Source organism: Nocardia sp. NPDC051787 (assembly GCF_040681325.1).
In the GTDB taxonomy this organism is placed as follows: Bacteria; Actinomycetota; Actinomycetes; order Mycobacteriales; family Mycobacteriaceae; genus Nocardia.
Window position 1 is genome coordinate 115,809 of sequence record NZ_JBFAYO010000005.1, and the last position, 115,343, is coordinate 231,151.

The window sequence follows — 115,343 nt, forward strand, 5'->3', positions numbered from 1 at the left end:
TCCGCGTCGGGTGGTTTGCCGCAGCGTGAGTCCGCGTCGGGTGGTTTGCCGCAGCGTGAGTCCGCGTCGGGTGGTTTGCCGCAGCGTGAGTCCGCGTCGGGTGGTTTGCCGCAGCGTGAGTCCGCTTCCGGTGGTTTGCCGCAGCGTGAATCGGCGCTGGGTGGTTTTCCCCAGCGTGAGCCGGGCGCCACGAGCCTGCCGCCGCGTGAGCCGGGCGCCACTGGCTTGCCGCAGCGTCAGCCGGGGTCGAACGGTGCGCCGCAGCGTGAGTCGGCGCTGGGTGGTTTGCCGCAGCGTGAGCCGGGCACCACCGGCCTACCGCCCCGGCAGCCCGCGCCGAACCTACCTCAGCGCGACGCGACGCCCGGCGGCTTGCCGCAGCGCGATTCCGGCGCCCACAGTCTCCCGCAGCGCGATTCCGGCGCCCACAGTCTCCCGCAGCGCGATTCCGGCAACGGTTTGCCGCAGCGCGAACCGAGCTCCGGTGCGCTGTCCTCGGTCAACGGTCTGCCGCAACGGGATTCGGCTGCCAGCGGCCTGTCGGCTTCCGGTGGCTTGCCGCAGCGTGAGTCGGCGCTGGGTGGTTTGCCGCAGCGTCCGCCGGCGCCGGCAAGCCCGGCACAGCGGGAGAGCGGGCTCACCGGCCTGCCGCAGCGGCAGCCGGGCGCCCAAGCGCCGCAGCGTCAGCCCGTGCCGCCAGGAGTCGGTCTGCCGCAACGTGATCGCGGTGGCCAGCACGCCGCGAGCAGTGAGCAGCCGGCCACCACGACCGGGCGTGATCCCGGCAAGCACAGCTACCGGTCCAACCCGGCGAAGACAGCCTCGTTCTTCCAGACCAGGCTGCAACCCGCGGCCGAGCCGGAGCCGTCGATGGGATCGACGCCGATCTTCGCCGAAATGATGTCGGCGTGGCTATCGGATCCCAATGCGGATCGGTCGCAGGCGGCCGCCGCCTTCGAGTCGCCGGGCGACGAAGGATGGCAGGCGGCTCGCCGCGCGAGCGAGACGCAACCCGAAACGAGGACGGCAGCGGGGTTGCCGCAACGCAATCCGGGCGTAAGGCTTGTCCCGGGTGGTGTCAGCGGTGCGGCCGATCGGGCGCCGCGTCGCGATCCAGAAACGATCAGGTCCAGCTTGAGTCGTCACCAGCAGGGCGTCCGGGATGGCCGCGCAATGAGAGCAATGAACCTAACCGGAGATAAAGGAGACCGATGAACCCCGATCTAGGTGGTACGAACCGTCAGCTGGATTGGCTGGTTTCGAACTTTGCCAACGAGGTTCCTGGCGTAGCCCATGCCGTCCTGGTCTCGGCTGACGGCCTACTCATGGCCGCGAGTGCCCAGCTGCCCGTCGATCGCGCCGAACAGCTCTCGGCCGTGACGGCCGGTCTGGCCAGCCTGTCAGTCGGCGTCTCGAATCTATTCGAGGGCGGCACCGTGCTGCAGTCCGTCGTCGAGATGGAGCACGGCTACCTGCTACTCATGGCTGTCGGCGACGGTTCCTATCTCGCGGTGCTGACCAACACTTCGTGTGACATCGGTCAGGTCGGCTACGAGATGGCTCTGTTGGTCGAGCGGGTTGGCCAGACTGTTCAGGCCACGCCACGCGTCACGATGGGTTCCTGATGGTGGGATGGACATAGAAGATCACCGCGTGGGAAGCGCCGAGCCGAGCCTCGTACGCCCGTACTCGCTGACCGCGGGCCGGACCAGGCCTGCGGTCGAGTTGGCGTTGGAAGCCCTCGTCGCATCGCATCCGGTCGCCCTCGAGCGGCAGTTCGAACTGACCAACATCGAGACGTCAATCGTGGAGTTGTGCAGAGAATCGCCGTCCGTTGCCGAGGTAGCAGCCAGACTGGGTATCCCCATTGGGGTGGCCCGCGTGCTCGTAGCCGACCTGATCGAGGCCGGACACGTGCGCGTTTCGGCGACATTGAAAGACGATTCCAGCGACGATGAACGTCGCGAGCTGATCGAAAGGGTTCTCAGTGGACTCCGGCGTATTTGATTCGACGGCACAGGTCGACACCCGCACCAGCAAGCCGACATCGGCGAAGATCGTGGTCGCGGGTGGCTTCGGCGTCGGGAAGACCACGTTGGTCGGTGCCGTCTCGGAGATCGTTCCGCTGCGCACCGAGGCATTGGTGACCAATGCCAGTGCCGGGATCGACAGCCTGACCGGCATTCCGATGAAGTCCACCACCACCGTGGCGATGGACTTCGGCCGCATCAGCCTCGCCGACGATCTGGTGCTGTATCTGTTCGGCACGCCCGGCCAGTATCGATTCTGGTTCATGTGGGACGACCTGATCCGCGGCGCCATCGGCGCCGTGGTGCTGGTCGACACCCGCAGGTTGGAGGACAGCTTCGCGGCCGTCGACTACTTCGAAGCGCGCAACCTACCCTTCCTGGTGGCGCTCAACGAGTTCGACGACGCACCGCGGTACCCGATCGAGGACATTCGGCAGGCGCTCGCCGTGCCCGCGGATGTGCCGATCCTGTCCATTGACGCCCGGCGCCGGGAGCCCGCCAAACAGGCGCTGGTCGCGCTCACCGAGTACGCCCTGCGCAAGGTGATGCAGGGCTACTGAGTGCTCGCGCGGCACGCCGACGCGCCGGGTAGGGCCGGATAGGCTCGCCCGGTGCGTACGTCGGCGCGGGAGTTTCTGGGGCAACTGCTCGATACGGACTCGTTCGTCAGCTGGGACCGGCCGCCGGTGAGGGTGGCCGCGACCCCGCGGTACCGCGAAGCCTTGCGGACGGCGGCGATGGCGGCGGGTACCGATGAATCCGTGCTCACCGGGGAGGGGCTGCTGCGCGGTCGTCGCGTGGCCGTGATCGCCTGCGAGTTCGGATTTCTGGCCGGTTCGATCGGCGTCGCCGCGGCGGAGCGGATCGTCGCGGCGGTCGAGCGCGCCACCGAGTTCGAGCTGCCGCTGGTCGCTTCACCGACTTCCGGCGGCACCCGGATGCAAGAGGGCACCGTCGCGTTCGTGCAGATGGTGAAGATCGCCGGTGCGGTCGCGGCGCACAAATCGGCTGGTCACCCCTACTTGGTCTACCTGCGCAACCCCACGATGGGCGGCGTGTTCGCCTCGTGGGGGTCGCTCGGGCACATCACGTTCGCCGAGCCCGGTGCGCTGATCGGGTTTCTCGGCCCGCGGGTCTACCAGGCCCTGTACGGCAAACCGTTTCCGGAAGGCGTGCAGATCGCGGAGAACCTATACCATCGCGGCGTCATCGACGGCGTGCTGCCGATACCCGTTTTTCGTCGCATCGCCCACCGGGCGCTGAGCGTGTTCAGTGGCGTCCAGCAGCCCGATTCCACTGCACTGGGGGATACTGCCGTGCAGGTCACTGCTGCGGCCCCTCCAACGTTGCCGCCAGTGGCAGCGCCTACGGAGGCTGCGGATCGTGATTCCTTTGGGACACAACAGATCCGGCATGATGACTCGACGAACCGTGCCGGGGACAATCCGGTGTGGCAGTCGGTCTTGATCTCGCGGCGTCCGCAGCGGCCGGGCATTCGCGATCTCTTACGTCATGTGACGCAACGTGTTCCGCTCAGCGGCACCGGCCAGGGTGAATCGGATCGAACCGCGGTACTCGCGCTGGGCCGGTTCCGTGGGCAACCGTGCGTGGTATTCGGGCACGACCGGCGCGGCCAACAAGGCGAGAACACCATGGGTCCGGCCGCCCTGCGTGAGGCGCGGCGCAGCATGGCGCTTGCTCAGGAGTTGCGGCTGCCGCTGGTGCTGGTCATCGACACCGTGGGCGCGGCACTCTCGAAGGAAGCCGAGGAACGTGGTCTGGCACCCGAAATCGCCCGATGCATAGCGGATCTGGTGACCTTGGATACCCCGACGGTCTCGGTGCTGCTCGGTCAGGGCACCGGCGGTGGCGCGCTGGCGCTGCTGCCCGCCGACCGGGTACTCGCCGCGACGCACGCCTGGCTGGCTCCGCTGCCACCGGAAGGGGCGAGCGCCATCGTGTTCCGCGACACCGATCATGCTCCGGAAATAGCTGCGGCCCAACGCATCAGCGCCGCCGATCTGCTCGCCGACGGTGTGGTCGACCGCATCGTGCCGGAGCTTCCCGATGCCGCGGACGAGCCGGTGGACTTCGCCCGCCGAATGATCGCCGCGATCGCGAACGAACTCGCCGATCTGCGTGCCCGGCCGGAATCGGAGGTGCTCGCGGCGCGACAGGCGCGCTACCGGAGATTGGGATTGCCCGGCGACGCGAGCTGATCATCGCGAAGCGCCCGAACATCCGGGTTTTCCAGCAAATTGCAGGCCAACACACCCGAGCGCGTGATTGACGGTTCGCCGCCGCACTTCTACCGTCGGAATGTGACCTTCAGAAGCGAGACCAGCACCGTTCCCCCGATCGTGCTGAACGACGGGAACGTGATCCCGCAGCTCGGCTTCGGCGTGTTCCAAGTGCCCGCCGACGATGCTTTCCCGGCGGTCACCACCGCGCTCAAGGTGGGCTATCGCAGCATCGACACCGCCGCGATCTACGGGAACGAAGAGGGCACCGGTCGTGCGATCCGGGAATACGGACTGCCCCGGGACGAGATCTACCTGACGACCAAGTTGTGGAACTCCGATCAGGGTTACGACTCCACGCTGCGCGCCTTCGACGCCAGCATGGCCCGGCTCGGCTTGGACTACCTCGATCTCTACCTCATCCACTGGCCGGTCGCCGCCGCGGACCGGTTCGCCGATACTTTCCGGGCCTTCCAGGCGCTTAAGTCGCAGGGGCGGGTCAAGTCGATCGGTGTCTCGAACTTCACGGTCGCGAACCTGCAACGGCTCATCGCCGAAACCGGCGAGATCCCGGTGGTGAACCAGATCGAGCTGCACCCCAGATTGGCGCAGCGGGAACTGCGTGGGTTCCACGCCGCGAACGCGATCGCCACCGAGGCGTGGAGCCCGCTCGGTCAGGGCACCGTGCTCGACGACAGCACCATCACCGCGGTGGCCGCCGAAGTCGGTCGCACGCCGGCGCAGGTGGTCATCCGCTGGCACCTGCAGCTGGGCAATATCGTCATCCCGAAGTCGGTCACGCCGTCGCGGATCGCGGAGAACTTCGACGTGTTCGGCTTTGAGCTCACCCCGGAGCAGATGAACGCGATCACCGCGCTGGACAGCGGTTCGCGCACCGGTGCGGACCCGGATACGTTCACCGTGGACTCCCCCGCCTCACCCACCGCCTGGCCCCCCGCCTCTCCGAGTATCTAGGCCGTACTAGTTAGGTGGCGCGGGATTTGCGTACAGGTCCTGCGTGGGGTGCCCGCTCGGTTTTGGGCGTACCCGGCGAGTTACCCATGTTCTCACGAAAACAGTTGCTCGGTTGACGGCTGTGGTCGTTGACGGGTACCGCCGACGCCAATCGCGCGGCCCGCGCGGTGGAGGTTGGATTCACCGAGCACCTTGGACTGCGTCGACGGGCCCAACGCAAGACCTCCGTCATCCGACTGTACGGCCTCAGGCCCGGAGAGGTGGGACAGAACCAGCTGATCTTTCCTATGGCAGAGTGAAGGAACCAGACGGACGTTCAGCTGGGGAGGTCGCATGCTCGAGGTCAGCCGCGATGGTGACGTGGTCACCATCGAATTTCAGCGGGAGGAGCGCCGCAACGCGCTCAATTACGAACTCGTGACACTGCTGCGCGAAGCAGTCCTCGCCGCCGTCGCCGACCAGGCGCGGGTCATCGTGCTGACCGGGCGCGGTTCGGTCTTCTGTGCCGGCGCCGATCTGTCCGGGGTGTACTCAGGTGATTTCCTGTCCGGGCTACTGGAGATGTTGCACGCTGTCGAATCGGCGCCGATTCCGGTGATTTCCGCGCTCAACGGCGCTGCGATCGGTGCGGGCGTGCAGCTGGCGCTCGCCTCGGATCTGCGGGTGATGGCGCCGGAGGCGTATCTCGCGATCCCGGCCGCGAAGTTGGGCATCACGGTGGATCGGTGGACCGTGCGCAGGCTGGCCGCGCTGATCGGCGGCGGTCCGGCCAGGACCGTGCTGCTCGGGGCGGAGTCGATCTCGGTCGAGGACGCCTACACCTTCGGGTTCGCCAACCGGATCGGCGGTCTCGCCGACGCGCAGGACTGGGCGAAGCAGATCGCGGCGTTGGCGCCGCTGTCGCTGCGCCACATGAAGCTGGTGCTCAACGACGACGGGACGCGTGATCCGGACACCGCTCAGCAGCGCGCGGCGCTGGAGGCGGCATGGACGAGTGAGGACGCCAAGGAGGGACGTTTGGCCAGGCAGGAAAAGCGCGCCGCGAGGTTCGTAGGGCGATGATGGGCATTCGACGTATCGCGGGCGCCGCAGCGGGTGCGCTCGGCATCACGTGGGTGGCCCGGGCGGTGTGGGGCATCCCATCGGCGATGGGCGCTTCGATCTCGGCGATCCAGCCCTACGCGGCGGGCGCGACGAGCTACCGAAATCGCCAGTTCCACAACACCGAACCCAGTAGCCAGGTGGTCGCGGGTTCGGCTCCCTCGCTGTTGATCTCGGCACTGACCCAGCGCAACGCGGGCAGGCCGCGCGCAGCCATTCCGCTGCACACTCCACGGCCGCCGAGTGAGGCGGCCGCTCTCGCCGTCACCTGGTACGGCCACGCCACGACGCTCATCGAGATCGACGGGTACCGGATTCTCACCGATCCGGTCTGGAGCGAACGGGTTTCGCCCTCCGCGCTGGTCGGGCCCGCACGCATGCACCCGGTGCCGCAGCCGCTGTCCGAGCTGCCCCCGGTCGACGCGGTGATCATCTCGCACGACCACTACGACCACCTGGACAAGGAGACCGTCCGGGAACTGGTGGTAGGTCAGAGCGCGCCCTTTCTCGTGCCGATCGGCATCGGCGCGCACCTGCGGCACTGGGGTGTCCCGGAGCACCGGATCGTCGAATTGGATTGGGGTGCTTCCGTCTCGCTCGCCGAACTGGGCCGGGATCGGGTCGGCACGGATCTGGCCCTCACCTGCACCGAGGCGCGGCATTTCTCCGGACGCGGCCTGCTCCGCAACACCACGCTCTGGGCTTCGTGGTCGATCATCGGTCCGACGCGGCGGGTCTACTTCGGCGGCGACACCGGATACACGAAGGCGTTCGCCGCGGCAGGCGCGGCGCTGGGTCCGTTCGACCTGACGCTGCTGCCCATCGGCGCCTACGACGCGCGCTGGCCGGACGTGCACATGAACCCTGAAGAGGCGGTCCGGGCGCACGCCGATCTGTGCGCCGGCGATCCCGGCCACGGACTGCTCGTGCCCATCCACTGGGCGACGTTCAACCTCGCCTTCCACGGCTGGTCGGAGCCCGTCCGGCGGATGGTGGCGGCGGCCGGGTCGGCGGGTACCTCCGTCGCGGTACCGATGCCGGGTCAGCGTGTGGACCCGATGAGCGAGCCACCCGGGGATTCCTGGTGGGAGAATGTTGGTTGAACGACTCCGGCTAGTTGGCTACAGGAAGGATGGACGGCGATGAGTTTCGCGGACACGCTCAAAGGCCTGGTCGACAAGGGGAAGGACGCGGCGGCCAAGAACGCCGACAAGATCAACCACGGGATCGACAAAGCCGGTGACTTCATCGACCAGAAGACGCACGGCAAGTACACGGACAAGATCGCCAAAGGCAAGGAGGCCGCCAAGAAGGTGGTCCCGCCGGATCAGTCCGGGCCGCACGCCTGAGCCTGCGGCGGAGACCGTCGCGGGGTCTCCGCCGCTAAACTGCCAGTATGGTGGCCCGCCGAGAGTTCGGTGGTATCGAGGTTGAGCTGAGCAACCTCGACAAGGTGCTGTACCCGGCCACCGGCACCACCAAAGGCGAAGTCATCGCCTACTATTCGGCGATCTCACCCGCCATGCTGCCGCACATCGCGGGAAGAGCGGTCACCCGTAAGCGCTGGCCCAACGGGGTGGAGGAGCCGTCTTTCTTCGAGAAGAATCTCGCGTCGCACGCGCCGTCCTGGATCGAGCGTCGTACGATGCGCCATTCCGACCGCAAGGTCGTCTACCCGCTGATCGATTCCGAGGCCGGTCTGGCCTGGGTCGGTCAGCAGGCGGCACTGGAAGTCCATGTGCCGCAATGGCGTTTCGACGACGATCGGATGGGGCCGGCGACCAGGTTGGTCTTCGACCTGGACCCGGGCGAAGGAGCAGGGCTCGCCGAATGCGCCGAGGTGGCGCTCATGCTGCGCGACGTGGTCGAGGGTATCGGGTTGCATGCGTTCCCGGTCACCAGCGGCAGCAAGGGCATTCACCTCTACGTGCCCTTGGATCGGGAACTCAGCCCGGATGGCGCGTCCACCGTGGCCAAGCAGGTGGCCACGAATCTGCAACGGCTGCATCCGGATCTGGTCACCGCGACGATGGCGAAATCGGCTCGGGGCGGGAAGGTCTTCCTGGACTGGAGCCAGAACAACCCGGCCAAGACCACCATCGCGCCTTACTCGATGCGCGGGCGGCAGCAGCCGAACGCCGCCGCGCCACGGAGCTGGAAGGAGATCGAGAACCGGAAGAAGCTGCGGCACTTGCGGTTCGACGAGGTGCTGGCCAGGTACCGGGCAGATGGCGATCTGCTCGCTGAGCTGGACCCACCGCTCGCGCAGGGCGACTCGGAGCGGATGGGTTCGGACGCGCTGACGAAGTACCGGTCGATGCGGGACCCGTCCCGTACGCCCGAGCCGGTACCGGCCGAGTCCCCCGAGCCGGGCACGAACAACCGTTATGTAGTGCAGGAGCACCATGCGCGTCGGCTGCACTGGGACGTGCGGCTGGAGCGCGACGGGGTGCTGGTGTCCTGGGCGGTGCCGAAGGGGCCGCCCACCTCGCCGGATCAGAACCGGCTCGCGGTGCACACCGAGGACCATCCGCTGGAGTATCTCGATTTCCACGGCGCCATCCCGAAGGGCGAGTACGGCGCCGGCGAAATGACGATCTGGGATTCCGGCACCTACGACACGGAGAAATGGCGTGACGACGAGGTCATCGTCCAGTTCCACGGCAAGCGGTTGACTGGGCGCTACGCGCTGATCCAGACCAACGGCAACCAGTGGCTGATGCACCTGATGCGTGCGCACAACGGCGCCGAGGATCGGGATGAGCCCGGTACCGGGCAGATCATCCGGTCGTCGAGCGCGCCTGCGCCGCTTCCACGCGGGCTGGCGCCGATGCTGGCGACGCTGGGAGACGTCGCCGAGCTCGACGCCGACGAGTGGTGCTTCGAGACGAAGTGGGACGGGTTCCGGCTGATCGCCGAGATCGATTCCGGTGCGATCACCTTGCGCAGCCGGGCGGGGAACGTGGTGACCGATCGCTATCCCGGGATCACGGTGTTGGCGCGGGAACTCGCCGGGCACAGCGTGGTGCTGGACGGTGAGGCGGTGGTCTTCGACGATCACGGCACCGCCAATCTCGGTCTGCTGCAAGCCGGTGCGGCGCGGGCGGTGTTCGTCGCCTTCGACGTGCTGTATCTGGACGGCACCTCCCTGGTACGCAAACGATATGCCGATCGCCGCCGGGTGCTGGAGGCGCTGGCCGCGAACGCCCCCTCGATGGTGGTGCCGCCGCGACTGGACGGGCCGGGCGCGGAGGCGCTGCGCTACAGCCGGCAGCACGGCTTGGAGGGCGTGGTCGCCAAACGCAAGGATTCGGTGTACCTGCCGGGCAAGCGCGGGCATTCCTGGGTGAAGCAGCGCAATTGGCGTACCCAGCAGGTGTTGATCGGCGGCTGGCGGCGCAGTGGGGCACGGAATTTCAAATCTCTGCTGGTCGGCATTCCGCACGACGGGCGGTTGTACTACGTGGGGCGGGTCGGTACCGGTTTCAGCGAGCCGGACATGCGGGATCTGGCCGCCCGGCTGCGCAAGCTGGAACGAAAGACATCGCCGTTCGACAACGACCTCACCGCCGAGGAGCGCAAGGAGGCGGTGTGGGTGACGCCGAAACTCGGCGGCAGCGTGCGGTTCATGAATTGGACCGAGGCCGGACGGTTGTGGCACCCGGCGTGGGTCGGCGAGGCACCGGGCGCGTATGACGCTGGGTAGCGTTGGTCCGGTTGTACCCAGCGCGAAGTTCGCGGGCCCGGTCGACGTGGCTCAGGAGGCGGCGAAGAAGGCGTTGCGTCAGCAGTGCTGCCGAACGGGACATGGCCGAGCGGCCGGGCCATGTCCCGGTTCTCGGTCAGTCGGTGCCCGCGAGCAGCGGGGTGATGGTCGCGATATCGGTTACCAACGCGTGGCCCTGGAATTCGAATTCATCGTAGGCGCGCGCCATTGCCGCTTTGTCCCGGCCGCCACAGGCATCGCTGATCACCACGGGGATGAAACCGAGATCGGTGGAGTGCGTCACTGTGGGGGCGATGCCGATCTCCAGTGCGACACCCGCGATCGCGTAGGCGCCGATGCGCAGGTCACGCAGCATCGAGGCGAGTGGGGTGCCCTCGAATGCCGACATCGACGTCTTGTCGAACACCACCTCGTCCTTGCGCGGCCGCAGTTCGGGGACCAGCTCGAAGGCCGGGGTGTCGCGCTGCAGGATGAACCGCACCTTGTCCACCGAGTCCACCTGCTGCCAGTTCATCGCCATGCGCAGCGCGAAGGCGCCGCTGAGGCGCTCGGGCAGGAAGAAATGGCGCAGGAAGACCACCGGGTAGCCACCGGAGCGCGCCGCGTCGACCACCCGCACCACGCGTTCGATGATCTCCGGGCCGTCCGGCAGCTGGCCGAGCACGCCGACCTGCATGTCGTAGACGAGTACCGCCATCCGGTCCGGGGCGCACACGTCGGCGAGTCCTTCGGGGATGTCCAGTCCGTTGCCATGCCGCATGCTCGGCTACTCCTGTTCGTCACGCCCGCGCTGCGGGCTGGTGGTAACTGACGGCTATTCGGTTGCGCTAGGGGCTTTTTCGGATCACTGTAGCCAGTCGCGGCGGACATCCTCGGCGATGGGGATGACCTCCGATGGACCGTTGCCGGGCGGGTGATACGGCAGTAGCGTTGATGACCAGAGGCGGGAGTGAGTCGGCGCCGACGGCACCCGCGCACTTTGGCCTCGCTGGAGTGGGGAGGCCCTGATGAAGGATATTCACGCGGCGCCTGTCACCGAGCAGACGCGTAATCGTGCTGCGCGCGCGCCCGTTCTGCGCGCCATGCTATCCGCCCTGGTCGTTCTGATCCTCGGTTGGGGCGGCCTTCCCGCGGCGTCCGCCCAGCTGCCGCCCCCGGACCACGACCCGTTCTATGCGGCCCCCGCCGACCTCGGCTCGTTCTGGAACGGCGCTGTTCTCGATGCGCGTCCGATCGCGTTGTTCGGCCTGCCTCTGCCGATTTCGGCATGGCAGGTGAAGTATCGGACCACCGACTCCAGCGACCGTCCCGCGGCCTATGTGGCGACCGTGCTGGTGCCGATGCTGCCGTGGCTCGGCCCTGGAGCGCGGCCGTTGCTGTCGTATCAAGTCCCCGAGGACAGCCTCGGCACCCGGTGCGCGCCGTCCTACGCGCTGGGCGGAGGCTGGGATACCGGCGCGGTCAACACGCTGATCGATACGCCGTTCATGGCGGAGGCGCTCCGGCGCGGGTGGGCCCTCGTGGTCAGCGATTACGAGGGACCGCAGTCCCGGTTCCTGGACGGGGTCAACTCCGGGCGCGGTGTGCTGGATGGCATCCGGGCCGCCCGCGACTTCCCTGCGGCCGGACTCGGACCCGACACTCCTATTGGCGCCTGGGGCTATTCGGGCGGGGCTTTCGCCACGCTGTGGGCCGCGCAGTTACAGCCGGAGTACGCGCCGGACGTTCGGTTCGCCGGGATCACCTCGGGTGGCGTTCCGGCGGATTGGCCGGCCATCGCCCGCCGTGCGGACGGCACCGTGCAGGCCGGACTGGCATTGCTCATCCTGTTCGCCATCGCCCGCAACGATCCCGGCGCGGGCGTGCTGGAGTTGCTCAACGATCGCGGGCAGGCGGCGCTGATCGAAAACAGCGCTGCCTGTGGGTCCGATCTCGTGCCCAAGTACCTCGGGGCGCGCGTGGCCGACTTCACCACGGTTCCGGACCTCCTGTCGCATCCGGCCTTCCTGGCCGCCACCGACGCACAGGAACTAGGCGGCAGCGCGCCGACCATGCCGACCTACCTCTACCACAGCATCACCGACGACGTGATTCCCGTGGCGGGGTTCACCGACCTGGTCGGTCGTTACTGCGCCCGGGGAGCGAACCTCACTTCGGTGCACTCGATGCTGCCCACCCACAATCCGGCGGCGATCGGCGAGGCGCCGGAGGCGATGAACTTTCTCGCCGACCGGTTCGCGGGGATACCGGTCGATCCCGGGTGTCATTCGCGATAGGTGGGATCGGTGTGGTGCCCGGCATAGACGAAAGCGCACCGAATCGCTGGTGATTCGGTGCGCGTCGTCCGCTGGGGTGCGGGTCACTGTCTCCGCTGAGCGAGCCGGTTCCGCGTGGCCGCGAGTCAGTTCTGTGGACGACCGGTGGTGTCCATCCATTTGGTGGTCCCCGGTGCGGCGTTGAGCGTGCTGAGCAGGTCGATTCCGGCGACGATCAGGGTCGGCCCACCGGCGACGATGGTGCCGATGATGGCGCCGATGCCGGCACCCGCGACGACACTCGCGATCACGGTGGGGCCGCCGATGATTCCGGTGAGCCCGACCAGCGCGCCGATCACCGTGCCGATGAAACCGCCGACAGCGGTGGCGATGCCGAACTGCGAAAGGAACGCGTTCATCGCCTGCTGGTTCTCATACGGCGACGCGACCGCCGTGGCGGCCGGGCGCGCCTGCGCCGCGTCCTTGACGACGGCCAACTCGAGTACTCGGCCCGCGTCACGCACGGCGTGCGGCATGGGGTACTCGAGCCCGTCCTGGCGGAAGGCCAGTGGCAGTGTGAGCGCGACGTTTCCGGATTCGTCCTTGATGTCGACGGCGTCGCCGCGCACGTCGAACGTGCCCGCGGTGAGCGTCGTGACGATCCGGTTCCCGATCAGTCGCGTCTCGTACCCGATATTCAGCACCGGCGCCGTGGCCGGTTCCGCATGCGCGGCGCCCGCGCCGACCGTTAGCGCCGCGACGAGCGGCACAACCGCGGCGGTGACTTTCCGGAGAATCATTTCCCTGGTTTCCAATCTTCATCAGGTTTGCAGCAAAGAGAACGCGGAACGCGCTGAAATTCCTTCCCCCACTGGCGCGTACATCCGTGATGTGATTCAGAAGACAGTTACTTCCGAGTGATAACTGTACTGCGAGCGAAAGGGTTTAGATCACGAATTGGGAGGGTAATCTTCCATCTTTTCCGTGCTCGATTCAGTTATAGCTCATGGCTATTCAGCGGTTGAGGTGCTCCGCAGAACCGGTCAGAACCATCCTGGTATCGCGGCGTTGTGTCGCGTACCGCGTGCCATCGACCTGCCCGCCTCGGTTCGGCGCTTACCGGCGCCACGCATTTCGCCAGAAACCGAGATGGGCAGCAATCATCCAGCATCTGATGTGGACCCCGCTCGCCATACGTGCGGCTGAAAACCCACTCGGGGGCATCGTGAAACCGAACGCTTTCCCTGTCAGCGGCCCGGGGAGCCTGCCTTTCAGTCGGCCCGAGGTGACGGCATGCCCGGCATTTCCTGCGCTCAGACCAGCAGGTGCAGGGCGATGGCGCCGAGGCAGGCCGCGACGACCACGGCTAGAGCGAAGGCGTCGCGGCGGCCGGGAGAGCCCGGATGGGCGGTGAGTTCGCCGGTTCCGCCGCGCGCGGTGATCGCCTCGCCGAGTTCACCCGCGCGGCGGGTGGAGACCGCCATCGCCGCGGTGAGGATATCGATGAGGGGGTTGTCGGCGGCGCGATACAGCAGGCTGTCCTTGGGACGGAGACGGCGGGCCGCGCGCAGGACCCGGATTTCCTCGATGAGCAGTGGAAGACCGCGGAGGGTCAGTGCGACGACGACGGCCCATTCGTCCACCGGGACCCGGAGTTTGCGCAACGGCGCGCCCAATTTGGCCAATGCGGGTGCGATCTCGCCCATCGGGGTGGTCCACGCGATGAGGAACGAGGCGGAGACCACGATCAAACCGAACGTGACAACCTGCGCGTAACGCAGCACCGCCGTGCCGCCGACCGGCACGTTGATCAGGGCTCCGACCGCGAGCAGCGCCCAGAACCACCACGACAGACGCGGCAGCGTGCCGAGCGGCAACCGGGCGGCCACGCCGACGAGGACGAGGAAGACGATCATCACGCCGAGCACCGGCCAGGACGGCAGGAACATCAGCAACAGACTGATCAGGAAAACCCCGATCATCTTGGTACCCGCCCACAGCCGGTGCACCGGACTGTCGACGGGAACTCGGCGCAACAGCACAGCGCTCATCGGGAACCTCCGTGCTCCAGTCGCCACGCCGCGTCGCCGGGCGGACGCAGCCCGGCGGGCCGGGAGCCGGCGGCCGCGGCGGCGTTGCTCGGGACGGCTTCCCACGCGGACTCTGCCGCCAGAATGCGTCCTGACCGCAGTTGCACCGTGCGGTCGCACACCGCTGCCATGTCGGCCACGTCGTGCGAGATGACGATCAGCGTCAGCCCGGAATCCCGCAGCCGCGCAAGTAGTTCCACGATATCCGCCCGGCCCTCCGGATCGAGCCCGGCGAGTGGCTCGTCGAGCACGACCACCTGCGGATGACTGGCCACGATCGCCGCGAGCACCACCCGTTTGGCCTGGCCGCCGCTGAGTTCCTCGATGGAGCGGGCGGCCAGCGACCGATCCAGCCCCACGGCGTCGAGCGCCCGTCCGACCGCACCCGAGCCGGTCGCCCGCCCTCCCCAGTCCGCGATCTCCGCGCCGACGGTCTGTTTCTGCAACTGCAGGCGGGAGTATTGGAATGCCAGCTCCACCCGCCCGATCTGCTTGGTGATCGGCTTGCCGTGCAGTTCACAACGACCGGAACTCGGCTCGATCAGCCCGGCCATGATCCAGGCGAGAGTGGATTTGCCCGATCCGTTGCCGCCGACCACCAGTAGCGCTTCGCCGCGCCGGATCGACAGATCGACACCGTGCAGGGCAGCCGCTTCCCAGGGGGTCGCGCGGTTGTAGGTGTGCCCGACGTCGCGCAGCTCGAGGATCGGCTCGCCGATCGGCCTGCGCCGCGCGTCGCGCACCGGGCGCGGCCACGCGGGCAGCTGCGCCACGGAGCGGCCTGCGGCCAAGTGGACGACGCGGTCGGCCGCTGCGGCGTCGGCTTCGTGATGGGTGACCAGCACCACGGCCATCGGGTGTCGCTGCGGCAGCGCAGCGAGCAGTTCCACGAGTCCGCGGCGCCCGTCCGGATCGATCATCGAGGTCGCCTCGTCGGCGATCAGCAGTGCGGGGCGGCGGGCAAGCGCCGCGGCGACGGCCAAGCGCTGCTGCTGCCCGCCGGACAGCGTGGCGGTCTCCTTGCCGCCCATCCCGGCGAGCCCGACTTCGCCGAGCAATCCATCCACATCCACGTCGGCGGCGAGTTCCGGCGGCAAACCCCACACCACGTCATCGGCGACGAGCACGCCCAAGGTCTGGCTCTCCGGCCGCTGCATCACCAGCGCCGTTCCACCCAGGCGCCCGAGCCCGGCCGACCCGGGACGCCGCACCGATCCCGAGGTGGGTGGCAGGCCGGCGAGCAACCGCGTCAACGTCGACTTGCCCGATCCGTTGTGCCCCACCACCGCGACGAATTCGCCGACACCGACGGTCAGGTCGATGTCGCGCAGTGCGTCGTGCGCCGCGCCGGGATAGCGGAATCCGGCGCCGCGCAGCGTGACCGGCAGCGGTGCGATGGGCCGGTCGTCGTGCGGCGCGTCGAGCCGGTCCTGTCCTGGCAGCCAGGCGAGCCGGTCCAGCACCGAGCCGAGCACGTACCAGGAGAACAGTCCGGTGGCGACCATGCCCAGTGCGACGCTGCCACCGACCCACGCCCACCACCAGCGCAGTACGGAGTCGGCCAGGTCGGCCGCGGCCTGTCCGAGTGGTTCCAGCTGCGTCTGGCGCGCCGCGAGTTCCTGGATACCGCGTGCGGTGTTGCGGATGTTGTCGAACAGCAGGTTGCGCGCCGCCGCGAGCAGCAGCAGTGATCCGACGGCGAAGGCCGCCCAGACCAGGCCGGTCAGCAGTGCGAGGCCGGACACCGCCAGCACACCGCCGCCGCGCCGCTTGACGATGCCGATGATGCCGCCCATCGTCGCCGAGGCGACCAACCCGGTCGCGGGCACCATGCCGGCCGTGACGAAGGTGACCAGCGTGGCGGCGATGGTCGCGGTAACCAACGTGCGCAGCCGGTAGCGGTGTGCGATCAGCCCCATGGGGACGGCGGCGACCAGCTGCAGAGCGGCCGCGAACGGAATCACCGATCCGATGGTGACCAACCCGACGGTGGCTCCGCCGAGCACGGCGCCGGTGGCCAACTCGATCGGGCGCAGCGGTCCCCGCTCAGCAGGTTCGCCCACATGGGCCAGTCCACTCACAGCACAAGTCTGCCAGCCCGGCGAGCAACGTCGGGTTGCAGCGAATTCGCGCAGTTCAGCGGTGCTCGGTCGATCAGCCGACCGGTGTGAGGGTGTAGTGCGCGGGGTCGAGGTGACGGGTGCGGCGGCGGTAGCTGGTCTGCGAGCCGGGCCAGTTGTTGGTGATGCGGCCCGCGGCGTTGCGGTACCAGCTGGAGCAGAAGTTCCATGGCGTGCGGGCCAGCCGTTGCTGGAGGGCGGTGTTGTAGTGCTGCTCCACAACCGCGCGAACGTCCAGGCAATGGCCGGGGTGGTCGGCCAGCAACTGGACGGCCTGACGGATGTAGCGGGTCTGCGACTCGATCATGTAGATGATCGAGCCGACGCCGAGATTGGTGTTCGGCCCGTAGACCAGGAAAAAGTTCGGGAAATCCGGCACGGCGATGCCGTAGTAAGCGTGCGCGCCGTCGGCCCATGCTTCCGACAGCTTGCGGCCCGCGCGACCGTGGATATTCATCGGCCAGAGGAATTCGGTGCCCTTGAAGCCGGTGCCGTAGATGATCACGTCCACCTTGTGCACCGCCCCGTCCGCGGTGCGCAGGCCCCCGGGGACGATCTCGGTGATCGGGGTGGTCTCCACCCGCACGTTCGGCTGGGTCAGGGCTGGGTAGTAGTCGTTGGAGAACAGGACGCGCTTGCAACCGATCGGGTAGTCGGGGGTGAGCTTGTCCCGCAGATGCGGGTCCTCGACCTGTGTGGCCAGGTGCCAGGCGGCGATGCGGGCCACGAGCCGCGTGATCGCGGGTAGCTCGACCAGCCCCAGCGAGAAGAATTCGGCGATCGACCACCAGCCGAACCGTTCGACCAGCAGCGCCCCCGGGACCCGGGCGAACAGGCGGTGCTGGATCGGCGAGTAGTCGGTGTCGAATTTCGGGATCACCCAGGCGGGGGTGCGCTGGAACAGCGTCAGGTGCGCGACCTCGGGCTGAATTTCCGGGATGAACTGAATGGCGCTGGCCCCGGTGCCGACGCAGGCGACGCGTTTGCCGGTGAGATCGACGTCGTGGTCCCATTCGGCCGAATGGAACGACGGGCCCGCGAAGCTGTCCAGGCCCGGGATGGCTGGCATGGCGGGGCGGGACAGCTGGCCGACCGCCGAGATCAGCACGTCCACGATCCGGGTGTCTCCGTCGGCGGTGCGGACCGTCCAGTGGCCGGTTGCGTCGTCGAATTCCGCGTCGGTCACGGTGGTATCGAACCGGATCGCGTCGAACACGCCGTGCCGCTCGGCGACACCGCGCAGGTAATCGTGGATGGTGGCGCGCCCCGAGTACCGCTGCGGCCAGTCCGGCTTCGGTTCGAACGAATACGAGTACAGCGGCGACGGCACGTCGCAGGCGGCGCCGGGGTAGGTGTTCTCCCACCACACGCCGCCGAGGCCGCTCGCGCGCTCGACGATGGTGATGTCGTCGAAACGATTGCGGCGCAACTCGATCGCCATCCCGATGCCGCCGAAGCCCGCGCCGATGATGAGGATCGATGGCCGATTGCGCGCTGTCACGTGCCACCACACTCCTCACTCCGACCGTAGATGACTCCACTGTAGGAGCCCTCGGTCCGCCGTATCGAGAAATTCGGCCATACTGTCCGCGTGGAACGGGTGCAGGATCCGGAAATCCGCGATTGGAACTTTCCGCGCGGCGTGGCCAGCGTGGCGCTGATGGTCGGCTACGCGGCCGAGCACGGCGTGGCCGCCGCGCGCATGCTGCACGGCACGGGCCTGACCGAGTACCAGCTCCGGGATCCGGACGCGCAGATCGACGCGCATACCGAATTGGCGGTGATCCGCAATCTGGTCCGCGCGCTCGCCGACCGGCCGGCCCTCGGCGTCGAGGTGGGCCGCCGCTATCGGATCACGACGTTCGGCATTTTCGGCTTCGCCTGCGTCAGCAGCCCGACGCTCGGGGAGGCGATCGACTTCGCGCTGCGCTATCTGGATCTCAGCTTCACCTTCTGCCTACCGGTGGCACAGTTTAGCGAGGACGAGTTCGTCGCCGTGGTACACGACGAGTCGGTGCCCGCGGACGTGCGTCAGTTCCTCGTCGAACGCGACGTCACCGCGATGCATCAGGTGATGAGCGACCTGCTGGGCACGCGGCTGCCCCTGACCAGGGCCGAATTCCGTTTTCCCGCGCCGGATCACGCGAACCGGATCGCGGAGGTGACGGTGGTGCCGCCGCGATTCGGCAGGCCGGACAACCTGTTCGCCATCGAACCGGTACTGCTGGAACAGCCGCTGCCCCAAGCCAACGAGCACACCTGGGCGATGTGCCTGGCGCAGTGCCGTGAGCTGGTGCACCGGCGCAGGGCTCGCACCGGGATCGCCGCCGAGGTGCGGGAGCGCTTGGTGCCGCGCGGCGGCGTGGACGGATTCGCCGCGCCGCCCGGCATCGATGCGGTGGCAAGCGACCTGAACATGAGCACGCGCACGCTGCGCCGCCACCTCGACGCCGCAGGCACCAGCTATCGCGCCCTGCTGGACGAAGTCCGCCGTGCCTTGGCCGAGGAGATGCTCACGGCCACACCGTTATCGGTGAGCGACGTCGCGATCCGACTCGGCTACGCCGAAGCCTCGACATTCATCTTCGCGTTCAAGCGGTGGACCGGTAACACCCCCGCGGCCTATCGCCGCGAACGCGCCGCGCGACGTTAGCTCGCTTCGCCGCGGCCGCTACGGCTGCCGGTGTAGGCCAGCTCGCGGATCTTGCCGACCGCTTTGGGGAACAGTTCCACCTCGGACGGGTGATTGAGCATCGGATCGAAATAGTCTGTCCGGTGTTCGGCCGATTCGGCATGCCGCAGCGTAATTTCGGCCAGTCGCAATTGTGGCCCGCCGAGACGACTCGCGGTGAGGGTGAAGCTCACCAGGTCCTCGTCCAGATGGGCGTCCATCGCCTCGAGCGACGCCGACGCGGGCTGAGCGCTGTCCGGCTCGGCGAAGAACCAGGTCGGTGCGGAATTACTGATCCGGTAGGGCATCAGGCAGCCGTAACGGGCGCTGGCCCAGCCGCGGGCGGGGGTGAACACCAGTCGGCCGAGCAGTCCGCGGCCAGTGGTGGCCAACGCGAAATCCCACGGCTCGTCATCGCGGTCGAGCACCCGGAACGCGAATCCGAGCACATCGGGGAGGCCGCCTGGCATTCCCGCACCCTTGGACAACCGCGCGATCACCGCGCGCTCGCCGGCCCCGAAGAGCGGCTCGAACTCGGCCTCCGCGTGCAATCGGCCGGACAGGTGCAGGCCGTTGGGATGGAACACCCGAGCATGCCGGATACGCGCTCCGGTCGCGAACGCGCCTTTCACCATTGCGGCTGGTAGGTCGACCATGGCGATGCCTCCGGGTAGACGTCCGTTGTGTCTCCCGATTGCCCCGGCACAAGCCGGGTAAACCGCGCTCAGCCCGGTTGCACGCCGATCCGGCCGCCCATCGGGACTGTCCGGAAATGCGTGGTCAGACGGTAATCCGCATCGATGACGTGCAGCCCGACCGCCGGGTCCGGCGCGTAGTCCATGACGTGGTCGGGCAGGTCGAGTTCCCATTCGCCGGCCAGCACCGACGCGGTGCTCGGCGCCACCAGCAGCGGGCGCCCGGCGAACGTGGTTGTCGCGCAGGTGTGCGCGTGCCCGGTGAGCACGGCGACGATCCGCTCGTCGGCGGCGACCAGGTCGGCGAGCCGCTGCGGATCGGCGAGCGCGATCTCGTCGACGATCGGGCTGTGCAGACGCGCGGGCGGGTGGTGCAGCGCGAGCAGGATCGGCTTGCCCGCGGGCGCTGCCGCGAGTACGTCGCGCAACCAGCCGTAGGTCTCCTCGGAGAGTCGTCCGCTCGCCTCGCCGGGGATGCTCGAATCGAGCAGGGCGATGGTGAGGTCACCGATCCGGTGGACGCGGTTGATCGGGGCGCCGGAGGTCGGCTCGCCGAGCAGCGCGGTGCGGAAGCCCGCGCGGTCGTCGTGGTTGCCCGGGATGGCGTACAGCGGGATCTCGGTCTCGAACGCCAGCTTGGCCTCGGCGTATTGCTCGGGCTTTCCGGAATCGGTGATGTCGCCGGTCACCAGGATGGCATCGGGCCTGCGGCGCAGGCCGGCGAGGAAAGCCAGCACCCGCTGCACACGTTCGGCGTTCCGGGTGCCGAGATCGAAATGTGTGTCGCTGACCTGAGCCACCAGGATCATCGGCATTCGCTTTCGCTAGGGGTTCGCTGCGTTGCGTCAGAGTGTGCCCTGGTCGTGGCCTCGGCACTTCATCAGGCTAGTTGACCTGCGTATTACCCGTCGTCATGACGCTCGCCACCCGCTGTTACGTGCTCCTCGATTTGTGTCGTCGGTCACAATGCTGGGTTCGTTTCGGCTTTGTCTCGGGACTGCTCGGCTACCGCGTCGGACAAAGTGCGCAGGGCGCGCAGGAAGACGCGCCGGTCCGCGGCGGGCAGTCGCTCGAGCAATCGGTCTTCTCGGGCCTGGATATCGCGCTGGGCGCGATCGCGGAGTGCCCGGCCCGCGTCGGTGAGCGATACCAGGTTCACTCGCCGGTCCGCCGGGTCCGGTGCGCGGGTGATGAGATCGCGCCGCTGCAACTCGTCGAGCACGCCGATGATGCGGGTCTTGTCCGCGCCGATCGCTTTGGCCAGTGCGGCCTGGGTGTAGACGGGCTCGGCGCCGAGACCGAGCAGGACGGCATAGCCCCACATCGACAGCTCGTGCCGGTCCAGGACGGGCAACTCCGCGGCCATGAGCGCCCGCCCGAGCGGCACGATCATCGCGGCGAGATCGGGACGGGCGTTCGGCATGGGACGACGATACTGCTTGGCAGATCGTATGCAGGAGCTTACGATCTGTGCATGCATACAGTTGATTCAGAGGAAATCCGCGGTCGGCACGCCTGTGCCGTCGGCGTGAGCGTGGCTGCCGTCGCCCGTGTGCGCCCCGAGCAGCTCGGCAACGAAACACCCTGTGCGGGATGGCATCTCCAGGACCTGCTGGAGCACATGATCGCGCAGAACCACGGATTCGCCGCCGCCGCTCGGGGCGGCGACGATCCCGCGATCTGGACCGTCCGCCCTTCCGCCGATCCGGTCGCGGACTTTCGCGCCTCGGCCGACGACGTGCTCGCCGCGTTCGCGGCCGAGGACGTCTTCCAGCGCACGCTTCAGCTCCCGGAAATCCTGCCCGGCTACGGTTTTCCCACGGCACGCGCGATCGGCTTCCACCTGGTGGACAGCGTCGTCCACGCCTGGGACGTCGCACGATCGATCGGCGACAGCATCACTCTCGATGCCGACTTGGCCGAGGAGGCGCTGCGAGTCGCCCTCGCGGTGCCCGACGGCCCGGAACGGTCGGCGTCCGGCGCTGCCTTCGCGCCGGGATTGGTTGTTCCGGAAGGAACTTCGGTATTGGATCGAACGCTGCTCGTCCTCGGCCGGTCACCGAACTGGCCCGACGGCGCAGGCCTGAACCGGCCCAAAGCAGGGCAGGTCGGGGCTCGCGCAGTTCGACCACAGCGTCCAGGCCTGCGATCTGCTGGATGACCCGAGGACAGCTAGTGGATTGTGTGCAGCAGCTCGGCTGCTCGGTCGAGGATCGCCGCGTCGGCGGGTCCCTCCATCGGTCGCCAGAAGTCTGCGTCGGGGTCGGCGGCGAGCGTCAGTTCCGGTGGCGTCCGCCAGGAGGCCGTTAGGCCGAGGCGCCAGGAGTGCAGATAGGTTCGCTCGTGCGTGCCGGAACGATCGAACAAGGGGTCGCCGACGATCGGATGTCCGGTCCAGGCCAGGTGGACCCGGATCTGATGGCGTCGGCCGGTGATCGGGCGCAGGGCGAGCACGGTGTGCGCTGGGCCGCGCAGCACCGTCGCGAAGTGGGTGAGCGACGGGTAGTGCTTCGCGGGAAGTAGATCGGCGTCGTCGACGAACCACCGGCCCGCAGTGTGCTGGATGCGTTCCCGAGGCGCGGCGATCCGCACCCGGTTCTTGCGTCCCACGCTGAGCGGAAGGTCGATCACGCCGGTGTCGGGCAGTCCGGTCGCCGCGACCACCGCGAGGTACGCCTTGTCGGCGGTCTGCTTGTTGAACTGCCTGGTCAGCTCGCCGTGGGCGCCGAGCTCCTTCGCGAAAAGGATCAGGCCGGAGGTCACCTTGTCGATCCGGTGCACCGGATACAGCGTCTCGCCCGCGGCGGCGGCGAGTTCGACGATGTCGGTATCGTGCCGTTCACCGGTCACCGAGATCCCGGCCGGTTTGTGCAACGCCAGAATCGCGTCGTCCTCCTCGACCAGGGAACGCGTGCGCAGCTGTGACCAGTCCGTTTCCACCGGACGAGCATAGGGGCGCGGTCGGGCGGACTCGGTCATCAGCCCTGCGCCGAGCCGAGCGAAGGCAGCCGCTATCTGTCGTTCCTTCCATTGCGGCGCAGCAAGTGCGGACGAAGTCGGTTGAAGCCGCGCACGCGCACGCTGCGCAGGTGCTTGATGCTGAATTCCGGGTCGCCGTCCAGCGCGGTGGCGGCCCGGTCGTCGATCAGAATGGTGCCGGGACGCGCGACACCGGTCAGCCGGGACGCGATATTCACCACCGAGCCGTACAGGTCGCCGAAGCGTTGCAGCACCGGACCGTACGCGACGGCTACGCGCAGTTCCGGGGTGCCGCCGACCATCATGGTCGACTCCTGGATGGCCAAGGCGATGCTGGCGGCGTCGGCCGCGTTCTCGGTGGCGAACATGACTTCGTCGCCGACGTTCTTGATCACCCAGCCGCCGTTCTCGGTGATGGCGGCCGTGGTGGTGGACTCGAATGCCTCCAGGAGCATGGACAGCTCGTCGGGGTGCAGGTGCCTGGTCAGCCGGGTGTAGCCGACCATGTCGGCGAAACCGACGGCCAGTTCGCGGACCGATTCACCCGCGGTCGTCTCCGGGTCCAGCGAGCGTGACAGCGCCGCGGCCAGATGCCGCCGCCACGCGTACGTGTTCAACCGCTCCAGCGTGGCGATCGCGCCCTCGGTGGCGGTGCGCACCGTCTCGGCGGGGTCGGCGCCGGGGTCCGCCCCGGCGATGCGCTCTTCGATCTCCGCGAGCACCAGGTCGATCTGCCATTCCGCCAGGCGCGCCATGCCCTGACCGAGGGTGCGCGCGGTCGCGGCCTGCTGCCGTTTGTCCGCGGACGACAAGACGTTCAGCTGCTGGAAGTCGCGCACCGCCGTGATGTCGGCGTCGGCGTAGTCGACCTCTTCGTCGCCCATGCTCGACGGGAAGCCGAGCGCCATCCACAACCGCCTGGTGAGCGCCGTCGTCGTCCCGGATTGCTCGGCGACTTCGGTGCGGTTGTACCGGCGCGCTCCGTCGAGCAGATAGGACTCGACGACCGATTGCACCAAGTCGGACATCTCGGTGGGCACCATGATCCGTACCTTACGGGCAGCGCGGCTCCGGACAATCGACCTTGGGGGAGTTCACATATTCAGCTGCCCGACCTTTGCGTCCTCGCCATGCCACATCTGCCACGGCTCGGTCTCGCCGGTTGTCAGCGGGTGGGTGTGCGGCCGCGGAAGGTCCGGCGGAGGTCATCGATCCACAGGTCGGGGATTTCCCAGGGGATGAAGTGGCCGCCGCGATCGTGCGCAGGGAGGTTGACATGGTTGTACCCACCGGCGCGGTCGCCGGCGACACTCTCGATCTGGACGAAGTAGTGCTCGTAGGCCGAACTTCACGCGAGGGTACGGTCTCATGGCTCATCGGGCCGGTATGCTCCGTGCACTCGCCGGGTCGAGTCGGTACACCGGCCGGTTGACTTCCAGCGAAGGCGGTTGCCCACGCTCAGCGGCAAACTGAGTCACGGCTTCGGGGTTGGGGTCCAATAGCCGGATCGGTGGCCTCGAGCCGCTGCTCGCGCGGCGGTGCGGAGGCGGTGCAGCAGATCCGGCAGGTCGGCCAGATCGTCCCAGGTCCAGCGGACCACCATCCAGCCAAGAGCGCGGAGTTGGTCATCGCGCGTCTTCTTCGCGTCGACCATCTGTCCGGGGGAGCGAGGACCGCGTAAGGCGTGGGAATACTCGGCTTTTCCGTCGAACTCGCCGATCAGGCCGAGGTCGGGGAACAGGAAGCCGACGCGGCCGACGCAGACTCCGCTATCGGAGAAGACGCGTGCTTGTACCTCGGGCTCAGGGAAGCCGCAGTGGTGCAGCAGGATTCTGCTGCGGGATTCCCCGGTGCTTTCGCTGCGGCCATCCAGGAAATCGAGTACTCGGGCAGCTCGGCGGCGGCCCGGCCGGTGCCGGGCCCGGCGCAGGTGTTCCCGCAGTTCGGCGGTGGTCGTCACACCGCGGCGCAGCGCGGAATCGCCGAGGGCGACCGATTGCTCGAAGCCTTCCGATCGGGCGATATCGATGACGGTACGCGCCGGAGTGGTCACGCGGATGTCCTCGACGAAGGTGATCTCGTCCGGTTCTACCTGCGCGGAATGGACGACGACCCGTCTGCTCAGGCGGCCGCCGTTGATCCGGTTCCTGGTCAGGTGCACGCGGTCGAGTGAGATATCCCAGGTCGACATCCCGTGCAGCACCGCTGCGGAGCAGTGGCTGGTGATCGCGGAATCGGACGTGGTCTCCGCGGTGGCGAAAATGAGCAGCAGATGGCGATCGGTCGCGCCGAGACCGGAGTCCGGCGAATTCAGATAGCGCCCGGCCCGCAGGCGATGCCACTGTCCGGTGTGGCACAGCCGCCGCAGTTGTTTGTCGGACAGTCCGGACGCCAGCGCTTGCCGACGCGAGATCAGTTGCGGTGCTTCCATACCGACGATCGTGGCGGACCGGGGAGCGTGGAACAGCCGGCCGACTACCGAATGTGGATAACACGCCCGCTGTGGATAACGCCGCGCCGCCTCTGCGGACTTCAGCCCATCTGGGTCATGCCTGCCGCGACCACTTGGGCGATGTTGAGTGCTTCGTCGGCGGTGGGTAGCGGCACGCCGTCGAGCGCGTGCAGCCGGTCGGTGCTGGCGAGGGCGAACATCGCCGAGACCCACGCCGCGGCGCATGCGCGCAGGGTGCCGGGACGGACCGGGACCGGCGCACTCGCTTGGAGCACTTTGGCGGTGACGTCCAGCATTTGGTCGCGCAGGCGGCGCAGCTGGCGTCGCACGTCGGGATGGGTGTCGGCCTCTCGCCACATGATCACCCGCAGCACCGACGAGTGATGGTCGCGCAGATTGAGGGCGGTATCGAGGTTGACCAGGCTCGTCGCCGGATCACCCGGCGCGACCACGGTGCCGATGTCGTCGATCGGGTGCGCGGGCACTCGCTCGGACATCAGCGCGGAGAGAATCGAATCCTTGGTCGGGAAGTAGTAGAAGACGAGCCCTTTGGGAACGCCGGCCGCGGCGGCGATGGACGCCGTCGCGGTCGCGTCGAATCCCTGTGCCGCGAAGAGCTTTTCCGCGGCATCGAGGATGAGCTGCCGGGCGTCGCCATCGACTTTCGCGCTACGGCGACGTCCGGCGCGCCGGGATTTCGGCATCTGCATCAGTGATGCGGAGCCACGCCGTGCAGGCGATCCGACACCGTCGGCAGTGCCGCCACCGCGACCACCGCCGTCACTACTCCGACTACCCATGCGGTCCAGGATGCGGCCCGGTACTCGGTGAAGTCCATGACCCAGGGGGAAATGAACAGCAGTACGGCGCACAGGCCCATCACATAGTCCGCCGCCGCCATCTCGGGACGGGCCATTTGGGCGAGGCCGGTGAGGGCGATGAGCGCGCCGAGCACGATCAGTGACCACATGGCGTTGTTGTTCGTGTCCACCCAGATGGGTGACAGGGCGGTGAAGACCCCGAGCACGACAGCCAGGAAATCTTGCGCGCGGCTCTCGGTGAACATTGTGTGCCTCCTCGGGCTGTGGATTGTGTCCCAGTTCTCGGTATAGTCCTGATTGACCGGCCGATCAATATCTGGATGACTACGATTTCGCGGGTGTGCGTGGCATAGGTGGGACGTGACAGTCCTCACAGAATGGAAGACCAAGCAAAGGTTAGGGTTGGCTGCGTGTCACCGCCAGCCCACCGAATCGGCGGTCCGGGTTCCAATGAAGGGATGGCCGCATGACCGCGCCGATCGTGATCGTCGGAGCCGGCCTCGCCGGCCTGCGCACCGCGGAGGAACTGCGCCGCGCGGGCTACGACGGTGAGCTGGTACTCGTCGGGGACGAGGCGCGACTGCCGTACGATCGCCCGCCGCTGTCCAAACAGTTCGTGCGCGGCGAAACCGACGACACCACGTTGCGGCCGAGCGAGTTCTACGCCGAGAATCGCATCGATGTGCGACTGAGCACCGAAGCGGTCAGCGTCGATACCGATGCCCGGCGCGTTCGCCTGGCCGACGGCAGCACGCTGGACTACGACCAGCTGATCATCGCCACCGGCCTGCGCCCGCGCCGCCTGCCCGGCTTGCCGGATCTACGGGGCGTGCATGTGCTGCGCGCTCACACCGACGCGGTCGCCCTCCGCACCGACTTGGCTGACGCCGCGACGGCGCTGGTGATCGGCGCGGGGTTCATCGGCTGCGAACTGGCGGCGAGCTTCCGTGCGAACGGCGTCGGGGTCGTCTTGGTCGAACCGCAGGCGGCGCCGCTGGCCTCGGTGCTCGGCACACAGGTGGGCGAACTGATCGCGCGGATGCACCGCGCGGAAGGGGTCGACCTGCGCTGCGGCACCGGCCTGGACACCCTCCACGGCGATGACGCGGGCCGGATCCGTGGTGCGCGGCTGTCCGATGGCTCGGAGATCGCCGTCGACCTCGTCGCGATCGGGGTCGGCTCGCGGCCGGTGACCGAATGGCTGAGCGATTCCCGGATCGCCCTCGGCGAGCCGGCGGCCGGTGGCGGGGTGTTCGCCGACGAGGTCGGACGCACCTCCGTGGCGGGCGTCTGGGCGGTCGGCGACGTCGCGGCCTGGCTGCACGAGACCGGATCGCGCAAACGGGTCGAGCATTGGACCAACGCGGGCGAACAGGCCAAACTGCTCGCCTGCGCGTTGCTCGGGGCCGCGGCGCCCACCGCGGCCCGCGTGCCGTACTTCTGGAGCGACCAGTACGACGTCAAGATCCAGGCCCTCGGCACCCCGAACGCCACCGACGACGTGCACATCGTCTCCGACGACGGCCGGAAATTCCTCGCCTACTACTCCCAGGCGGGCACTCTCACCGGCGTGGTCGGCGCGGGCATGACCGCCCAGGTGATGAAGGCCCGCGCCAAGATCGCCACTGGAGCCCCCATGACGGAACTGCTCACCCCGAGCTGATCTTCTCGCTCGACGCCGCGATCGTCGCGCGACGGTACGCAGAACCATGGGCTCGCAATCCCTGACTTCGCGAGTACATGGGCAACTCACCGGGAACGCCCAGAACCCGAGCGGCACCCAACGCAGGATCCGAACGCAAATCACGCGCCACCCAACTAGTACGGCCTGAATACCCGGAGAGGCGGCACAGTAATACGGTGGTCCGGTGATCGTCGCGCTCATCGACTCAGGTCTGGGGTTACTGCCCACCTCCGCTTGGTTGCGTAAGTTGCGTCCGGATGTGGATCTGCTCCTGCAATTGGACCCGGACGGCGCGCCGTGGGGGCCGAAGCCGGAGGAGTGGATGGTCGAGCGCGTGGTGGACGCCGCGCGGACTTCCCTTCGAGCGGGCGCCGAGGTGATCGTTTTGCCGTGCAACACCGCCAGCGTCACGGCGCTGGAGCATGTCCGCGCGGAAGTCGGGCCCGGCGTTCCGGTGATCGGCACCGTGCCCGCGATCAAGCCCGCGGCCGCCGTGTGCCGCTCGGTAGCGGTCTGGGCCACCGCCGCCACCACCGCGAGCCGGTATCAGGCGGATCTGATCGCGAAGTTCGGCGGTGCTGCCGAGGTGGTCGGCGTCGCATGCCATGGGCTGGCGGACGCGATCGATCGCGGCGACTTGGCGGCGGCCGGCGACGCGATCGCCAGCGCCGCCGCGCAGACTCCCGCGGGCGTGGAGGGCGTGGTGCTCGGCTGTACACACTATCCGCTGGTGACCGATGCGATCATGGCCGCGCTCCCGGACGGTGTGCGCCTCTTCGACAGCGCCCAAGCCGTTGCCGCGCAGACCGTTCGGCGCATCGAGGCTCTTGGTCGCCCGAGCACCGGGAACGGCGAGGTCCGGGTATTGAACAGCGGCAGGCCGGGTGCGCTGCCCGCCAGCGCGGCGGCTTTCGAGTCGGGCCGCATTCTGGGCGCGCAGGGGTGAACGCGCAGCCGCTCACCCAGCGCGGGCAAAGGCGAAAGGCGGTTCAATAGTTCCGCGGTCGCGCCGGGAGTTGATGCAGGCCGGAACGGAGGGTTGTTCGATGACCGAGGTGGCGGTGAGCGCGGCGGATGTGCAGGCGGCTCTGCGGGCAGTCGCGAACCCGGCCGACGCGGTGCACTTGCAGCGGTTCTTCAAGACCGGGCCGGGGGAGTACGGCGAGGGTGACGTGTTCATCGGCGTCCGCGTGCCGACGAGCCGAGGTGTCGCGAAACGCTTCGCGGCGCTTCCGCTCGTCGAGATCGACCGGTTGCTCGACAGCGCGGTGCACGAGGATCGCTTCGCCGGACTGGTCATCCTGAACGCGCGATTCGCCGCCGCGTCCAAGCCGCGCACCTTCGACGACGCCGCTCGCGCCGCCATGGTGGAGCTGTACCTGGCGGCGGTACGCCGGGGGCGGGTGAACAACTGGGATCTCGTCGACGTGTCGGCCGAGAACATCGTCGGCCCGTGGTTGCTGGACAAACCCCGCGATCTGCTCTTCCAACTGGCACAGGCTGATTCGCTGTGGGAGCGGCGGGTCGCCGTGCTGTCCACGTTCGCGTTCATCAAGGCGGGCGACGCGTCGACCACGTTCGCGTTGAGTGAACTATTGCTCGATGACCGGCGCGACCTGATCCAGAAGGCACTGGGCTGGATGCTGCGCGAAATCGGCAAGCGCATCGACCGAGCGCTGCTGACCGGCTTCCTCGACCAGCACGCCACGGCCATGGGGCGTACCGCGTTGGGCTACGCGACCGAGCATTTGCCGCCCGCACTCCGCGCCGACTACCGTACTAGATGATTCAGCCGCGCAAGCGGTGAACGCCGATCGGTTCCGGAGCCGGACTCAGAACTGGATCTTCAGGTGATCGGTCACGGGATGCGCCTGGCAGCCGAGAATGTAGCCGTTGTCGATGTCTTCGGGATCGAGGATTTCGGCATTGTCCATTTCGACCTTGCCCTCCAGCACCGTGCACGCGCACGATCCGCATTCGCCTTCCTGGCAGGAATACGGCACGTCCAAGCCCTTGGCCAGCATGATGTCCACCAGCGTCTGCTTGCGCGGCCACTTCAGCTCGTGCACTTCACCGTCGAGTTCCACCTCGACGGTCGCCGCGTCGGCGGCCTCCGCGTCGGATACCTCGACCGGCGCCTGGTCGGCGAACGGGTCTCCGGCGAGGGAGTTGAACACCTCGGCGTGCGTGCGCGAGCGCGGCACGCCCAGTTGTGCGAGCGCGTCGTGCACCCGGTCCATGAACGGCTTCGGCCCGCACATGAACGCGTCGTAGCCCCGATACGGCGCGACGAGGGTGGCCAGCGCGTCGGCCGTCGGCAACCCCTGCAGGTACTCCAGCCAGTGGATCACGGTGAGCCGCTGCGGGTGCTTGTCGGCCAGCTCGCGCAGCTCACCGGCGAAGATCACCGATTCGTGGTCGCGGTTGGCGTAGACCAGCACGATCCGGCCGGTGCCGCGTGCCAGCGCCGACTTCAGGATGGACATCACCGGTGTGATGCCGCTGCCCGCGCCGAACAGCAGCAGATCATCGTCCAGATCCTTGGGTGTGAAAACGCCCGAAGGTGGCAGTACTTCGATCGGGTCGCCCGCTTTCACGTTGTCGCACACCCAGTTCGACCCGTAGCCGCCCTCGGTCCGCTTGACGGTGACCTTCGGGCGGTCGTCGGTGTAAGGGGAGCTGGCCAGCGAATAGCACCGGGCCACCGAGCCGGTGCGGTCGCTGGGGATACGCAGCGTGAGGAACTGCCCCGGTTGGTAGCGGAACTTCTCGGCCAGTTCGTCGGGGACGTCGAAGACCAGCGAGCAGGTGTCGGCCGTCTCGGCGATCACCGCGGACACCCGCAGCACGACCGAGCGCGAGCCGTGCGGAATCTCGACAGTGGTCATGTCGTCCTCTCGAAGCCTAAAACTAGAACGTGTTCCAATTTTATCGTACGTCGGTCGCCGCCTGCCGGACAAGCTGGGCTTCCAGACCGGCGATCAGCACGTCCATGCCGAAGTCGTACGAGTACCGCCCGCGCAGGTCGCCGATGTACCGGGTGGCCCGCTCGACGACGGGGGGCAGGGTCACGTCGGCCGGTGCGGAGCGGTCCCGCGGGTTCACCCGGCTGCGGCCGAAGAGGTAGGTGTGGATGGTCGCGTAGGCGGCGAGCACGTTGCGATCGTCGAAGCCCGCTTCGTCCAGGATGTCCATGATCGCGGCGATCAGGTCCAACTGTTTGCCGAGCATCTGCTCGATCAGGATGTCGCCGAGACCGGGATGCTTGCGCAGCTTCTCGTCGATCTGGTCGACGAGGTCGCGCAGCCGGTGCTGCCACGGACCGGCTTCGGCTGGTGGCGTGCGGACTCCGGTGAGTGCCGCGCTGGCGACGAGGTCGAGCAGCTCGCGTTTGTCGGCCACGTAGTAGTAGGGCGCCATGGGCGAGACGCCGAGTTCGCGCGACAGTCGCCGCATCGACAGTTTTTCCACGCCGTCCTGGCGGACCACCCGCAGTGCGGCCTCGACGATCTCGGACTCCGACAGTGTGCTGCCGCCCCCGTTCGCCTGCATTCGTCCGACTCCCATGCCACCTCTACCACCGCGGGGCGTATGTCGCCCGTCACATTCTGTTCAGCTGCTTGCCACCCGAAGTCTAAAGCGCCGCGTTCCGGCCCCGGTCGCCGCGCGTTCGACTCGGCGCGGATCCGGAAGGGCTGGTCGTCCGGACCGGCGACGGGTGGAATTCATCCTGTCGCCCTCCAGGGCGGTGAAACATGTTCCATTTTGTTCGTTGTGGCCGGGCGCAGGGCTGGGTCCCGAGCGCGACGCGCCCGGCCGGTTTCACGCCGGAACGCCGACCTGGGCGGGCGTGCGGCAAGAGTCCGCTGGCGTGCTGCCATGCAATTTGCTGGAAGGGTGCTAATAGCCCAGGCTCGGCGGCGGCGTGGTCCACGACCGGGCAATAGCCACTCTGTTGCCGGATGCTGAGGAAGCTGCGTAGGCGAATTGTCGGCATCGACTCCGGCGCGCCAGGTGTCCGACACCGGGCCGGTACCGCCCGGAATTCCGCCGATTTTTCCGCACTGTTGATGTCCGCGCGCGAATCTCCGCCTAGCATGCCAGGAATGCGCCATGATCGCCTGCCCGATGGATTCGGGGTGCGGATCGATCCTCGGGTACGCGCATACTCCGGAGGGCGGGTCCTGATCGGCGGTTCGCCGGCCCGGTTGCTGCGGCTTGCCCCGGAGGCTGCCGAGATGATCGGCGACGGGTACCTCGAGGTGAACGGCCCGAAGTCCGCCGTCGTTGCCAGACGGCTGCTCGACTCCGGAGTGGCCAATCCGCGTCCCCGCCTGCTGCCGTCGCCGGAGGACGTCACCATCATCGTGCCGCTGCACAACAACGCCGAGGGGCTGGCGCGGCTGCTCGCCGCATTGCGCGGGCACAACGTCATCGTGGTGGACGATGGTTCGGACCAGCCGGTCCGCATTCCGCGCAATCGCGGAACCCGTTGCCGGGTCACGGTGCTACGGCACGACCGCAAGCAGGGCCCGGCCGCCGCGCGTAACGCCGGTTTGCGGGCGGCGACCACCGACTTCGTCGCGTTTCTCGACTCCGACGTGGTGCCGCGCAGCGGCTGGCTGGAGGTGATGCTCGGCCACTTCAGCGACCCCGGGGTGGCACTGGTCGCGCCGCGGATCGTCGCGCTCGACCCGGAGTCCAACGCGCTGGCGCGTTACGAGCACACCCGCTCCTCGCTCGATCTCGGCAGGCGCGAGGCGGCCGTGCACTCGCGCGGGCTGGTGTCCTACGTACCGAGCGCGGCGCTGCTGGTGCGCCGCAGGGCGTTGCTGGCCGAGGGCGGCTTCGACGAGTCGATGCACGTCGCCGAGGATGTCGACCTGTGCTGGCGGCTGGAACGGGTGGGCTGGCGGCTGCGCTACGAACCCGCGGCGCACGTGGCGCACGACCATCGGGTCTGCTTCCGCGCCTGGTTCGGCCGGAAGCTGTTCTACGGCACCGGCGCCGCGCCGCTGGGCGAGCGACACGCCGGGATGGTCGCACCGCTCTCGGTGCCGTCCTGGACGGTGCTGGCCGCGTTCCTGTTCGCCACGCTGACCAAGTGGGGACTGCTCGGCGGGATCGTCACCCTGATCACCGCGCTGGCCCGCCTGCGCCGGGTTTTCGCCGAGCTGGACAACCCCACCCGGGTCGCCGCGATCTATCTGGCGCGCGGCTTCTTCGCCGGACTCTGGCGGCTCGCCTCGGCCATGTGCAGGCACTACTGGCCGATCACGCTGCTGGCGATGCTCGTCTCGCGGCGGATCCGGCGTATCGCCGTCACGATGGCCGTCGCGGACGGCCTGGCCGACTGGTTCACCCATCGCGACGCTGGCGGACTCGATCCGATGCGATACGTGGCCTACAAGCGGCTCGACGACATCGCCTACGGCACCGGCCTGTGGCTCGGCGCTTTCCACGCACGCAGCCTGGAATCGCTGAAACCCACGACCCCCCGCTGATCCAACCCCGATCGTGCCCTCTGTCGCCCGCGCCGCCGCACCACGTGAGCTGAGCCCTCTCGGGCCGCGATCGTCACGCCGTCGTTCGCAATTATTGATTTCGTGAGTACATGGGTAACTCACCGGGAACGCCCAGAACCCGAGCGGCACCAACGCAGGACCTGAACGCGAATCTCGCGTCGCCCGACTGGTACGGCCCAAAGACGCGGAGAGGCGGAACAGCATGGTCGACACACTCATCGTCGGGGGCGGTACGGCCGGGAGTGTCCTGGCGGAGCGGCTGAGCGCGGACCCGGCGCACACGGTGCGGGTGCTGGAGGCGGGGCAATTGTGGGACGACCCCGCCGCGGTCCCGGTCGAATTGCTCGACGCGACCGCGATGCCACTGCGTCCAGGGGCGGAGTGGTTGTGGCACTACGAAGTGGTCCTCGCCGACGATCCGCCGGTGCCGGCGACCATCGTGCGCGGCAAGGTGATCGGCGGCTCGGGGGCGATCAACGGCGGGTATTTCGTCCGGGCCACGACGGCGGACTTCGACGCCTGGAGCCGGGCGCTCGGCGGCTCGCCCACCTGGTCGTTCGACGCCGTGCTGCCGGTGTTCCGCCGCACCGAGCGTGACCTGGATTTCGGCGATCGCCCGTGGCACGGCGACCGCGGTCCGGTTCCGCTGCACCGCACCAAGCATCCGGCCCCCGTCAGCGCAGCGTTCACCGCGGCGTGCCTGGACGTCGGTATCGCCGAGGTCCCCGATCTCAACGCGCCGGACTGCGGTGACGGCGTCGGCGTGGTGCCGTGCAACTGTGACCGGGGCAGGCGGACCGGCACGGCGCTCGGCTACCTGTTGCCCGCGCTGTCGCGCCCGAACCTGAGCGTCGCGCCACGGACGTATGCCACCCGCATTCGCTTCGACGGGTCGAGGGCGATCGGAGTGGACTGCGTACGCGAGGGCAAGGCTCATACCGAGTGGGCCGACCGCGTCGTACTCAGCGCCGGTGCGATCGAGTCGGCCGTCCTGCTGTTGCGTTCCGGTATCGGCAATCCGGAAGAGCTGTGCGCACTGGGCATTCCGGTGGTGCACGCCGCCGCCGTCGGCGCTGGGTTCACCGACCATCCCGAGATCGGCATCTCCTATCAACTCGACCTGGCCGGGCGGCAGACCGTGCCGCTGGAAACCGTGCTGGATGTCGGCGATATCGAGATCCGGCCGTACGCGGTGTCTTTCACACCCGGCGTGCGCAGGCTCGGCGTCGCGCTGATGCGTCCGCGATCCCGCGGTGTGCTGCGGCTGCGCTCGGCCTATCCCGCCGACGCGCCGCTGATCGACTACCGTTACCTCGCCGAGGAAGCCGATCGCGCCCGCCTGCGCGACGCGGTGTCGACCGCCGCCGGCTTGCTGCGCCGAATGAACGCGCGTCCGGTCGATCCCATTCCGGCGCGCGGGAATCTCGACCCCTGGCTCCGCGCGAATCTGGCCACTTCGCAACACCTATCCGGGACCTGTCCGATGGGGCGCGAGGACGACGCGGCGGCCGTCGTGGACGAGATGTGCCGAGTGCGCGGCGTGGCGGGATTGTCGATTGTCGACCTCTCCGTCGTCCCCGTGCCGCTGGGGCGTGGCCCACAGGCCACAGTGGTGATGCTCGCGGAAAAGGCGGCCGCGCACCTCGCCTCGTAGTGCGGATCATTGCGTCACAGTCGGCATGGCCCGCGCTGGCTGTGACCTGACGGACAAAGCCCACCATTTGCCCGCTACCCGCCGGTACAGTTTGAGGCGGAAAGAAAAGGCAAATGGTCAGCAACATGGCGGGTGGGCAGCCACCATGGCACGGCACCGAGCCGGACGCCCCACTCGGTGCGCTCGAGGTCTATGCCGAGCAGGCGCACGGATACCTCGGCGCGAGTGGCGATCAGCTCGGGAAGCTCGCCGGTTTGCTGCGCCCTCCCGTGCTGGAATCGTGGCTGCGCAGCCTGCGCGGCAGGGTCGATCCGATGGACGCGCTCGACGACCGCGGTCTGCGCGGCGCCGATCTGCGGCGCTACCTCCAGGCCCATCCGATCGCCGCGCTGATGCCGCTGATCGACAAGTTGCTCGTCGAGGACACGGCCGCAACGGGTTTGATGGTCGTCGTCGCCGACCAGTTCGGCCGCGTGCTCTCGGTGCAGGGCAACGACGAGCGGGTGGCGGCCGCGGCGGAGGTCGGCCTGCGTGCGGGCGACGACCTGAGCGAGCGCCGCATCGGAACGAACGCGATCGGCCTGGTGGTGCGCACCGGGCGCGCCGCGTGGATCCACGGACCCGAGCATTTCCTGTACCGGATGCGTCAGATCACCGGTGCCGCGGCGCCGGTGCACGATCCGGACGGCAGGCTGGTCGGCGTGCTGATGATCGCCGGTGGTGTCCGTGTGGCCAGGCCGGAAATCCTCGCGCTGGTCAAAGCCACCGCCACCGCCGCGGAGATGGACCTGCTGCTCACCGCGATGCGGCCCGGGCAGCGCGACGCGGCCCGGCGCGACGCGGGGCGGCCGCAACCCGCCGCTCGGCTCGGCCTCGACGTGCTCGGCCTCGGGCAGCCGCAGCTGAGCATCGCCGACCGGCGAATTCCGTTGTCGCAGCGGCAGGCCGAGATCCTGCTGCTGCTCGCCGAACATCCGGAGGGGCTCGGCGCCGACCATCTCGCCCTGCTGCTCGATGACTCCGATCTGGACAACGGCACTATCCGCGCGGCCATGTCGCGGTTGCGGGCGGTGGTGGGTCCGGCCGTCTTCGGGTCGCGGCCCTACCGCTTGCATGTTCCGGTCGCCACCGATGTGGAAGCGCTCCGCGCCGCGCTCGACTCCGGTGATGTCGATTCGGCTTTGCGACTTCATGCCGGGCCCGTGCTGCCGCGCTCGACCGCGCCGGGCATCATCGACATTCGCGACGAGCTCCGGGTGCGATTGCGCATCGCGGTGTTGAAGTCCGGCGATCCGGGGGTGCTGCGACGCTGGACGTCCGGCGCGGAAGGCCGGGACGACGCCGCGGCCTGGACGGCCTACCGTGCGACAGCCGATCCAGAGACAGCGCTCTATGCGCAGATCGAGGCCAAGATCCGAGTCCTGGATCGACGGATGGGCGCCGATGCAACGCGGATGCAACGTTTCGGCGCTTAATCTGCTCAGCCAGGGCTGCGGCAGGACGCCGGTGGGGCGAGAATGTGACCGCACACAGGCTTCGGACCTCGGCTTCTGGCCGCCGGGAGCCGTACCTGCACGTCCGTCCAGAAATTTTTAGAGGAAGTAGTTCCCTTTTATTGACGGACCGCCTAAGGTTCGCACTGCACGGATCACGTCCGTGTGGTGTAGCTGACATAGCCGTGGGTCCACGGCCGTGACGTTGGAGGAATCTGTCGCAAATCCGTGCGCGTGCGGTGTGACCGCTCGCGCTTTTTCGTCGACTCGTACGTGGTGAAACGCCGCGCACCCGAGGTGGGCAGCCGGGCGCAGCGGCTTGTTCGGACTGCCCGAAAGCATTCGGACGGCTGACGTTTCGCCACAAGTAGGAGGCTCTGGTGCAGGGTGCGGAGCTAACCGGCCAGCAGGTCGCGCGCCGGACCTCGCTGGTGCTCGCCTCCGGCGCGGCACCGGGCGTCGCGTTCGCGCAAGGGCTGCGAGGGTCGGTGGGCACCGATGCTCTCTTGGTGCCGATCGGCGCGCCGGTGTTCGGCATCAGGCACTACCTGCTCGGTGCACGGCTGCGGCCGGTACCGGCCGCAACGCCGGGTGAGCTGTATCTGTCGGGGGTACAGCTCACCCGGGGCGGCATGGCGGCATCCGGACTGACTGCGGCGCGCCGCATGGCCGACTCCCGCGGTCGTCCGGACGGCCGGTCGGAGGATCCGGTGCCGCGGGCCACGCACCACGAGCCGGATCACACCAGGTCCGTGACCGCCGTGGGACAGGCGGTCGCTCAGGTGCCCGGTAACGAGCGACTCGGCCGCGACGACGACTTCTGCACACCCGGCGGCAACAGCTCCGTGGCGACCCCGGTCGCCCGGCCGGCCGCCGAACCGAACTGCCCGCTCGGGGTTCGCGATGGGACCACCGCGCCTACGGTGGCCGAACAGGGCGAACTCGTCGAGCGGGCCGGTGGATCCGGCGGCGCGTCCTTGGTCGCGCAGCTGCGGGCATGGCCACGGCCGCCGCTGGTTCCGCTGTCTCCCGCACGGCGGCGCGTCTGGTCGCGCGATCCGATCCGGCGCTCGAGCGCGAGCCACGCCGTTTCGTTCGTGCTGGGATCGCATGGCCCGGCAGACGCCTTCGAACTGCCGCTCGTCGTCGACAACCCCGAGGCAATCGCGTTCGAACTGCCCGAACTGTCGGTGTCCAGCAGTACCCTGGACACCGGAGCGACCACGCTGGATCTCCAGCTCACGGTCACCGAGAACCCCGCCGGTGCCGGACTCGGGGAAGGTTCGGCATCGGCGGGAACTCGAGCAGGGTCCTCTTCCGCCACGTCTCTCGTCTGTGCGGCCGTCGTCGCGCGCTGCGCGCGCCCGTTGGCGGGTTTCTTGCGCGTCACCTCGAACGCCGACATCGCTGCCGACTCGGCGCTGGTTGCCGACTCGGAAGGAAACCGCTGATGACGCATGCAGATTCGGTGGAGTCCAGCCTGATCGGTACCCGGTCGGCGCCCGGCGATCGCGCGAACCCGCGCCGTCCCTACGGCATCGACGATCTGCCCGCCCTGATCGCCACCGTCGCCGAGCTGCAGCCGTGGCGAGTGGCGTTGCACCATGACGAAGTCGTCGTCACCTATGCGGCGCTTGCGGCCGAACTCGCGGCGCCGTCCGAAGCGATGGGTCCCGAACTCGGGCCGGACGACCTGGTCTCGGCTGTCGTCTCCAGTCGGCTTGCCGCGCTGCTGGAATCCGGCGAGGCCGCGCTCGGCTCGGTGCTGGAGGCGCTACTCGACGACGCGCGCACGGCGGCGCGCGAGGTCCTGTCCGCGCCCGCGCCGGTCGAGACGCTGGTGAGCCGGTTCCAGGAACAGGTGCGCCGGACACCGGACGCGGTCGCGCTCGAATACGTGGGAGCGGCCCTCGCCCACCCATCGCCCGACCACCACCCTTCATCGAGTCGCTCCGCGACGCTCACGTATGCCGAATTCGGCGACCGGGTCACCGCGCTGGCCCGGCATCTGACCGCGCTGGGCATCGGGCCGGAGACCCTGGTGGCCTTGGCCATTCGGCACTCGTTCGACCTCCTGGTCGGCATGTACGCGATCATCGAGGCCGGTGGCGCGTATCTGCCGATCGACCCCGACGAACCGGCCGACCGCATCGCCGCCGTGCTCACGGTCGCCGAACCGGCGGTCGTGCTCACCACCACGTGGGACGAGCCGGAGTTCGGCGCGGACGTCCCGACGCTGCGGATCGATCAGCTCGCGGGTCTACCTGCGCTGCCCGCACCCGCGGTCGCCCGGTCGGCCGACGACATCGCCTACGTGATGGTCACCTCCGACTCGACCGGACGTCCGGAGGGCGTGGCCGTGTCGCACCGGTCGATCGTGGCGAATCTGCGCTGGCGGCAGCGCATTTTCCGGCTACGGGCCGACGACGTGGTACTGCAGCGGACGCCGTGCACCCTCGACGTGTCGGTGTGGGAGTTCTTCTGGCCGTTGTCGATCGGCGCGAGGCTGGTCATCGCCGCGCCGGACGGGCACCGGGACCCGGCGTACCTGGCCCGGGTGATCCGTGCGAGCGGTGTCACCGTCACGCATTTCGCGCCGTCCGTGCTCGCGAGGTTCGTCGCTGATCGGCACGCGGCGGCGCTGGACTCGTTGCGAATGGTCTTTGCCTCCGGTGAGGAGCTACCGGCCGCGACGGCGGCGGCCTTCCGCGACCTCAGCGGCGCGACCCTGTACCACCTGTACGGACCCACCGAAGCCGCGATCGACGTGACCGCCCACGAGGTGACCGCCGAGGACGTCACCCAGGTGCCCATCGGTGCCGCCGCCGACGACACCGACCTGATGGTGCTGGACGACCACCTGCGGCCGGTGGCACGAGGTGCGGTGGGCGAGCTGTACCTGTCCGGTGTGCAACTGGCGCGCGGCTACGTCACCAGCCCGGGGCTGACCGCCGAGCGATTCGTGGCCAACCCGGAAGGACCGGCAGGGGAGCGGATGTACCGCACCGGCGAAATGGTCCGGTGGAGCGACGACGGCGAGCTGATCTATCTGGGCCGCGGGGCCGTTGCCCTAAGGTCGCCGGACAACACTCAGATCACCGAACACACGGACGAGACTGCCGCCGGGCGGATTCCGGCGCACGCGTTGTTCGACACGACCACGGTGGAGGGCTTCGCCGTCGAGCAATTGGGTGCCCTCGCGCCCCCGCTGGTCCGCCGCGAGCGGCCGGTTCCGCTCTCGCCGGCGCAGTGGCGGATGTGGTTCCTCAATCGGATCGAGAGCCAGGACGGCGCCGACAGCGTCCACAATCTTCCGATCGTGCTCCGGCTGACCGGACGGCTGGATGTCAAAGCGCTGGAGCGCGCCGTGCTCGACGTGCTGGCCAGGCACGAGACGTTGCGCACCCGCTACCCCGAGACCGGAAGCGGCCCTTACCCATCCGTCCTGGACGCCGCCGACATCGGCCTGGGCCTGCACGCGGTGCCGATCAGCCGCTCCGCGGTGGACGACGCCGTGGCGGGAATCGTCCGCACCGGATTCGATCTGACCACCGAGCTGCCGTCGCGGGTCGCGCTGCTGGCGGTCGACCGGGGGGACGGGGCACGGGGTGTCATCGGCGACGAATACGTGCTGGTGTTCGTCGTGCACCGCATCGCGGCCGACGCCGAGTCGGTGGCGCCACTGGTCACCGATCTGATCAAGGCCTATCTGGCCCGGCTGACCAGCAGACGACCGCAATGGGACGCGCTGCCGACGCGGTACGCGGACTACGTCCTGTGGCACGCGGAAGTGCTCGGGGCCGCGAACGTCCCGGGTGATCTGTCCTATCAGCAGTTGTGTTTCTGGCGTGACGTGCTCGACGGCGCGCCCGCGCAGCTGCCGCTGCCGACCGATCGGCCACGTCCCGCCGTGGCATCGCAACGCGGCGCGGCCGTGGATTTCGTGATTCCGCCCGAAGTGACCGCCGGTCTGCGCGCGCTGGCCCGGCGTAGCGGAGCGACGCTGTTCACGACGCTGCACGCCGCGTTCGCCGCCACGCTGGCGCGGCTGAGCGGCAGCGCCGATATCGTCATCGGCTCGCCGGTCGCGCGGCGCGGGGACCGTGCGCTCGACGCGCTCGTCGGCTTGTTCGACAACACCCTGGCATTGCGCACGCGGGTCGCCCTGGACGCTTCGTTCGCCACGCTGCTCGCGGATGTGCGGGACGGCGATTCGGCCGCGTTCGCCAACGCCGACCTGCCGTTCGAGCTTCTGGTGGACGCCTTGCGGGTGGATCGCACCTCCGGCGCGCACCCGCTGTTCCAGGTGATGTTCAGCTTCGAGAGCGCGACGCCCGTGGTCGGCGGCAGAGAACTGGAGGTGCCGTGGCTATCGGTGCGGCCGGTCGAGATCGCTGCCACGGGAGCTGAATTCGACCTGCACTTGGTCGTCGGCGAGAAGGCCGGGTCGGCGGGACTATCCGGAAGCCTCCGCTACGCGACCGATCTGTTCGATGCGGCGACGGCCGAGTCCTACGTGGCCCGATTCCGGAGGTTGCTCGTCGCCGTCGCGGTCGACCCGAACGTACGCATCGGAGACATCGAGCTGCTATCGGACGCGGAGCGCGCGCGGATCCTGCGCGAGTGGAATGCCACCGCGCACCCGGTCGGCGAATCTGCCACGCTGGCTTCACTTTTCGCCGCGCAAGCTGCCCTGACGCCGGATGCGCCCGCGATCACCTTCGACCGGACGACGTTGTCGTACGCCCAGTTCGCCGGGCTGGTCAACCGCCTGGCACGGTATCTCGTCGCTCAGGGTGTCGGGCCGGAATCGCTGGTGGCGCTGTGTATTCGGCATCCGTTCGACCTGGTCGTCGGCATATACGCGGTCATCGAAGCGGGTGGGGGCTACCTTCCGCTGGAGGTCGGCCGATCCGCCGAGCAAATCCTCGCCATGGCGCAGCCCGTGTGCGTGCTCACCGACGGGTCCGACCTGAACTGTGGTGCTGCCGCCGAGATACGGATCGATCGGCTCGACCTGTCCCGCTATCCGGGCAGCCCGCTCACCGATGCCGATCGGCGCGCGCCGTTGCGCCCGGCGAACACCGCGTACGTGGTGTTCACCTCGGGTTCCACGGGCGTGGTGATGAGTCACGGCGCCATCGTGAACCGGCTGCGCTGGATGCAGTCGGCGTATGCCGCGCTGGGTCCGGGGGATGTGCTGCTACAGAAGGCGCCCGGCACCGACAACGCATCGGTGCCGGAGTTCTTCTGGCCCTTGCAGGCCGGCGCCCGGATGGTGCTGGCGCGACCGGGCGGTCATCGGGACCCGGCCTATCTGGCCGGGCTCATCCGCAGCGAGGGCGTGACGGTGGCGCATTTCGTGCCGTCCATGCTCGCTGCCTTCGTTGGCCAGGGTATCGAGGTGCCGTCGCTGCGGGAGGTGTTCTGCTCCGGCGAGACGTTGCCCGGCGCTGTCGCCCAGCGGATGCGTGGGCTGACCGGCGCGGCCGTGCACAACGGCTACGGACCTGCCGGGGCGGCGGTGGAGGTGACCTTCCACGAGGTTTCCGACGCCGACTTCGAGACCGTGCCGATCGGCAGGCCGATCTGGAACACCAGGGCCTACCTGCTGGACGCGCGGCTGCAGCCGGTGCCGGTGGGAGTGCCCGGCGAGCTGTACCTGGCAGGCGCCCAGCTGGCGCGCGGCTATCTGGGCCGCGCCGGGCGCACCGGTGGCCGGTTCGTCGCCGATCCTTTCGGTCCGGCGGGCGAGCGAATGTACCGCACCGGCGACCTGGCGGTGTGGACCGCCGCGGGCGAGCTGGAGTTCCTGGGCCGCGCCGACCTCCGGGTCCAGATCCGTGGCCTGCGGGTCGACCGCGGTGAGATCGAGTCGGCCCTGCTCGCGGTACCCGGCATCGGGCAGGCCGCCGTCCTGGTGCGTGACGATCGCGGCACGGAGGAGCAACTGGTCGCCTACTTGGTGGCCACCGGGCCGGTAGAGATCGCCACGGTGCGGGAGGCCGTGGCCGAGCGGCTGCCCGGCTACCTGGTGCCGGAGGCTTTCGTCGTGCTGGATCGTTTCCCGGTGGACGCCTCCGGGAAGCTGGACCGCATGGCCCTGCCCGCGCCCGCGTTCGAACCAATAGTGTTCCAAGTACCGAGCGGAGTGGCGGAAACCCTTGTCGCCCAGGCATTCATGGCTTTGCTCCGAGTGACCGAGGTCGGCGTCGACGACGATTTCTTCGCCCTGGGCGGCGACTCGTTCAGCGCGACCCAGCTCGCCGCGCGGCTGAGCAAGGCCACTGGCGCCGAGGTGGCGGTGCGCACGATCTTCGACGCGCCAACGGTGCGTGGGCTGGCGCGGCGGATCGCCGTCAACCGTCCGATCGAGGTCGCACCTGTCACGCCGCCGCCGAGCGAAGGCAGGCCGGTCGCGTTGTCGCCGGTGGAAACCGAACCCGTGGCGTCCGCGAGCAAGGGTGAGGCGGCGGCGTTGTCGCCGGTTGAGAGGGCGCCCGCCGTATCGCTGCCGATGGGGACCAGACGCGTGGCGCTGCCGAGCGAGGCTGAGCCGGTGGCGTCAGCGCCGGTTGAGGCTGGATCCGTCGTGTCACCGCCGGTTGGCAGCGGGCCTGTGGCGTCGCCGAGCGAGGTTGAGCCGGCGGGGTTGTCATCGGCTGCGAGCGCGCCTGTCGAGTCGGTGCCGGCTGTGGGTGAGGAGTCGGCGTCGAGCCGGGCCGAGCCGGTCGCGCTATCGCCCGCTGGGACTGGATCCGTGGTGTCGCCGCTGCTGAGGACCGCACGTGTGGCGCTGCCGAGCGAGGTTGAGCCAGTGGCGTCAGCGCCGGTTGATACTCGATCCGTCCCCGTGTCACCACCGGATGGGAGCGGGCGTGTGGCGTCGGCGTCGAGGGAGGTTGAGCCGGTCGCGTTGTCCCCAGCTGGGACTGAACCCGTCGTGTCGCCGCCGGTCGGACCTGTGGCGTCATCGTCGGTTGGGAGCGCGCCAGTCGTGTCGCTGCCGCCTGGGAGTGGGCGTGTGGCGTCGTCGTCGCGCCGGGCCGAGCCGGTCGCGTTGTCCCCGGTTGGGCCCGGACGGGTCGTGCTGACACCGGCCGAGACCGGACCCGTCGTTTCGCCGCCGAGTGACACCAACACTGTCGCGCTGCCGCCGTTCACGCCGCAGGAGCGCAGCGGGCCGACGCCGTTATCGATCGCGCAGCAGCGCATGTGGTTTCTGAATCGGTTCGATACCGCGAGCGGTGGATACAACATCCCGTTCGCGCTGCGTCTGAAAGGGGCGCTCAATGTGCCTGCCCTGGAGGCGGCCATCGCCGATGTGATCGCACGGCATGAGACGCTCCGCACGCTCTATCCCGAACACGACGGCGTGGCAACACAAGTGCTGCTTCCCGCCGGGACGAAGCTGGTCGAGCTGGTCGCGCGGCCGGTGCCAGCGGCGCAGGTGTCCGAACTCGTCGGCGCGGCAACCCGGGGCGGTTTCGATGTGACCGCCGAGGTGCCGCTGCGCGTACGACTGTGGCGTGTCGAGGACGAGGCGCCCACTGGTGCGCGGGTCCACGTCTTGCTGTTCGTCGTGCACCACATCGTGGCCGACAGCTGGTCTTTCGCCCCGCTGACCCGGGACTTGACCAATGCCTATGTCGCGCGCTGCGCGAGCATCGCCCCTGCGTGGGGACCGCTGCCCGTGCAGTACGCCGATTTCGCGATCTGGCAGCGCGCCGCGCTCGGTTCGGCCGATGACCCGGCCTCCGTGCTGTCCGGACAGCTGGCCTACTGGACCGATCACCTGGCCGGGCTGCCCGACGTGCTGACCCTCCCGTCGGATCGGCCCCGCCCCGCCGTCGCCACGAACCGGGGTGGTGTGCTCACCGGTCGGCTGGACGCCGCTCTGCACCAGCAGATCCGAGACGTCGCCGCCGCGCATCGCGCAACGCCGTTCATGGTCCTGCACACCGCGCTGGCCGTGTTGTTGAGCCGCTATGGCGCGAACGCCGACGTGGTGATCGGCGCGCCGGTCGACGGACGCGGCGCGGCGGCGCTGGACGACGTGGTCGGTACGTTCGTCAACACCCTGGTGCTGCGCACCGAGGTCCGCCAGGACGCGAGCCTGGCCGAGTTGCTCGCGTCCGTGCGCGCGACGGGTCTGGCCGCGTTCGCCCATGCCGCGGTGCCGTTCGCGCAGGTGGTCGAGGCGGTGAACCCGGTCCGCTCGCAGGCGCACGCGCCGCTGTACCAGGTCGCGCTGACGTTGCGCAACCAGCTCACGCCGGAGTTCCGGCTGCACCGCCTTGCCATCGCCGCGTTCCAGGTCGGACCGGCGCCGGTCCACCTGGACCTGGACTGGACGCTGACCGACCGCTACACCGCCGAGGGCGCGCCGGACGGCATCGACGTGCACCTGCGCTACGCGCTCGACCTGTTCGACGCGCCGACCGTCGCCGGATTCCTCGCCGCGTTCGAACGCGTGCTGCGCGCCATGGTCCGCGACGCCCGGGTCCTTGTCGGCAACGTCGAGCTGATGTCGCTGGCCGAACGCGGAATGCTGCTGTCGAACCGCAACGCCACCACGCATGCCCTGCCCGGCGAGACGCTGGACGCTCTGCTCACCTCCCGCGTGGCGGCCACACCCGACGAGATCGGCGTGCGTTACGAGGACGCCGCGATTACCTACGCGGAGTTCGCCTCCCGAGTCAACCGGCTGGCCCGGGCACTCATCGGTTTGGGTGTGGGCCCGGAGGTCATCGTGGGGCTGGCCGCCTTGCGCTCGATCGACATGCTCGTGGCGATGTACGCGATCGTGCGTGCTGGCGGGGCGTACCTGCCGATCGACCCGGCGCATCCCGCCGACCACCTGACGCGGGTCGTCGCGAGCGCCGCGCCGCGGCTGGTGCTGACGGCGGGCGGCGCTGCGTTGCCCGGCCTGGACGGCGTGCCCGTGCTCGACCTCGCCGATCTCGACCTGAACGGCATCGCCGAGGGGCCGGTGTCCGACGCGGAGCGGATCGCCGTTCCGCGCCGGGACAACACGGCCTACGTGTTGTTCTCCTCCGATTCCACCGGGCTTCCGAAGGGCGTCACGGTAAGCCACCGGGCGATCCTGAACCAACTGCGCTGGCTCGAATTCCGCTACCGAGTCACCGCGTCCGACCGCATCTTGCAGCACGCTCCGCTGACCTCGGACGTGTCGGTGTGGGAATGCTTCCTACCCATCGCGGTCGGAGCCCAGCTGGTGGTCGCGCGGCCGAGCGGGCACCTGGACCTCTGGTACGTCGCGAGAATGCTGCGCGAACACGGAATCACCATCGCCGAGTACGCGCCGTCGATGCTGGCCGCGCTGATCGGTCAGGGGATGGGCGACGCGTTGGCTTCGCTCCGGCATTTGCGCTGCGGCGGTGCGGCGCTCACCCCGGCTCTGCTCTCCGCGCTGCGCGGCAGTGTGGGCGGCGTGCTGCACAACGCCTATGGCACGCCCGAGACGGCGATTTCCGCGATCGGTCACGAGTTCACCGACGCGGACATCGAATCGGGCCGGAAACCGGCGATCGGCCGCCCGTGTTGGAACACCAGGGTCTACGTGCTGGACGCCCGGTTGCGTCCGGTGCCGATCGGTGTCACCGGCGAGCTGTATCTCGCGGGCGACCAGCTGGCGCGCGGCTATCACGCCCGCCCGGCACTCACCGCGGCACGATTCGTCGCTGACCCGTTCGGCGTGCCCGGCCGGTTGATGTACCGGACCGGAGATCTGGTGCGCTGGACCCGCGATGGCACATTGGAATCCCTGGGCCGCGGCGACTTTCAGGTGATTCGTGGATGTGTGGCGACCGGGTCGGGGTTCCGGCCGCCGCGGGAAGGGGCCGAGGCGGTGCTCGCCACGCTGGTCGCCGACCTGGTGGGTGTGGCGCGGATCGGCGCGGACGACGACTTCTTCGCCCGCGGTGGCGACTCGCTGCTGGCCGTGCGGTTGGTCGCCCGGGTCAACGCGACCTTGGGCTGCGCGCTGACCGTCCGGGAGGTGTTCCAGGCGCCGACCGTCGCCCAGCTGGCGCGCCGAGTCACGCCGTTGGCGGAGCCGGCTGCGCCGTTGCCGCGCCGCGAGCGTCCTACGCGAATTCCCCTGTCGCCGGGACAATCCCGGATGTGGTCGGCACACCGGCTGGATCCGGGCTCGGGTGTCTACAACATTCCGTTCGCGATCGGCCTCACCGGCGCGCTCGACTACCAGGCGCTGCGCGCCGCCCTGCGCGACGTGATCAACCGGCACGAAGCACTGCGCACCGTTTTCCCCACCGACTCGGAGGGCCCCACCCAGGTGGTGCTGCAAGGCCCGGACATGTCCGCGCCGAGTCTGCATCCGATCGCGGTGACCGAACCGCAGGTGCGCGACGCGGTGCTGGCCGCAACGGCCGACGGCTTCGACTTGTGCACCCGGATCCCGTTGCGGGCGAGCCTGTTGCGCATCGACCGGGGCGATCACGTGCTCGTCGTCGTGGTTCACCGGATCGCCGCGGACGGCGCCTCCGCCGGGCCGCTGGTCCGCGACCTGATGACGGCCTACACCGCGCGCATCGCCGGGGAAACTCCACGGTGGCGTCCGCTGCCGGTGCAGTACCCGGACTTCACGCTCTGGCAGCACGACGCGCTCGGCGTCGCGGACGACCCGTCATCGATGCTGTCGAACGAGATCGCTTATTGGCGAGCCGAACTCGCCGGTCTGCCACCGGTGCTGGAGTTGCCCGCCGATCGTCCGCGACCGCCGGTCGCTTCCGGACGCGGCGCCACTACCGAGTTCGAGGTCCCAGCCGAACTGACCGATTCGATTTCCGAACTCGCACGCAGGCACAGTGTTTCGACGTTCATGGTGCTACACGCCGCCTTCGCGACGCTGCTCGCGCGGCTGGCCGGGGCGGACGACGTCGCCATCGGCAGCACCGTCACCGGTCGCGGCGACAAAGTACTGGACGACCTGGTCGGCAGATTCGCCAACACCATTGTGCTGCGCACTCCGGTCGCCACCGACGAGTCCTTCGCCCAGCTGCTCGGCCGGGTGCGCGACATCGACGTGCGCGCATTCGCACATGCCGATCTGCCCTTCGACCAGCTCGTCGAGGAGCTGAATGCCGTTCGTTCGCAGTCGCGTTCGCCGATCGTGCAGGCCATGCTGACTTTCGCGCACCACGATGACACAGTCATACGGCTGCCCGGTCTCACGGTCTCGGCCTACCCGTTCGACAACCCTGTCCCGCAGTTCGACCTGGCCATGGAACTTGCCGAACACCAAGAGAACGCGGGCACCACGTTGCGCGGCATGCTGCGGTACGCCACGGATCTGTTCGACCGCGCCACTATCGAGACGTTCGCGGCCCGCTTCACGCGGGTGCTGCGGACCGTGGTGTCCGACGCGTCGGTGCGCGTCGGCGACCTGGACCTGCTGGACGCCGCGGAACGCGCGCTGGTGCTGGACCGGTGGAACGACACCGCCGCGCCGGTCGATCCCGCAGCCACCCTGATCTCGCTGTTCGAGGCGCAGGTGGCCAAGACGCCGGACGCGCCCGCGGTCACGGTCGAGGAGCGGACGCCGGCTCATCCGTCGCCCGACCACCACCCCTCACCGAGTCGCTACGCGACGCTGGCCCACCCGTCGCCCGACCCACCGAGTCGCTACGCGACGCTGACGTATTCGGAGTTCGCGGGCCGGGCGCGGCGCCTGGCGCGCTGGCTGGTCGGAGCGGGCGTCGGCCCGGACGCGCCGGTCGCGCTCGGCATGCGATCCTCGCTGGACTTGGTGGTCGGCGTCTATGCGGTCACCCTCGCCGGCGGTGCGTGCGTCCTTCTCGATCCCGCCCACCCGACCGATCGACTGGAACACGTGCTGCGGACGGTGCGGCCGGTGTGCGTGCTCACCTCGGGTCTCGACCTGGACGCGGGCGAGGCGCGGCAGGTCCGGATCGATCGGCTCGAGCTGCGCGGATACTCCGCCGAGCCGTTGACCGCCCTGGACCGGCTCGGCGAGCCCCAACCGGCCCACACCGCGTATGTGATCTTCACCTCGGGCTCGACCGGACGCCCCGAGGGCATGGCGGTCTCGCACGCGGCGATCGTGAACCGTCTCATAGGTATGCAGTCGGTGTATCCGCTCTCGGCGGACGACGTGATGTTGCACAAGCCCCCGGCCACGTCCGCCAGCGCTGTCTGGGAATTGTTCTTGCCCTTGGTATTTGGTGCGAAGCTGGCGGTGGCGCGGCCGGACGGGCACCGCGATCCCGCCTATCTGGCCCGCGTGATCATCGAGCAGCGCGCCACCACGGTGCATTTCGTGCCATCGATGCTGGGGGTATTTCTGGCCGACCCGCGCGCCGCGGACTGCATTACGCTCCGCAACGTCTTCACGTCAGGGGAGGCGCTGCCCGCGGTTGCCGCGCGGCGCGCGCGAGAGGTGATCGGAGCGCGGGTGCGCCATCTATACGGTTCGACCGAGGCCGCAGTGGATGTCACCCATCATGAGGTGACCGAGGATGACGTGGTGTCGGTGCCGATCGGCGTTCCGGTGTTCAACACACGGGTGTATGTGCTGGATTCGCGTCTGCATCCGGTGCCGGTGGGGGTCGCGGGTGAGTTGTATCTCGCGGGTGTGCAGTTGGCTCGTGGTTATGTGGCGCGTCCGGATCTGACCGCGGATCGTTTCGTGGCCAACCCGTTCGGCGCGCCGGGCGAGCGGATGTACCGCACCGGCGACCTGGTGTCCTGGACGGCCAAGGGTGAACTGAAACAACTGGACCGCACCGCGCTGGCGGCGCGGACCCAACAGCTCATCGGCACCGGCGGCAAGCCGGCGCTGGTACGGCGGCCGCGCCCCCCGCGCGTTCCCCTCTCGCCCGCGCAGCAAGGTACGTGGCTCTCCAACCGGTCCGACCCGTCTGGTGCCGAGCACAACCTCGCGGTGGTGGTGCGTCTCACCGGCTACCTCGACTCGAACACGCTCGCCGCCGCCGTCGGTGATGTGGTCGGCAGGCACGAGACGCTGCGCACTGTGTATCCCGAACTCGACGGCACCGGCTACCAGCACATTCTGGATCCCGCTCCGATACCGGAGGTCCACTCGCTGAACCCGGCGGACGCACTGCGCGAGTTCGTCGCCGGCCCGTTCGACCTCACCGGCGAGGTACCGCTGCGCGTCGGCCTGGTCACCCATTCCGACCGCGACCATGTGCTCGCGCTGGTGTCCCACCGCATCGCGGCCGACAGCTTCTCGATGGGCTTGCTCGTCCGCGACCTCGCTACCGCTTACGCGGCCCGCGCCACCCGCACCGCGCCGGACTGGGACGAACTCGATATGCAGTACGCCGACTATGCGCTGTGGCGGCACCAACTGCTCGGCGCCGAGGACGACCCGGACTCGATGGCCGCGCGCCAGTTGCGGTATTGGCGAGAAACACTGCGCGGATTGCCGGTACAACTCGGCCTCTCCACCGACCGCCCGCGTTCCGCCGACGCTTTCCACACCGCGGCGAGCGCGACGCTCGCACTCCCGGACGACGTTCGCGACGCTATCGCGGTGGTGGCCGCGCACTACGAGGCAACCCCGTTCATGGTGGTGCACGCCGCGCTGGCGACTTTGCTCGCGTGGTTGTCCGGCACGGCCGACATCGCCATCGGCGCGTCCATCCCGGGCCGGGACGACGCGGCGCTGGACGATGTGGTCGGCCCGTTCGGCAACACCCTGGTGCTGCGCGCCGAGGTAACCGCCTCCGACACTTTCGCCGCGATACTGCGCCGGGTGCGGGACAACGATCTGGATGCCTTCGCCCACGCCGACGTGCCTTTCGAGCGCGTGGCCGAGGTGCTCGAACCGCCGCGCTCGCGGCATCCGCTGTTCCAGGTCGCGCTGCTGTTCCAAGACATTGCGCCGGTCGCCGCCGACATGGCGGGCGTCACTTTGTCCGAGTACGAATCCGGCGACGAGACAACGTCTTTCGATCTGCGACTAGCCGTCACCGGCGGTGTGTTGTGCTGCACCTACGCCACCGACCTGTTCGACGCCGGCACCGTCGAGACCTTCGGCACCCGGTTCGTCCGCCTGCTGGCCGCGGTGACCGCCGACCCGGACCAGGTGGTCGGCGACATCGATCTGTCCGGCGCGGTCGAGCAGCGCCGCAGCGAGCGAAAGGGCTCCGCGTACACCGCTTCTTGACGAGGCATACGCCGAGCACGCCTGGATTCCCCCCGAACCCTGACCCGACCAGGAAGAAGGAAAACCGAATGAACAACCCGTTCGACGACGATGACGCCAAGTTCTATGTCCTGATCAACGCGGAGGGTGAACACTCCCTATGGCCGGTCTTCGCCGCCGTCCCCGGCGGTTGGACCATCGCCTATGGCGCCGCCAACCGCAAGTCCTGTCTGCAGTACGTGGAGAACCACTGGGTGGACATGCGTCCCAAATCGCTCATCGACGCGGTCTCCAACGAGGCGAACTGACCACCTGAATACGCGGGGCGCGCTGGTGTCAATCCCTCTGGCGACCGGCGGGCCCCGCCTGGTCTCACGCCTTGGCGCGGGCGTCGATCACCGCGTGGGCCTGTTGCCGCCACTCCGTGACGGCCCTCGTGCGCAGGCCGCCCAGCGCCGCGTCGAACTGCTTGGCGCGCTTGGTGACGGTGAGCCCGACGTAGGTGCGTGCGTTGGTAATTGCGCCGGTCGCCACCGCGCAGGCTTCGTCGACCTCTCCCGAGGCCAGCAGCGCCGTGGCGTGCTCGAAGCGGACCAGGGCGGGTTCCATGGTCTCCGACGGGTCGTACAGCGCCATCGCGCGGGCCGCGGCGTCGGCGGTCTCGTCGGCCCGGCCGAGGCGGGAATATCCGATCGCCTGATAAAAGGCGAGTTTCTCGGGGCGGAAAGAGAAAATACCGACCGAAAGGTCTTCGGGACCGACGTCGTCCAATGCCGCCGCCGATCGGGTAATACAGCGCGCGAATTCATCGGCGTGGCCGAGGCTGGCATGGGCGCGCGCAGCCATTCCCCACAACCATGCGGCAGCGGGGCCATATGACGGATTTTCTTGCAAACGACCGTCGAGTAACTGCAAAACTTCCTTCGGTTTATCGCTATAGGTCGGCAAATACGCGAGCCCGGCCAGGGCGATGTCTTCCGAATAGCGGTCGCCGATGTCCTGCGCGGCGTGGATCGCGGTGGCATACCACATGCCTGCCTGGCCGAAATGCCCTTCGTTGAACAGGATCTCGCCGACCACGTTCGCCAGTCTGCCCGCGGTGCGCACCAGCCGGACCTGTTGATGGGTGGGTTGCCGTTCGCCGAGACAGCCGCGGACCATGCGGAATTGCTCCAGGCTGGTATGCAGCAGCTCGTGCGGCGGCACCTGCACCACCCGCGTGCCGAGTACCTCGGCGGACTGCTCCAGGAACACCAGTCGCCGCTCGCTGATCGACCCGGCGTCGAGGGTCGCGAGCATCCGCTCCGGTTCGCTTGCCACCAGGTCCGCCGCCTGGCCTGCCATGCCTGCGCCGATGCAGGCCAGCAGTTCTCGCCTTCTCACGTCGTCTTCCTCGACTTCCTTGTCGAGCCCGATTTCCCTACCGAGCTTGCTCTGCCTTTCGGACGCCGGATCGGCGCTTTCGCGGTCGGTGGCCGACTCCCGCAGCGCTGTGATCGCCCGCTCGAATCGCGCGACGACGAGTGCATCGGCTTCTGACACAACCCTGTCGAGAAGACGCTGGCTAGCAGCGTGCATCCGGGTTGTCCGGCCGTTCTCCCACAGGACTACGGTGCGCGGGGTGACGCCCACCAGACGCGCGAATTCGTAACGGCTTCGCTTCATCGCCGTGCGAAGCGCATGTACTGCTTCGCCCGTCCAGTCGACCTCCACCATAGGTCTCGCTTCCTTGCTCCAGGACGATACAAACGGAAAGTACTCGCAATTACCGCATTAGGGACTGTTATCTACCGAATCGCAACGCGCACTGTTGAAATGCACCCGGCATCGGGGGTCACGCCCAAACCCTGTCGAGGGCGCCCGTTGCCCGGAGTCCGGCGCACGGTCCCGACACGGCCCGATCCATCCGTGTCGGGCGCGATTCCGGCGGCGCCTTCTCGGTGCCGGGTGCACGCACTTGTGGAGGTGAAAGATGGACGTGTTGCACTCGGATGTCCGGGAACTGTGGCTGGTGCAAAGCCGCGACTGCGCGCAGGAACCACTCGGCCTGAGCTACGACCGCGCGCGATTCATCCGCGCCGTCCACGGTGGGCACGGCGCGAGCTGCCGCCAGTATCTAGCCGCCTCCGCATTCTGTGTCCGGCAGGCCGCTGACCAGTGATCGGCCGTGGAATCGCTGCTGGCCATGCTCAGCGCATGCGTGCTGCTGGTGGCCGTGATCACCGCCGTCGGCTCCTGCTTACCCCGCAGCGGCGCCTCGGACGCCCACCGGCCACCCGACAAGCCGTTCACGATCGAACAAGCGCACCGAGTGATGCAGTGCCACCTTCCCTGCCGCGCCGACGCCTGCCCACGTAAACAAGCGGCGTTCCGCACCCTGGTCGCCTCCGGGCGCGTGGTACCCGACAACCGGGCCGACGGGTACTCCCGCTGACCTCGGACGTGTAGACGGTGGAAGGTACTCCGGCCCAACTCGTTTCGTGCGAGTGCGTCCGTGCTCTGCTCGGGATTTATGTGAGGGAATCCCGAGCACGCCGAAGTCCTCGTATCTCCACGCGGGGTGGAGATACGAGGACTGCCGCGGTCGCGCGTCGAGCCGATAGTCGGTAGCGAGCCGCCCGAACGCTGTCATCGCCGCGCCCCTGCGCCGCCACTGCGAACTCGTTTCCAGCACTGCCGTCGTCACGACAATCATCATGACCCGCAGCGGATTCCGAACCCTCCGAGGCGGCAAACGATGACCAGTCCTCGCCCCACCGAACCAGACGTCCACCTGAGCGTCTTCCTCCATGGCCTACGGTTCGACTACATCGCCTGCGCCAGTGCTGCCGCCACCTTCGTCAAGGAATGGTGCGAAAAATACTTCGACGGCGCCGTCACAGTCGTTCCCGGCAAGCCCACCGGCCTGCGCCGCTTGCCGAACGAAAGGCTGTACCTGGAACGCTGATTCAGCCCTGTGGCGCTCGGCCGAAGAGGATGACCTGCATGAGGAGGATCACCCGCAGCTGGGAGCATGTCGGGGCGTGCGAGCCGAAGCGCTCGCCCAGGTCGACTACCAGCGCCAGTGCGGCGTGCACCAGCAGGCGCGATTCGGCAGCGGACAGCTCGGGACGTGCGGCGCCGAGCAGTTTGGCCCACTCTTCGACATTGAGCCGCTGGATATTGCGCAGCACGGTGCGCTCCTCCGGTGGCACATTGCTGATCTCGGCGTAGTAGACGAAGGTCAGCTCACGCTCGGCGAACGAACCGGCCACGTACAGTTCGACCAGCGTGCTCAGCGCTTGCCCGGGGGTTTCGGCGGCCGCGACGGCGGGCCCGATGGCGGCCGACACCCGATCGGCCGCTCGGCGAAACGCGGCGGCGAGGATATCGCCCTTGCCGCGGTAGAAGCGGTACACCGCGGAGGAGGTGGGCAGACCCGCGGCGGTCGCGATGTCCTCGACGCTGACATTCGGGTAGCCGCGCTGATGGAACAGTTCCACCGCGCGTACGAGCAGCAGCTCGTGTGCGAATGTCAGCGGAATCTCCGTCGCGGTAAGGGTTTCGGCTTCGGCGCCGCCGGGCGGCAGCGTGCAACCGGCGATCGTGTGGCAGGCCTCGGTCAGCCGCGCGGTCAAGGCGCGGACCGGAATCGCGACGTGGTGATCACCGATGCTGCTCAGCACACTCAGCAAGGCCGCCGCGAGGACGGCGCGGTCGGCCTTGCTCAGCGCGGGCCTGGTTTCGGCCAGCAGCGACATGAGCGCCGCGTTCACGCTCGCGAGCTGTCCGGACAGGGTGGCCGCGTCGGCCTCCGCCAGATAGCGGCGCTGCCAGCGCAGTAGCGCCGCACTGCGTCGATTGGCGATGGCGGCCGCGATCAGGGCGTCGAGTACCCGCTCGAGCCTGCGCTCGGCGGGTAGCTCGTTCGCGTTGTCCGGCAGCCGGGCCGCCTCCTGGCTGACCGCGCCCAGCCGCAGCACTTCCTCGCGGAACAGTGCGTACTTGCTCGGGTAGTGGCGATAGAGGGCGGCGGAGCTGATATCGAGCCGGGAGGCGATGTCCTCCATGCTGACGCCGTGGTAGCCCAGCGCGCCGAACGCCTCTGCCGACGCCGCCGCGATCTGTGCGCGGCGATCGCGCGGTCGCCGCCGGATCTCCCGTGCCGGTTTCTCGCCCACCGCTTTGTCCGCAGCGCGGCGTTCCTCGGCACCCATGCCGCGATGGTAGCCCAACCGGTCACGTGGTTCTGCGATGTTTCCCTACCTCGGGAATGGCTGAAAGTCAGATCACAACCAGCGGCGAAAGCGTTGAGCACCAAGAGTTATACATCAATTCAAAGGCGAACTGTTGGTAACATAAACTTCCAATTGGGCGCGTGAACCGGGTGTTGTTCCGAAACCGGGCCTCGCCGCACGGTTGACTCGAGCGCTGACCGACTCCACGGCGGCTACCGCGAACGCGTCTCGTCGCGCGGGCAGCCGGTTGCCGCCGCAGATTCGCAGCATCCGGGCGTGAGCGCGCGATGCTTCCTGGTCGGGTGGCGAGTACGGGGCGTTTCCGATGCGGGGGCGGTGCCGACGGCACTCCCTACCGCGCGGTGCGGCCGAAGAGCACCAGCTGCATCAGCAGACGCACTCGGTCCTGCGCTGCCAGTGGCTCATTGCCGAAGGCGCGACCGAGATCGACGACCAGCGCGAAGGCCGCGTGGACCAGAATGCGCGCCTCGGCGGGGGTGAGCTCGGTGCGCACCTCGCGCAGCAGCCGGGCCCACTCCTCGACGCTGAGCCGCTGAATGTTGCGCAGCACAGTGCGCTCCTCGGCTGGAACATGCTGGAATTCGGTGTAATACACGAATGTAAGGGCGCGTTCGGCGAACGAACCCGCGACGTACTGCGTGATCAACGCGGTGAGCGCGTCCTCGGAATCGCCGGCCGCCGCAACGGTGGGGCCGACGGCGCCGGAAACCCGTTCGGCGGCGCGGCGGAACGCGGCAGCCAGGATGTCGCTCTTGCCGCGATAGAACCGGTACACCGCCGAGGCGGCCGAAAGCCCTGCGGCGGTGGCGATGTCCTCCACGCTGACGTTCGGGTACCCGCGCTCATGGAACAGCTCGACCGCTTTGCGCAGCAGCAGTTCGTGTTTGAACGAGTCCGGGATCTCCACCACCGCCACCGGTTCGACCGGGTGCTCCGCGGGCAGATCCGCGTTCGCGATCGACAGGCACGTCGAATTGAGCAGGCGGGCAAGGGATTTCGCGGGAAGAGCGGCGTGATGATCGGCGATGCTGGTGATCGTGCTGAGCAATGCGGTACGCAGCACGCGCAGATCGTCGTCGGTCGTCTTCGGGCGCAGCGCGGCCACCTGGCTGCCCAGGGCGCCGAGGACCGTGGCCTGCTGATCGTCGAGCGTGATCTGGTCTTCGGGTTCGAGGTATCTGCCCTCCCAGCGCACCAGCGTGATGGTGGGGCGGTTCTCGATCGTGACGGCGATCAGCGCGTCGAGAACATGCCGCAGCCGCTGCTCGGCCGGCCAGTCCACCGCTTCCTCGGGCAGCTGGACCGATTCGGTCATCGCCCGGCCCACCCGCAGCAGTTCCTCCCGGAACAGCGCGTATTTGCTCGGATAGTGCCGATACAGGGCCGCGGAGCTGATGCCGAGCCCCGAGGCGATGTCGTCCATGCTCACACCGTGGTAGCCGAGCGCGCCGAACGCGGCCGCGGACGCCGCCGCGATCTGGGCCCGCCGGTTCTTCGGCCTGCGCCGGATCTCCCGAGGTGCCGAGTTGCCGCTGCTCGCCTTCCGCGCCGTACGGCGATTGTCGACACTCATGACGAACATCGTAACGACCTGCTGCAATGGGCAAGGTCGCCATGTCATGGGATGCGGCTCTTGCTGTGATATTGCTCCAGTGATGTCATCAGACATATTATTGGATATATGAAGACGATGATCGATGTCAACGACGAAGCCCTAGCCCTGGCCGCCAAGGAGTTGGGGACGACCACGAAGAAGGACACGGTGAACGCCGCCCTGGAGTTCGTCGCCGAGCGTAGGCGCCGGATCGAACAGGTCTTGACCGATCCGTACGGGTTCGGGGTCGGACCCGATATCGGTGACGCGGAAATCATGGGCGAGGCTCGCCGGTGAGTGAAACCACACCGCTGCGACTGCATCTCGTGGACACCTCTGCCAACGCCAGGCTTGCGCACCAGCCGGTGCGCACGGTAATCGCCGGACTGATCGCCGATCGTGCGGCCGCGACATGCGTCACCGTAGACCTGGAAGCCGGTTACTCCGGACGAAACCTCGCCGATGTGCAGAACATCGCACAGCGGCGTCGTGCTCTCTATGTCAACCTTCCGCTCAACGAGACGATCGCGGATCGCGCACGGGAAGTCCAGCAACTGATGGCGCGCAGGGGCCATCACCGAGCAGCGGGGATCGTGGATCTGGTTACCGCTGCCGTCGCCGAATTCCATGGGGCGGTACTGGTGCACTACGACGCCGATTTCGAACATATTGCGGCCGTGACAAGGCAACCCCATGTCTGGGTCGTTCCACAGGGCAGCGTCAACTAGTCGGCGCCCGAGATACGCCCACATTGTCGAGGAGCCTATCGAGATACCCGGTCACCGGCGCTGTGCATCGATGAACTCACCGACGATGCCGTTCCCGTGAATCGGTTCGGGGGCCGACTGCTTCCCAGTGCGAGCGGGTTGAATGCGTACCTTCCTACGGAGACGTTCCAGCCGTATCAGGCGATCGACCGGAACCATGCGGGCGATCGCCTGCCCATGATCGGTAACCGTCAACATGCGTCCCGAGCGGACCTCGGCGAGATATCGATCAAGGTTGTCTCGCAGCTCCCGAATTCCGACTTCCATGGCAACAGCCTCCTCTTGGGCCCATATCCGCGTGTAATAGCGGTAATCCTCATCCCATAGGGCTTCGCTGGGTTGCATACCAGTCCAGCAGGTCCGGGTTGTCCACCGCGCTGCGTTCCACGACGCGGGCCGGGTCGGCGCCTTGGAACAACTTCTTGATCGGCACCTCCAGCTTCTTGCCGGTGCGGGTGTGCGGGATGCCGGGGGCGAGGATGATCTCGTCGGGGACGTGGCGCGGGGAGACCTCGGTGCGGATGGTGTTGTTGACGCGGGCTTTCAGCTCGTCGGTGAGTTCCGCGCCGGGGGCCAGCACCACGAACAGCGGCATCCAGTAGCCGCCGTCCGGCTGTTCGGCGCCGATCACCAGGGCCTCGGCGATCTCCGGCAGCCGCTCGACGGACTGGTAGATGTCCGCGCTGCCCATCCGGATGCCGTGCCGGTTGAGCGTGGAGTCGGAGCGTCCGTGCACGATCACGCTGTGGTGGTCGGTGATGGTGATCCAGTCGCCGTGGCGCCAGACTCCGGGGAACATGTCGAAATACGCGTCGTGATAACGCTTTCCGTCTTCGTCATGCCAGAACTGCACCGGCATCGACGGCATCGGCCCGGTGATGACGAGCTCGCCGACCTCGCCGCGCACCGGCTGCCCCGCCGGGTCGTAGGCGTCCAGCGCGACACCGAGGTAGGGCGCGGACAGCTCGCCCGGCCACACCGGTACGGTGCGCACGCCGCCGATGAACGCGGACACCACGTCCGTGCCGCCGCTGATCGAGGAGACCTGCACGTGGTCGCCGACGTTCTCGCCCAGCCACAGCGCCGAGGAGGTGGGCAGCGCGGAGCCGGTGATGCCGACCGTGCGCAGCGCCGAGAGGTCGTGGTCGGTGCGCGGCACGGAGCCCGCTTTGATGCAGGCCAGCACATAGCCGGGGCTGGTGCCGAGCACGGTGGCGCCGACCTCGGCGGCGATGTGCCACAGCGCGTCGGGTGTGGGATGGGTGGGGCTGCCGTCGTAGCACACGATCGTCGCCCCGGCCAGCAGGCCCGCGATCTGGAAGTTCCACATCATCCAGCTGGGGCTGGTGTACCAGAAGAACGTGTCCTCTGGCCCGATATCCGACTGGAGGCCAACGGTTTTGAGGTGTTCCAGCAGCACTCCGCCGTGGTCGTGCACGATGCCCTTGGGCAATCCAGTGGTGCCGGAGGAGAACACGATCCACAGCGGATGGTCGAAATCCACCGCTTCGGTGGTGATCACCGGAGGCGCCGCCGCCGTAGTGGTGATCGCTTCCCTCCACGGCATCGCGTCCGGCACACGGAGTCCGAGCCGGGGGATCGCGATCGTGCCCTTCAGCGAATCCAGCCCCGCACGCAGCTCGGCGATGTCGGCGCGCTTGTCGTGCGTCTTGCCGCCGAAACGGTAGCCGTCGGCGGTGACCAGCACTGTGGGTTCCAACTGGCCGAGCCGGTCCAGCGCAGCCTTCGGCGAGTAGTCCTGACCGCAGGCGCTCCAGACCGCGCCGATGCTCGCGGTGGCCAGGAACGCGACCACCGCCTCCGGGATGTTCGGCAGATACCCCACCACCCGGTCGCCGGGCCGCACGCCGAGCGAGCGCAGCGTACGGGCGAAAGTGGCGGTGTGGTCGATCAATTCGACCCAGGACACCTCGCGAATCGAGCCGTCCTCGCTGACCGCTTTGATCGCGGGCCGGTCGGTGTGCAGCTGGCGGATCACTTGGTCCACGTAGTTGAGCCGGGTGCCGGGGAACCACCGCGCGCCCGGCATCTCGGCGTTCGCCAGCACGTCACCGGCGACGTCGCCGAGCTCGAAATAGTCCCACAGCGCGTGCCAGAAACCGGCGAGGTCCGTGATCGACCACTGCCATAGTTCGTGGTAATCCGCCGCGCGCACCCCGGTGCGCTCGGCGACGAATCGCGTGAAGTCGGTGATCCTGGCAGCAGCGATGTCTTGTTCGGTCGGCACCCATTGTGGCTGCATGGCGGTTCTCCTCGCTGTGGAAACTCGGTGATCAGACGCGGTCGGCGCGTCGCACGATCTGCTCGGCATGCCGGAGTACGGGGGCATCGACCATCCTGCCCTCGAAGGCGAACACACCGCGGTGCTTCGGCGCCACCGCGAGCAGCCGCCGGGCCCAGGCGGTGTCGTCCTCCGACGGCGCGTATGCCGCCCGCAGCACCGGCACCTGGCTCGGGTGGATCGCGACCTTGGCGTCGAAGCCGACCGCGACCGCGTCCTCGGCTTCCGCGCGCAGACCGTCCAGATCGCGAATATCCAGATAGACCGAGTCCACAGCGAACCTTCCGTGTGCCTTGGCTGCCAACAGCGCGGTGGACCGGACGTGCCGGGCCACGTCGCGGTAGCCGCCGTCGGCGTGCCTGCTCGCGTTCCCGCCCAGCGCCGCCACCAGATCCTCGGCTCCCCACATGACACCGATCGCGTTGTGCGCCGTCACAGCCATACCGACCGTGAGAGCCCCCAATGGCGACTCGATCAGCGCGATCACCTCGTAGTCCGCCAGCGCCGTGATCTGTTCGGCCGATTCGCATTTCGGCAGCATGATCCGGCGATAGGCGGTGGCGGCCAGCGCCGCGAGATCGAGCACGTGCTCAGCGGTGCCCGCCGCGTTGATGCGCACCACCGTGGTCTCGGGGTCCAGCGGGGTGTCGACCAGCGCGGTGCGCGCCGCGGCTTTGTCGTGCGCGGCGACGCCGTCCTCCAAGTCGAGGATCACCACATCCGCCGCCGCCGCGGCCTTCGCGTAGCGCTCCGGGCGATCGGCCGGGCAGAACAACCAGGCCGGGCCTGCCATCTGCCAGCTCATGCCTGCGCCTCGCTGACGCTCGGCTCCGGCACGAGCGAGTGCTCGACTGTGCCCATCGTTCGCTCGCTGCGCTCCCTCATGCCGACTCCGGGGCCTTGCGGACCAGCGTTTTACGGACCGCGGTGGCGACGATGTCGCCGTGCTGATTGCGTGCCGTGTGCGCGAAGGTGACGATGCCCTCGCCGGGGCGGCTCTTCGACTCGCGCTTGTCGGTGACCACGGTTTCGGCGTACATGGTGTCGCCGTGGAACAGCGGCTTCGGGAAAGCGATCTCCGAGAAGCCGAGGTTGGCCACGATGGTGCCCTGGGTCAGCTGCGCCACCGACAATCCGACCAGGGTGGACAGCGTGAACATCGAGTTCACCAGCCGCTGGTTGAACGGGGGCAGCTGCTCGCTGAACGCCGCGTCCAGGTGCAACGCCTGGGTATTCATGGTCAGCGTGGTGAACAGCACGTTGTCCGCCTCGGTGATGGTGCGGCCGGGCCGGTGCTCGTAGACCACCTCGGTGTCGAACTCCTCGAACCAGAGTCCGCGCTGCACCACCGCCCGCCGCGTCACAGCCCCAGCTCCCGTCCGATCAGCATCAGCTGCACCTCCGTCGTGCCTTCGCCGATTTCCAGGATCTTGCTGTCCCGATAGTGCCGGGCGACCGGGTACTCGTTCATGAAGCCGTAGCCGCCGAAGATCTGTGTCGCGTCGCGGGCGTTGTCCATGGCGGCCTCGCTGGCCACCAGTTTCGCGATGGACGCCTGCTTCTTGAACGGCTTGCCCGCCAGCATCAGCGCCGCCGCGTCGTAGTAGGCGGTGCGGGCGGCGTGCGCCCGCGCTTCCATTCTGGCGATCTTGAAGGCGATGGCCTGGTTGCGTCCGATCGCCTGGCCGAAGGCCTCGCGCTCCCTGGCGTAGCGCACGCTTTCGTCCACGCAGCCCTGCGCGGCTCCGACGGACAGCGCGGCGATGGCGATCCGGCCCTCGTCGAGGATGCGCAGGAAGTTCGCGTAGCCGCGACCGCGCTCGCCGAGCAGGTTCTCCTCGGGCACCCGCACGTCGGTGAAGCTGAGCGGATGAGTGTCGGAGGCGTTCCAGCCGACCTTGTTGTACGCGGGCTCGGCGACGAAACCGGGAGTGTCGGTCGGGACCAGGATGGTCGAGATCTCCTTCTTGCCGCCGGTCTGCCCGGTCACGGCGGTCACCGTGACGAGCACGGTGATGTCGGTGCCGGAATTGGTGATGAATTGCTTGCTGCCGTTGATGATCCACTCGCCGCCGTCGGCGACCGCGGTGGTCCTGGTGCCGCCCGCGTCGCTGCCCGCGCCCGGTTCGGTGAGCCCGAACGCGGCGAGATGGCGGCCGCTGGTCAGCTGGGGCAGCCATTCCTGCTTCTGCTTGTCGTTGCCGAACCGGTAGATCGGCATCGCGCCGAGCGAGACGCCCGCCTCCAGCGTGATCGCCACGCTCTGGTCGACCTTGCCCAGTTCCTCGAGCGCGAGGCACAGCGCGAAGTAGTCGCCACCCATACCGCCGTACTCCTCGGGGAACGGCAGGCCGAACAGACCCATCTCGGCCATCCCCGCGACCACCTCGTACGGGAAGGTGTGGTTCGCGTCGTGCTCGGCCGCCACCGGCGCGACCACCGACCGCGCGAAGTCACGCACGGTCAGCGCGAGATCGCGGTACTCCTCCGGCAGCGTGCCGGTGGACAGGAAGTCGGTCATGTCGGGATTCCTTCTCGTTCAGCGTGTTCCGTATCGGCTCGTGCGCCGGCGGCGACGCGCGCGAGAACCTGATCGAGGCGCACTTGGGCGCCGGGCTCGACCAGCAGTTCGACGGTCCCGGCGACCGGCGCGGTGAGGGAGTGCTCCATCTTCATCGCCTCCACGATCACCACCGGGTCGCCCGCGGCGACGGTGGCGCCGGGAGCGACCGCCACCGCGATCACCGAACCCGGCATGGGACTGTGGATCTCGGCGTCGCCGACGTGCTCGTCGTCGCCGCGCACGTTGACCTCGGCGACCTCGCGCAGCGCCGCGATGCCGGACGGCCCGGCCACCCACAGCAGGCCGTCCTGCTCGGCGACCCGGTAGGTGCGCCGCAGGCCGTCCCTGGTCAGGGTGAGCACACCGGCGTAGGCGTCGCCGCCGCGGCCAGCGAATGTCGCGGTAAGCGACGAGGTTTCGCCGTCGCCGACGCGGACCACGCCGTCGGCGGGCGCGCCGGAGAGGTAGACGTGCTCGATCCGATCGCCGCCCGCGAGCCGGATCGGCGTCGGCGCGTCGGCCCCGATCCGCCACCCGGACGGGATCGCCCACGGATCGCCCGGCGTCGTCGGCCATCGGCGCAGCCAATGACAGACTGCGGCGGCGACGAACTCGTCATCGCCCGCCGGAGCGGGATGGAAGTCGGCCACTCGCCGGTCCAGCAGATCGGTGTCGAGCCGTCCTTCGGCGACATCCGGGTCGGCCAGCAGGAAGCGCAGGAACTCGATATTGCTGGTCACACCGAGCAGCACGGTCTCGGCCAGAGCCCGGTCGAGTTTCGCGAGCGCGGCGGTGCGATCACCGGCGTGCGCGATGACCTTCGACAGCATCGGGTCGTAGTCGCTACCGACGCGCGTGCCGATTCGCAGTCCCGAATCGACCCGCACTCCGGGACCTTCCGGCTCGTCGAGATCGAGCACCGTTCCTCCGGTGGGCAGGAATCCGCGCCCCGGGTCCTCGGCGTACACCCTGGCCTCGATGGCGTGCCCGACCATGCGGATGTCGTCCTGCGCCACCGCGAGCTTCTGCCCGGCCGCGACCCGGATCTGGCATTCAACCAGGTCGACGCCGGTGACCAGCTCGGTCACCGGATGCTCCACCTGCAGGCGGGTGTTCATCTCCATGAAGAAGAACTCGTCGGGCCGGTCGGCGGAGACGATGAACTCCACGGTGCCCGCGCCCACGTAGTCCACACTGCGGGCGGTGTTGCAGGCGGCGGCGCCGATCCTGGCCCTGGTCGCCGCGTCGAGCAGCGGCGAGGGCGCCTCCTCGATCACCTTCTGGTGGCGGCGCTGCAGGCTGCATTCGCGCTCACCCAAGTGCAGCACGCTGCCGAACTGGTCGGCGAGGATCTGCACCTCGATGTGCCGGGGCCGGGTGACGAATCGCTCCAGGAACAGGGTGTCGTTCCCGAACGCGGCGGCGGCCTCGCGGCGCGCGCTGCGCAGCGCCTCCGGGAGGCGTTCCGGATCGTCCACCCGGCGCATGCCTTTGCCTCCGCCGCCCGCGGACGGCTTGACCAGCACCGGATACCCGACCTCGGCGGCCGCGGCGATCAGCTCGTCGTCGGTGAGGCCGGGCGAAGCGATGCCGGGCACCACCGGGACGCCGAACGCGGCCACGGTGTTCTTCGCGGCGATCTTGTCGCCCATCACCTCGATCGCACGCGCGGGCGGGCCGAGGAAGACGATGCCCGCTTCGGCCAGCGCGGCGGCGAAAGCGGCGTTCTCCGAAAGGAATCCGTAGCCAGGGTGAACGGCCTGCGCGCCGGCGCGCACGGCGGCGGCCACCACGGCGTCGATGGACAGGTAGCTCTCACGCGCCGGAGCCGGGCCGAGTCGTACCGCCGTGTCGGCCTCGTGAACGTGCCGGGCGTCCGCGTCGGCGTCGCTGTAGACGGCGACCGAGCGAATTCCCATGGCGCGCAAGGTGCGGATCACCCGCACGGCGATCTCGCCGCGGTTGGCGACGAGCACGGTGTCGAATTCGACGGGAACGGATTTGTTCAGCATCGCCATCACATCCGGAAGACGCCGTAGGAAACGGGTTCGAGCGGGGCCTGCGCGCACACCGACAGGGCGAGGCCGAGCACGGTTCTGGTGTCGGCCGGGTCGATGACGCCATCGTCCCACAGGCGCGCGGTCGAGTAGTAGGGATTGCCCTGGCTCTCGTATTGGTCCCGGATCGGGGCCTTGAAGGCCTCTTCGTCCTCGGCCGACCACGGCTGCCCGCTGCTGTCGAGCTGGTCGCCGCGCACGGTCGCCAGCACGGACGCGGCCTGCTCGCCGCCCATCACCGAGATCCGCGCGTTCGGCCACATCCACAGGAACCGGGGCGAATACGCGCGTCCGCACATCGAATAGTTGCCCGCGCCGTAGGAGCCGCCGATCACGACGGTGAGCTTCGGCACCCGCGCGCAGGCCACCGCGGTGACCATCTTCGCGCCGTGCTTGGCGATGCCGCCCGCCTCGTAGTCGCGGCCGACCATGAAGCCGGTGATGTTCTGCAGGAACAGCAGCGGGATGCTGCGCTTGTCGCACAACTCGATGAAATGCGCGCCCTTCATGGCGGATTCGCTGAACAGCACGCCGTTGTTGGCGACGATGCCCACCGGATGGCCGTGGATGCGTGCGAATCCGGTGACCAGGGTCTTGCCGTATTCGGCCTTGAACTCGTGGAAGCCGCTCTCGCTGTCGCCTGCCTCGTCGACCAAGCGGTGGATGACTTCGCGTACGTCATAGGGCGTGCGCGGATCGACCGGTACCACGTCGTAGAGTTCCGCTTCCGGCGCGGCGGGCGCGATGGTCGGCCGCACTTCCCATGGGCCGGCCGCGCGCGGTCCGAGTGTGCCCACGATGCGGCGCACGATGCGCAGCGCGTCCTGGTCGTCCTCGGCCAGGTGGTCGGTGACGCCCGACGTGCGCGAGTGCAGTTCGCCGCCGCCGAGTTCCTCGGCCGTCACCACCTCGCCGGTCGCGGCCTTCACCAGCGGCGGCCCGCCGAGGAAAATGGTGCCCTGGTTGCGCACGATCACGGCCTCGTCGCTCATCGCGGGTACGTAGGCGCCACCGGCCGTGCAGGAGCCGAGCACCGCGGCGATCTGTGGGATTCCCTTGGCGCTCATGGTCGCCTGGTTGTAGAAGATGCGCCCGAAATGCTCCCGGTCAGGGAACACCTCGTCTTGCCGCGGCAGGTACGCGCCGCCGGAGTCGACCAGGTACAGGCACGGCAACTGGTTCTGCAACGCGATCTCCTGCGCGCGCAGATGCTTCTTCACCGTCATGGGGTAGTAAGTGCCGCCCTTGACTGTGGCGTCATTGGCGACGATCACGCACTCGCGCCCGGACACCCGGCCGATCCCGGTGATGATCCCGGCGCCGGGGGACTCGTCGCCGTACATCCCGGTCGCGGCCAGCGGGGACAGCTCGAGAAACGGACTGCCGGGGTCGAGCAGTTGGTCCACCCGCTGCCGCGGCAGCAGCTTGCCCCGCGCCACATGGCGTTCGCGCGCCTTCGCGGGCCCGCCGAGCGCCGCGGCGGCCAGCCGGGCGCGCAGGTCGTCGACCAGCGCCGCGTGCGCGGCGCGGTTGCCGACCTCTTCGGTAACGGTCATCACGCCATCCTGTCGCCTGAGTTAGTCGCCGATAACTGGAATTCAGGTTAGTCTTGGTTAACCGAGATGTCCAGATCGGCGGGAAAGGACCGCGTGTGACCAGTGCCGAATCCGTCGTGCCCACTCGTCGCGAGCAGCTGAAGGCGCAGCGCAGGGCACACCTGCTGGAGGCCGGCGCCCGGCTCATCGCCGACCGCGGCTTCCTCGGCATGCGCCTGGACGACCTGGGCGCCGCCGTCGGCATCAGCGGTCCCGCGGTCTACCGGCACTTCCCGAACAAGGAAGCGCTGCTGATCGAGCTGCTGGTCGGGGTGAGTCAGCGGCTGCTGGACGGCGGCAAGGCGGTGGTGGCGGCGGCGAATTCGGCCGATCACGCGCTCGCCGGGCTGGTCGAACATCACCTGGACTTCGCGCTCGGCGAGCCGGAGCTGATCCGCATCCAAGACCGGGATCTGGACAACGTGCCCGCCCCGGCCCGCCGGGAGATCCGCCGCACGCAGCGCGAGTACGTGGAGATCTGGGTAGCGGTGCTGCGCGAGCTGCATCCGGAGCTGCCCGAGGAGACGGCGCGGGTGCAGGCCCACGCCGTCTTCGGCCTGATCAACTCGACCCCGCACAGCGCGAGCACGGCGACCGCGGTCCGGGCCCGGCCCGTGCTGCGCCGCATGGCGCTGGCCGCCTTGGGTTGAGCGCCCCCTCATCGAGCGCTCCACCCGCCGTCCATCGTGTACGACGCGCCGGTGACCATGCCCGCGTTCGGTGACGCGAGCCAGCCCACCAGCGCCCCCACTTCCTCCGGCTCGACGAGCCGTTTGATCGCGCTCTCGGTGAGCAGGATCTTCTCCACCACCTCCTGCTCCGGCACGCCGTGTGCCTTGGCCTGGTCGGCGATCTGCTTGTCCACCAAGGGTGTTCGCACATAGCCTGGGTTGACGCAGTTACTCGTCACGCCGTGCGGGCCGCCCTCGAGCGCGGTGACCTTGGACAGGCCCTCGAGCCCGTGCTTGGCCGTCACATAGGCGACCTTGTACGCGGAGGCGCGCACGCCGTGCACCGAGGAGATGTTGACGATCCGTCCCCAGCCGCGCCGGTACATGTGCGGTAAAGCCGCGCGCACCAAGAGAAACGGCGCCTCCACCATCAGCGTGAGCAGATCGCGGAACCGCTGCGGGGCGAAGTCCTCGATCGGGCTGATGTGTTGGACTCCGGCGTTGTTCACCAGGATGTCGGCATCGAGTTCGAGCGTTTCCAGCGACGCGACGTCGAGCAGGTCCACCGCCCACGACTTTCCGCCGAGCTCACGGGCCACGGCCTTCGCGCCGACGTCATCGATATCGGCGACGGTGACCACCGCGCCGCGCGCCGCGAGCGCACGGGCGCAGGCCGCGCCGATGCCGCTCGCGCCGCCGGTGACCAGGGCGGTGCGCCCCGCGAGATCGTTCATCGCACAGTCACTTCGGCGGTCCGCGCGCCGAGCCTTTCGGCGTCGGCGAGGTCGACGCTCTCCAAGCTCAGTCCTTTCGTTTCCCGGGCCACGAGCACGGCGATCGCGCTGATCGCCGCAGCGCCGGCCAGATACCAGGCGATCGGCACGGCGGAGTCATAGGTGTTGAGCAGCCGGACGGCGATGATCGGCGCCAGCGACCCGGCCGCGATCGAGGTCACCTGATAGCCGAGGGACACACCGGAATAGCGCATCCGGGTGGGGAACATCTCGGCCATGATCGCGGGCTGTCCGGCGTACATGAAGGCGTGGAAGACCAAGCCGATGATGATGGCGGACATGATGATCACGTTGTGGCCGCTGTCCATCATCGGGAAGGCGAAGAAACCCCAGGTGCCCGCGGTGAGCGCGCCGACCAGGTAGACCGGCCGCCTGCCGAAGCGGTCGGACAGGCTGCCCACCAGCGGAATCGTCACGAAGTGCACCGCGTGGGCGGCGAGCAGCCACCACAGGATGACCGAGGTGTCGGCGTGCACCTGCACCTTGAGATAGGTGATGGTGAAGGTGACTACCAGGTAGTACATGACGTTCTCACCGAAACGCAGACCCATCGCGGTGAACACTCCGCGCGGATAGCGGCGCAGCACCTCGACGACGCTGAGCGAGGTCGCTTTGATCTGCTCGGCCTCCTGTTGCGCCGCGACGAAGATGGGCGCATCGGTGATCTTCGTGCGGATGTAGTAGCCCACCAGCACCACCACGGCAGACAACCAGAACGCCACCCGCCAGCCCCAGCTGAGGAACGCCGCGTCCGACAGGGTGGAAGTGAGCACCAGCAGCGCCACCGTCGCCAGCAGGTTGCCCGCGGGCACCCCCGCCTGCGGCCAGCTGGCCCAGAAACCGCGGCTGCGGCTCGGACTGTGCTCGGCGACCAACAGCACCGCGCCGCCCCATTCCCCGCCGACCGCGAAACCCTGGATGAAGCGCAGGATCACCAGGAGTGCGGGCGCCCAGTAGCCGATCTGCGCGAAGGTCGGCAGGCAGCCCATCAGGAACGTCGCCGCGCCCACCAGCACCAGGCTGAACTGGAGCAGCTTCTTGCGGCCGTATTTGTCGCCGAAATGCCCGAACACCACGCCGCCGAGCGGGCGGGCGGCGAAACCGACGGCGTAGGTCACGAAGGCGGCCAGGATGGCATCCAGGTCGCTGGTGCCCTTGGCGAAGAACACCTTGCTGAACACGAGCGTGGCGGCGGTGCCGTAGAGGAAGAACTCGTACCACTCGACTACCGTGCCCGCCATCGACGCGGCCACCACGCGCCGCAGGCCGCTCGTCCCGCCGGGATCCTTGCCGGTCGGCTGGGCCGGGTTCGCCCCGGCGCTGTGCACCCTCATCGCACATCTCCTTCGTGCCCCGGGCCACACTTCGGGTCTCGATGTGACGGCCCCCACAATGTCTTGGCTGAATCGAGTATTCGTGCAGACGAATTGCGCCGCAATGACCATTAATGCAGCACCCATCTGCAACGATGCAGATATGAGCCCGGCTTTCGCGGGGTCACCCCGGCGCCCCAGTGCCGATGACCTGCTCGTTCTGCTCGCGGTCGGACGATCCGGCCGCTTCGTCACCGCGGCCGAAGAGCTCGGCATCAACCACACCACGATCTCGCGCCGCATAGCGGCGCTGGAACAGACCCTCGGTGGCCGGGTGCTCACCCGGGTGACCGGCGGCTGGGAGCTGACCGACCTCGGCAAAGAGGCGCTCGCCGCGGCCGAGGCCGTGGAGTCGGCGGTGAAATCGCTCGCCGCCGACGCGGGCGGCAACCGGGTGCTGGAGGGCGTCGTCCGGATTTCCGCGACCGACGGTTTCAGCGCCTACATCGCCGCGCCCGCCGCCGCGGAAGTCCGGCGGCGCCACCCGAAAATCACCGTCGAGATCGTGGCGACCACCCGGCGGGCATCCCAACAGCGATCAGGGCTGGACCTCGAGGTGGTGGTCGGTGAGCCGCAAGTGCATCGTGCTACCGCGATTCGCCTGGCCGACTACTGCCTGGGCCTCTACGGCTCGCGCGAATACCTGCGCGAGCACGGCATCCCCGCGACGATCGACGACCTGTCCCGGCACCCGCTGGTGTACTTCATCGATTCCATGCTCCAGGTCGATGATCTGGACCTCGCCTCCAGCTTCGCACCCGCCATGCGCGAATCGGTCACCTCCACCAACGTTTTCGTGCACGTCGAGGCCACCCGCGCGGCCGCAGGCCTCGGCCTGCTGCCCTGCTTCATGGCCGACCGCCACGCCGACCTGATCCGCGTCCTCGCCGATTCGGTGACGGTCACCCTCGGATACTGGCTGGTCGCCCGCGCCGAAACGCTCCGCCGCCCCGAAGTCGCCGCCGTCGTCGCCGCGATCCGAGCGGTGATCGACGACCAGCGGGATACTCTTCTCGGCCGACCTCGGTGACTTTGCCGCAGGTCGCAACCACCGTTCTTGCCGCGCATCACAGCGTCCCGAACTGTCTCAGCGGATGTTTCGAGTCCCCGGGTTCACGGTTGGACGGGAACCCGTTGTGCGGGTCGCATTCCGTGGCACTCGCGGTGGGCTATCGCGCGAGCCATCAACCGTCGAAAATTCGCCTGGGGGTGGGGTTTGCCGCGGTGCCTTCTCGCTGCGCACGTGGTAGTGTTCCGTTCGTTGAATGATCGTTTAATCAATGAGGTTGTGGTGGGAAGCCGACGAGAACAGGCTGAGTGGCGGCGCGAGCGCTTGCTCGACGCGGCGTTGGATGTGTTCGCCGTGAAGGGGATCGACGGCGCTTCGGTCAAGGACATCGCGGCTGCCGCCGAGGTGACGCCCGGGCTGCTGTATCACTACTTCGCCGGCAAAGAAGCGCTGGTCACCGCGTTGCTGCGGGAGCGAGGATTCGCCGGGCAATTGCGCGAATTGCTGGAGCAAGCGCGTGGACGGCCGGCGAGCGAGGTCCTTCCCAGGGTGATGCGGGAGTTCGACGGCCTTCTGGCCGACAATGCCAAGCTGCTCAGGCTCTTCTTCGCCGCGGGCCATTCGCACGAGAACGTCCGGGCCGTGTTGGCGGAGTTCGTGGCGGAAGGGCGGGCCGTGCTGGCCGACTATCTGCGCTCACGCGTCGCGGCGGGGGAATTGCGCGACCACGATGCGCACACCACCGCGACCGCTCTGTTCGCGACTCTCGCCGTCGGCCGCAGCGCCGGAAACCCGGTCGATGTCGACGAGCTGGCCGGTCTCGTACTCCACGGCCTCATTCGAACCGATGGCGGCACGCCACCCGAAGGAGAAATCGATGGTGCATGACATGAAGGTGCAATGCTGCGTGGTAGGCGGCGGCCCCGCCGGGCTGATGCTGGGGACCCTACTGGCCCGGCAGGGCGTCCAGGTGGCCGTTCTGGAGAAACATGCCGACTTCCTGCGCGATTTCCGCGGCGACACCATCCATCCGTCCACTCAGGAACTCATCCATGAACTCGGCTGGCTGGACGAATTCCACCGTCTCCCACACAGCACCATGGATCGGGTCACCGTTGCCGTAGGTGGCACGCCAGTGACATTCGCCGATTTTCGGAAGCTGCCGGTCCGCAGCCCCTACATAGCGTTCATGCCGCAATGGGAGTTCCTGAATTTTCTCGCGACGAAGGCCGCGGGGTTTACCGGGTTTCGGCTTTTGCAGCGCACCGAAGCAACCGATCTGCTCATCGAGAACGATCGCGTCGTCGGTGTACGGGCGACCACCGACACCGGAAGCGTCGAGATCCGTGCCGACCTCGTCGTAGGGGCGGATGGTCGACACTCGCGCATGCGAGACCAGGCTGGATTGCGTGCCGAGGCGAGCTCGCCGCCTATGGATGTACTGTGGTTCCGGCTGTCGCGGCGGGAGACGGACCGAGTGGAGTTCTTCCAGGGTGGCAAAGGGGCAATGGTCGCCATCGACCGCGGTGACTACTGGCAGGTCGCGTACACCATCCCGACGAACTCCTATCAGGAGCTGCGGGCGCTCGGTATCGGCGAATTGCACAGCAGGATAGGCGAACTCGCACCTGCGTTGCGTGACCGCGTTCACGAACCAGCCAGCTGGGACGACGTCCATCAGCTCACGGTCCGTGTCGATCGGCTCGACAACTGGTATCGACCGGGACTGCTCTGCATCGGCGATGCCGCGCACGCTATGTCACCGGCGGGCGGTGTCGGAATAAACCTGGCCATCCAGGACGCCGTCGCGACCGCGAACATTCTCGGCCCGAAACTGCTCACACACAGCCTGACCGATGCCGATCCGCCGCGCGTGCAAGCGCGCCGCCAACTGCCGGTCAAACTGACCCAGCTATTTCAGCTGGCCATCCTGCGCGACCTCTACCCCAAGAACCTCGACGACAACACGGCCACCCACCTGCCACCGATCTTCCGGGTTTTCCGGCGGTTACCCGCGCTACGTCACGTGGCGGGCCGGTTCATCGGACTCGGCGTCCGGCCGGAACACATCCGGAGCTGAACCCGGTCGACGACGGCCTCATACGTAGGTCATGCATGGCTTTGTTCGGGCACTGATCAACTGAGGTTCCTGGGGTTCGTTCGGCCCGGCAGGGGATGGGCCAGGAAACCATCGGCGAAGAACATCATGGAGCCGCACCGATCGCATCGATAGGCGTGTTGCTGCACGACCTGCTGGCCCCACTCGCTCGGATGGTCGGTCATGAAACCGGCATGTCCGGTGATGAAACCGAGCACGCCGATGTAGGTCCGTTGCCGTGCACACCAGGGATACATTGCCGGAGGTACGGCGACGCCTCCGAAGCTCGAAAGCTCCACGCCGACAGGGCATAGACTCCAGGGAACTGCGCCGATAGTCGAGTCGCAGGGCATCGAGGTCCGGATCGCCCGGCGTGCGAACCAACTGCGACAGCCACGGCAGACGGTTGATTCCAACGAACAGGAACGAAGGGAAGCCGAGCCAATGAAACTCCGTAAGGTCGCGGCCGGCATCGCGCTCGCTGCCGCCGCCATCTCCATGACCCCCGCTGTTGCTTCCGCCGAGGACCCGGAGTTCCCGCGCAACGGCATCGTCCCGGCTGGGACATACCAAATCAGTCGCAACCCAGCCAACGTCATCGGCACGCCGCTGGAGAACTGTGTCCTGCAAGTCTTCGTGGACGGCAAAACAGTTGTACTGGTCTGCGGAACCTCCAGCCGGACAGGGCATCAGACCCCCGTAGGCCCCGACGAGACCTACGTAACCTTCGATTTCCTGCCTTTCGGGCTGGACCTCCGCGACATCGATCCGCGCCAAGGGCAATGGGTCGGCACGGTCAACATCGCGGGCACTCCGATCATTGCTCCGTACCCGTTGGCGGGAGTCTGGCTGATCCGCCGGTGAGCAGTTCCAATATCTTCGGCTCGCGCCATATCGGCTCACCTCGATGGTGTGGTCCGGAGTGCGCTGATCGGTAAACAGGACAGGTCTTCCCCGAAGGGGAGTTGTTGGTCGCCGCAGTAAAGGACGAATCCAGCATGGAACCGGTCGCCGAGACGGTTCTGCAGGCCGCGTAGAGCTCGAAAGTCGTCGGTGCGAACGGTTTCGGCCGCTTTGACTTCGATCGCGACGACGCGGCCTGCGTTGTCTTCGAGGATGGCGTCGACTTCATGGCCGTCGCGGTCGCGGTAGTGGTGCAGCTGGGCCATGGTCTGGCTCCAGGTGAGCTGGCGAGTCAATTCGCCGAGGACGAACGTTTCGACGAGGCCGCCGATGGTGGCGTGGTTGGTGACGCCGGTAAGCAGATGGGCGGCAATTCCTGAATCGTTGAAGACGAGCTTGGGTGTGGCGATTGCCCGGGCTGTTGCGTTCGACGACCACGCGGGAAAACGGTGAACGGACTGCCCTCGGCACTGTGTCGTGGTGTGCCCGCCTCATCGTCGATCGAGTGGTACATGACTGAGGCAAAGTGCGAGAACGGCCCTCGATGGTGTGCCACTCGCGGGATATTCCCGGCCCTGACGCTGCGGCCGATCGGGCAGTCGGCCTATTAGGGTGAGCTGATGGCTTCGCTTTCCGATCCCGACGTTCGCGAGTTCCTCTCTCATGGCACCCGAACGGGCAAGGTGGCGTTCGTAGCGGCCGACGGCCGACCAATGGTGACGCCGGTCTGGTTCATTCTCGAGGGGGACGAACTGGTCTTCAATACCGGCAAGTCGAGCGTCAAGGGCAAGGCGTTGGCGCGGGACGGGCGGGTCGCGGTGTGCGTCGATCTGGAGGGGCGGCCGTACGCTTCGGTCCAGGTGCAGGGCATCGTGACGCTGTCGGAGGATCCGGACGAACTGCTGCGCACCGCCACCGAGATCGGTGGACGCTATATGGGTGCAGAGCGGGCCGAGGAGTTCGGCATGCGCAACGGCGTACCCGGCGAGCTGGTGGTCCGGGTGCGGCCCACCAAGGTCATCGCCCACTTCGACGCGACCGCCTGACCCTCGGCCCACCGGGTCGGTGCAGCGGCCACATCGCGACACCAGTCCGCCGGATAGAAGACGAACAGCGTGCAGCCGGCGGTCAACCTGCGCCGCGGCTTCCGCACCCAGGTGCGGATAACCCCGGGCGCCTACCGGCGGGACTTCCGAGTCTGTTGACGCACTGTTATCCCCGGCGCGACGGGCTCCCCCCGCGAGATCCCTATCGCCCTCTACATCTGCTGAGGCACCTGGCATGCCGGTCCGCAGGGGCCCTTCACGGCCAAACCCCGAGATCCGCAGACCTGATTACCTACCCGACATTGCTCGCAGCAAAGTTGCGGCATCGGCGTCGGTTCGCCGAGCCGATCGATGCTCAGCTCGGGGTTCGGTCGCCGGTGTCGCCTGTGCGGCGGTCAATACACTCGGCGCATGACCGTGCATTTCATCGGGGCCGGGCCGGGTGCGGCAGATCTGTTGACGGTGCGCGCGGTCGAACTCTTGCGGGCGTCGCCGGTGTGCCTGTACGCGGGGACCTATCTGGATCCGCAGGTGCTGGCGTATTGCGCGCCGGACGCCGCGTTGATCGACACCCAGCAGCTGGATCTCGACCAGATCACCGATCATTTGGTGCGGGCCGATCGCGCGGGTAAGGACGTTGCTCGGCTGTGTTCGGGGGATCCGTCGCTGTACTCGGCACTCACCGAGCAGACCCGCAGACTGGACGCGCACGGGGTTGCGTGGGATGTCACGCCAGGCGTGCCCGCTTACGCCGCGGCGGCTGCGTTGCTCGGCGCCGAGTTGACGGTGCCGGAGCTGGTGCAGTCGGTCGTGCTGACCCGTACCCACGCCCGCTCGACCGCGATGCCCGAGCCGGAGGCGCTGGCGAACTTCGCGGCCACCGGCGCGACGCTCGTGCTGCACTTGGCCATCACCCGCGTCCGCACGCTGGCGGCCGAACTGGCCGCCGACTACGGCCCGGATTGTCCGGTCGCCGTCGTCCACCGCGCCAGCCAACCCGAGCAGCTCGTCCTGCGCGGGACTCTGACCGACATCGCCGACCAGGTCGAGGCGACCGGGTTGCGACAGGCCGCGGTGATCTTGGTAGGGCGTGCGCTCACGCCCGCCATCTCCTGCGCGGAATCCCACCTCTACGACCCGGCGCGAGTGCGCGGCTCTACCGGTCCAGATCGCCGATAACTCCGACGGATCGCGGCGAACCGCAGCGACTCCGGAAGCAGAACTGCTGGGATTCGCCGCCAGCACGCGGAACGCTGTTTGCGTGGCCCGATGTGCGCGTGTGCATGCGGCGCGCGTGCGCGGCGCGGCTACTCGGGTTCGGAGCGCGGGCCGGGTTGTCCCGTTAGGCGCAGTGATCTTGGTCGCGCGGCACGAGTGCGCCGCGATGGCGCATCTACGCCCGGTGTGAGAACCGCAACACCCCCCTTGCGGACCCTTCACCATGGCGCTGCCAGCGGTGATGTCATTCCGCTATGGAGGGTGGTTGGTTGGGTGGCGGGGGCGACGGTAGATTGATCCGGTGATTCGCAACGGCAGTCCCGGCGGAGCCGGTCGGTGGGCGTTGGGCACGGTCGCGCCCATGTAACAACGCCAGCCTGTTGGACAGATAGTTCAAATGAACATTTTTGCCTGATTGATATGAGAACTGAACCGGAGACGCGGGCGCCACGCTGGAACAGGTGAGCGCCTACTCCAGGTGTGGTCGGGGAGCGCTTGCGTGGTGTTCCGGAAGCGAGGTTACGGTTGGACCGGCTGGATTTCGGCGGAAACGGCGAAACTGGTGGCGAACGGGCACACGCTGGCTCCGGGGTAGAACCCGGGGTGTCCGGGGCCTTTCCGTTGTCGCCCGCCCAGCTGGGTATCTGGTACGCGCAGCATGTCGATCCGCAGGTGCCGATCAACATCGCGCAGTACGTGGACCTGCGCGGCGAGCTGGACGTGGAACTGCTCAGCCGGGCCAGCCTCGACGCGTCCCATGAGCTTGGCTCCGGTTTCCTGCGGATCATCGAGCGCGACGGCCAGCCGCTGCAGTTCGTCGACCACTCCATCAGCGACTACGACGGGGTCGAGTACGTCGACCTGCGCGGCGAAGCCGATCCGGAAGCCGCCGCCAAGGCGTGGATGCGCGCCGAGTACAGCCGCCCGCTCGACCTGACCACCGACCGTCTGATCAAGTCCGCCGCGCTGCGCCTGGCCGACGACCACTGGTACTGGTACTCGCGGTCGCACCACATCGCGCTCGACGGCTTCGGCGCCATGACCAACGTCAACCGGATCGCCGAGCTGTACACGGCGTACGTGAACGGCACCGAGCCGGTGGCGTCCAAGGCCACCGATCTGCACACGCTCTATGAGCAGGAGATCGCCTACCGCGACAGCACCCGCTTCACCTCCGACAAGGAGTACTGGGCCGAGCGGGTGGCCGGGCTGGAGGAAGGTACCAGCCTGACCGGCCGTTCCGCGCCGCCCGCCGCGCTCAACGGCATCGTGAGCGCGGCACTGTCCGATGAGCAGAACGCGCTGCTGGACGCGGCGGTCGCGCGGCACGATTCGTCGCCCGCCGGACTGCTGCTCGCCGGCTTCGCCGCGTATCTGGCGCAGTGGAACGGTGTGGAGGACGTCATCCTCAGCCTGCCGGTGACGGCGCGCACCACCGCCGCGATGCGCCGCTCGGGTGGCGCGTCGTCGAACATCGTGCCGTTGCGGCTGCACGTCGGCCACGACACCACGGTGTCCGAGCTGCTGAAGCAGGTTCAGGTCGAGGTCTCCGGCGCGCTGCGCCACCAGCGCTACCGCCACGAGGACATCCGCCGCGACGCGGCCGGTGACGGCGTGGTGACCACCGAGTTCTTCGGGCCGTGGGTCAACATCATGCTCTTCCACGACGAGACCGTGCTCGGCTCGATCGTTGGTCAAATGCACGTGCTGTCCACCGGCAGCATCGAGGACCTGGGCGTCAACTTCTACCAATCGGTGGCGGGCACCCGCGCGCACATCGACTTCGAGACCAACCCCAACCTCTACAGCGAGGACGAGGCGCGCAGCCACCACGGCCGCTTCCTCGAGTTCTTCGATCGCTTCCTCGCCGCGAGCGTGGACGACGCGGTGTGGGGTATGGATGTCGCCACCGCCGACGAACGCGAGCGGACGCTGCTGGAGTGGAACGACTCCGAACAGGACGTCCCGGAGACCACGCTCGCGGCGCTGCTGGACGCGCAGATACCGCTCACTCCGGACAATATCGCGCTCGATTTCGAGGGCGCGACGCTGACGTATTCGGAATTCGACGCGCGGGTCAACCGGCTGGCCCGCTTCCTGATCGCCGACGGTGTCGGACCGGAATCGCTTGTCGCACTGGGGATGCGACGCTCGCTGGAGCTGGTGATCGGCATGCACGCGGTGGTGAAGGCCGGTGGCGCGTACGTGCCCATCGATCCGGATCATCCGGCCGAGCGCACCGCCTACATTCTCGACAGCGCCGCGCCGGTGTGTGTGCTGACGCTGTCGGCCGACGAGCTGGACCTACCCGGATCGGTGCGGCGGGTGGAGATCGACACCCTCGACGTGTCGGCGTACTCCGCGGACCCGGTCACCGATGCCGACCGGCTGGCGCCGCTGCGCCCGGACAACACCGCCTACGTCATCTACACCTCGGGTTCGACCGGTCGCCCGAAGGGCGTTGCGGTCACCCACCACGCGATCGTCAACCAGCAGCTGTGGATGCTGGACGAGTACCGGCTGACCGCGCAGGACGTGTACCTGCAGAAGACCGCGACCACCTTCGACGTGTCGCTGTGGGGTTACTTCCTTCCGTTGCTGGTGGGCGCGAAGCTGGTCATCGCGTCGCCGGACGGGCATCGTGACCCGCTGTACGTCGCGGACATGATCTCCCGGCACGGGGTCACCGTGACCGACTTCGTCCCGTCCATGCTGACGGTGTTCGTCGCACACGCCACCGCGGCCCAATGTGCCACGCTGCGAGCTGTTTTCGTAATCGGTGAGGCGCTGCCGCCGGAGACGGCCGCGAGTTTCCGCGCGGTCACCGACGCGGGACTGCACAACCTGTACGGTCCCACCGAGGCTGCGGTCTCGGTGACCTACTGGGAGGCGACGGCCGCCGACGCGGTGACCGTGCCGATCGGTATCCCGGAGTGGAACGTACAGGTGTACGTGCTGGATTCGCGGCTGCGTCCGGCCCCGATCGGCGCGCCGGGCGAGCTGTACCTCGGCGGGCGTCAGCTCGCCCGCGGCTACCGTGGCCGGCCCGATCTGACCTCGGACCGATTCGTCGCCAATCCGCTGTCGGCGGGTGGGGCCGGGGCCGAAGCCGGAGCGCGGATGTACCGCACCGGTGACTTGGTGCGCTGGAACTCCGCGGGCACGCTGGAATACATCGGCCGCACCGACTTCCAGGTGAAGTTCCGCGGTCAGCGCATCGAGCTGGGGGAGATCGAAACCGATCTGCTCGCTCATCCCGCGGTCAGCCAAGCCGTGGTGCTGGTCATGGACACGGCCACCGGTCAGCAGCTCGTCGCCTACGTGGTGGCGGCTCCGGGCCAGACCGTGGATCCGGCGACGCTGGCCAGGTTCGTCGCGGAGAAGCTGCCGAGCTACATGGTGCCCGCGTCGATCATGGTGCTGGACGCCTTCCCGCTCAACACCAGCGGCAAGCTGGATCGGAAAGCCTTGCCGGAGCCGGTGTTCAGCGCTGAGGCGGGCGAGTTCCGCGCGCCGCGCACCCAGGCCGAGCAGATCGTGGCGGGCATCTTCGCCGACGTGCTCAGCCAGGGCCGGATCGGCATCGACGACAACTTTTTCGACCTGGGCGGCAACTCGCTGGTCGCTACCCAGGTGGTGTCGCGCATCGGCGCGGCCTTCGGCACCCAGATCGGGGTGCGCGCGCTGTTCGAGACCCCGACCGTTGCGGGAATCGCGGCCAGGGCCGAAAACGCCGCTCCCGCAGACGAATCGCGTCCGCCGCTGGTGGCCCAGCAGCTGCCGGAACGGGTGCCGCTGTCGCTGGCGCAGCAGCGCATGTGGTTCATCAACCAGTTCGACCCGACCGTGCCCACCTACAACCTGCCGTTCGTGGTGCGGTTGCGCGGCCAGGTGGATCTGGACGCGTTGGCCTCGGCGCTGCTGGACGTGGTCGAGCGCCAGCAGTCGCTGCGCACGATCTTCCCCGAGTCCGGCGATGGCGGGTACCAGCAGGTGGTTCCGGTCGACCAGGTCGATCTCGGCATCGCGGTGCAGCCGATCGACCAGGCCGAATTGCACGGCGCGCTGGCCGAATTCGCCGCCCGCGGCTTCGACGTCTCGCATGAGTTGCCGATCCGGGTGCGCGTGTTCGCGGTCACCGGCGGGCGCGGCAATGGCACCGCCGATTACGCCGTGGCGTTCGTCGTGCATCACATCGCCGCCGACGGCTTCTCGTTCGGTCCGCTGGCGCGTGACGTGGCCGCCGCCTACCTGGCCCGGACCGCGGGCGAGGCGCCGAACTGGGCGCCGCTGCCGGTGCAGTACCAGGACTTCAGCGTGTGGCAGCGCGAGCTGCTCGGCGCCGAATCCGACCCGGGCTCGATGGCCGCACGCGAAATCGCTTACTGGCGTAGGTCTTTGGCGGGTCTGCCGGATCAGCTCGACCTGCCCGCGGACCGTCCGCGTCCGCCGGTGCAGAGCTTCGGCGGCAGCCGGGTGAACTTCGAGATCGACGTCGAGTTGCATCAGCGCCTCATCGCGCTGGCCCGCGCGCAGGGCGTCAGCCTGTTCATGGTCATGCACGCCTCGCTGGCGGTGCTGCTGGCCCGGCTGTCGGGCACCAGCGATATCGCCATCGGCACCCCGGTCGCCGGACGCGGCGAGCAAGCGCTCGACGACCTGATCGGCATGTTCGTCAACACCCTCGTGCTGCGCTCGGAGGTGGACGGCAGCGAGCCGTTCGCCGAATTCCTCGGCCGCACCAGGGAAACCGACCTCGCCGCGTTCGCGTTCGCGGATGTGCCGTTCGAGCGGCTGGTCGAGGTGCTCAACCCGACCCGCTCGCAGGCGCGGCACCCACTGTTCCAGGTGATGCTGTCGTTCCAGGAGATGTCGCACGCGACGCTGGAACTGCCCGGCCTGTCGGTCACCGCCGACGAGCTCGAGGTCGACATCGCCAAGTTCGACCTCCAGTGGACGGTCACCGAGGAGCGGGGCGCGCACGGCGAGCCCGCGGGCATGGCCGCGGTGATCTCCTTCGCCACCGACCTGTTCGACGCCTCGACAGTCGCCGAGTTCGGCCGCCGCTACCTGCGCGTTCTGGAAGCGGCCGTCGCCGCGCCGGAGACCGTCGTACGCGACATCGAGATTCTCGACGACGCCGAGCGCTCTCGGGTGCTCGCCGAGTGGAACCACACGCGGCGCGATCTGCCCGCGGTCACCGTGCTCGAGCTGTTCGAGGAGCAGGTGCGGGCCCGGCCCGACGACCCCGCCGTGGTGTTCGACGGCGGCATGCGCGGGGAGGGTGAGTTCGGCCCGCCGGTGGAGCTCACCTACGCCGAGTTCGCCTCGCGCGTGAATCGCCTGGCGCGCAAGCTGTTCGACGCGGGCGTCGGCCCGGAATCGCTGGTCGCGGTCGGTATCCGCCGGTCGGTGGACATGCTGGTGGCGATCTACGCCACCATGACCGCGGGCGGCGGCTACGTGCCGATCGATCCGGACCATCCGGCCGAGCGCACCGAATACGTGCTGGACAGCTCGTCACCGGTGTGCGTGCTGACCACCACCGCCGACAACGTCACCGCCGCCGATATCCCGGTGCTCACGCTGGACACCCTGGACCTCAGCGGGTTCGGCGACGGACCCATCACCGACGCCGAGCGCCGCGCACCGCTGCGCGCGACCAACACGGCCTACGTGCTCTACACCTCCGGCTCCACCGGCCGCCCCAAGGGCGTCGCGGTCAGCCACGCCTCGGTGGTCAACCAGATCGCCTGGATCACCGCCGAATACCGGATCGGCCCGGCCGACGTGATCCTGCAGAAGACGCCGGTCACCTTCGACGTGTCGGTGTGGGAACTGTTCGGCACGCTGGCCGTCGGCGCCCGCATGCTGATCGCCGCGCCGGACGGCCACCGTGATCCGATGTACCTGTCGGAGATCATCGGACGGCACCGGGTCACCATGACCTCGTTTGTGCCGTCGATGCTCTCGGTGTTCGCCGGTGCCGCGTCCACCGCCGAATGCGCTTCGCTGCGTGCGGTTCTCGTCGCCGGTGAGGCGCTGCCGCCCGCGACCGTCACCGCGTTCCGGCAGTTCTCCACCGCCGCGGTGCACAACCTGTACGGCCCCACCGAGTTCACCGTGCACGCCACCGCGTGGCAGCTCAACGAGGTCGCGCCCGCGTCGGTGCCGATCGGCCGTCCGGTGTGGAACGCGCAGACCTATGTGCTGGACGCGGGACTGAACCCGGTTCCGGTCGGCGTGCCCGGCGAGCTGTACCTCGGCGGTGCGCAGACCGCCCGCGGCTACCACGGCCGCCCCGACCTGTCCGCCGAGCGCTTCGTCGCCGACCCGTTCGGCGCGCCAGGCGAGCGCCTGTACCGCACCGGTGACCTGGTGCGCTGGGTGCAGCCGCGCGATCCCGAGGTGGGCAGCGCGGGTGTGCTGGAGTACATCGGCCGCACCGACTTCCAGGTGAAGTTCCGCGGCCAGCGCATCGAGCTCGGCGAGATCGAGACCGCCCTGCTGGAGCATCCGGCCGTTACCCAGGCCGTGGTGCTGGTGCTGGAGACCGTCGCGGGTGACCAGCTGGTCGCCTACGTGGTCAGCACCGTCGGCCCGGTCGACATCGACAACATCAAGAACGCGCTGCACCGCACGCTGCCCGCGTACATGGTGCCCTCGGCGATCGTGGTGCTGGAGGCGTTTCCGCTCAACGCCTCCGGCAAGCTGGACCGCAAGGCGCTGCCCGCCCCGGTATTCGAGGTGCGCGAATTCCGTGCCCCCACAACGCCGATCGAGGAGATCGTCGCGCAGATATTCGGCGAGGTGCTCGGCATCTCCCGCGTCGGCGTGGATGACGACTTCTTCGAACTGGGCGGCAACTCGCTGATCGCCACGCAGGTCGCTTCCCGGCTCGGCATCGCGCTGGACACCAGGGTGCCGGTGCGCATGCTGTTCGAGGCGTCCACGGTCGCGGCGCTGGCCGCGCGGGTGGAGTCGCATGCCGGTGACGGCGCGCGCAAGGCGCTGGTCGCCAGGCAGCGCCCGGAGCAAGTGCCGCTGTCGCTCGCGCAGCAGCGCATGTGGTTCCTCAACCGGTTCGACACCTCCTCGGCGGTGAACAACATCCCGGTCGCGATCCGGCTGTCCGGTGACCTGGACATCGCCGCGTTGCAGGTCGCGGTCATCGACGTGATCGACCGGCACGAGTCGCTGCGCACGGTTTTCCCGGAGACCAAGAGCGGCCCGGTGCAGGTGGTGCTGGACGCCGCGCAGATCGTGCCGGACCTGACCCCGGTGCCGGTGACCGAGCACAACCTGATCGATCACCTGGTCGAGCTGGCCTCGATGGCGTTCGACGTGACCAGCGAAGTACCGCTGCACGCACGGCTTTTCGAGATCAGCGAGACCGAGTACGTGCTCGGCATGGTGGTGCACCACATCTCGGCTGACGGCTGGTCGATGGGTCCGCTGGCCCGCGACGTCATGGTGGCGTACGCCGCCCGCACGTCGTGGGAGGCCCCGGCTTGGTCGGCGCTGCCGGTGCAGTACGCCGACTACGCGCTGTGGCAGCGCGAGGTGCTCGGTTCCGAAGACGACCCGAGTTCGCTGATCGCCAACCAGATCCGCTACTGGACGCGCGAACTGGCCGATCTGCCGGACGAATTGGTGCTGCCGTCGGATCGGCCGCGTCCCGCCGTCGCCTCCTACCGTGGCGGCACCTATCCGTTCGTGATCTCCGGCGAGACCCAGCGCGCTCTGATCGAGCTGGGCCGCAGGCACAACGCCTCGCTGTTCATGGTGTTGCACAGCGCTCTCGCGGTGCTGCTGGCCAGGGCCAGCGGCACCAGCGACATCGCCATCGGCACGCCGGTCGCCGGTCGCGGTGAGGCCGCGCTCGACGACCTCATCGGCATGTTCGTCAACACCCTCGTGCTGCGTACCGAGGTGGACGGCGCGGCGAGCTTCGCCGACCTGCTCGCCCGGGCGCGCGAGACCGACCTGCACGCCTTCGCGCACGCGGACGTGCCGTTCGAGCGGCTGGTCGAGGTGCTCAACCCGGCCCGCTCGCAGGCCCGTCACCCGCTGTTCCAGGTGATGCTGACCTTCCAGAACACCAGGCAGGCCAGCTTGGAGCTGCCCGGTCTGTCGGTCAACGGCATCGACTACGACGCCCGCCTGGCCAAGTTCGACCTGCAGCTGACCCTCTCGGAGACCCAGGACGAACTGGGCGACTCGGCGGGCATGTCGGCCGAGTTCTCCTACGCGCTGGACCTGTTCGACGAGCCGACCATCGCCGCGTTCGCCCGGCGGTTGGACCGCGTCCTCGCGGCGGTGACCGCCGACCCGGACGTGCCGATCGGCGACATCGATCTGCTCGCGCCCGAGGAACACGCGCAGGTACTCCTGAACTGGAACGACACCACGCACCCGGTGCCCGTCGAGACGCTGGTATCGCTGTTCGACGCCCAGGTGGCGGCGACGCCGGACGCGATCGCGCTGGACTTCGAGGACGAGCGGCTGACCTACCGGGAGCTGTCCGAGCGCGCCAACCGCGTCGCCAGGCAGCTGATCGGCGCGGGCGTCGGACCGGGATCGCTGGTCGCGCTGGCGCTGCGGCGCTCGACCGAACTGGTCGTCGCGATGTACGCGGTGGTGCAGACCGGCGCGGCCTACGTCCCGCTGGACCCCGACCAGCCCGCCGACCGCGTCAACTACATCATCGAGACCGCGCGGCCGCGGATGATCCTGTACCGCTCGGCGGACGGGTTCGACTTCGACCCGCAGCCGCAGGTGACGGTGCTGTCGGTGGAGGGCGTCGAAGGGCTGCCCGGTTTCGCCGCCACCAGCGGCGCGCCGATCACCGACGCCGAGCGCACGCAGCCGTTGCGGCCGGAGAACACCGCGTACGTGATCTTCACCTCGGGCTCCACCGGGCGCCCGAAGGGTGTGGCGGTCAGCCACGCCGCGATCGTCAACCGGCTGCTGTGGATGCAGCACGAGTACCCGATCGGCCGCGAGGACGCGGTGCTGCAGAAGACTCCCGCCACGTTCGACGTGTCGGTGTGGGAGTTCTTCTGGCCGTTGCAGACCGGTGCCAGGCTGGTCGTCGCGCGCCCGGATGGGCACCGCGACCCGGTGTACCTGTCCCAGATCATCGCTGAGAAGCACATCACGACAGCGCATTTCGTGCCGTCGATGCTCTCGGTCTTTGTCGCCACGCTGGGCAACGAGAACGGCGACGCACTCTCCGCGCCGCGGCTGCGGCAGGTCTTCGCCTCCGGTGAGGCGCTGCCGGCGCAAACGGCGCAACGTTTGCGTGAACTGACCGGCGCGCGGTTGCACAACCTGTACGGCCCCACCGAGGCCGCCGTCGACGTGACGTATCACGAAGCGACGGAAGCGGATACGGTGTCGGTGCCGATCGGACGCCCGGTGTGGAACACCCGCGTCTTCGTGCTCGACAGCCGTCTGCACCCCGTCGCTCCGGGTGTCGCGGGTGAGCTGTATCTCGCGGGCGATCAGCTGGCGCTGGGCTACCTGGGCCGTCCCGACCTGACCGCGGACCGGTTCGTCGCCAACCCGTACGGCGTGCCCGGCGCCCGGATGTACCGCACCGGTGACCTGGTGACCTGGACCGCCGACGGCGAGCTGGAATACCTGGGCCGCACCGACTTCCAGGTGAAGCTGCGCGGTCTGCGCATCGAGCTGGGCGAGATCGAGGCCGCGCTGCTGGCGCAGCCCGGCATCGCCCAGTCGGTGGTCGTGCTGCGCTCCGACGCGCACGCGGGTGACCAGCTGGTCGGCTACCTGGTCGCCGAACCCGAGGCGACCGTCGACATCGACGACGTGAAGGCCGCGCTGGCCACCGCGCTGCCGGGCTACATGATCCCGGCCGCGCTGGTCGTGCTGGACGCGTTCCCGGTCAATGCATCCGGCAAGCTCGATCGCAAGGCGCTGCCCGCGCCGGTGTTCGAGGCCAGGGTGTTCCGCGCGCCGTCCACCCCGATCGAGGAGATCGTGGCGGAGGTCTTCGCCGATCTGCTCGGCGTGCCGCGCGTCGGCGTGGACGACGACTTCTTCGAGCTGGGCGGCAACTCGCTGGTGGCCACCCAGGTGACCGCCCGCCTGAGCGCGGCGCTCAACACCGAGATCGGTGTGCGCGTGCTGTTCGAGGCGCCGACTGTCGCCGCGCTGGCCGCGCGGGTCGAATCGCACGCGGGAACCGGTGCGCGCCAAGCCCTTACTGCACAGGTCCGTCCCGAGCACCCGCCGCTGTCGCTGGCGCAGCAGCGGATGTGGTTCCTCAACCGCTTCGACGCCGACTCCGCCGCCAACAACATCCCCGCCGCGGTGCGGCTGGACGGCGCGCTGGATCTGGACGCGCTGCGCGGTGCGATCGCCGACGTGATCGCGCGGCACGAATCGCTGCGCACCGTCTACCCTTCGCGAGACGGCGTCGCCTATCAGCGGGTGCTGCCCGCGACGAGGGCGATCCCGGATCTGGACGTCGTCGAGGTGGCCGAGGGGCGGCTGCTCGGCGCCCTCTACCCCTTTGTCGAACGCGGCTTCGACGTGACCACCGAACCGCCGGTGCGCCTGCGCGCCTACCGGCTCGCGCCGGACCACTACGTCCTGGTCGTGGTGGTGCACCACATCGCCGCCGACGGTTTCTCGATGCGTCCGCTGGTGCGCGACCTGATGACCGCCTACGTGGCGCGGACCTCGGCGGCGCAGCCGGGCTGGCCGCCGCTGGCGGTGCAGTACGTGGACTTCGCGCTGTGGCAGCGCGCCACGCTCGGCTCCGAGGACGATCCGACCTCGCTGATCTCCGAGCAGCTCGGCTACTGGCGCGGCGCGCTGGCCGGTCTGCCGGACGAATTGCGCCTGGCCGGTCGTCCGCGGCCCGCCGTCGCGTCGTATCGGGCGGGCACGCACCGCTTCCGCGTGCCGGGCGAGCTGATCGACGAGCTGAACCGGGTCGCGCACGCGCACGGCACCACGCTGTTCATGGTGGTGCACAGCGCCTTCGCCGCGCTGCTGGCGCGGTTGAGCGGCTCCGAGGACATCGCCATCGGCATCCCGGTCGCCGGTCGAGGCGAGCAGGCGCTCGACGATCTGGTCGGCATGTTCGTCAACACCCTGGTGCTGCGAGCCCAAGTGGACGCCGCCGAGTCGTTCACCGACCTGCTCGCCCAGGTCCGTGAGCGCGACCTGCAGGCGTTCGCGCACGCGGACGTACCGTTCGAGCGGTTGGTCGAGGTGCTCAATCCGGCCCGCTCGCAGGCGCGGCACCCGCTGTTCCAGGTGATGCTGTCGTTCCAGAACCTCGGCCGCACCGCGCTGGAGCTGCCCGGTCTGACCGTCTCGGAGCTGGGCATCGACCAGCCGACGGCGAAGTTCGACTTGCAGCTCACGCTCAGCGAGGTGCCCGGCGCCGAGACGGCGATGGACGCCGAACTCGTCTACGCCACCGACCTTTTCGACGGCGCGTTCGCGGGTGGGTTCGCCGAGCGGTTCGTGCGCGTGCTGCGCGGCGTCGCCGCCGAGCCGTCGGTCCCGGTCGGCGACATCGACCTGCTGGACGACGCCGAACGGTCGCTGGTGATCGAGCGGTGGAACGACACCGAATTCCCCGTCGACGCCGCACTCACCTCGCCGGTGGGCGATGCCGCGGCGACACTGGTCTCGCTGTTCGAGGCGCAGGTCGCGCGCACCCCGGACACGGCGGCGGTGACGTTCGAGGGGACAAGTCTGTCCTACGCCGAGTTCGCCCTCCGGGTGCACCGCCTGGCGCGCTGGCTCAAGAGCAACGGCGTCGGTCCGGAATCGTATGTGGCCCTTGGCATGCGCCGCTCGATCGACCTGGTGGTCGGCATGTACGCGGTGAATGCCGCGGGTGGAGCGTACGTGCCGCTCGACCCGGACCATCCGGCCGAGCGCATCGACTACATCCTGGAGACCGCGCGCCCGGTGTGCCTGCTGACCTCCGGCTCCGATCTGGCGACCACCGTCTCCCGGCAGGTGCGCATCGATCAGCTGGACCTGTCGGAGTTCTCCGGCGAGCCGCTGACCGACGCCGATCGGCACAAGCCGCTGCGTCCGGCCAACACCGCGTACGTGATCTTCACCTCCGGTTCGACCGGCCGCCCGAAGGGTGTGGCGGTGTCGCACGCGGCGATCGTCAACCGTCTGGTGTGGATGCACGCCGAGTACGGCTTGGCGGCCTACGACGTGGTGTTGCAGAAGACCCCGGCGACGTTCGACGTGTCGGTGTGGGAGTTCTTCTGGCCGTTGCAGGTCGGTGCGCGACTGGTGGTCGCGAAGCCGGACGGTCACCGCGATCCCGCGTACCTGGCGGGCCTGATCGTGGACGAGCAGGTCACCACGGTGCACTTCGTGCCGTCCATGCTGTCGGTGTTCGTCGCGGAAGAGCGCGCGGCCGAATGCGTCAGTCTGCGTAATGTTTTCGCCTCCGGTGAGGCGTTGCCCGCGGTGACCGCGCAGAAGTTGCGCGAGCTGACCGGCGCGCGGCTGCACAACCTGTACGGCCCGACCGAGGCCGCCGTCGACGTCACCTTCCACGAGGTGACCGAGGACGACGTGGTGTCGGTGCCGATCGGTGCTCCGGTGTTCAACACCCAGGTGTACGTGCTGGATTCGCGGCTGCGGCCGGTCCCGGTCGGCGTGCCCGGCGAGTTGTACCTCGCGGGCGCGCAGCTTGCGCACGGGTACGTGGGCCGCCCCGACCTGACCACCGAGCGCTTCGTGGCCAACCCGTTCGGCGCCGCCGAGCGCATGTACCGCACCGGTGACCTGGTGGCCTGGACCGAAGACGGTGAGCTGGAGTACCTGGGCCGGACCGACTTCCAGGTGAAGGTGCGCGGTCTGCGTATCGAGCTGGGCGAGATCGAGTCGGCGCTCACGGCGCTGGAATCGGTGGCGCAGGCGGTCGTGCTGGTGCGCACCGATGAGCGGACCGGCGACCAGCTGGTGGCCTACCTGGTGACGGACCCGGACCGGGTGGTGGACGTCGCGTCGGTCAAGGCCGCGCTCGGCGCCCGGCTGCCCGGGTACATGGTGCCCGCGGCCTATGTGGTGCTCGACGAGTTCCCGCTGAATGCCTCGGGCAAGCTGGACCGCAAGGCGCTGCCGGAACCGGTCTTCGAGGCCAAGGTGTTCCGCGCGCCGGCGACGCCGGTGCAGGAGATCGTGGCCGACACCTTCGCCGAGGTGCTCGGCGTGCAGCGGGTCGGCCTGGACGACGACTTCTTCGAACTGGGCGGCAACTCGCTGGTCGCCACGCAGGTCGCGGCCCGGCTGGGCGAGGCGCTGGACACCCAGGTTCCGGTGCGCGCGCTGTTCGAGGCGTCCACTGTCGCGGCGCTGGCCGCGAAGGTGGAATCGGCTGCCGGACAGGGCGGCCGGGCGCCGCTGGTGGCGCGGGAGCGGCCCGAGCTGGTGCCGCTGTCGCTGTCACAGCAGCGGATGTGGTTCCTCAACAGGTTCGACAACCAGACCGCGGTGAACAACATCCCGGTCGCGCTGCGGCTGACCGGTGATCTCGACGTGGCCGCGCTCGGCGGGGCCCTCCGTGACGTGCTCGCGCGGCACGAGGCGCTGCGCACCGTCTACCCCGAGGTGGAAGGCACCGGCTACCAGCGTGTGCTTCCGGTCGGCGAGGTCGCCTTCGACCTGGTCGCCGAACCGGTGGCCGCGGACGAGCTGCCCGCGCGGATCGTCGAGCTGGCGAGTGTCGGTTTCGACGTGACCGGCGAGGTCCCGTTCCGGGCCGGCCTGCTCGCGCTGTCGGAAACCGATCACGTCGCGGTGCTGGTCATGCACCACATCAGCGCGGATGGTTTCTCGCTGCGGCCGCTGCTGCGCGACGTGGTGCTCGCCTACATCGAGCGCGCCCGCGGCGAGGTCCCCTCCTGGGCGCCGCTCGAGGTGCAGTACGCCGACTACGCGCTGTGGCAGCGCGAGGCGCTCGGCGCCGAGGACGACGCGAATTCCGTCGCCGCGCGGCAGCTCGCCTACTGGACCGACCAGCTGCGCGACCTGCCCGACCAGATCGAGCTGCCCGCCGACCGGCCCCGGCCCGAAATAGCCTCCAATGCCGGTGGCACGCACAACTTCTCGGTCGACGCCGAGGTGCACGACGCGCTGACCGAGCTGGCCCGCGCCCGCGGCGTGACGCTGTTCATGGTCGTGCACGCCGCGCTCGCCGCTTGGGCGGGCAGGCTGTCCAACAGCACCGACATCGCGATCGGCACCCCGATCGCCGGTCGCGGCGAACGCGCGCTCGATGACGTCGTCGGCATGTTCGTCAACACGCTGGTGCTGCGCAGCCAGGTCGAACCGGGCGCCCGCTTCGGTGAGCTGCTCGATCAGGTGCGCCGCACCGACCTGGCCGCCTTCGCCAACGCGGACGTGCCGTTCGAGCGGTTGGTGGACGTGATCAGCCCGATGCGCTCGCAAGCGCACCATCCGCTGTTCCAGGTCGCGCTGACCTTCGAGGCCGCCTCGGCCGCCGACCTGGGCGCCGTCGCGCTGCCCGGTCTGGACGTCGCGGTGGTCGACTTCGACCCGGGCACGGCGAAATTCGACGTGCAGCTCACCGTCGGCGAGGCCGCCGACGGCGGGCTGACGCTGTCCTGGAACTACGCCACCGACCTGTTCGACCCGGAAACGGTGGCCGCCTTCGCCGACCGTTTCGTGCGCATCCTGCGCGGTATCGCCGAGGATCCGGAGATCGCCGTCGGCGACATCGATCTGCTCGGCGAGGGCGAGCGTCTCGACGTCTCGCAGCGCTGGGTGTCCTCCGGCGCCGACGCCGCCGGTACTGGCGCGTTCACTGCCCCGAACGCCACCCTGGTGAGCCTGTTCGGCGCCGCCGTCGCCGCGCACCCGGACCGCGTCGCGGCCCGCTTCGGCGTGGAGACGCTGACCTACGCCGAGCTGGACCGGCGGGCGAACGTGCTGGCGCGCAGGCTGATCACCGACGGCGCGGGACCGGAGACGCTGGTCGCGGTGATCCTGCCGCGGTCGCTGGACCTGGTGGTCGCGATGCTGGCCGTGGTCAAGACCGGCGCGGGCTACGTGCCGGTGGACCCGACCTACCCGGCCGACCGCATCGCCTACGTGCTCGCCGATTCCCGGCCGACCAGCGTGGTACTCGATTCCACGGTGCAGGTGGCGGTTCCGGACGGGCTGCCCGCCGTGGTGCTGGACGGTTTCGCGGTGGAGACCGGCAATGTCGAGGACGCCGACGACGCGCCGATCACCAACGGCGACCGGAACGCCGCGCTCACCCCCGACAACGTCGCGTATGTGATCTACACCTCCGGCTCGACCGGTCGCCCGAAGGGCGTCGCGGTCGCGCACCGCAATGTGGTGCGGCTGTTCGCGAACACCGACCGCGACTTCGGTTTCGGGCCCGATGATGTGTGGACGCTGTTCCACAGCTACGCCTTCGACTTCTCGGTGTGGGAGCTGTGGGGCCCGCTGCTGTTCGGCGGCACCCTGGTGGTGGTCGACTACTACACCTCGCGCTCGCCCGAACAGTTCCTGGAACTGTTGCGCGCCGAACGCGTCACGGTGCTCAACCAGACCCCGTCTGCGTTCTATCAGCTGGCGGAGGCGGACCGGAACGCCGCGCCGGAAGCCGCGCCGCTGGCGCTGCGCTACGTGGTGTTCGGCGGTGAGGCGCTGGAGCTGCGCAGGCTGTCGGACTGGGTGGCGCGCCACGGTGACGGCAGTGCCGATGCGGCGTCCGCCGTTACCCGGACCGCCGCCTCCGGCCCCGCCGCTGCCGCCGGGCCGGTGCTGGTCAACATGTACGGCATCACCGAGACCACGGTGCACGTGTCCTACCGCGCGCTGGACGCCGCGACCATCGCCGCCGCCTCCGGCAGTGTGGTCGGCCGCGCCATCGCCGGTCTGCGGGTGTACGTGCTCGACAACAGGATGCGTCCGGTGCCCGTGGGCGTCGCGGGCGAAATGTATGTGGCGGGCCCGCAATTGGCTCGCGGCTACCTCGGCCGTCCCGACCTGTCGGCCACTCGCTTCGTAGCCAACCCGATGGGTGACGCGCCGGGCGAGCGGCTGTACCGCTCCGGTGACCTCGCGCGCTGGAACCGTTTCGGTGAGCTGGAGTACCTCGGCCGCGCCGACGACCAGGTGAAGGTGCGTGGCTTCCGCATCGAGCTCGGCGAGATCGAATCGGCGATCCTCGCCCAGCCCGGCATCGCCCAGGCCGCGGTGATCGTGCGCGAGGACCAGCCCGGCGATCAGCGGATCGTCGCCTACGTGGTCGCCGAACCGGGCGTCGAGCCGGTGCTCGACGCAGTCCGCGACGGCGCCGCCGAGCAGTTGCCGTCCTACATGGTGCCCTCGGCCATGGTGCGGCTGGAGTGGATTCCGCTGACCGTCAACGGGAAGCTGGACCGCCGCGCGCTGCCCGCCCCGACGGCGCAGGCGCGTGCCTTCCGCGCGCCGGTCACCCCGGTGCAGGAGATCGTGGCCGCGGTGTTCGCCGACGTGCTCGGCCTGGAGCGGGTCGGCGTGGACGACGACTTCTTCGACCTCGGCGGCAACTCACTGATCGCGACCAGGGTGGTCGCCCGCATCGGGGCCGCGCTCGGCGCCACCGTCGCGGTGCGTACCCTGTTCGAGGCCTCCACCGTGGAAGCCCTTGCCGCGAGGGTGGAATCGCACGCCGACGGCGCCGCCCGTGCCCGCCTGGCCGCTCGCGAGCGGGCCGCCGACGAACTGGTGCCGCTGTCGTTCGCGCAGCAGCGCATGTGGTTCCTGAACAAGTACGACACCGCCTCGTCGGCCTACAACTTGCCGATCGCCATAAGGCTCACCGGCGCCCTCGACGTCGAGGCGCTGCATCTGGCGGTCGCCGACGTGGTGCGCCGCCACGAGTCACTGCGCACCCGCTACCCCGAGCACGGCGGCACCCCGGTCCAGGTGATCGTGCCCGCCGAGGACATCACCCTGGACCTGCATCCGGTCCTCGTGGACCCGGCGCGGCTGACCGCGGCGGTGACCGAGTTCGTCACCACCGGATTCGATGTGGCCGAAGAGGTTCCGCTGCGTACCCAGCTGTACGCGGCCGGGCCCGACGAGCACGTGCTCGTCGTCGTGGTGCACCACATCGCGGCCGACGGTTTCTCCATGGGGCCGCTGACCCGCGACGTGATGACCGCCTACACCGCGCGCAGCACCGGTGCGGCCCCCGGTTGGGCGCCGCTGGCGGTGCAGTACGCCGACTTCGCCGTGTGGCAGCGCGAGATCCTGGGGTCGGAGGAGGATCCCGACTCGCTCCTGGCGAAGCAGGTCGCGCACTGGCGGCGCGCGCTCGATGGCGTCCCCGACGAGCTGGCCCTGCCCTCGGATCGCCCGCGTCCGGCCATTGCCTCGCACCGCGGCGCGACGCTGCATCGTGAGCTGCCCGGCGAGCTGATCGCCGCGCTGGAGGAACTCGCGCGGCAGCGCGGGGCCTCGCTGTTCATGGTCATGCACGGCGCGCTGGCCGTCCTGCTGTCGCGTTTGTCCGGCGGCGACGACATCGCGGTCGGCACCCCGATCGCGGGCCGAGGCGAAGCCGAACTCGACGACGTAATAGGCATGTTCGTCAACACGCTGGTGCTGCGGACCGGGATCGAGCCCGGCGAGTCGTTCGCCGAGCTGCTCGACCGGGTGCGCCGCACCGACCTGGACGCGTACGGCAACGCCGACGTGCCGTTCGAGCGGCTGGTGGAACTGCTCGCGCCGGAACGCTCGCAGGCGCGCAACCCGCTGTTCCAGGTGATGCTGGCGTTCCAGAACCTGGAGCGCACCACCTTGGAGCTGCCGGGTCTTTCGGTGTCCGCGCTGGACCTTGAAGAGAACGTCGCACGCTTCGACCTGCAGTTCACTCTCGCCGAATCCGGTTCGGGCGCCATGGCTTTGGCGCTCACCTACGCCACCGAACTGTTCGACGAGTCGACCGCGGTGGGCATCGTGGACCGGTGGGAGCGCGTGCTCGATGCCGTCGCGGCCGATCCGGCGATCGCCGTCGGCGCCATCGATGTGCTGGACGCGGCGGAGCGCGCCGATCTGGTCGCCCGCACCGGTGCGGCGGCGACTCCGGCGCGGACTCTTCCCGACCTGATCGCCGAGGCCGTGGCCATCGACCCGCAAGCGCCCGCGGTGGTGTTCCAGGGGAGAAGTCTCTCTTACGGCGAGCTGGACGAGCGGTCGAACCGCCTGGCCCGCCTGCTGATCGAACGCGGCATCGGCACCGAGGATCTGGTCGCCGTCGCCGTGCCGCGGTCGGACGTGTCGTACCTCGCCGAATGGGCGGTCACCAAGTCCGGCGGCGCGTTCGTGCCGATCGACCCGACCTACCCCGCCGACCGCATCGCGCACATGGTCACCGACTCCGGTTCGCCGATAGGTCTGACCGTCGCGTCGGTGCGCGCCGACCTGCCCGAATCGGTCGAGTGGCTGGTGCTGGACGAGCTGGAGCTCTCCCAGTTCGACAGTGCCGCGGTCACCGACGCCGATCGGGTGCGTCCGTTGCGGCCAGAGCATCCGGCCTACGTCATCTACACCTCCGGTTCCACCGGTTTGCCCAAGGGCGTCGTGGTCACCCACGCGGGCCTGGCGAACTTCCGGGACGAGCAGAACGCTCGCTACGACGTCGATTCCGACACGCGCGCATTGCATTTCGCGTCGCCGAGCTTCGACGCCTCGATCCTGGAATTCCTGCTCGCGATCGGCCGCGGCGGCACCCTGGTGGTCTGCCCGCCCGGCGTCTACGGCGGCGAGGAACTGTCCGAGCTGATTCGCGCCGAGCGGGTCACGCACGCCTTCATCACCCCGTCGGTGCTCGCGTCGCTGGATTCGGCCGCGCTGGCCGGTATGCGGGTGATCGTGGCGGGCGGTGAAGCCGTGCCCGCCGACCTGGTCACCAAGTGGGGTGGCGCGCCGGACGGTTCGGGCCGCCGCTTCCACAACGGCTACGGCCCGACCGAGACCACGATTATGACCAACATCAGCGACGCGCTCGCGCCCGGCGATCTGGTCACCATCGGCGGCCCGACCCGCGGCATGCAGTCGCTGATCCTGGACGCCCAGCTGCGGCCCGTTCCGGTGGGTGTCGCAGGTGAGCTGTATCTGTCGGGCATCCAGCTGGCGCGTGGCTACCACGCGCGACCGGGCCTGTCGGCCGAGCGGTTCGTCGCCAACCCGTACGTCCCCGGCGCGCGGATGTACCGCACCGGCGACGTGGTGAGATGGCTGCCTGGATCGCGAAGCGATTCGATGGGAGGCGGTGGCCGGGCGACGGGTGGGCCGCGCACCGGCGAGGTCGAATACGTCGGCCGCTCCGACTTCCAGGTGAAGGTGCGCGGTTTCCGCATCGAGCTCGGCGAGATCGACGCCGCGCTCGCCGCGCACGAGACAGTCGACTTCGCGGTGACGCTCGGGCACAAGAACGCCGCGGGCGCGGTGTCGCTGGTGTCGTATGTCGTTGCCGCGCAGGGTCATTCGATCGACGTCCCGGCGCTGACCGCGCATGTCGAGGAGCGCCTGCCCGCCTACATGGTGCCCTCGTCGATCATGGTGATCGACCACGTTCCGCTCACCCCGGTGGGCAAGCTGGACCGCAAGGCGCTGCCGGAGCCGGTGTTCGCGACCGAGGTCGTGTTCCGCGCGGCGCGCACGCCGGTCGAGCAGACCATCGCCGAGGTGTTCGCCGAAGTGCTCGGTGTGGAGCGCGTCGGCGTGGACGACTCGTTCTTCGCGCTCGGTGGCGACAGCATCGTCTCCATCCAGCTGGTCTCGCGAGCCAAGGCGCGCGGCGTGGTGTTCACCCCGCGGCACGTCTTCGAGCAGCGCACGGTGGCCGGGCTGGCCGCCGTCGCGGAAACCGCCGAGGCCGCCGAGGCGTCGGCCGTGACGCTCGCCGAGCCGCCTGGGGGCGGTATCGGCACCATGCCGTTGACGCCGGTGGTCCGGTTCATGGCCGAGCGGCGCGGCTCGTTCGGCCGGTTCAACCAGACGCTCGCGCTGGAGCTGCCGGTCGGCATCGATCGATCGGGAATCGTGGCGACGGTAAGCGCTGTCATCGATCGGCACGACATGCTGCGGGCGAGCCTGCGCCGCGACGGCGACGACTGGGTCGTCCAGACCGCCGCGCCGGGCACGGTCGAGGTGGACGCGCTGATCGACCGCACCGAGTTCGACGCGGGCGTTACCGATGCCGAGCTGGTCGAGATCGCCTCGGCCGCGCTGGACGAGTCGCTGGACCGGCTCGATCCGGCTGCCGGCGTGGTCATCCGGTTCGTCTGGCTGGAGCCCTCGTCCGCCGATCGCGCCGGACGACTGATCGTCGTCGCCCACCACCTGGTGGTGGACGGCGTTTCATGGCGCATCCTGGTGCCGGACTTCGTCACCGCGTGGGGTCAGCGGACCGCGGGCCAGACGCCGGAGCTGGTCGCGCCCGCGACCTCCATGCGCGCCTGGGCGCACGCCATGGAACGGGAGGCCGCAAGCCCCGAGCGGGTGGCCGAACTCGACTACTGGCGTTCGGTGGTCGGCACGCCCGATCCACTGCTCACCGAGCGTCCGATGGATCCCGCCCTGGACACCTCGGGCGTCATCGAGAAGCTTCAGGTCGAGGTGTCCGCCGAGGTCACCAAGGCCCTGCTCACCACGGTTCCGGCGCTGTTCCACGGCGGCGTGAACGACGGCCTGCTCACCGCGCTGGCGCTGGCCACCGCGAAGTGGCGGGCGCGCCGGGTTGGCACTCGCGGCGAGGACTCGCTGCTGGTCCGCCTCGAGGGCCACGGCCGCGAAGAGGACGTGGTGGCTGGTGCGGACCTCTCGCGCACCGTCGGCTGGTTCACGGCGATCTACCCGGTGGCCTTCGACCTGACCGGCATCGACGTGGACGCGGCGTTCGCCGGCGGCCCCGCGCTGGGGATGGCCGTCAAGGCGGTCAAGGAGCAGCTGCTCGCCGTGCCGGACAAGGGCCTCGGCTACGGCCTGCTGCGCTACCTCAACGCCGAGACCGCCCCCGAGCTGCCGCGCGAACTGCCCGGCCAGGTGAGCTTCAACTACCTCGGCCGCGTCTCCGAAGGTGACGTGCCCGAGTCGCTGCGCGGCTTCGGCTGGATCCCGGCGCCGGAACTCGGCGCGCTGGGTGGCGCCTACGACGCGGACATGCCCGCGATGGCGCCGCTGGACGTGAACGCGATCGTGGTCGGCGACAAGCTGACCGCCAATATCGGCTACCCGTCGACCCTGCTGACCGCCGCCGACGTGCGCGAGTTCGGCGAGCTGTGGACCGCCGCACTGGAAGCCGTTGCCCGCCACGTCAATTCGACCGGAGCGGGGGGACACACCCCGTCCGACTTCGCGCTGGTGCGCAGTACCCAGCGGGACATCGACGGTTGGGAGCAGCGCTTCGGAGCGCTGGCCGACGTCTGGCCGCTCTCGGCGTTGCAAGCCGGACTGCTGTTCCACGCCCGCTTGGCCGCGAGCTCGGTGGACGTCTACACCGCGCAGGCGGTGCTGACTCTCACCGGACGGGTGGACGCCGCCCGTTTGCGTTCGGCCGCACAGGCTTTGGTGGACCGCTACGAGAACCTGCGTACCGCGTTCGTCACCGACCGTGACGGCAACCCGGTGCAGATCGTGCTGGACAGTGTCCGGGTGGCGTGGGCCGAGCACGACCGCACCGAAGACGGTTCGGCGGCCGACCTGATCGAGGCCGACCGCATGCGGCGGTTCGACCTGACCGCACCGCCGCTGATCCGTTTCACGCTGATCCAGGTCGCGCCCGACCGCTGGCAGTTCGTGGTATCCAACCACCACATCCTGCTCGACGGCTGGTCCATGCCGCTGCTCATGCGTGACCTGCTGGTGCTCTACGCCGCGCACGCGGACAGCTCCGCGCTGCCCGCCGCCCGGTCCTACCGGCACTTCCTGGACTGGACCCGGCAGCAGGATCACGCGGCGTCGCTGGCCGCGTGGGCGGACGCGCTGCGCGGCGTCGGCGAGCCGACCCTGCTGGCCCGCCCGGACGCCGGTCGCGAGATCACCTCGCTGTCCGGTGAGTACTTCTTCGACCTGGACGAGAGGTCCACCGCGCGGCTGACCGCGCTGGCCGGTTCGCTCGGCGTCACGCCGAACACCGTCTTGCAGACCGCGTGGGGCATTCTGATCGGCCGGATGACCAGCCGCGACGACGTGCTGTTCGGCACCACCGTCTCTGGGCGTCCCGCGCAGCTGACCGGCGTGGAATCGATGGTCGGCCTGTTCATCAACACCGTTCCGGTGCGGGTGCGGTTCGATCCGTCGGAGTCCGTGCGCGAGTTGCTGACTCGGACTCAGGGCGAGCAGGCCGACCTGCTCGACCACCACTACGTCGGGCTGGCCGATATCCAGTCCGCCGCGGGCGTCGGCGGGCTGTTCGACACCCTCGTGGTCTTCGAGTCCTACCCGGTCGACGCGGCGGGTCTGCAAGCACAGGCCGCGGACATCGACGGCATGGCGGTGGTCGGCCTGGACGCGGCCGACGCCACGCACTACCCGCTGACCCTGATCGCGCAGCTGGATTCGCGGCTGCGGGTGCGCGCGGGCTATCTGCGCGACCTGTTCGACGAGCAGACGGTGCGCCGCATCGCCGACCGCCTGATCCGGGTGCTCACCGCGATCACCACCGAGCCCGACGTCTCGGTGGGCGACATCGAACTGCTGGACGCCGCCGAGCGCGAACTCGTGGTGTCCGGCTGGAACGACACCGCGCACCCGGTGGACTCGGCCGCGACGCTGGTCGCGATGTTCTACGACCAGGTCGAACGCACGCCCGACGCGACCGCGATCTCGTTCGAGGGGACAAGTCTGTCCTACGCCGAGTTCTCCTGGCGGGTGAACCAGCTGGCGCGCTGGCTGATCGCCCGCGGGGTCGGCGCCGAATCCTATGTGGCGCTGGGCATGCGGCGCTCCATCGATCTGGTCGTCGGCATGTACGCCGTCGCCGTGGCCGGTGGTTCTTACGTGCCGCTGGACCCGGATCACCCGGCCGAGCGCACGGAATACATTCTCGCCACGGCCGATCCGGTCTGCGTGCTGACCTCCGGCAGCGATCTGGACATCGACACCGCGCAGGTGCGCATCGACCTGCTGGACCTGAAGGGCCTGTCGGAGGCACCGATCACCGACGCCGACCGCCGTGCGCCGCTGCGTGGGTCGAACACCGCGTACGTGATCTTCACTTCCGGTTCGACCGGTCGCCCCAAGGGTGTGGCGGTCTCGCACGAGGCGATCGTCAACCGTCTGGTCTGGATGCAGACCGCCTACCAGCTGCGTGCCGACGACGTGGTCTTGCAGAAGACGCCCGCGACGTTCGACGTGTCGGTGTGGGAGTTCTTCTGGCCGTTGCAGATCGGCGCGCGCCTGGTGGTCGCGAAGCCGGACGGGCATCGCGATCCGGCCTACCTCGCCGAGGTGATCAGCGCGGAGGGGGTGAGCGTCACCCACTTCGTGCCGTCCATGCTCGCGGTGTTCGTGAGTTCGATGGCGTCGCACGCGGGTCCCTCCGTGGTTACGCAGGCTTCCTCCTCCGGGCCCGTCGCTCCCGCCGCGGCGGATGCCGCTGCCGCGCGGTGTGCTTCGCTCCGGTTGGTGTTCGCCTCCGGTGAAGCGCTGCCGCCGAAGCCCGCGCACCGGTTGCGTGAGCTGACCGGTGCCGCGCTGCACAACCTGTACGGTCCGACCGAAGCCGCGGTCGACGTCACCTTCCACGAGGTGGTGGATACCGACACCGACACGGTTCCGATCGGCGCGCCGGTGTTCAACACTCAGGTCTACGTGCTGGATGCGCGGCTGCGTCCGGTTCCGGTGGGTGTCGCGGGTGAGCTGTACCTCGCGGGTACCCAGCTCGCGCGCGGTTACGTCGCGCGGCCGGACCTGACCGGTGACCGGTTCGTCGCCAACCCGTACGGACAGCCCGGTGCGCGGATGTACCGCACCGGTGACCTGGTGGCCTGGACCGAGCACGGTGAGCTGGAATACCTGGGCCGCACCGACTTCCAGGTGAAGCTGCGGGGGCTGCGCATCGAGCTCGGCGAGATCGAGTCCGCGCTGGCCGGACTGGACGAGGTCGCGCAGGCGGTCGTGGTGGTGCGCTCCGACGCGCACACAGGCGATCAGCTCGTCGCGTACGTCATCGCGGCGCCGGACGCCCAGCTGGACACGGATCTGGTCCGCGAAGACCTCTCCCGTCAATTGCCCGCGTACATGGTGCCGTCGCTGGTGATCGTGCTCGACGAGTTCCCGCTCAACGCCTCCGGCAAGCTGGACCGCAAGGCACTGCCCGCGCCGGTCTTCGAGGCCGCGGTCTTCCGGGCCCCGACCACGCCGGTCGAGGAGATCGTCGCCGCCACCTTCGCCGACGTGCTCGGCCTGGAGCGAGTCGGCCTGGACGACGACTTCTTCGCCCTCGGCGGCAACTCGCTGTCCGCCACCCAGGTCGCTGCCCGGCTGTCCGCCGCGCTGGACACCGACCTCGGCGTCCGTGAACTGTTCGAGGCACCCACGGTGGTCGCGCTCGCGGCCCGCGCGGAGACCAAGGCGGGCGCTGGCGCACGGGCGGCGCTGGCGCCGCAACAGCGGCCCGAGCTGGTCCCGCTGTCGCTGGCGCAGCAGCGCATGTGGTTCCTCAACCGTTTCGATCCCGATTCGGCGGTCGACAACATCCCGGCCGCGGTGCGGCTGTCCGGTCTACTGGACCGGCAGGCGTTGCAGATCGCGGTCGCCGACGTGCTGGCCCGCCACGAATCGCTGCGCACGTTCTACCCCGAGGTGGACGGCACCGCGCACCAGCAGACCGTGCCCACCGCCAAGGTCATCCCCGACCTCTCCCCGGTCGATGTCACCGAAGCCGAACTGCCGCAGGCGCTTTCGCAGCTGGTGGGCACCGCGTTCGACGTGACCGCCGAGGTGCCCTTCCGCGCCAGGCTGTTCGAGATCAGCCCGACCGAGCACGTGCTCGCGCTCGTGGTGCACCACATCTCGGCCGACGGCTTCTCCATGGGTCCGCTCACCCGTGACGTGATGACCGCCTACGGCGCCCGCGTCGACGGCGGCGAGCCCGCCTGGCGTCCGCTGGAGGTGCAGTACGCGGACTTCGCGCTGTGGCAGCGTCAGGTGCTCGGCGCCGAGGACGATCCGAATTCGGTGATCGCCCAGCAGATCTCGTTCTGGTCGGACACCCTGCGCGGACTGCCCGAGCAGCTGGATCTGCCCGCCGACCGGCCGCGCCCGGCGGTCGCCTCCGGCCGCGGCGCCACACACACGTTCGAGATCGACGCCGAAACCCACGCCCACCTCACCGAACTCGCCCGCACCAAGGGTGCGACGCTGTTCATGGTCGCGCACACCGCGTTGGCCGTCCTGCTGTCCAGGCTGTCTCGCGAGGACGACATCGCCATCGGCACCCCGGTCGCCGGGCGCGGCGAGCGCGCGCTCGACGACCTGATCGGCATGTTCGTCAACACCCTGGTGTTGCGGACGCCGATCGAGAGCGACGCGACGTTCACCGAGCTGCTGCGCTCGGTGCGCGCCACCGATATCGCGGCCTTCGGACACGCGGACCTGCCGTTCGAGCGGCTGGTGGAGATCCTGAACCCGGCGCGGTCGCAGGCGCGGCATCCGCTGTTCCAGGTGATGCTGTCGTTCCAGAACACCGGCCAGAACACCCTGGAGCTGCCCGGTCTGACGGTGAGCGGTGTCGATCTGCCGATCGACGTCGCCAAGTTCGACCTGCAATTGGTGCTCTCCGAGCGCGGCTCCGCGCCCGCCGGAGCGACCAACGGCACAGGTCCGGCCCCCGCCGGCATCACCGCCGAGCTGATCTACGCCACCGATCTGTTCGATCCTGCCACCATGGTGGAGTTCGGGCGGCGCTTCGACCGGCTGCTGAAGGCCGTCGCCGCCGAACCGGATCTGCCGATCGGCGATATCGCGCTGCTGGACGAGCACGAGGCCGAGCAGGCGCTGCGCGGCTGGAACGACACCACCCGCAACCTCGGCCCGGTGGGCACGCTGGTCGAGGAGTTCGCCGCGCAGGCCGAGGCCACACCGGATGCGATCGCCGTTGTCGACCCGGCCACCGGAAAGTCGCTTACCTACGCCGAATTCGGCTCCCAGGTCCGGCGCTTGGCGCGTCGACTCGTCGAGTCGGGCGTCGGCCCCGAGACGCTGGTCGCGCTGGGTATGCGCCGATCGGTCGATCTGGTCGTCGCGGCCTACGCGGTGCACGCCGCCGGTGGCGGCTACGTGCCGCTGGATCTGGACCAGCCCGACGAGCGCGTGCACTACGTGCTGGATTCGGCCGACCCGATCTGCGTGCTGACCACCGCGCGCGACGCATTCGACGGCACGGGCCGCGTCACGCTGCGCGTCGACGAGCTGGACCTGTCCGGGTACTCGGACGCGCCGATCACCGACGCCGAGCGCACCGCGCCGCTGCGGCCGCAGCACCCGGCGTACGTGATCTTCACCTCCGGCTCCACCGGCCGCCCGAAGGGTGTCGCGGTGCCGCACGTCGCGGTCGTCAACCAGATCCGGTGGATCACCGGCGAATACGGCATCGGCGCGGACGACGTCGTGCTGTTCAAGACCCCCGCGACCTTCGACGTCTCGGTGTGGGAGCTGTTCGGCCCGCTGAGCACCGGCGGCCGCATCGTCGTGGCGAGTCCGGACGGGCACCGCGACCCGCAGTACCTCGCCGAGGTGATCGCGGCCGAGCAGGTCACCATGACCTCGTTCGTGCCGTCCATGCTGACCGTCTTCGCCGGCGGCATCGACCCGGCCGACGCGGACGCGCTCGCCTCGCTGCGGACCCTGTTCGTCGCCGGTGAGGCGTTCACCGCGGACGCGGTCGTCGCCATCCGGCGGGTGAGCGACGCCGCGCTGTACAACCTGTACGGCCCGACCGAGTTCACCGTGCACGCCACGCACGGCCCGGTCGCCGACCGGGTCGAGGGAGCGGTCCCGATCGGCCTGCCGGTGTGGAACGCGCAGGCGTATGTGCTGGACGCGCGCCTGCATCCGGTGCCGCCGAATGTCGCGGGCGAGCTGTACCTCGCCGGCGACCAGCTGGCCCGCGGCTACTCCGGCCGCGCCGACCTGACCGCGGATCGCTTCGTGGCCAACCCGTTCGGCGCGCCGGGCGCGCGGATGTACCGCACCGGTGACCTGGTCAGCCGGGATGCCACCGGCTCCATCGAGTACTTGGGCCGCACCGACTTCCAGGTGAAGCTGCGCGGTCTGCGCATCGAGCTCGGCGAGATCGAAACCGCGCTCACCGCACACGAATCGGTCGCGCAGTCGGTCGCGCTGGTGCGATCCGAAGCGCACACCGGTGACCAATTGGTCGGGTACGTGGTGCCCGCGAACGGCGCGACGGTGGACGTCGGGGCGCTGCGTGCGCACCTGTCCGCGCAGCTGCCGTCCTACATGGTGCCCGCCGCGATCGTGGTGCTCGACGCCATGCCGCTGAACCCCAACGGCAAGCTGGACCGGCGCGCGCTGCCCGAACCGGCCTTCGAGGCGCGGGAATTCCGCGCGCCGTCCACCCCGGTCGAGGAGATCGTGGCCGACACCTTCGCCGAGGTGCTCGGCTTGGCGGACGCCGAACGCGCGGTCGGCTTGGACGACGACTTCTTCGATCTGGGCGGCAACTCGCTGATCGCCACCCAGGTGGTTGCCAGGCTCGGCGCGGCGCTGGACACCAGGATCCCGGTCCGTGTGCTGTTCGAGGCTCCCACCGTGGCCGCGCTGGCCGCGCGGGTGGAGGCGCACCAGGGCAGCGGTCGCCGCCGCGAGCTCGTCGCGGGTCCGCGCCCGTCCCGGATTCCGCTGTCGCTGGCGCAGCAGCGGATGTGGTTCCTGAACCGGTTCGACAACCAGACCGCGGTGAACAACATCCCGCTCGCGGTCCGGCTCACCGGAACCCTGGACACCGACGCGCTGCGCCAGGCCGTCGCCGACGTGGTCGACCGGCACGAGGTGCTGCGCACCGTCTACCCGGAGACCGCCGACGGTCAAGGCGTGCAGGTCGTGCTGCCCGCCGGGCAGAGCACCCTCGATCTCACCCCCGTCGAGGTGTCCGAGGACGAGATCCAGGAGCGGATCAGCGACCTGGTGCTGACCGGCTTCGACGTCACCACCGAGGTCCCGGTGCGGGCGCGGCTGTTCCGCATCGCGGGCTCGATGGACGGCTCGCAGCCCGACACGCACGTACTGGTGTTCGTGGTGCACCACATCTCCGGCGACGGTTGGTCGGTGCGGCCGCTGGCCCGCGACGTGATGGTGGCCTACTCGGCACGCTCCCGCGGCGAGGCGCCCAGCTGGGCTCCGCTGCCGGTGCAGTACGCCGACTACGCGCTGTGGCAGCGCGAAACGCTCGGCTCCGAGAGCGATCAGGGCTCGCTGATCGCCCAGCAGGTCGCGTTCTGGTCGCGCAATCTGGCCGGTCTGCCCGAGCAGCTGGATCTGCCGTCCGATCGGTCGCGTCCGGCCGTGGCGTCCAACCGCGGTGGCGTGTACGAGTTCTCGCTCGACGCGCGGCTCATGCGTGAGCTGAACGCGCTGGCCCGCGCGAACGGCGCCAGCCTGTTCATGGTGGTGCACGCGGCGTTCGCCGCGCTGCTGGCCCGGCTGTCCGGCAGCGACGACATCGCCATCGGCACCGCGGTAGCCGGCCGCGGCGAGGCAGTGCTCGACGACGCCATCGGCATGTTCGTCAACACGCTGGTGCTGCGCAGCGCCGTCGATCCCGCGGAACCGTTCACCGAATTGGCGCAGCGCACCAAAGACACCGATCTCGCGGCGTTCGCGCACGCGGACCTGCCGTTCGAGCGGCTGGTGGAGATCATGAACCCGGCGCGGTCGCAGGCGCGGCATCCGCTGTTCCAGGTGATGCTGTCGTTCCAGAACACCGGCGAGGCCGTGTTCGAACTGCCCGGGCTCGACGTGGCCGGTGTGCCGCTGGACGTGGTGACCGCCAAGTTCGACCTGCACCTCAACCTCGCGGACCGGTTCGACGCCGACGGCGCGGCCGACGGCATGACCGCCGAATTCGCTTACGCGACCGACATGTTCGACGTCGATACCATCGCGGGCGTCGCGCAGCGCTTGGTGCGCATGCTGACCGCGGTCGCCGAGGATGCGTCCGTGGTCATCGGGGACGTCGAGCTGCTCGACAGTGTCGAGCGCGCCGACGTCGTCGAGCGGTGGAACGCCACCGCGCACCCGGTCGACCCGGCCGCCACGCTGGTTTCGATGTTCGCCGCACAGGTCGAGCGGACCCCCGACGCGCCGGCAGTGACGTTCGAGGGGACAAGTCTCTCCTATGCCGAATTCGCCGCCAGGGTGAACCGCCTGGCGCGCCACCTGATCGCGCTGGGCGTCGGACCGGACGCGATGGTCGCGCTCGGTATGCGCCGCTCGATCGATCTGGTGGTCGGCATGTACGCGGTGAGCGTCGCCGGTGGCGCGTATGTGCCGCTGGACCCGGATCATCCGGCCGATCGCACCCGGTACGTGCTGGACACCGCCCGTCCGGTGTGCGTGCTGACCACCTCGCGCGACGGGTTCGACGCAGGGACGACCCCGGCGATCGAAATCGACGTGGTGTCGCTGACCGACTACTCGGACGCGCCGGTCACCGACGCAGACCGTCGTGCGCCGCTGCGTCCGTCGAACATCGCGTACGTGATCTTCACCTCCGGTTCGACCGGCCGCCCGAAGGGTGTGGCGGTCTCGCACGCGGCGATCGTCAACCGCCTGGTGTGGATGCAGGACGAGTACGACTTGGACGGCACCGACGTGGTGCTGCAGAAGACCCCGGCCACCTTCGACGTGTCGGTGTGGGAGTTCTTCTGGCCCTTGCAGATCGGTGCGCGACTGGTCGTCGCGAAGCCGGACGGCCACCGCGACCCGGCCTACCTCGTGCAGGTCATCACCGCCGAGCACGTCACCACGGCGCACTTCGTGCCCTCGATGCTCTCGGTCTTCGTCGCTGTGCTGGATGCGACGGCCGCTGAGGAACGCGCTGACGAATGCACCAGCCTGCGCAACGTCTTCGCCTCCGGTGAGGCCCTGCCCGCGGCCACCGCGCAGCGGATGCAGGAGCTCACCGGCGCCCGGTTGCACAACCTGTACGGCCCGACCGAGGCCGCGGTGGATGTCACCTTCCACGAGGTGACCGAGGACGACGTGGTGTCGGTGCCGATCGGTGCTCCGGTGTTCAACACGCAGGTGTATGTGTTGGATTCGCGGTTGCATCCGGTGGCTGTTGGTGTTGCGGGTGAGTTGTATCTCGCGGGGGTGCAACTGGCTCGTGGTTACGTCGCCCGCCCTGACCTGACTGCGGATCGTTTCGTGGCCGATCCGTTCGGTGCGCCGGGTGAGCGGATGTACCGCACCGGTGACCTGGTCACGTGGACAGCCAAGGGTGAACTGGAATACCTGGGCCGCACCGACTTCCAGGTGAAGCTGCGCGGTCTGCGTATCGAGCTCGGCGAGATCGAGTCGGCGCTCACGGCGCTGGATTCGATCGTGCAAGCGGTGGTCGTGGTGCGCTCGGACGAGCGGCTCGGCGACCAGCTGGTGGCGTACGTCATCGCGGCCGCGGGCCGTTCGGTGGACATCGACGCCGTGCGCGCGGAACTCGGCGGCGAGCTGCCCGCGTACATGGTGCCCTCGGCGTTCGTGGTGCTGGACGCGTTCCCGCTGAACGCCTCCGGCAAGCTGGACCGCAAGGCGCTGCCCGCGCCGGTGTTCGAGGCCAAGGTGTTCCGCGCGCCGTCCACTCCGATCGAGGAGATCGTCGCGGGCACCTTCGGTGACGTGCTCGGCGTCGCGCGGGTCGGCCTGGACGACGACTTCTTCGAGCTCGGCGGCAACTCGCTGCTGGCCACCCAGGTGACCGCGCGGCTGGGTGCCGCGCTGGACACCCGCCTGGCGGTGCGCGACCTGTTCGAGGCGTCCACCGTGGTGGCCCTGGCCACCCGGGTCGAGCGCAACGCCGGATCCGGCCGCAACCGGCCGAGCCTGGAGGCGGGGGAGCGCCCGGCGCGTATCCCGCTCTCGCCCGCGCAGCAGCGGTACTGGTTCCTCAACCAGTTCGACACGGCCACCTCGGCGGTGGACAACATCCCGCTCGCCGTCCGGCTGTCCGGCACGCTCGACTTGACCGCGCTGGAGCAGGCCATCAGCGACGTGTTCGCCCGCCACGAGGTGCTGCGCACCACCTATCCGCGCTCGGCGGAGGGGCCGCACCAGGTGATCCGTCCCGCGGCGCAGTCCGCGGTGGCGCTCACCCCGATCGAGGTCGCCGAGGAGGATCTGCTCGGCACCGTCATCGGCTTCGCGCTGACCACCTTCGACGTCACCGTGGAGGTGCCGTTGGCGGTGGCGCTGTTCCGTATCATCCCGGGTGGGAGTAGGGCGGAATCGGATACAGCCGACCATGTGCTGGCGTTCACGGTGCACCATGTCGCGGCCGACGGCTCGTCGATGGGTCCGCTGGCGCGCGACGTGATGGCCGCGTACGTGGCCCGCGTGCAGGGCGAGGCGCCGCAGTGGCAGCCGCTGCCGGTGCAGTACGCCGACTACGCGCTGTGGCAGCGTTCGGTGCTCGGGTCCGAGGACGATCCGGAATCGCTGGCCGCGCAGCAGGTGGCGTACTGGAAGACGGCGCTGGCCGACCTGCCGGATCAGCTGGAGCTGCCCGCCGACCGGCCACGCCCGCCCGCGCAGTCGTTCCAGGGCAAGGCGATTCGCTTCGAGATCGACCCGCGACGGCACGCCCGCCTGCACGAGCTGGCGCGCGCGCACAACGCGTCGCTGTTCATGGTGGTGCACGCGGCGCTGGCGGTCCTGCTGTCTCGGTTGTCCGGCACCGACGACATCGCGGTGGGCACCCCGATCGCGGGTCGCGGCGAACGCGAACTCGACGACCTGATCGGCATGTTCGTCAACACCCTGGTCTTCCGCACCCGGGTGCAGCCCGCCGAACGCTTCGCCGATCTGCTCGGCGACGTCAAGGAACGCGACCTGGAGGCGTTCGCCAACGCTGATGTGCCGTTCGAGCGCCTGGTCGAGGTGCTCAACCCGGTGCGTTCGACCGCGCGCAACCCGCTGTTCCAGGTGGGCCTGTCGTTCCAGAACCTGGCCGAGACCACCTTCGAGCTGCCCGGGCTCACGGTGAATCCGGTCAACTTCGACTCTCAGCTGGCCAAGACCGACCTGCACGTCACGCTGTACGACCGGTACGCCGAGGACGGCACCCCTGCCGAGGTCATCACCGAATTCGGTTACGCCACCGACCTGTTCGACGAGAACACGGTGCAGGGCTTCGCCGACCGTTTCCTGCGGGTGCTGGACGCCGTGCTGGCCGACGCCACGGTGCGGGTGGGCGAGATCAACCTGCTCGCGCCGCAGGAGAGCGAGCGCATCCTCACCGCGTGGAACGAGACCGAGCACGCGGTCGATACGAGCGCCACGCTGGTGTCCTTGCTGGACGCCACGGTGGCCGCGACGCCGCGGGCGGTGGCGCTGGTCGCCGACGAGCCGACCGGTCAGCAGGAGCTGACCTACGCCGAGCTGGACGCGCGGGTCAACCGCATGGCGCGGTACCTGATCGGCCGCGGCGTCGGCCCGGAGGATCGGATCGGGCTGGCGATCCGCCGCAGCAGCGATCTCGTGGTCGCCATGTACGCGATCGCGAAATCCGGTGCGGCGTACGTGCCGATCGATCCCGATCAGCCCGTGGAGCGGACCAAGTACGTCCTGGAGATCTCTCAGCCTGTGTGCGTGCTGACCACCGGACGCGACGGCTTCCGCACGTCCGTGGCCGACATCGTGCAGATCGACGCCCTCGACCTCGCCGAGTACGCGGACACCCCGGTGACCGCCGCGGAGCGGGGCGGCGCGCTGGTCCCGGCGAACACCGCGTACGTGATCTTCACGTCCGGTTCTACCGGTCAGCCGAAGGGCGTCGCGGTCCCGCACGCCGCGATCGCCAACCAGTTGCAATGGAAGACGAGCGTTTTCGGGCTCGGCGCGGATGACGCGGTGCTGCTGAAGACCGCGGCGACGTTCGACCTCTCGGTGTGGGAGTTCTGGTCGGCCGCGGCATCCGGTGGCCGCCTGGTGATCTCGTCCGCCGATGGGCACCGCGACCCGGCGTACCTGAACGAACTGATAGGTGCCACCGGCGTCACCACCCTGCACGCGGTGCCGTCCATGCTGGACGCGTTGCTCACCGAATCCGGTGGCCGCCTGGCGACGTCGCTGCGGCGGGTGCTGGCCATCGGTGAGGCCCTGCCCGCCTCGACCGCCCAGCGGTTGCGGCACAACAACTTCGCGGAACTGCACAATCTCTACGGTCCGACCGAGGCGGCGGTGTCGATCACCAGCCACCTGGTCACCGATGCCGACCAGGCAGCGGTGTCGATCGGCGCGCCCGAGTGGAACAGCCGGGTCTACGTGCTCGACTCCCGCCTGCGGCCGGTGCCGGTCGGCGTCTCGGGTGAGCTGTACCTGGCGGGCGCGCAGCTGGCGCGCGGCTACTTCGGCCGTCCCGAACTGACCGCGGACCGGTTCGTCGCCGATCCGTTCGGCGCGCCCGGCACGCGGATGTACCGCACCGGCGACCTGGTGGCGTGGAACGCCGGCGGCGAGCTGGATTACCGGGGCCGCACCGACTTCCAGGTGAAGATCCGTGGTTTCCGTATCGAGCTCGGCGAGATCGAGGCCGCGCTGCTGCGGCAGGCCACGGTGAGCGCGGCCGCCGTCGTCGCGCACCACGATCCGAGCATCGGCGACCGCCTCGTGGCCTACGTGGTGCCCCGGACGACGGATGCGCTGGACAAGCGTGCCCTGCAATCCGCGCTGTCGGCCGAGCTGCCGTCGTACATGGTGCCGTCGGTGCTGATCGAGCTGGACGCGTTGCCGCTCAACGCGAACGGCAAGCTGGACCGCAAGGCGCTGCCGCGCCCCACCTTCGAAAAGGCGGTGTTTCGCGCTCCGGTCACGCCGATCGAGCAGATCGTGGCGAACACCTTCGCCGAGGTACTGCGGATCTCCGATCGCGAAGGGGCCCCCGGCGGGCAGGAGCGTAGCGACCGGGGGAACAGCGCAGGCAAGCGGCTCGGCTTGGATGACGACTTCTTCGCCTGGGGCGGCAACTCGCTGCTGGCCACGCAGGTCGCCGCCCGCCTCGGCGAGGCGCTCGACACCCGGGTGCCGGTGCGCCTGCTGTTCGAGGCCTCCACCGTCGCCGCGCTGGCGGTGCGCGTGGAGCAGCACGCCGACCTGGGCGGTCGCCGAGCGCTGACCGCGGGACCGCGGCCGGAGCACATTCCGCTGTCGCTGGCGCAGCAGCGCATGTGGTTCCTCAACCGGTTCGATACCCAGTCGGCGGCCTACAACGTGCCTATCGCGGTGCGGTTGTCCGGCTCGCTGGACGTGGCCGCGCTGCGTGCCGCGATCGCCGACCTGGTGAGCAGGCACGAGATCCTGCGCACCGTCTACCCGCAGACCGATTCGGGTCCGGTCCAGGTCATCCTGCCGCCCGCGCAAGCGGTGCCGCGGCTGGAGGTGCGGGTGGTCGCGCCCGACCAGATCGAATCCGCCGTGGTGGCGCTGACCTCGACGATCTTCGACGTCACCACCGAGGTGCCGGTGAAGGTCGCGCTGTTCCAGATCGCCGATGGCGCGCAGGCCGCGCCGGACGGCTCGGTGGACTACGTCCTGGCCATGGTCGTGCACCACATCTCCGGTGACGGCTCCTCGGTCGGCCCGCTGACCAGGGACCTGATGATCGCCTACGCCGCGCGGTCGGCGGGCGAGGCGCCGAACTGGGCGCCGCTCGCGGTGCAGTACGCGGATTACAGCATTTGGCAGCGTGAGCTGCTCGGCAGTGAGGACGATGCGGATTCGCTGGCGTCCAAGCAGGTCGCTTACTGGAAGCAGGCGCTGGCCGACCTGCCCGACCAGCTGGACCTGCCGTCGGACCGGCCGCGTCCGGCGGTGCAGTCGTTCGCCGGTGGCAAGGTCGAGCTGCGGGTGGACGCCTCGACTCATCAGGCGTTGATCGAGCTGGCGCGTGCGGAGGGCGCGACGCTGTTCATGGTCGTACATACCGCGTTGGCGGTGTTGCTGGCTCGGTTGTCCGGCACTGACGACATCGCGATCGGCACGCCGATGGCGGGTCGTGGTGAAGCGGTGCTGGACGATCTGATCGGCATGTTCGTCAACACCCTGGTCTTCCGGACCCGGGTGGATCCGAACGAGGCGTTCACCGATCTGCTGGCCCGTCAGCGTGAGACCGACATCCAGGCATTCGCCAACGCGGATGTGCCGTTCGAGCGCCTGGTCGAGGTACTCAACCCGGTCCGCTCGACTGCCAGGCATCCGCTGTTCCAGGTCGGCTTGTCGTTCCAGAACCTCGCCCAGGCCGCGCTGGAACTGCCCGGCCTGAGTGTGTCCGGGCTGGATATCGACACCGAGCTGTCGCAGTTCGATCTGCACCTGATCGCGACCGACCGCTACAACGACGCGGGCGAGCCGGAAGGCATCACCGGGTTCTTCACCTACGCCACCGACCTGTTCGACCGGGATACGGTGCAGGGCTTCGTCGACCGGTTCGCGCGTTTGCTCGGCGAGATCATCGCCGCGCCGCGCACTCCGGTGGGTGACCTCGAACTGCTCGGCACTGTTGAGCGGACCCAGCTGATCTCCGGGCGCAACGCGACAGAGCAGATGGTGGACACCTCCGCCACGCTGGTATCGCTGCTGGACGCCACGGTCGCGGCCGGGCCGAACGAAGTCGCGCTCGTCACCGACGAGGGCGAGTCGATCACCTACGGCGCGCTCGACCGGCGGGTGAATCATCTTGCGCGGCATCTGATTTCGCTCGGTGTCGGCCCGGAGTCGCGGGTGGCGCTCGCGTTGCGCCGTTCGGTCGATCTGGTCGTGGCCATGTATGCCGTGGCCAAGTCGGGCGGCGCGTACGTGCCGGTGGATCCGGATCAGGCTGCCGAGCGCACGAGCTACATTCTCGAGACGGCGGCACCGGTGTGTGTGCTGTCGAATGCCGACGCCGAGTTCGTCACCGATGTCGCGCCGGTGGTGTGGGTCGATGAACTGGATCTCGGGGCGCTCGACGCGTCGCCGGTCAGCGATGCCGACCGTGTCGCGCCACTGCGTCCGGAGAACACGGCGTATGTGATCTTCACGTCCGGTTCTACCGGTCGGCCGAAGGGTGTCGCGGTGCCGCACGGTGCGATCGCCAACCAATTGCAGTGGAAGAACATCGAGTTCGGTCTCGATGCCGCCGACGCGATTCTGTTGAAGACTGCGGCGACGTTCGATCTGTCGGTGTGGGAGTTCTGGTCGGCCGCGGTGTGCGGTGGTCGCCTGGTCATCGCCTCGCCCGACGGTCATCGGGATCCGGCGTACTTGAACGAGTTGATGGCGCGAGAGTGGGTGACCACGCTGCACGTGGTGCCGTCGATGCTCGACGCTTTGTTGACGGCGGGGATGCCGAATTCGTTGTGGCGGGTGTTGGCGATCGGTGAAGCTCTGCCGGGTTCGGTGGCGCAGCGGTTGCTGCGGGAGTATCCGCGTACTGAGCTGTTCAACCTGTACGGTCCGACCGAGGCGGCGGTGTCGATCACCAGCCACCGGGTCACCCTGGCCGACGAGACGTCGGTGTCGATCGGTGCGCCGGAGTGGAACAGCCAGGTTTATGTCCTGGATTCCCGGTTGCGGCCGGTCCCGGACGGTGTTTCCGGTGAGCTGTATCTCGCGGGCGCACAGCTGGCGCGGGGTTACTTCGGTCGCGCCGACCTGACCGCGGACCGGTTCGTGGCCAACCCCTTCCAGCCTGGCGGGCGGATGTATCGCACTGGTGACCTGGTCGCGTGGAACACCAATGGTGAACTCGAGTACCGGGGGCGTACGGACTTCCAGGTGAAGATTCGTGGTTTCCGTATCGAGTTGGGTGAGATCGAAGCTGCTTTGTTGGCGTTGCCGCAGGTCGCGCAGACGGCGGTGATCGCGAAGTCCGATCCCAAGACCGGTGATCGTTTGGTCGCCTACCTGGTAGCTGCCGACGCCGATGCGGGTGTCGATGTGGCGCGGGTGAAGTCCGCGCTGACCGCTGGTCTGCCGTCATACATGGTGCCGTCGGCGTTCGTGGTGCTGGATGCTTTGCCGTTGAACGTCAACGGCAAGCTGGACCGTAAGGCGTTGCCGGAGCCGGAGTTCGAGGTTCAGGCGTTCCGTGCCCCCTCGACTCCGATCGAGGAGATCGTGGCCTCGGTATACGCCGACGTGCTGGGCATCGAGCGTGCGGGTGCCGACGACGACTTCTTCGCCCTCGGCGGTAATTCGCTGTTGGCGACGCAGGTCGCGGCGCGGATCGGCGCGGCTTTGGATGCTCGTGTCCCTGTGCGCGTGCTGTTCGAAGCCTCCACCGTCGCCGGTCTGGCCGCGAAGGTCGAGCAGCATGCGGGCGCTGGTGGGCGTCGCGCGTTGGTGGCCGGTCCGCGCCCGGAGCGGGTTCCGTTGTCGCTGGCGCAGCAGCGGATGTGGTTCCTCAACCAGTTCGACACCGCATCAGCGGTGAACAACATCCCCGTGGCCGTGCGCCTGACCGGAGACCTGGACGTCGCCGCGCTGCAGTCGGCCGTCGCGGACGTGATCGCCAGGCACGAGACCCTGCGCACGATCTACCCCGAGCAGGGTGGCACGGCGCATCAGGTGATCGTGCCCGCCGAGCGGGCCGTGCCGGACCTGACGCCGGAAGCGATTGCGCCCGAGGACATCCGGCATCGGATCGTCGAGGTGGTCTCCGCCGGATTCGACGTGACCACCGAGATTCCGTTGCGGGCCAAGCTGTTCCGCGTCGCGGACACCGAGTATGTCCTCGTGTTCGTCGCGCACCACATCAGCGCGGACGGCTGGTCGATGGGCCCGCTGACCCGCGACGTGATGCTGGCCTACGCCGCTCGCTCGGCCGGGGTGGAACCGGGCTGGTCGCCGCTGCCGGTGCAGTATGCCGACTTCAGCCTCTGGCAGCGCGACGTGCTCGGCTCCGAGACCGACCCGGAGAGCCTGATCTCGCAGCAGGCCGAATACTGGCGCGCCGCGCTGGCCGGTCTGCCCGACGAACTCAACCTGCCGTCGGACCGGCCACGCCCGACCACGCAGTCGTTCGCCGGCGGGCGCGTGGTGTTCCCGATCGAGGGCGAGCTGCACCGCATGCTCACCGAGATCGCCAGGGAGCAGAATGCGACGCTGTTCATGGTCGTGCACGCCGCGCTCGCGCTGTTCCTCGCCAGGATGTCCGGCACCGACGACATCGCCATCGGCACCCCCATCGCGGGCCGCGGCGAAGCCGAACTCGACGACGTGATCGGCATGTTCGTCAACACCCTGGTGCTGCGCTCGCACGTGGACGGCGACCTGACCTTCGGCCAGTTCCTGGCCCGGACCAAGGACGCCGACCTGCGGGCGTTCGCGCACGCGGACCTGCCGTTCGAGCGGCTGGTGGAGCTGCTCAACCCCGAGCGTTCCACCGCACGGCACCCGCTGTTCCAGGTGGCGCTGTCGTTCGAGAACCTGCCCGAGAGCAGCTTCGAGCTGCCCGGACTGCACGTCGGCGCGGTCGATTTCGACGTCGACACGGCCAAGTTCGATCTCTCGCTGACCATCCGCGAAGCGGGGGAGAACCCCGACGACGCGGGCATGTACGCGGAGTTCTCCTTCGCGCGCGACCTGTTCGACGACGAGACCGTGCGGGTGTTCGCCGAGCGTTTCACCAGGCTGCTCACCGCGATCGTCGCCGACCGGGAAACCCCGATCGGTGACCTGCCGCTGCTCGACTCCGCCGAGTACCACCTGCTCACGCACGTGCACGGCGAGGATGTCATGGCCACCGGCCTGCTGCCCGACCTGCTCCAGCGCGGCGCGCGACTGGATCCGGAGCAGATCGCGGTGCGCTACCAGGGCCGCTCGATCACCTACCGCGAGCTGGACGAGTACTCCTCGCGCCTGGCTCGGGTGCTCATCGCGCGCGGTGTGGGACCGGAGCGCATCGTGGCGCTGTCGTTCCCGCGTTCCTACGAGATGGTCGCCGCGTTCTGGGCGGTGGCGAAGGCCGGCGGCGCGCACGTGCCGATCGACCCGACCTACCCCGAAGACCGCATGCGGCACATGGTCGACGACTCCGGCGCGGTCATCGGTATCACCGCGAGCGAGTACGTGGACCAGCTGCCGCGCGAGGTCGAATGGCTGCGGATGGACGATCCGGAGTTCGGTGCGGTCGTGGAGAGCCAGTCCGCCGCGCCGGTCACCGACGCCGACCGGACCTCCTCGCTGGCGATGCGGCACCCGGTGTACGTCATCTACACCTCGGGTTCGACCGGTATGCCCAAGGGCGTCACCGTGACCCACGCGGGCATGGGCGGCCTGGTCGGCGTCGCGACCGATCTGTACCAGCTCGAGTCGCACCACCGGTTCCTGCACATCTGCTCGCCCAGCTTCGACCCGTCGGTGCTGGAATGGCTGTGTGCCGCCTACACCGGCGCCACGCTGGTGGTCGTGCCGTCGACCATCATCGGCGGCCCGGATCTGGCCGAGTTGCTGCGCACCGAGCGGGTGACGCACACGATCATCACCCCGGCGGTGCTGGGCACGGTCGACCCCGAAGGCATGGAGGCGCTCGAGGTGGCCTCCGTCGGCGGTGACGTCACCACGCCGGAACTGCTCGCCAAGTGGTGGCCGGGCCGGAAGTACTTCAACGCCTACGGTCCGACCGAGACGACGATCATCTCGTCGTACGCCTCCCTCACCCCCGGCAGGCACATCACCATCGGCCGCCCGGTGCGGGGTATGTCGGCCCTGGTGCTGGACAACCGCCTCAACCCGGTTCCGCCGGGCGTCGCGGGTGAGCTGTACCTGTCCGGTGGCGCGCTGGCGCGTGGCTACCACAACCGCCCCGACCTCACCGCGGAACGGTTCGTCGCCAACCCGTGGAGCGACGAGGGCGCGCGGATGTACCGCACCGGTGACGTGGTGCGCTGGTACGCCGAACCCGGTGCGCGGGCGGGCAACGCCGCGCTGCCGTCGGTGCGCTGGGAGCTGGACTACGTCGGCCGCTCGGACTTCCAGGTGAAGATCCGCGGCTTCCGTATCGAACTGGGCGAGATCGACACCGTGCTCGGCAGGCACGAAGACGTCGAGTACGCGATCACGCTCGGCCGCCAGACGGCGGCGGGCGCGACGATTCTGGTGTCCTATGTGCTGGCCACGCCGGGTCGCGAGATCGACACGGCGCGGCTGACCGAGTACGCCTCGCG

Annotated in this window: 61 protein-coding genes and 2 pseudogenes (1 of these 63 only partly in view); 35 read left to right on the forward strand and 28 right to left on the reverse strand. The window is 68.9% G+C overall.

Annotation, left to right across the window (positions count from 1 at the left end; all coding sequences use genetic code 11):
- The 10 genes and pseudogenes from AB0M45_RS07290 to AB0M45_RS07335 form a co-directional block, all read left to right on the forward strand.
- Nucleotides 1-1,215: pseudogene (locus AB0M45_RS07290) on the forward strand (histidine kinase); the annotation flags it as partial.
- On the forward strand, nucleotides 1,212-1,625 hold the full coding sequence (locus tag AB0M45_RS07295) for a roadblock/LC7 domain-containing protein (RefSeq protein WP_011207200.1): 414 nt from the start codon (nucleotides 1,212-1,214) through the stop codon (nucleotides 1,623-1,625). The pseudogene AB0M45_RS07290 and the gene AB0M45_RS07295, both read left to right, overlap by 4 nt.
- A gap of 7 nt (nucleotides 1,626-1,632) precedes the next feature.
- Entirely contained in the window at nucleotides 1,633-2,007 is a 375-nt protein-coding gene (locus AB0M45_RS07300) for a DUF742 domain-containing protein (protein ID WP_014981573.1), read from the forward strand.
- Nucleotides 1,988-2,590: an ATP/GTP-binding protein gene (locus AB0M45_RS07305; RefSeq protein WP_364323879.1), complete on the forward strand. Its 603-nt coding sequence runs from the start codon at nucleotides 1,988-1,990 to the stop codon at nucleotides 2,588-2,590. The genes AB0M45_RS07300 and AB0M45_RS07305 overlap by 20 nt, the downstream gene beginning before the upstream one ends.
- Before the next feature lie 51 nt (nucleotides 2,591-2,641).
- The gene (locus tag AB0M45_RS07310) at nucleotides 2,642-4,249 is read left to right on the forward strand and encodes a carboxyl transferase domain-containing protein (protein WP_364323881.1); all 1,608 of its coding nucleotides are present in this window, start codon (nucleotides 2,642-2,644) and stop codon (nucleotides 4,247-4,249) included.
- A 102-nt stretch (nucleotides 4,250-4,351) separates the two neighbouring features.
- The gene (locus AB0M45_RS07315; RefSeq protein WP_364323883.1) at nucleotides 4,352-5,245 is read left to right on the forward strand and encodes an aldo/keto reductase; all 894 of its coding nucleotides are present in this window, start codon (nucleotides 4,352-4,354) and stop codon (nucleotides 5,243-5,245) included.
- 333 nt (nucleotides 5,246-5,578) lie between these two features.
- Nucleotides 5,579-6,307, forward strand: a complete 729-nt coding sequence (locus AB0M45_RS07320) for an enoyl-CoA hydratase (RefSeq protein WP_364323885.1) — start codon at nucleotides 5,579-5,581, stop codon at nucleotides 6,305-6,307.
- Entirely contained in the window at nucleotides 6,307-7,449 is a 1,143-nt protein-coding gene (locus tag AB0M45_RS07325) for an MBL fold metallo-hydrolase (RefSeq protein ID WP_364324123.1), read from the forward strand. Before AB0M45_RS07320 ends, AB0M45_RS07325 begins: the two co-directional genes overlap by 1 nt.
- A gap of 39 nt (nucleotides 7,450-7,488) precedes the next feature.
- Entirely contained in the window at nucleotides 7,489-7,695 is a 207-nt protein-coding gene (locus AB0M45_RS07330) for an antitoxin (RefSeq protein ID WP_195129868.1), read from the forward strand.
- A 47-nt stretch (nucleotides 7,696-7,742) separates the two neighbouring features.
- Entirely contained in the window at nucleotides 7,743-10,052 is a 2,310-nt protein-coding gene (locus AB0M45_RS07335; RefSeq protein WP_364323888.1) for an ATP-dependent DNA ligase, read from the forward strand.
- A 136-nt stretch (nucleotides 10,053-10,188) separates the two neighbouring features.
- Here AB0M45_RS07335 and AB0M45_RS07340 read toward each other — a convergent pair whose 3' ends face one another.
- On the reverse strand, nucleotides 10,189-10,833 hold the full coding sequence (locus tag AB0M45_RS07340) for an isochorismatase family cysteine hydrolase (protein WP_364323890.1): 645 nt from the start codon (nucleotides 10,831-10,833) through the stop codon (nucleotides 10,189-10,191).
- Nucleotides 10,834-11,080: 247 nt separating this feature from the next.
- Between AB0M45_RS07340 and AB0M45_RS07345 the strand changes: the two genes are divergently transcribed.
- Nucleotides 11,081-12,349, forward strand: coding sequence for a lipase family protein (locus AB0M45_RS07345; RefSeq protein ID WP_364323892.1), 1,269 nt, complete (start codon nucleotides 11,081-11,083; stop codon nucleotides 12,347-12,349).
- 125 nt (nucleotides 12,350-12,474) lie between these two features.
- Here the strand turns inward: AB0M45_RS07345 and AB0M45_RS07350 are convergent, their stop codons facing one another.
- From AB0M45_RS07350 to AB0M45_RS07365, 4 genes are all read right to left on the reverse strand, one after another.
- A complete protein-coding gene (locus AB0M45_RS07350; protein ID WP_364323894.1) occupies nucleotides 12,475-13,128 on the reverse strand; it encodes an ammonium transporter in 654 nt (217 codons plus the stop codon).
- A gap of 513 nt (nucleotides 13,129-13,641) precedes the next feature.
- On the reverse strand, nucleotides 13,642-14,379 hold the full coding sequence (locus AB0M45_RS07355; protein ID WP_364323896.1) for an energy-coupling factor transporter transmembrane protein EcfT: 738 nt from the start codon (nucleotides 14,377-14,379) through the stop codon (nucleotides 13,642-13,644).
- Nucleotides 14,376-16,499: an ATP-binding cassette domain-containing protein gene (locus AB0M45_RS07360; RefSeq protein ID WP_364323898.1), complete on the reverse strand. Its 2,124-nt coding sequence runs from the start codon at nucleotides 16,497-16,499 to the stop codon at nucleotides 14,376-14,378. Before AB0M45_RS07360 ends, AB0M45_RS07355 begins: the two co-directional genes overlap by 4 nt.
- A gap of 73 nt (nucleotides 16,500-16,572) precedes the next feature.
- Nucleotides 16,573-18,039, reverse strand: coding sequence for an NAD(P)/FAD-dependent oxidoreductase (locus tag AB0M45_RS07365; protein ID WP_364323900.1), 1,467 nt, complete (start codon nucleotides 18,037-18,039; stop codon nucleotides 16,573-16,575).
- A 90-nt stretch (nucleotides 18,040-18,129) separates the two neighbouring features.
- Here AB0M45_RS07365 and AB0M45_RS07370 point away from each other — a divergent pair, with 90 nt between their 5' ends.
- Nucleotides 18,130-19,191 (forward strand): AraC family transcriptional regulator, encoded by a 1,062-nt coding sequence (locus tag AB0M45_RS07370; RefSeq protein WP_364323902.1) that lies wholly within the window; start codon nucleotides 18,130-18,132, stop codon nucleotides 19,189-19,191.
- Here the strand turns inward: AB0M45_RS07370 and AB0M45_RS07375 are convergent.
- From AB0M45_RS07375 to AB0M45_RS07385, 3 genes are all read right to left on the reverse strand, one after another.
- Nucleotides 19,188-19,865: a phosphodiesterase gene (locus AB0M45_RS07375; protein WP_364323904.1), complete on the reverse strand. Its 678-nt coding sequence runs from the start codon at nucleotides 19,863-19,865 to the stop codon at nucleotides 19,188-19,190. The two genes, AB0M45_RS07370 and AB0M45_RS07375, sit on opposite strands and share 4 nt — an antisense overlap.
- 68 nt (nucleotides 19,866-19,933) lie before the next feature.
- Complete coding sequence (locus tag AB0M45_RS07380; protein WP_364323907.1) at nucleotides 19,934-20,719, reverse strand: metallophosphoesterase; 786 nt, start codon at nucleotides 20,717-20,719, stop codon at nucleotides 19,934-19,936.
- Between the two features lie 146 nt (nucleotides 20,720-20,865).
- A complete protein-coding gene (locus AB0M45_RS07385) occupies nucleotides 20,866-21,327 on the reverse strand; it encodes a MarR family transcriptional regulator (RefSeq protein ID WP_364323909.1) in 462 nt (153 codons plus the stop codon).
- Between the two features lie 51 nt (nucleotides 21,328-21,378).
- Between AB0M45_RS07385 and AB0M45_RS07390 the strand changes: the two genes are divergently transcribed.
- A complete protein-coding gene (locus AB0M45_RS07390; protein WP_364323911.1) occupies nucleotides 21,379-22,065 on the forward strand; it encodes a TIGR03086 family metal-binding protein in 687 nt (228 codons plus the stop codon).
- A gap of 11 nt (nucleotides 22,066-22,076) precedes the next feature.
- Here AB0M45_RS07390 and AB0M45_RS07395 read toward each other — a convergent pair whose 3' ends face one another.
- From AB0M45_RS07395 to AB0M45_RS07415, 5 genes are all read right to left on the reverse strand, one after another.
- Nucleotides 22,077-22,844: an RNA pseudouridine synthase gene (locus AB0M45_RS07395; RefSeq protein ID WP_364323913.1), complete on the reverse strand. Its 768-nt coding sequence runs from the start codon at nucleotides 22,842-22,844 to the stop codon at nucleotides 22,077-22,079.
- Nucleotides 22,845-22,915: 71 nt separating this feature from the next.
- Nucleotides 22,916-23,926 carry an adenylate/guanylate cyclase domain-containing protein gene (locus tag AB0M45_RS07400; protein ID WP_364323915.1) on the reverse strand — a complete coding sequence of 337 codons (1,011 nt, stop codon included), beginning with the start codon at nucleotides 23,924-23,926 and terminating at the stop codon, nucleotides 22,916-22,918.
- Between the two features lie 431 nt (nucleotides 23,927-24,357).
- Nucleotides 24,358-25,314, reverse strand: a complete 957-nt coding sequence (locus AB0M45_RS07405; protein WP_364323917.1) for a type IV toxin-antitoxin system AbiEi family antitoxin domain-containing protein — start codon at nucleotides 25,312-25,314, stop codon at nucleotides 24,358-24,360.
- Nucleotides 25,315-25,415: 101 nt separating this feature from the next.
- A complete protein-coding gene (locus tag AB0M45_RS07410) occupies nucleotides 25,416-26,045 on the reverse strand; it encodes a TetR/AcrR family transcriptional regulator (protein ID WP_364323919.1) in 630 nt (209 codons plus the stop codon).
- On the reverse strand, nucleotides 26,045-26,401 hold the full coding sequence (locus AB0M45_RS07415) for an SPW repeat protein (RefSeq protein ID WP_364323921.1): 357 nt from the start codon (nucleotides 26,399-26,401) through the stop codon (nucleotides 26,045-26,047). The genes AB0M45_RS07410 and AB0M45_RS07415 overlap by 1 nt, the downstream gene beginning before the upstream one ends.
- A gap of 221 nt (nucleotides 26,402-26,622) precedes the next feature.
- Between AB0M45_RS07415 and AB0M45_RS07420 the strand changes: the two genes are divergently transcribed.
- The 3 genes from AB0M45_RS07420 (at nucleotide 26,623) to AB0M45_RS07430 (ending at nucleotide 29,627) form a co-directional block, all read left to right on the forward strand.
- Nucleotides 26,623-27,819: an FAD/NAD(P)-binding oxidoreductase gene (locus tag AB0M45_RS07420; RefSeq protein WP_364323923.1), complete on the forward strand. Its 1,197-nt coding sequence runs from the start codon at nucleotides 26,623-26,625 to the stop codon at nucleotides 27,817-27,819.
- 205 nt (nucleotides 27,820-28,024) lie between these two features.
- Nucleotides 28,025-28,786 carry an aspartate/glutamate racemase family protein gene (locus AB0M45_RS07425; RefSeq protein ID WP_364323925.1) on the forward strand — a complete coding sequence of 254 codons (762 nt, stop codon included), beginning with the start codon at nucleotides 28,025-28,027 and terminating at the stop codon, nucleotides 28,784-28,786.
- Nucleotides 28,787-28,886: 100 nt separating this feature from the next.
- Entirely contained in the window at nucleotides 28,887-29,627 is a 741-nt protein-coding gene (locus tag AB0M45_RS07430; protein WP_364323927.1) for a DNA alkylation repair protein, read from the forward strand.
- A gap of 45 nt (nucleotides 29,628-29,672) precedes the next feature.
- Here AB0M45_RS07430 and AB0M45_RS07435 read toward each other — a convergent pair whose 3' ends face one another.
- Together AB0M45_RS07435 and mftR2 are read right to left on the reverse strand one after the other, a co-directional pair.
- On the reverse strand, nucleotides 29,673-30,728 hold the full coding sequence (locus tag AB0M45_RS07435) for a ferredoxin--NADP reductase (protein ID WP_364323929.1): 1,056 nt from the start codon (nucleotides 30,726-30,728) through the stop codon (nucleotides 29,673-29,675).
- 40 nt (nucleotides 30,729-30,768) lie between these two features.
- Nucleotides 30,769-31,392, reverse strand: coding sequence for a mycofactocin system transcriptional regulator MftR2 (gene mftR2, locus AB0M45_RS07440; protein ID WP_364323931.1), 624 nt, complete (start codon nucleotides 31,390-31,392; stop codon nucleotides 30,769-30,771).
- Nucleotides 31,393-31,946: 554 nt separating this feature from the next.
- Between mftR2 and mftF the strand changes: the two genes are divergently transcribed.
- The 6 genes from mftF to AB0M45_RS07470 all read left to right on the forward strand — a co-directional run bounded on the left by mftF (nucleotide 31,947) and on the right by AB0M45_RS07470 (nucleotide 50,996).
- Nucleotides 31,947-33,344, forward strand: coding sequence for a mycofactocin biosynthesis glycosyltransferase MftF (gene mftF, locus AB0M45_RS07445; protein WP_364323933.1), 1,398 nt, complete (start codon nucleotides 31,947-31,949; stop codon nucleotides 33,342-33,344).
- Nucleotides 33,345-33,567: 223 nt separating this feature from the next.
- Nucleotides 33,568-35,019 carry a mycofactocin system GMC family oxidoreductase MftG gene (mftG, locus tag AB0M45_RS07450; RefSeq protein ID WP_364323935.1) on the forward strand — a complete coding sequence of 484 codons (1,452 nt, stop codon included), beginning with the start codon at nucleotides 33,568-33,570 and terminating at the stop codon, nucleotides 35,017-35,019.
- Between the two features lie 113 nt (nucleotides 35,020-35,132).
- Nucleotides 35,133-36,494: a GAF domain-containing protein gene (locus tag AB0M45_RS07455; protein ID WP_364323937.1), complete on the forward strand. Its 1,362-nt coding sequence runs from the start codon at nucleotides 35,133-35,135 to the stop codon at nucleotides 36,492-36,494.
- A 398-nt stretch (nucleotides 36,495-36,892) separates the two neighbouring features.
- Complete coding sequence (locus AB0M45_RS07460; RefSeq protein ID WP_364323939.1) at nucleotides 36,893-37,963, forward strand: hypothetical protein; 1,071 nt, start codon at nucleotides 36,893-36,895, stop codon at nucleotides 37,961-37,963.
- On the forward strand, nucleotides 37,963-50,709 hold the full coding sequence (locus tag AB0M45_RS07465; RefSeq protein ID WP_364323941.1) for an amino acid adenylation domain-containing protein: 12,747 nt from the start codon (nucleotides 37,963-37,965) through the stop codon (nucleotides 50,707-50,709). The genes AB0M45_RS07460 and AB0M45_RS07465 overlap by 1 nt, the downstream gene beginning before the upstream one ends.
- A 68-nt stretch (nucleotides 50,710-50,777) precedes the next feature.
- Nucleotides 50,778-50,996: an MbtH family protein gene (locus tag AB0M45_RS07470; protein ID WP_364323943.1), complete on the forward strand. Its 219-nt coding sequence runs from the start codon at nucleotides 50,778-50,780 to the stop codon at nucleotides 50,994-50,996.
- Nucleotides 50,997-51,060: 64 nt separating this feature from the next.
- Here the strand turns inward: AB0M45_RS07470 and AB0M45_RS07475 are convergent, their stop codons facing one another.
- A complete protein-coding gene (locus AB0M45_RS07475; RefSeq protein ID WP_364323945.1) occupies nucleotides 51,061-52,404 on the reverse strand; it encodes a hypothetical protein in 1,344 nt (447 codons plus the stop codon).
- Between the two features lie 256 nt (nucleotides 52,405-52,660).
- Here AB0M45_RS07475 and AB0M45_RS07480 point away from each other — a divergent pair, with 256 nt between their 5' ends.
- The 3 genes from AB0M45_RS07480 to AB0M45_RS07490 all read left to right on the forward strand — a co-directional run bounded on the left by AB0M45_RS07480 (nucleotide 52,661) and on the right by AB0M45_RS07490 (nucleotide 53,635).
- Nucleotides 52,661-52,849 (forward strand): hypothetical protein, encoded by a 189-nt coding sequence (locus AB0M45_RS07480; RefSeq protein WP_364323947.1) that lies wholly within the window; start codon nucleotides 52,661-52,663, stop codon nucleotides 52,847-52,849.
- A gap of 6 nt (nucleotides 52,850-52,855) precedes the next feature.
- Nucleotides 52,856-53,122, forward strand: coding sequence for a hypothetical protein (locus AB0M45_RS07485; protein WP_364323949.1), 267 nt, complete (start codon nucleotides 52,856-52,858; stop codon nucleotides 53,120-53,122).
- Nucleotides 53,123-53,425: 303 nt separating this feature from the next.
- The gene (locus AB0M45_RS07490) at nucleotides 53,426-53,635 is read left to right on the forward strand and encodes a hypothetical protein (protein WP_364323951.1); all 210 of its coding nucleotides are present in this window, start codon (nucleotides 53,426-53,428) and stop codon (nucleotides 53,633-53,635) included.
- A 1-nt stretch (nucleotide 53,636) separates the two neighbouring features.
- Here the strand turns inward: AB0M45_RS07490 and AB0M45_RS07495 are convergent, their stop codons facing one another.
- A complete protein-coding gene (locus AB0M45_RS07495) occupies nucleotides 53,637-54,884 on the reverse strand; it encodes a helix-turn-helix domain-containing protein (protein WP_364323953.1) in 1,248 nt (415 codons plus the stop codon).
- Nucleotides 54,885-55,257: 373 nt separating this feature from the next.
- The gene (locus AB0M45_RS07500) at nucleotides 55,258-56,499 is read right to left on the reverse strand and encodes a TetR/AcrR family transcriptional regulator (RefSeq protein WP_364323955.1); all 1,242 of its coding nucleotides are present in this window, start codon (nucleotides 56,497-56,499) and stop codon (nucleotides 55,258-55,260) included.
- A gap of 108 nt (nucleotides 56,500-56,607) precedes the next feature.
- On the opposite strand from AB0M45_RS07500, the gene AB0M45_RS07505 reads away from it, so the two are divergent.
- Complete coding sequence (locus tag AB0M45_RS07505) at nucleotides 56,608-56,817, forward strand: type II toxin-antitoxin system VapB family antitoxin (protein WP_364323957.1); 210 nt, start codon at nucleotides 56,608-56,610, stop codon at nucleotides 56,815-56,817.
- Nucleotides 56,814-57,248 (forward strand): PIN domain nuclease, encoded by a 435-nt coding sequence (locus AB0M45_RS07510; RefSeq protein ID WP_364323959.1) that lies wholly within the window; start codon nucleotides 56,814-56,816, stop codon nucleotides 57,246-57,248. Before AB0M45_RS07505 ends, AB0M45_RS07510 begins: the two co-directional genes overlap by 4 nt.
- A 51-nt stretch (nucleotides 57,249-57,299) precedes the next feature.
- On the opposite strand, the gene AB0M45_RS07515 is transcribed toward AB0M45_RS07510, so the two are convergent.
- The 7 genes from AB0M45_RS07515 to AB0M45_RS07545 form a co-directional block, all read right to left on the reverse strand.
- Complete coding sequence (locus tag AB0M45_RS07515) at nucleotides 57,300-57,632, reverse strand: type II toxin-antitoxin system prevent-host-death family antitoxin (protein WP_364323961.1); 333 nt, start codon at nucleotides 57,630-57,632, stop codon at nucleotides 57,300-57,302.
- Nucleotides 57,604-59,550 (reverse strand): acetoacetate--CoA ligase, encoded by a 1,947-nt coding sequence (locus AB0M45_RS07520; RefSeq protein ID WP_364323963.1) that lies wholly within the window; start codon nucleotides 59,548-59,550, stop codon nucleotides 57,604-57,606. The genes AB0M45_RS07515 and AB0M45_RS07520 overlap by 29 nt, the downstream gene beginning before the upstream one ends.
- Nucleotides 59,551-59,581: 31 nt before the next feature.
- Nucleotides 59,582-60,394, reverse strand: coding sequence for a CoA ester lyase (locus AB0M45_RS07525; RefSeq protein WP_364323965.1), 813 nt, complete (start codon nucleotides 60,392-60,394; stop codon nucleotides 59,582-59,584).
- A gap of 76 nt (nucleotides 60,395-60,470) precedes the next feature.
- Nucleotides 60,471-60,953: a MaoC family dehydratase gene (locus tag AB0M45_RS07530; protein WP_364323967.1), complete on the reverse strand. Its 483-nt coding sequence runs from the start codon at nucleotides 60,951-60,953 to the stop codon at nucleotides 60,471-60,473.
- Entirely contained in the window at nucleotides 60,950-62,110 is a 1,161-nt protein-coding gene (locus AB0M45_RS07535) for an acyl-CoA dehydrogenase family protein (RefSeq protein WP_364323969.1), read from the reverse strand. Before AB0M45_RS07535 ends, AB0M45_RS07530 begins: the two co-directional genes overlap by 4 nt.
- Nucleotides 62,107-64,164: a biotin carboxylase N-terminal domain-containing protein gene (locus tag AB0M45_RS07540; protein ID WP_364323971.1), complete on the reverse strand. Its 2,058-nt coding sequence runs from the start codon at nucleotides 64,162-64,164 to the stop codon at nucleotides 62,107-62,109. The genes AB0M45_RS07535 and AB0M45_RS07540 overlap by 4 nt, the downstream gene beginning before the upstream one ends.
- 5 nt (nucleotides 64,165-64,169) lie before the next feature.
- A complete protein-coding gene (locus tag AB0M45_RS07545; protein ID WP_364323973.1) occupies nucleotides 64,170-65,765 on the reverse strand; it encodes a carboxyl transferase domain-containing protein in 1,596 nt (531 codons plus the stop codon).
- A 95-nt stretch (nucleotides 65,766-65,860) separates the two neighbouring features.
- Between AB0M45_RS07545 and AB0M45_RS07550 the strand changes: the two genes are divergently transcribed.
- The gene (locus tag AB0M45_RS07550; protein ID WP_364323975.1) at nucleotides 65,861-66,454 is read left to right on the forward strand and encodes a TetR/AcrR family transcriptional regulator; all 594 of its coding nucleotides are present in this window, start codon (nucleotides 65,861-65,863) and stop codon (nucleotides 66,452-66,454) included.
- A gap of 8 nt (nucleotides 66,455-66,462) precedes the next feature.
- Here AB0M45_RS07550 and AB0M45_RS07555 read toward each other — a convergent pair whose 3' ends face one another.
- Nucleotides 66,463-67,209: a 3-hydroxybutyrate dehydrogenase gene (locus AB0M45_RS07555; protein WP_364323977.1), complete on the reverse strand. Its 747-nt coding sequence runs from the start codon at nucleotides 67,207-67,209 to the stop codon at nucleotides 66,463-66,465.
- Nucleotides 67,206-68,603, reverse strand: coding sequence for an MFS transporter (locus AB0M45_RS07560; RefSeq protein ID WP_364323979.1), 1,398 nt, complete (start codon nucleotides 68,601-68,603; stop codon nucleotides 67,206-67,208). The genes AB0M45_RS07555 and AB0M45_RS07560 overlap by 4 nt, the downstream gene beginning before the upstream one ends.
- 142 nt (nucleotides 68,604-68,745) lie before the next feature.
- Here AB0M45_RS07560 and AB0M45_RS07565 point away from each other — a divergent pair, with 142 nt between their 5' ends.
- From AB0M45_RS07565 to AB0M45_RS07580, 4 genes are all read left to right on the forward strand, one after another.
- A complete protein-coding gene (locus AB0M45_RS07565) occupies nucleotides 68,746-69,672 on the forward strand; it encodes a LysR family transcriptional regulator (RefSeq protein WP_364323981.1) in 927 nt (308 codons plus the stop codon).
- Between the two features lie 213 nt (nucleotides 69,673-69,885).
- Nucleotides 69,886-70,539, forward strand: coding sequence for a TetR/AcrR family transcriptional regulator (locus AB0M45_RS07570; protein ID WP_364323983.1), 654 nt, complete (start codon nucleotides 69,886-69,888; stop codon nucleotides 70,537-70,539).
- Between the two features lie 46 nt (nucleotides 70,540-70,585).
- Entirely contained in the window at nucleotides 70,586-71,731 is a 1,146-nt protein-coding gene (locus tag AB0M45_RS07575; RefSeq protein ID WP_364324125.1) for an FAD-dependent oxidoreductase, read from the forward strand.
- A 462-nt stretch (nucleotides 71,732-72,193) separates the two neighbouring features.
- Entirely contained in the window at nucleotides 72,194-72,613 is a 420-nt protein-coding gene (locus tag AB0M45_RS07580) for a hypothetical protein (RefSeq protein WP_364323985.1), read from the forward strand.
- A 35-nt stretch (nucleotides 72,614-72,648) separates the two neighbouring features.
- Here the strand turns inward: AB0M45_RS07580 and AB0M45_RS07585 are convergent.
- A pseudogene (locus AB0M45_RS07585) lies at nucleotides 72,649-73,095 on the reverse strand (DUF4143 domain-containing protein); the annotation flags it as partial.
- A 177-nt stretch (nucleotides 73,096-73,272) separates the two neighbouring features.
- Between AB0M45_RS07585 and AB0M45_RS07590 the strand changes: the two are divergent.
- From AB0M45_RS07590 to AB0M45_RS07600, 3 genes are all read left to right on the forward strand, one after another.
- Nucleotides 73,273-73,698 carry a PPOX class F420-dependent oxidoreductase gene (locus AB0M45_RS07590; protein WP_364323987.1) on the forward strand — a complete coding sequence of 142 codons (426 nt, stop codon included), beginning with the start codon at nucleotides 73,273-73,275 and terminating at the stop codon, nucleotides 73,696-73,698.
- Nucleotides 73,699-74,109: 411 nt separating this feature from the next.
- Nucleotides 74,110-74,877, forward strand: coding sequence for a precorrin-4 C(11)-methyltransferase (gene cobM / locus AB0M45_RS07595; protein WP_364323989.1), 768 nt, complete (start codon nucleotides 74,110-74,112; stop codon nucleotides 74,875-74,877).
- Nucleotides 74,878-75,519: 642 nt separating this feature from the next.
- Nucleotides 75,520-115,343 carry the 5' portion of a non-ribosomal peptide synthase/polyketide synthase gene (locus tag AB0M45_RS07600; protein ID WP_364323991.1) on the forward strand. Its footprint extends 4,138 nt past the window's final position, so only the first 39,824 of its 43,962 coding nucleotides appear in the window; its start codon is at nucleotides 75,520-75,522; the stop codon falls past the right edge of the window.

Bases quoted from the DNA above. Each gene is read 5' to 3' on its own strand.
- AB0M45_RS07455 (WP_364323937.1), top strand. From the start codon at position 35,133: ATGGTCAGCAACATGGCGGGTGGGCAGCCACCATGGCACGGCACCGAG.
- AB0M45_RS07565 (WP_364323981.1), top strand. From the start codon at position 68,746: ATGAGCCCGGCTTTCGCGGGGTCACCCCGGCGCCCCAGTGCCGATGAC.
- AB0M45_RS07490 (WP_364323951.1), top strand. From the start codon at position 53,426: ATGACCAGTCCTCGCCCCACCGAACCAGACGTCCACCTGAGCGTCTTC.
- AB0M45_RS07580 (WP_364323985.1), top strand. From the start codon at position 72,194: ATGAAACTCCGTAAGGTCGCGGCCGGCATCGCGCTCGCTGCCGCCGCC.
- AB0M45_RS07375 (WP_364323904.1), bottom strand. From the start codon at position 19,865: ATGGTCGACCTACCAGCCGCAATGGTGAAAGGCGCGTTCGCGACCGGA.
- AB0M45_RS07435 (WP_364323929.1), bottom strand. From the start codon at position 30,728: ATGACCACTGTCGAGATTCCGCACGGCTCGCGCTCGGTCGTGCTGCGG.
- AB0M45_RS07465 (WP_364323941.1), top strand. From the start codon at position 37,963: ATGACGCATGCAGATTCGGTGGAGTCCAGCCTGATCGGTACCCGGTCG.
- AB0M45_RS07480 (WP_364323947.1), top strand. From the start codon at position 52,661: ATGGACGTGTTGCACTCGGATGTCCGGGAACTGTGGCTGGTGCAAAGC.
- AB0M45_RS07430 (WP_364323927.1), top strand. From the start codon at position 28,887: ATGACCGAGGTGGCGGTGAGCGCGGCGGATGTGCAGGCGGCTCTGCGG.
- AB0M45_RS07335 (WP_364323888.1), top strand. From the start codon at position 7,743: ATGGTGGCCCGCCGAGAGTTCGGTGGTATCGAGGTTGAGCTGAGCAAC.
- AB0M45_RS07415 (WP_364323921.1), bottom strand. From the start codon at position 26,401: ATGTTCACCGAGAGCCGCGCGCAAGATTTCCTGGCTGTCGTGCTCGGG.
- cobM (WP_364323989.1), top strand. From the start codon at position 74,110: ATGACCGTGCATTTCATCGGGGCCGGGCCGGGTGCGGCAGATCTGTTG.
- mftF (WP_364323933.1), top strand. From the start codon at position 31,947: ATGCGCCATGATCGCCTGCCCGATGGATTCGGGGTGCGGATCGATCCT.
- AB0M45_RS07555 (WP_364323977.1), bottom strand. From the start codon at position 67,209: ATGAACGATCTCGCGGGGCGCACCGCCCTGGTCACCGGCGGCGCGAGC.
- AB0M45_RS07325 (WP_364324123.1), top strand. From the start codon at position 6,307: ATGGGCATTCGACGTATCGCGGGCGCCGCAGCGGGTGCGCTCGGCATC.
- AB0M45_RS07420 (WP_364323923.1), top strand. From the start codon at position 26,623: ATGACCGCGCCGATCGTGATCGTCGGAGCCGGCCTCGCCGGCCTGCGC.
- AB0M45_RS07500 (WP_364323955.1), bottom strand. From the start codon at position 56,499: ATGAGTGTCGACAATCGCCGTACGGCGCGGAAGGCGAGCAGCGGCAAC.
- AB0M45_RS07515 (WP_364323961.1), bottom strand. From the start codon at position 57,632: ATGCAACCCAGCGAAGCCCTATGGGATGAGGATTACCGCTATTACACG.
- AB0M45_RS07495 (WP_364323953.1), bottom strand. From the start codon at position 54,884: ATGGGTGCCGAGGAACGCCGCGCTGCGGACAAAGCGGTGGGCGAGAAA.
- AB0M45_RS07320 (WP_364323885.1), top strand. From the start codon at position 5,579: ATGCTCGAGGTCAGCCGCGATGGTGACGTGGTCACCATCGAATTTCAG.
- AB0M45_RS07380 (WP_364323907.1), bottom strand. From the start codon at position 20,719: ATGCCGATGATCCTGGTGGCTCAGGTCAGCGACACACATTTCGATCTC.
- AB0M45_RS07350 (WP_364323894.1), bottom strand. From the start codon at position 13,128: ATGATTCTCCGGAAAGTCACCGCCGCGGTTGTGCCGCTCGTCGCGGCG.
- AB0M45_RS07520 (WP_364323963.1), bottom strand. From the start codon at position 59,550: ATGCAGCCACAATGGGTGCCGACCGAACAAGACATCGCTGCTGCCAGG.
- AB0M45_RS07575 (WP_364324125.1), top strand. From the start codon at position 70,586: ATGCTGGGGACCCTACTGGCCCGGCAGGGCGTCCAGGTGGCCGTTCTG.
- AB0M45_RS07410 (WP_364323919.1), bottom strand. From the start codon at position 26,045: ATGCAGATGCCGAAATCCCGGCGCGCCGGACGTCGCCGTAGCGCGAAA.
- AB0M45_RS07300 (WP_014981573.1), top strand. From the start codon at position 1,633: ATGGACATAGAAGATCACCGCGTGGGAAGCGCCGAGCCGAGCCTCGTA.
- AB0M45_RS07505 (WP_364323957.1), top strand. From the start codon at position 56,608: ATGAAGACGATGATCGATGTCAACGACGAAGCCCTAGCCCTGGCCGCC.
- AB0M45_RS07340 (WP_364323890.1), bottom strand. From the start codon at position 10,833: ATGCGGCATGGCAACGGACTGGACATCCCCGAAGGACTCGCCGACGTG.
- AB0M45_RS07330 (WP_195129868.1), top strand. From the start codon at position 7,489: ATGAGTTTCGCGGACACGCTCAAAGGCCTGGTCGACAAGGGGAAGGAC.
- AB0M45_RS07390 (WP_364323911.1), top strand. From the start codon at position 21,379: ATGCATACAGTTGATTCAGAGGAAATCCGCGGTCGGCACGCCTGTGCC.
- AB0M45_RS07405 (WP_364323917.1), bottom strand. From the start codon at position 25,314: ATGGAAGCACCGCAACTGATCTCGCGTCGGCAAGCGCTGGCGTCCGGA.
- AB0M45_RS07400 (WP_364323915.1), bottom strand. From the start codon at position 23,926: ATGGTGCCCACCGAGATGTCCGACTTGGTGCAATCGGTCGTCGAGTCC.
- AB0M45_RS07535 (WP_364323969.1), bottom strand. From the start codon at position 62,110: ATGACCGACTTCCTGTCCACCGGCACGCTGCCGGAGGAGTACCGCGAT.
- mftG (WP_364323935.1), top strand. From the start codon at position 33,568: ATGGTCGACACACTCATCGTCGGGGGCGGTACGGCCGGGAGTGTCCTG.
- AB0M45_RS07560 (WP_364323979.1), bottom strand. From the start codon at position 68,603: ATGAGGGTGCACAGCGCCGGGGCGAACCCGGCCCAGCCGACCGGCAAG.
- AB0M45_RS07590 (WP_364323987.1), top strand. From the start codon at position 73,273: ATGGCTTCGCTTTCCGATCCCGACGTTCGCGAGTTCCTCTCTCATGGC.
- AB0M45_RS07295 (WP_011207200.1), top strand. From the start codon at position 1,212: ATGAACCCCGATCTAGGTGGTACGAACCGTCAGCTGGATTGGCTGGTT.
- AB0M45_RS07525 (WP_364323965.1), bottom strand. From the start codon at position 60,394: ATGAGCTGGCAGATGGCAGGCCCGGCCTGGTTGTTCTGCCCGGCCGAT.
- AB0M45_RS07470 (WP_364323943.1), top strand. From the start codon at position 50,778: ATGAACAACCCGTTCGACGACGATGACGCCAAGTTCTATGTCCTGATC.
- AB0M45_RS07345 (WP_364323892.1), top strand. From the start codon at position 11,081: ATGAAGGATATTCACGCGGCGCCTGTCACCGAGCAGACGCGTAATCGT.
- AB0M45_RS07355 (WP_364323896.1), bottom strand. From the start codon at position 14,379: ATGAGCGCTGTGCTGTTGCGCCGAGTTCCCGTCGACAGTCCGGTGCAC.
- AB0M45_RS07545 (WP_364323973.1), bottom strand. From the start codon at position 65,765: ATGACCGTTACCGAAGAGGTCGGCAACCGCGCCGCGCACGCGGCGCTG.
- AB0M45_RS07385 (WP_364323909.1), bottom strand. From the start codon at position 21,327: ATGCCGAACGCCCGTCCCGATCTCGCCGCGATGATCGTGCCGCTCGGG.
- AB0M45_RS07540 (WP_364323971.1), bottom strand. From the start codon at position 64,164: ATGCTGAACAAATCCGTTCCCGTCGAATTCGACACCGTGCTCGTCGCC.
- AB0M45_RS07475 (WP_364323945.1), bottom strand. From the start codon at position 52,404: ATGGTGGAGGTCGACTGGACGGGCGAAGCAGTACATGCGCTTCGCACG.
- mftR2 (WP_364323931.1), bottom strand. From the start codon at position 31,392: ATGCAGGCGAACGGGGGCGGCAGCACACTGTCGGAGTCCGAGATCGTC.